The organism is Marinomonas sp. AWM4_232, from assembly GCF_056158325.1.
The window spans coordinates 2,071,863-2,155,000 of sequence record NZ_JBSWTA010000001.1; the positions used below are offsets into that span (position 1 = coordinate 2,071,863).

Annotated in this window: 84 protein-coding genes and 1 pseudogene (2 of these 85 cut by a window edge); 51 read left to right on the top strand and 34 right to left on the bottom strand. The window is 46.8% G+C overall.

Features of this window, described 5'->3' with window-relative positions; translation table 11 throughout:
• The 3 genes in view from ACXAC1_RS09810 to ACXAC1_RS09820 are tightly spaced (at most 60 nt apart) and all read left to right on the top strand, a layout consistent with a single transcriptional unit that may run on beyond the window.
• Window positions 1-412, top strand: the final stretch of a protein-coding gene (locus ACXAC1_RS09810) for a multidrug effflux MFS transporter (RefSeq protein WP_475061336.1). 854 nt of this gene lie to the left of the window's left edge; the window shows 412 of its 1,266 coding nt (coding positions 855-1,266); the start codon falls outside the window, past its left edge; the stop codon is at window positions 410-412.
• Complete coding sequence (locus ACXAC1_RS09815) at window positions 381-548, top strand: DUF2256 domain-containing protein (protein WP_133564504.1); 168 nt, start codon at window positions 381-383, stop codon at window positions 546-548. The genes ACXAC1_RS09810 and ACXAC1_RS09815 overlap by 32 nt, the downstream gene beginning before the upstream one ends.
• Before the next feature lie 60 nt (window positions 549-608).
• Window positions 609-1,931, top strand: coding sequence for an MATE family efflux transporter (locus ACXAC1_RS09820; RefSeq protein WP_475061337.1), 1,323 nt, complete (start codon window positions 609-611; stop codon window positions 1,929-1,931).
• A gap of 50 nt (window positions 1,932-1,981) precedes the next feature.
• On the opposite strand, the gene ACXAC1_RS09825 is transcribed toward ACXAC1_RS09820, so the two are convergent.
• From ACXAC1_RS09825 to ACXAC1_RS09835, 3 genes are read right to left on the bottom strand one after another with little or no spacing between them, the layout of a single operon-like run.
• Window positions 1,982-3,532: a cryptochrome/photolyase family protein gene (locus tag ACXAC1_RS09825; protein ID WP_475061338.1), complete on the bottom strand. Its 1,551-nt coding sequence runs from the start codon at window positions 3,530-3,532 to the stop codon at window positions 1,982-1,984.
• Window positions 3,529-5,013, bottom strand: coding sequence for a cryptochrome/deoxyribodipyrimidine photo-lyase family protein (locus ACXAC1_RS09830; protein WP_475061339.1), 1,485 nt, complete (start codon window positions 5,011-5,013; stop codon window positions 3,529-3,531). Before ACXAC1_RS09830 ends, ACXAC1_RS09825 begins: the two co-directional genes overlap by 4 nt.
• Before the next feature lie 2 nt (window positions 5,014-5,015).
• Complete coding sequence (locus ACXAC1_RS09835) at window positions 5,016-6,335, bottom strand: DASH family cryptochrome (RefSeq protein WP_475061340.1); 1,320 nt, start codon at window positions 6,333-6,335, stop codon at window positions 5,016-5,018.
• Between the two features lie 142 nt (window positions 6,336-6,477).
• Between ACXAC1_RS09835 and ACXAC1_RS09840 the strand changes: the two genes are divergently transcribed.
• Genes ACXAC1_RS09840 through ACXAC1_RS09855 form a run of 4 tightly spaced genes read left to right on the top strand, consistent with a single transcriptional unit; the run spans window position 6,478 to window position 8,921 of the window.
• A complete protein-coding gene (locus tag ACXAC1_RS09840; RefSeq protein ID WP_475061341.1) occupies window positions 6,478-7,152 on the top strand; it encodes a MotA/TolQ/ExbB proton channel family protein in 675 nt (224 codons plus the stop codon).
• Window positions 7,142-7,564, top strand: a complete 423-nt coding sequence (locus ACXAC1_RS09845; protein WP_228190605.1) for an ExbD/TolR family protein — start codon at window positions 7,142-7,144, stop codon at window positions 7,562-7,564. The genes ACXAC1_RS09840 and ACXAC1_RS09845 overlap by 11 nt, the downstream gene beginning before the upstream one ends.
• On the top strand, window positions 7,561-7,998 hold the full coding sequence (locus ACXAC1_RS09850) for an ExbD/TolR family protein (protein WP_228190606.1): 438 nt from the start codon (window positions 7,561-7,563) through the stop codon (window positions 7,996-7,998). The genes ACXAC1_RS09845 and ACXAC1_RS09850 overlap by 4 nt, the downstream gene beginning before the upstream one ends.
• Window positions 7,998-8,921, top strand: coding sequence for an energy transducer TonB (locus ACXAC1_RS09855; RefSeq protein WP_475061342.1), 924 nt, complete (start codon window positions 7,998-8,000; stop codon window positions 8,919-8,921). The genes ACXAC1_RS09850 and ACXAC1_RS09855 overlap by 1 nt, the downstream gene beginning before the upstream one ends.
• A 7-nt stretch (window positions 8,922-8,928) precedes the next feature.
• Here ACXAC1_RS09855 and mltA read toward each other — a convergent pair whose 3' ends face one another.
• Complete coding sequence (gene mltA / locus ACXAC1_RS09860) at window positions 8,929-10,041, bottom strand: murein transglycosylase A (RefSeq protein WP_475061343.1); 1,113 nt, start codon at window positions 10,039-10,041, stop codon at window positions 8,929-8,931.
• A 72-nt stretch (window positions 10,042-10,113) separates the two neighbouring features.
• Window positions 10,114-10,707: a DNA-J related domain-containing protein gene (locus ACXAC1_RS09865; RefSeq protein ID WP_228190609.1), complete on the bottom strand. Its 594-nt coding sequence runs from the start codon at window positions 10,705-10,707 to the stop codon at window positions 10,114-10,116.
• Between the two features lie 156 nt (window positions 10,708-10,863).
• Between ACXAC1_RS09865 and ACXAC1_RS09870 the strand changes: the two are divergent.
• Window positions 10,864-11,471 (top strand): annotated as a pseudogene (locus ACXAC1_RS09870) (zinc metallopeptidase).
• Between the two features lie 76 nt (window positions 11,472-11,547).
• Here ACXAC1_RS09870 and sdhD read toward each other — a convergent pair.
• Window positions 11,548-11,898, bottom strand: a complete 351-nt coding sequence (gene sdhD / locus ACXAC1_RS09875) for a succinate dehydrogenase, hydrophobic membrane anchor protein (RefSeq protein ID WP_133564476.1) — start codon at window positions 11,896-11,898, stop codon at window positions 11,548-11,550.
• Window positions 11,889-12,269 carry a succinate dehydrogenase, cytochrome b556 subunit gene (gene sdhC / locus ACXAC1_RS09880; protein ID WP_475061344.1) on the bottom strand — a complete coding sequence of 127 codons (381 nt, stop codon included), beginning with the start codon at window positions 12,267-12,269 and terminating at the stop codon, window positions 11,889-11,891. Before sdhC ends, sdhD begins: the two co-directional genes overlap by 10 nt.
• A gap of 100 nt (window positions 12,270-12,369) precedes the next feature.
• Here sdhC and ACXAC1_RS09885 point away from each other — a divergent pair, with 100 nt between their 5' ends.
• The 5 genes from ACXAC1_RS09885 (at window position 12,370) to dhiA (ending at window position 14,764) form a co-directional block, all read left to right on the top strand.
• Complete coding sequence (locus ACXAC1_RS09885) at window positions 12,370-12,939, top strand: N-acetyltransferase family protein (RefSeq protein WP_475061345.1); 570 nt, start codon at window positions 12,370-12,372, stop codon at window positions 12,937-12,939.
• Window positions 12,940-13,269: 330 nt separating this feature from the next.
• On the top strand, window positions 13,270-13,521 hold the full coding sequence (locus ACXAC1_RS09890) for a type II toxin-antitoxin system Phd/YefM family antitoxin (RefSeq protein ID WP_228190614.1): 252 nt from the start codon (window positions 13,270-13,272) through the stop codon (window positions 13,519-13,521).
• On the top strand, window positions 13,518-13,775 hold the full coding sequence (locus ACXAC1_RS09895) for a Txe/YoeB family addiction module toxin (RefSeq protein ID WP_133564467.1): 258 nt from the start codon (window positions 13,518-13,520) through the stop codon (window positions 13,773-13,775). The genes ACXAC1_RS09890 and ACXAC1_RS09895 overlap by 4 nt, the downstream gene beginning before the upstream one ends.
• A 228-nt stretch (window positions 13,776-14,003) precedes the next feature.
• On the top strand, window positions 14,004-14,273 hold the full coding sequence (dhiT, locus tag ACXAC1_RS09900; protein ID WP_475061346.1) for a type II toxin-antitoxin system toxin DhiT: 270 nt from the start codon (window positions 14,004-14,006) through the stop codon (window positions 14,271-14,273).
• A complete protein-coding gene (dhiA, locus tag ACXAC1_RS09905; RefSeq protein ID WP_475061347.1) occupies window positions 14,267-14,764 on the top strand; it encodes a type II toxin-antitoxin system antitoxin DhiA in 498 nt (165 codons plus the stop codon). Before dhiT ends, dhiA begins: the two co-directional genes overlap by 7 nt.
• A 782-nt stretch (window positions 14,765-15,546) precedes the next feature.
• Here dhiA and betA read toward each other — a convergent pair.
• The 3 genes from betA to ACXAC1_RS09920 all read right to left on the bottom strand — a co-directional run bounded on the left by betA (window position 15,547) and on the right by ACXAC1_RS09920 (window position 19,257).
• Window positions 15,547-17,211: a choline dehydrogenase gene (gene betA, locus ACXAC1_RS09910; RefSeq protein WP_475061348.1), complete on the bottom strand. Its 1,665-nt coding sequence runs from the start codon at window positions 17,209-17,211 to the stop codon at window positions 15,547-15,549.
• A 15-nt stretch (window positions 17,212-17,226) separates the two neighbouring features.
• Window positions 17,227-18,684 carry a betaine-aldehyde dehydrogenase gene (gene betB, locus ACXAC1_RS09915; RefSeq protein ID WP_475061349.1) on the bottom strand — a complete coding sequence of 486 codons (1,458 nt, stop codon included), beginning with the start codon at window positions 18,682-18,684 and terminating at the stop codon, window positions 17,227-17,229.
• A gap of 267 nt (window positions 18,685-18,951) precedes the next feature.
• Window positions 18,952-19,257 carry an isoamylase early set domain-containing protein gene (locus ACXAC1_RS09920; RefSeq protein ID WP_475061350.1) on the bottom strand — a complete coding sequence of 102 codons (306 nt, stop codon included), beginning with the start codon at window positions 19,255-19,257 and terminating at the stop codon, window positions 18,952-18,954.
• Window positions 19,258-19,505: 248 nt separating this feature from the next.
• On the opposite strand from ACXAC1_RS09920, the gene ACXAC1_RS09925 reads away from it, so the two are divergent.
• Complete coding sequence (locus ACXAC1_RS09925) at window positions 19,506-19,628, top strand: hypothetical protein (protein ID WP_266099417.1); 123 nt, start codon at window positions 19,506-19,508, stop codon at window positions 19,626-19,628.
• On the opposite strand, the gene olsF is transcribed toward ACXAC1_RS09925, so the two are convergent.
• The 4 genes from olsF to ACXAC1_RS09945 form a co-directional block, all read right to left on the bottom strand.
• The gene (gene olsF / locus ACXAC1_RS09930) at window positions 19,613-21,349 is read right to left on the bottom strand and encodes a bifunctional ornithine lipid synthase OlsF (RefSeq protein WP_475061351.1); all 1,737 of its coding nucleotides are present in this window, start codon (window positions 21,347-21,349) and stop codon (window positions 19,613-19,615) included. The genes ACXAC1_RS09925 and olsF overlap by 16 nt on opposite strands.
• 134 nt (window positions 21,350-21,483) lie before the next feature.
• Complete coding sequence (locus ACXAC1_RS09935) at window positions 21,484-21,666, bottom strand: hypothetical protein (RefSeq protein WP_133564451.1); 183 nt, start codon at window positions 21,664-21,666, stop codon at window positions 21,484-21,486.
• Window positions 21,667-21,769: 103 nt separating this feature from the next.
• The gene (locus ACXAC1_RS09940) at window positions 21,770-22,471 is read right to left on the bottom strand and encodes a ChrR family anti-sigma-E factor (protein WP_475061352.1); all 702 of its coding nucleotides are present in this window, start codon (window positions 22,469-22,471) and stop codon (window positions 21,770-21,772) included.
• 5 nt (window positions 22,472-22,476) lie between these two features.
• Window positions 22,477-23,052 carry a sigma-70 family RNA polymerase sigma factor gene (locus ACXAC1_RS09945; protein ID WP_475061353.1) on the bottom strand — a complete coding sequence of 192 codons (576 nt, stop codon included), beginning with the start codon at window positions 23,050-23,052 and terminating at the stop codon, window positions 22,477-22,479.
• Window positions 23,053-23,214: 162 nt separating this feature from the next.
• Here ACXAC1_RS09945 and ACXAC1_RS09950 point away from each other — a divergent pair, with 162 nt between their 5' ends.
• The 9 genes from ACXAC1_RS09950 (at window position 23,215) to ACXAC1_RS09990 (ending at window position 29,988) form a co-directional block, all read left to right on the top strand.
• A complete protein-coding gene (locus ACXAC1_RS09950; protein WP_475061354.1) occupies window positions 23,215-23,664 on the top strand; it encodes a nuclear transport factor 2 family protein in 450 nt (149 codons plus the stop codon).
• Between the two features lies 1 nt (window position 23,665).
• Window positions 23,666-24,430 (top strand): SDR family NAD(P)-dependent oxidoreductase, encoded by a 765-nt coding sequence (locus tag ACXAC1_RS09955; protein WP_475061355.1) that lies wholly within the window; start codon window positions 23,666-23,668, stop codon window positions 24,428-24,430.
• Window positions 24,431-24,435: 5 nt separating this feature from the next.
• Window positions 24,436-25,689 carry an NAD(P)/FAD-dependent oxidoreductase gene (locus ACXAC1_RS09960; RefSeq protein ID WP_475061356.1) on the top strand — a complete coding sequence of 418 codons (1,254 nt, stop codon included), beginning with the start codon at window positions 24,436-24,438 and terminating at the stop codon, window positions 25,687-25,689.
• The gene (locus tag ACXAC1_RS09965; protein WP_475061357.1) at window positions 25,689-26,465 is read left to right on the top strand and encodes a DUF1365 domain-containing protein; all 777 of its coding nucleotides are present in this window, start codon (window positions 25,689-25,691) and stop codon (window positions 26,463-26,465) included. The genes ACXAC1_RS09960 and ACXAC1_RS09965 overlap by 1 nt, the downstream gene beginning before the upstream one ends.
• A gap of 10 nt (window positions 26,466-26,475) precedes the next feature.
• Complete coding sequence (locus ACXAC1_RS09970) at window positions 26,476-27,735, top strand: class I SAM-dependent methyltransferase (RefSeq protein WP_475061358.1); 1,260 nt, start codon at window positions 26,476-26,478, stop codon at window positions 27,733-27,735.
• A gap of 25 nt (window positions 27,736-27,760) precedes the next feature.
• Window positions 27,761-28,285, top strand: coding sequence for a DUF2878 domain-containing protein (locus ACXAC1_RS09975; RefSeq protein ID WP_475061359.1), 525 nt, complete (start codon window positions 27,761-27,763; stop codon window positions 28,283-28,285).
• Entirely contained in the window at window positions 28,278-28,976 is a 699-nt protein-coding gene (locus tag ACXAC1_RS09980) for a hypothetical protein (RefSeq protein ID WP_475061360.1), read from the top strand. The genes ACXAC1_RS09975 and ACXAC1_RS09980 overlap by 8 nt, the downstream gene beginning before the upstream one ends.
• A 36-nt stretch (window positions 28,977-29,012) precedes the next feature.
• Window positions 29,013-29,552 (top strand): DUF3833 domain-containing protein, encoded by a 540-nt coding sequence (locus tag ACXAC1_RS09985; RefSeq protein ID WP_228190622.1) that lies wholly within the window; start codon window positions 29,013-29,015, stop codon window positions 29,550-29,552.
• Between the two features lie 73 nt (window positions 29,553-29,625).
• Window positions 29,626-29,988: a DUF6164 family protein gene (locus tag ACXAC1_RS09990; protein ID WP_475061361.1), complete on the top strand. Its 363-nt coding sequence runs from the start codon at window positions 29,626-29,628 to the stop codon at window positions 29,986-29,988.
• 32 nt (window positions 29,989-30,020) lie between these two features.
• Here ACXAC1_RS09990 and ACXAC1_RS09995 read toward each other — a convergent pair whose 3' ends face one another.
• Window positions 30,021-30,437 (bottom strand): CBS domain-containing protein, encoded by a 417-nt coding sequence (locus ACXAC1_RS09995; RefSeq protein WP_133564427.1) that lies wholly within the window; start codon window positions 30,435-30,437, stop codon window positions 30,021-30,023.
• A 62-nt stretch (window positions 30,438-30,499) separates the two neighbouring features.
• Window positions 30,500-31,477, bottom strand: coding sequence for a DMT family transporter (locus tag ACXAC1_RS10000; RefSeq protein ID WP_475061362.1), 978 nt, complete (start codon window positions 31,475-31,477; stop codon window positions 30,500-30,502).
• Window positions 31,478-31,589: 112 nt separating this feature from the next.
• Between ACXAC1_RS10000 and ACXAC1_RS10005 the strand changes: the two genes are divergently transcribed.
• The 3 genes from ACXAC1_RS10005 to ACXAC1_RS10015 all read left to right on the top strand — a co-directional run bounded on the left by ACXAC1_RS10005 (window position 31,590) and on the right by ACXAC1_RS10015 (window position 34,355).
• Entirely contained in the window at window positions 31,590-32,525 is a 936-nt protein-coding gene (locus tag ACXAC1_RS10005) for a LysR family transcriptional regulator (RefSeq protein WP_475061363.1), read from the top strand.
• Window positions 32,526-32,603: 78 nt separating this feature from the next.
• A complete protein-coding gene (gene rlmF / locus ACXAC1_RS10010; RefSeq protein ID WP_244937035.1) occupies window positions 32,604-33,554 on the top strand; it encodes a 23S rRNA (adenine(1618)-N(6))-methyltransferase RlmF in 951 nt (316 codons plus the stop codon).
• A 75-nt stretch (window positions 33,555-33,629) separates the two neighbouring features.
• Window positions 33,630-34,355, top strand: a complete 726-nt coding sequence (locus tag ACXAC1_RS10015; RefSeq protein ID WP_475061364.1) for a 1-acylglycerol-3-phosphate O-acyltransferase — start codon at window positions 33,630-33,632, stop codon at window positions 34,353-34,355.
• 6 nt (window positions 34,356-34,361) lie between these two features.
• On the opposite strand, the gene ACXAC1_RS10020 is transcribed toward ACXAC1_RS10015, so the two are convergent.
• Complete coding sequence (locus ACXAC1_RS10020; RefSeq protein WP_475061365.1) at window positions 34,362-35,714, bottom strand: GTPase/DUF3482 domain-containing protein; 1,353 nt, start codon at window positions 35,712-35,714, stop codon at window positions 34,362-34,364.
• Window positions 35,714-36,928 (bottom strand): DUF2868 domain-containing protein, encoded by a 1,215-nt coding sequence (locus tag ACXAC1_RS10025; protein ID WP_475061366.1) that lies wholly within the window; start codon window positions 36,926-36,928, stop codon window positions 35,714-35,716. The genes ACXAC1_RS10020 and ACXAC1_RS10025 overlap by 1 nt, the downstream gene beginning before the upstream one ends.
• A 206-nt stretch (window positions 36,929-37,134) precedes the next feature.
• On the opposite strand from ACXAC1_RS10025, the gene ACXAC1_RS10030 reads away from it, so the two are divergent.
• The 3 genes from ACXAC1_RS10030 (at window position 37,135) to ACXAC1_RS10040 (ending at window position 40,016) form a co-directional block, all read left to right on the top strand.
• The gene (locus ACXAC1_RS10030) at window positions 37,135-38,748 is read left to right on the top strand and encodes a methyl-accepting chemotaxis protein (protein ID WP_475061367.1); all 1,614 of its coding nucleotides are present in this window, start codon (window positions 37,135-37,137) and stop codon (window positions 38,746-38,748) included.
• A gap of 140 nt (window positions 38,749-38,888) precedes the next feature.
• Entirely contained in the window at window positions 38,889-39,293 is a 405-nt protein-coding gene (locus ACXAC1_RS10035) for a type II toxin-antitoxin system HicB family antitoxin (RefSeq protein ID WP_475061368.1), read from the top strand.
• 42 nt (window positions 39,294-39,335) lie between these two features.
• A complete protein-coding gene (locus ACXAC1_RS10040) occupies window positions 39,336-40,016 on the top strand; it encodes a hypothetical protein (protein WP_475061369.1) in 681 nt (226 codons plus the stop codon).
• 61 nt (window positions 40,017-40,077) lie between these two features.
• Here ACXAC1_RS10040 and ettA read toward each other — a convergent pair whose 3' ends face one another.
• Both ettA and ACXAC1_RS10050 read right to left on the bottom strand, forming a co-directional pair.
• Window positions 40,078-41,739 carry an energy-dependent translational throttle protein EttA gene (gene ettA / locus ACXAC1_RS10045; protein WP_133564401.1) on the bottom strand — a complete coding sequence of 554 codons (1,662 nt, stop codon included), beginning with the start codon at window positions 41,737-41,739 and terminating at the stop codon, window positions 40,078-40,080.
• A gap of 115 nt (window positions 41,740-41,854) precedes the next feature.
• Window positions 41,855-42,760 carry a DMT family transporter gene (locus tag ACXAC1_RS10050; RefSeq protein ID WP_475061370.1) on the bottom strand — a complete coding sequence of 302 codons (906 nt, stop codon included), beginning with the start codon at window positions 42,758-42,760 and terminating at the stop codon, window positions 41,855-41,857.
• Between the two features lie 165 nt (window positions 42,761-42,925).
• Here ACXAC1_RS10050 and nrdR point away from each other — a divergent pair, with 165 nt between their 5' ends.
• The 7 genes from nrdR to thiL all read left to right on the top strand — a co-directional run bounded on the left by nrdR (window position 42,926) and on the right by thiL (window position 48,372).
• Window positions 42,926-43,402: a transcriptional regulator NrdR gene (nrdR, locus tag ACXAC1_RS10055; RefSeq protein ID WP_273104996.1), complete on the top strand. Its 477-nt coding sequence runs from the start codon at window positions 42,926-42,928 to the stop codon at window positions 43,400-43,402.
• 3 nt (window positions 43,403-43,405) lie between these two features.
• Complete coding sequence (gene ribD / locus ACXAC1_RS10060) at window positions 43,406-44,542, top strand: bifunctional diaminohydroxyphosphoribosylaminopyrimidine deaminase/5-amino-6-(5-phosphoribosylamino)uracil reductase RibD (protein ID WP_475061371.1); 1,137 nt, start codon at window positions 43,406-43,408, stop codon at window positions 44,540-44,542.
• Complete coding sequence (locus ACXAC1_RS10065) at window positions 44,542-45,210, top strand: riboflavin synthase (RefSeq protein WP_475061372.1); 669 nt, start codon at window positions 44,542-44,544, stop codon at window positions 45,208-45,210. The genes ribD and ACXAC1_RS10065 overlap by 1 nt, the downstream gene beginning before the upstream one ends.
• Before the next feature lie 32 nt (window positions 45,211-45,242).
• Complete coding sequence (gene ribBA / locus ACXAC1_RS10070) at window positions 45,243-46,382, top strand: bifunctional 3,4-dihydroxy-2-butanone-4-phosphate synthase/GTP cyclohydrolase II (RefSeq protein WP_475061373.1); 1,140 nt, start codon at window positions 45,243-45,245, stop codon at window positions 46,380-46,382.
• A 15-nt stretch (window positions 46,383-46,397) separates the two neighbouring features.
• Complete coding sequence (ribH, locus tag ACXAC1_RS10075; protein ID WP_133564389.1) at window positions 46,398-46,877, top strand: 6,7-dimethyl-8-ribityllumazine synthase; 480 nt, start codon at window positions 46,398-46,400, stop codon at window positions 46,875-46,877.
• Entirely contained in the window at window positions 46,877-47,356 is a 480-nt protein-coding gene (gene nusB / locus ACXAC1_RS10080) for a transcription antitermination factor NusB (RefSeq protein ID WP_475061374.1), read from the top strand. Before ribH ends, nusB begins: the two co-directional genes overlap by 1 nt.
• Before the next feature lie 65 nt (window positions 47,357-47,421).
• Entirely contained in the window at window positions 47,422-48,372 is a 951-nt protein-coding gene (gene thiL, locus ACXAC1_RS10085) for a thiamine-phosphate kinase (protein WP_475061375.1), read from the top strand.
• 48 nt (window positions 48,373-48,420) lie between these two features.
• Here the strand turns inward: thiL and ACXAC1_RS10090 are convergent, their stop codons facing one another.
• Window positions 48,421-49,230, bottom strand: coding sequence for an amino acid ABC transporter permease (locus ACXAC1_RS10090; RefSeq protein WP_475061376.1), 810 nt, complete (start codon window positions 49,228-49,230; stop codon window positions 48,421-48,423).
• An 8-nt stretch (window positions 49,231-49,238) separates the two neighbouring features.
• The gene (locus ACXAC1_RS10095) at window positions 49,239-50,027 is read right to left on the bottom strand and encodes a transporter substrate-binding domain-containing protein (protein ID WP_475061377.1); all 789 of its coding nucleotides are present in this window, start codon (window positions 50,025-50,027) and stop codon (window positions 49,239-49,241) included.
• A gap of 180 nt (window positions 50,028-50,207) precedes the next feature.
• On the opposite strand from ACXAC1_RS10095, the gene ACXAC1_RS10100 reads away from it, so the two are divergent.
• The 7 genes from ACXAC1_RS10100 (at window position 50,208) to ACXAC1_RS10130 (ending at window position 58,063) form a co-directional block, all read left to right on the top strand.
• Window positions 50,208-51,041 (top strand): hypothetical protein, encoded by an 834-nt coding sequence (locus ACXAC1_RS10100; RefSeq protein WP_475061378.1) that lies wholly within the window; start codon window positions 50,208-50,210, stop codon window positions 51,039-51,041.
• Complete coding sequence (rimI, locus tag ACXAC1_RS10105) at window positions 51,038-51,508, top strand: ribosomal protein S18-alanine N-acetyltransferase (RefSeq protein WP_475061379.1); 471 nt, start codon at window positions 51,038-51,040, stop codon at window positions 51,506-51,508. The genes ACXAC1_RS10100 and rimI overlap by 4 nt, the downstream gene beginning before the upstream one ends.
• A 12-nt stretch (window positions 51,509-51,520) precedes the next feature.
• Window positions 51,521-52,072, top strand: a complete 552-nt coding sequence (locus tag ACXAC1_RS10110) for a DJ-1 family glyoxalase III (RefSeq protein ID WP_475061380.1) — start codon at window positions 51,521-51,523, stop codon at window positions 52,070-52,072.
• A 250-nt stretch (window positions 52,073-52,322) separates the two neighbouring features.
• A complete protein-coding gene (gene carA, locus ACXAC1_RS10115) occupies window positions 52,323-53,453 on the top strand; it encodes a glutamine-hydrolyzing carbamoyl-phosphate synthase small subunit (protein WP_475061381.1) in 1,131 nt (376 codons plus the stop codon).
• 17 nt (window positions 53,454-53,470) lie between these two features.
• Entirely contained in the window at window positions 53,471-56,689 is a 3,219-nt protein-coding gene (gene carB / locus ACXAC1_RS10120; RefSeq protein ID WP_475061382.1) for a carbamoyl-phosphate synthase large subunit, read from the top strand.
• Complete coding sequence (gene greA, locus ACXAC1_RS10125) at window positions 56,689-57,165, top strand: transcription elongation factor GreA (RefSeq protein WP_133564367.1); 477 nt, start codon at window positions 56,689-56,691, stop codon at window positions 57,163-57,165. The genes carB and greA overlap by 1 nt, the downstream gene beginning before the upstream one ends.
• A gap of 169 nt (window positions 57,166-57,334) precedes the next feature.
• Window positions 57,335-58,063: an SDR family oxidoreductase gene (locus ACXAC1_RS10130; protein WP_475061383.1), complete on the top strand. Its 729-nt coding sequence runs from the start codon at window positions 57,335-57,337 to the stop codon at window positions 58,061-58,063.
• Between the two features lie 7 nt (window positions 58,064-58,070).
• On the opposite strand, the gene ACXAC1_RS10135 is transcribed toward ACXAC1_RS10130, so the two are convergent.
• The 9 genes from ACXAC1_RS10135 to dksA form a co-directional block, all read right to left on the bottom strand.
• Window positions 58,071-60,371: a bifunctional diguanylate cyclase/phosphodiesterase gene (locus ACXAC1_RS10135; protein WP_475061384.1), complete on the bottom strand. Its 2,301-nt coding sequence runs from the start codon at window positions 60,369-60,371 to the stop codon at window positions 58,071-58,073.
• 345 nt (window positions 60,372-60,716) lie between these two features.
• Window positions 60,717-62,363 carry a glucose-6-phosphate isomerase gene (gene pgi / locus ACXAC1_RS10140; RefSeq protein ID WP_475061385.1) on the bottom strand — a complete coding sequence of 549 codons (1,647 nt, stop codon included), beginning with the start codon at window positions 62,361-62,363 and terminating at the stop codon, window positions 60,717-60,719.
• A gap of 31 nt (window positions 62,364-62,394) precedes the next feature.
• On the bottom strand, window positions 62,395-63,246 hold the full coding sequence (gene panC, locus ACXAC1_RS10145; RefSeq protein WP_133564359.1) for a pantoate--beta-alanine ligase: 852 nt from the start codon (window positions 63,244-63,246) through the stop codon (window positions 62,395-62,397).
• Window positions 63,243-64,070: a 3-methyl-2-oxobutanoate hydroxymethyltransferase gene (panB, locus tag ACXAC1_RS10150; RefSeq protein ID WP_475061386.1), complete on the bottom strand. Its 828-nt coding sequence runs from the start codon at window positions 64,068-64,070 to the stop codon at window positions 63,243-63,245. The genes panC and panB overlap by 4 nt, the downstream gene beginning before the upstream one ends.
• A gap of 3 nt (window positions 64,071-64,073) precedes the next feature.
• A complete protein-coding gene (folK, locus tag ACXAC1_RS10155; protein ID WP_475061387.1) occupies window positions 64,074-64,562 on the bottom strand; it encodes a 2-amino-4-hydroxy-6-hydroxymethyldihydropteridine diphosphokinase in 489 nt (162 codons plus the stop codon).
• Window positions 64,563-64,565: 3 nt separating this feature from the next.
• On the bottom strand, window positions 64,566-65,996 hold the full coding sequence (gene pcnB / locus ACXAC1_RS10160) for a polynucleotide adenylyltransferase PcnB (protein ID WP_475061388.1): 1,431 nt from the start codon (window positions 65,994-65,996) through the stop codon (window positions 64,566-64,568).
• 534 nt (window positions 65,997-66,530) lie between these two features.
• Window positions 66,531-67,952, bottom strand: coding sequence for a sigma 54-interacting transcriptional regulator (locus tag ACXAC1_RS10165; protein ID WP_475061389.1), 1,422 nt, complete (start codon window positions 67,950-67,952; stop codon window positions 66,531-66,533).
• 64 nt (window positions 67,953-68,016) lie between these two features.
• On the bottom strand, window positions 68,017-68,898 hold the full coding sequence (gene gluQRS / locus ACXAC1_RS10170) for a tRNA glutamyl-Q(34) synthetase GluQRS (RefSeq protein WP_475061390.1): 882 nt from the start codon (window positions 68,896-68,898) through the stop codon (window positions 68,017-68,019).
• Between the two features lie 3 nt (window positions 68,899-68,901).
• Window positions 68,902-69,336, bottom strand: coding sequence for an RNA polymerase-binding protein DksA (gene dksA, locus ACXAC1_RS10175; protein ID WP_475061391.1), 435 nt, complete (start codon window positions 69,334-69,336; stop codon window positions 68,902-68,904).
• A gap of 162 nt (window positions 69,337-69,498) precedes the next feature.
• Here dksA and ACXAC1_RS10180 point away from each other — a divergent pair, with 162 nt between their 5' ends.
• Both ACXAC1_RS10180 and ACXAC1_RS10185 read left to right on the top strand, forming a co-directional pair.
• Entirely contained in the window at window positions 69,499-70,665 is a 1,167-nt protein-coding gene (locus ACXAC1_RS10180) for an aminotransferase class I/II-fold pyridoxal phosphate-dependent enzyme (protein ID WP_475061392.1), read from the top strand.
• Between the two features lie 120 nt (window positions 70,666-70,785).
• The gene (locus ACXAC1_RS10185) at window positions 70,786-71,208 is read left to right on the top strand and encodes an RDD family protein (RefSeq protein WP_475061393.1); all 423 of its coding nucleotides are present in this window, start codon (window positions 70,786-70,788) and stop codon (window positions 71,206-71,208) included.
• Between the two features lie 29 nt (window positions 71,209-71,237).
• Here ACXAC1_RS10185 and lptG read toward each other — a convergent pair whose 3' ends face one another.
• A complete protein-coding gene (gene lptG, locus ACXAC1_RS10190; protein ID WP_475061394.1) occupies window positions 71,238-72,299 on the bottom strand; it encodes an LPS export ABC transporter permease LptG in 1,062 nt (353 codons plus the stop codon).
• Window positions 72,292-73,407, bottom strand: a complete 1,116-nt coding sequence (gene lptF / locus ACXAC1_RS10195) for an LPS export ABC transporter permease LptF (RefSeq protein WP_475061395.1) — start codon at window positions 73,405-73,407, stop codon at window positions 72,292-72,294. Before lptF ends, lptG begins: the two co-directional genes overlap by 8 nt.
• A gap of 128 nt (window positions 73,408-73,535) precedes the next feature.
• On the opposite strand from lptF, the gene ACXAC1_RS10200 reads away from it, so the two are divergent.
• From ACXAC1_RS10200 to ACXAC1_RS10215, 4 genes are all read left to right on the top strand, one after another.
• A complete protein-coding gene (locus ACXAC1_RS10200; protein WP_475061396.1) occupies window positions 73,536-74,993 on the top strand; it encodes a leucyl aminopeptidase in 1,458 nt (485 codons plus the stop codon).
• 277 nt (window positions 74,994-75,270) lie between these two features.
• Window positions 75,271-75,744, top strand: a complete 474-nt coding sequence (locus ACXAC1_RS10205; RefSeq protein ID WP_475061397.1) for a hypothetical protein — start codon at window positions 75,271-75,273, stop codon at window positions 75,742-75,744.
• Window positions 75,745-75,830: 86 nt separating this feature from the next.
• Complete coding sequence (locus ACXAC1_RS10210; protein WP_475061398.1) at window positions 75,831-78,614, top strand: valine--tRNA ligase; 2,784 nt, start codon at window positions 75,831-75,833, stop codon at window positions 78,612-78,614.
• Window positions 78,615-78,682: 68 nt separating this feature from the next.
• A complete protein-coding gene (locus ACXAC1_RS10215; RefSeq protein ID WP_133564331.1) occupies window positions 78,683-78,913 on the top strand; it encodes a cold-shock protein in 231 nt (76 codons plus the stop codon).
• Window positions 78,914-78,970: 57 nt separating this feature from the next.
• Here ACXAC1_RS10215 and ACXAC1_RS10220 read toward each other — a convergent pair whose 3' ends face one another.
• Complete coding sequence (locus ACXAC1_RS10220) at window positions 78,971-79,381, bottom strand: CBS domain-containing protein (RefSeq protein ID WP_475061399.1); 411 nt, start codon at window positions 79,379-79,381, stop codon at window positions 78,971-78,973.
• Window positions 79,382-79,429: 48 nt separating this feature from the next.
• On the opposite strand from ACXAC1_RS10220, the gene tadA reads away from it, so the two are divergent.
• Window positions 79,430-79,966, top strand: a complete 537-nt coding sequence (gene tadA, locus ACXAC1_RS10225) for a tRNA adenosine(34) deaminase TadA (protein WP_475061400.1) — start codon at window positions 79,430-79,432, stop codon at window positions 79,964-79,966.
• Between the two features lie 104 nt (window positions 79,967-80,070).
• A protein-coding gene (purL, locus tag ACXAC1_RS10230) for a phosphoribosylformylglycinamidine synthase (RefSeq protein WP_475061401.1) crosses the window boundary here: on the top strand, window positions 80,071-83,138 show its 5' portion. It continues 829 nt past the right edge of the window; the window shows 3,068 of its 3,897 coding nt (coding positions 1-3,068); it begins with the start codon at window positions 80,071-80,073; its stop codon lies off the right edge, out of view.

The window sequence follows — 83,138 nt, forward strand, 5'->3', positions numbered from 1 at the left end:
TTTTGGCATGCAGCGTTTGATCTGGTTTGCATTAACTTTGAAATGTAGCGCAGCGTTAGCCATGATGGGTGTTTCGCTGGTATGGCAAGGGCAGCCGCCATTGTGGTTATTCTTATCTTTGGGGATTCCGATCTTTTTTAGCATGGGGTTATTGTTTGGCAATATTAACGCTATGGCGATGGAACCCTTAGGGCGTATGGCAGGACTTGGGGCTTCGCTTATTTCGTCGTTGTCCAGTTTGCTGGCCGTTGTCTTGTCTGTATCGGTAGGGCGTTTCTATGATTTCTCTGTAACACCCTTGGCTGCGGGGTATGTGATCTTTACTAGCTTAGCGGTCGTATTGATGTGGCGAGTACGTCGATTGCAGCAAGAGAAACATCATGGCACACAAGAAACCACATCTTCCGAGTAAACAATGTCCAGTTTGTCAGCGACCCTTTACTTGGCGGAAAAAGTGGGCCAAATGTTGGGACGAGGTGAAATACTGCTCGGAACGGTGTCGTGGACAACGTATTAACCTAGCAAAAAACACGGAAAATTCGCCTTAGTGTCATGACTCTACCGTATACTGTGTGGCGGTTAGATAACGCTCATTCTTAAGGTAGCCCATGCAGTCAATATCCTCTCTTGGTAAACAACTTTTCTCGATGACTTGGCCGATGCTGTTTGGCATTTTATCGATTATGAGTTTCCAGTTAGTAGACAGTGCCTTCATTGGCCAATTGGGTGTTTTACCTTTGGCGGCGCAAGGCTTCACTGCACCGGTTGCGTTAATTTTTATCGGCATACAGGTGGGGCTAGGCATTGCCACAACGTCTTTGATTTCCCGAGCACTGGGTGCATCAGAATCCCTGTACGCTAAGCAATTAGCCGGTTTGGTTGTGCTGTTGGGAGCCGTCGGTATCGGTCTGGTTGCCGTATTGGTTTGGTTTTGCCGAGGTGCTGTTTTGGCATTGCTCAGTGCACCAGAGAGCGTGACACCGATTATTGATGACTACTGGGGATGGTGGCTCGTCAGTACTTGGATGGGCGCTATGATCTATTTTTTCTACAGTATTTGTCGCTCTAATGGTAACACCATGCTGCCGGGCACCATTATGGTAGTGACCAGCTTGCTGAACATCGCATTGGACCCATTGTTTATCTTTGTGCTTGATTTGGGCATTGTGGGGGCCGCTTTAGCGACTTGCTTAGCTTTCTCGTTGGGGATGTTAATCATTGTGCCAAAATGCTTTGCCAGCCATTGGCTGACGTTTGATTTTGGCAACCTGTCTATTATCAAAACACTGGGCAACATTGGTCATATTATGGGGCCAGCGATGGTTAGCCAATTATTGCCACCGCTATCGTCTGTGTTGGCGACTAAGCTATTAGCAGGGTTTGGCACGGCGGCGGTTGCGGCCTGGGCGGTAAGCTCTCGGTTCGAGTTTTTAGCGATTGTGACTGTGTTAGCGTTGACCATGACATTGCCACCTATGGTTGGTCGCTTTTTTGGGGCTGGCCAATTCGAAGCGATTAAGCAGCTGCTACGAATCGCTGTAGGTTATGTCTTGATCTTCCAGACCCTTGTGGCGATCTTGGTTTGGTGGTGGGCTCCGAGCTTAGCTCAGTTGATGTCGAGCGACGCTGAGGTGACAGATATTGTGACTTGGCATTTGATGTGGGTACCGATCAGCTTAGGGCCCTTAGGCGTGTGTATGATGATGGTGTCTGCGGCAAATGCATTGGGTAAACCCTACCGCGCGTTGTGGATGTCAGCGCTGCGCCTGTTTGCTTTTTTCCTACCTTGCCTATGGATCGGTGGCCAGATCGGTGGTTTATGGGGGCTGTTTATCGGTGCAAGCTTGGCGAATGTCTGCGCGGGTGTGGCCGCTTGGTGGATCTATCAATCCATCTATCGGACATCTTGTCATATTGAGCATGACGCTTAGGTCATGCTCAATATGTTTTAGAGATGGTAATAACAGAGCGAGACCGTCCGCTACAATTCGTTGATGTTATCTAGGCACCATTGTGCCCGCTCTAGTACGGCATCTTGTTGGGCTTTATCTTGTTTGTCCCAGTTACCGTAAATCATACCAATGCGCGGGTTCTTTAATAGACGGTCACGGTGTTGCACCATAAAGCGCCAATATAAACTGTTCATTGGACAGGCTTTTTCGCCCACTTTTTCTTTCACTTGATAGTGGCAATCGCTGCAATAATCGCTCATTTTTTGAATGTAATTACCACTGGCTGCGTAAGGTTTTGAGGCAATCCAACCTCCATCAGCGAACTGGCTCATACCGCGGGTATTGGGCAGTTCCACCCACTCCAAGGCATCTACGTAAATCCCCAAATACCACTCATCCACTTGTTTTGGATGGATGCCAGCCAATAGGCAGAAATTACCCGTCACCATCAGTCGTTGAATATGATGAGCATAGGCGTATTCGAGGGATTGACCGATGGCGTGTGCCATACAGTTCATCTTTGTTTGGCCATCCCAGAAATAATTGGGCAAGTCTCGTTGGGCATCTAGTTCATTCTGCTCATAGTAATCAGGCATGTTGATCCAATACATGCCCCGCACGTACTCGCGCCAGCCAAGGATCTGTCGTACAAAACCTTCTACTTGAGCAATGTCGATGTCTTTTCGCTGACGATAGGTCATCACAGCCGCTTTGATAACATGATTTGGATGAATCATTTTGGCATTCAGCGCGAACGATAGGCGTGAATGGTACAGGCTCCAAGCATGCGGTGAGCGGCCAGTCATCGCGTCTTGGAAACGGCCAAAATTAGCCAGTAAGTGATCGCAAAAATACTGCAGTAAGTTCAAGCCGTCTTGGCGAGTCACAGGCCATGGTAAGGTAGCATCGGCTTCGCCAAGAAACGGAATCTTATGGCGCTCGATACGTTCGAGTAGGTGACTTACATCATGCTGAAATAACAAGGGCTCAGGGATGTCTTTTAACTCACTGGCCTTTAATTTCTGTCGATTCGCGGAGTCGTAATTCCAGTGACCGCCTTCCGGTGTGTGGTCTTCGGTCATGAGGATGTTAAAGCGTTGACGCATTTTGCGATAGAAATGTTCCATTCGCACACTGGTTTTAGCTTTGAAGAAACGGGGGATCTCGTCGAAGGGCAGCATGAAGTGTTCAGTGTCGGCTAAATGCACGGGCACCTTGGCTTGGCTCGCCAGGGCTTGATACTGCATCAGCACACGATGCTCGTCAGGTCGCTGCAGCTCAATACGGCGCACGCCAAGAGAGTCCGCCATGCCCATAATCAAGGATTCCAAGCTGTGCCCTTCGGTATCGTCGAGGGTCAAGTATTGCACATTGTGTCCGGCATCTTTCAGGGCTTGAGCGAAGCGTTCCATGGCCAGGAAAAAAGCGCACAACTTTTGCTTATGATGGCGCACATAGGTGGCTTCAGGATGCAGCTCAGCGATGAGATAGGCGACTTTGTCATTGGGCTTTCTGAGCCAAGAGTGGGATGCATTTAATTGATCTCCCAAAATGACACGCAAGGTTTCAAATTGGCTCATGATGTCATGCCCTTACGACGACTGGATGGCCGTACGTGAGTGGTTAAAATACGTTGTTTTTCCTGCTGTACAAGGGCTTCTTTACGAAATCCCCAGAGCCTGTCTCGTGCTGCTTTCGCTGCACTCGGTACATCGATAATGGGCGTTGGATAATCTTTACCAACAGTACATTGATACAAAGCTTCCTCCATTTGAGTCATGGTCCAAGGGGCATGAATGAGTGGACTTGGAACGTCAGCAAGTTCAGGTACCCAGCGTCGAATAAAGTCCCCATCAGGGTCTTGATCTTGGGACTGCTTGATAGGGTTGTAGATACGAATGGTGTTTGCGCCTGTGATACCTGCTTGCATTTGAAATTGTGGGTAATGAATCCCCGGTTCGAAATCTAAAAATAGCCTAGCCAAATGATGTACGCCTAAGCGCCAATCAATATTTAAGTGGTGGCATAAAAAGCTGACCAGCATAGCGCGCATGCGAAAGTTAATGTAGCCAGTAAAGTGTAAAGCCCGCATACAAGCGTCGATCATAGGTACGCCAGTTTGACCGCTTTGCCAAGCTCTGAGATCGTCGTTAACGCGCTCGTCTTGCCGGTAAGGAAAGCAGTCATAGCCACGGTTGATAGGGCGCCACTCCATTTCACACTCGCTTTCAAACTTTTGCATAAAATGACAGTGCCAATGCAAACGTGAGCTCAACGCTACCAAGGTGCGACGCCAACCTCTGGTCTGCCAGCGCGATAGCAAGTCTTGGTAAACTTCCCGCAGGCTGATATTGCCCCAAGCCAAGTAAGGCGATAGGCGGGTACAGGCGTTACGACTGGTAAGAGGGCTTGATAATTGACGGTAGTAATCTTGTCCACGACCTTCGTAGAAACTCGTTAACGTTTGCCAAGCAAGTGAGCTTCCACCAGTTTGCATGCCTCGTTGGTGTGTTTGCCATGAGTCAGGAGGTATGAAAGTTGTCTCGGGGATAGCAAACCATTCGGCTTGCTCAAGGTTTGGTGTGTCTAAAGGCGCACGCATGGTGCTTAGCCACGCTTTATCCCACGTGGTGCGTGAGGTCAGTGCTCGAATGACCGCGCCGGTTGGGAACTCTGTCCATTGTATTTGGTATTGCTGACACCAGTTTTTGACGGCTTTGTCTCGCTTAAACGTTACCCCAACACCAATCTCTTCGTAACTCAGTATCTGAGTAAAGCCCGTGTTGCGATGCAACTCAGCAAATGCTTCGAGTATAGATTGTTGGCGAATATGTATCTGTCCTTGGTATGGCGCGAGCTGCTGCTGTAAGTCCTGCAGTGATTGCCAAACAAAGCGCCAATGACGTTCATCGTAATGAGGGTCATCTAGTTGTTCAGGCTCAAACACATACAGCAATAAAACAGGCTGCCCACTTGCACAGGCTTGTTTTAAAGGGGCGTGATCGCTCAAACGCAAATCACGCTTAAACCAGACAATAACAGGGGGATGGTTTAATGCCATGACTAAGACTTGGGTGAGATGGGCCAGTCTGCAGCGTCGACAGAATCGAGATTCTGGTCAAAGTCATTACCACCCCAAGTTTGAATAAAGCGTTGCTCTGGGTCGTAGGTGCGTGCCTGTTTGTCTAGATTAAAGTGACGTCCACCACGGGGATCGGCCCCCACTCCAGCAATGTATTGCCAATTTCCCCAATTGGAAGCGACATCATAATCTAGTAATTGTGACTCAAAATATGCAGCACCATAACGCCAATCGATTCCCAAATCATAAATTAAACAACTGGCCACCAGCTGGCGACCTCGGTTACTCATGTAGCCAGTTTGATTGAGTTGTCGCATGCAGGCGTTAACGATGGGGTAGGGCGTATTACCTAGGCACCATTTCTTAAAGCGTTCTGGGTAGAAACTGCCTTGTGCGCCTTGGCCTCGAATACCTTGTCGAGTAAACAACTGTCGCCCGTAATGCAGTCCATAACCATGGAAATAATCTCGCCATAACAGTTCAAAGAAAATCCAGTAGGTGGAGTCATTGGCACCGTTATCACGCTCATAGACATCAAGGCAGGCCTTAATTTGCTTTGGCGAGATACTGCCTTGTGCCAGCCAAGCGGAAAACTTCGTTGAGTTTTCCCAACCATCAAAGGCGTTGCGTGTCTCTTTATAAGTGCTTGGTAATGGTGTAGCGAAGTAATCGCTGAGCTGTGTTAGGGCGGCTAATTCGCCACCATTAAAGAGCGGAGCTTCTTGTTCTTGGGTGACTTTCCAAGGACTTATATTAGGCAATACAAACGGTGCAATAGCGGGCAGTCGATTGATCTCTGGTACGGGCGGAGAAACCTCCAAACGCTCCATATGTTTACGGAATTTGGAGAGCGTATCGGGAAACTGATTACCGATAAAAGTAGTGTGGGATGGTGAAAAGAGTTGCAGCCCTGAGAAAAGGCGGAACTGCACATCTGAAAAAGCCTCTTTCAGATCGTCTAAAGCTTTTTGCTCGTACCAGCCAGGGTGCAAGTTACGATACACGTGTGTGATGGGCAACTCATTTAGCAATATGGTAATGACATGATGCGCAGGCAGTGATGAGACAAACAAGGTTTGTCCTAATTCGGAAAGGCTCTTAGATAGGTCATTCAGCCCTTGGCGAAGAAACGCTTTTCGTGACGCCGAAGGCGTGGCATAAGCGCTCAGTGGTGAAGTGTCAGCCAAAGAGGAGTTGCAAAAAACACATATCAGCTGATCTACTTCCTGACTGGCGTGCCACATCATGGTTTGGTCTGCTGTGCGTAAGTCGTTACCGAACCAAATTAGCCCAATACTCATATCTAATTCTCCACCCGTTAATAGCCTAAGTACGTCAAAAAATATGTTTTGGATTGCAACAAATTATGGGTAAATTCTTGTAAATCTAGGTGAGAATGAATATCATTGATTAAATTATCATTTTTCTTTACTGGAGCGTGCGATGAACAGCACAATGGAACAAATCAAAGACTTCTTAATGGTTGGTGGCCCGGTTGTATGGATACTGTTGGGGTTCTCCGTTATTGCCGTCACTATTTTCTTAGTGAAACTGTGGCAATTGGCCATGTTGCGCGCGGAAAGCCGTAAGAATGTCAATCTTGCGCTGGATGCGTGGCGTGCTCGTGATATTGATGGAGCGCTGGCAAAACTTTCAGAAAAACGTCCGATTGAAAGCGTGGTTGCATACAGTATGGAAGCCTTGCGTCATGCGAATCGAGAAGTGGCAACGGTACGTGAAGAAGCCGAACGTCGTGCATTGAACACGCTGCATGATCTGCGTTCATTCCTACGACCACTGGAAATCATCGGCTCATTGAGCCCATTACTGGGTCTACTCGGTACAGTGCTAGGCATGATCACCGCGTTCCAACAGATGGAAGGTGCAGGCGCACAAGTTGACCCTTCTGTATTGTCTGGTGGTATTTGGCAGGCATTGCTTACGACCGCAGTAGGTATTGCGGTAGCGATTCCAGTCATTGCGATGCACGCTTGGTTAGAGCGTAAAGTAGAGCGTGTGGCACACAACATGAACGACTCGGTGACGCAGGTTTTTACATCAAAAGAAGGTGAACGCCTAGCCGCAGTGGCTGCGCGCGAGGTGCTGCATGCCGCTTAAGCTTGACCAGCCACGCAAAAAGCAGCTTGTTAGCTTAACGCCACTGATCGATGTCGTTTTCATTCTTCTATTGTTTTTCATGCTGACGTCATCGTTTGTGGCATGGAGAACATTAGACACACCTTTGGCTGCGCCTTCTCAGGAAGTATTGCCTGAGCAAGATAAGCAAGATCCGTTATTGTTTGAGCTGAAAGCCAACGACGGCAGGGTGTGGTTCGATAATCAGTTTATTTCCGTGCAAAACAGTGATCGCATTCGCGACATTGTGCAGCAAAATAAAGATCGCTTGTTTGTTCTTCAGGCTGAAGATAGCGTATCGCTACAATCATTAATGACGCTTGCCGACCAACTCAAGTTACAAGGTGCTGAAAAGCTATCGATTGCTAACGCGTTTAATGATCCTCAACCATGAATATTAATCAAAAATTTATTGCACAGCGTGATAGCCAAGCTGGGGATGACGGTGTCATCCCATTAATCAACGTCGTGTTCTTGATGTTGATCTTCTTTATGGTTGCAGGTCAGATACAAAAATCTGACCCAATCAAAATTACACCACCTAACTCCATTAATGAGCAACGTGCAGCCACTGAGCCCAATGTACTGATCGTGCTAGGGACCAATGGCGAGCTGTATTTGAACGATGACTTAACTAAAGTCGAAGATGTTCAAAGTCGCTTAAGTGTTCTGTTTGATCAAGCCACTGATAAAGACGCGTTCTGGGTACAGGTAAAAGCAGACGGCGATGTCAGTATTGAAGCCTTACGCCCATTATTCTCTGAAATTAAAGCTTCGGGTCTAACCAAAGTAAGTGTGGCAACACAACTAGGAAAAGGGACGGAGTAATGAAGAGAACACATTGGATTGTGGCGGGTGGCCTTGCCGTATCTTTGCATGCTGGTGCTTTTTATGGGGTGTTTATGCACCCTAAAAATGAATCAGGCAGTTTGGCTGCAGGCGAACAAGGCATTGAGTTTGATTTAGGTATGCTAGGTGACATGGGGGTCAAAGAAGAAACCATCGTTGCCCAAGCCGAAGTAACGCCACCGGAGCCAATGGTAGAGCCTGAACCAGAACCGCTTCCAGAGCCTGAACCGGAGCCAATTCCTGAACCAGAGCCTGAGCCGGAACCTATTCCTGAACCGGAGCCTGAGCCAGAACCTATTCCTGAGCCCGAACCGATCCCTGAACCTAAGCCGATTCCAAAACCGGAACCTAAGGTTGAGGTGAAGCAGAAGAGTGAGATTGTTCAGCCTGAGCCGAAACCAGAGCCAAAGCCGAAACCTAAGCCGAAGCCAAAACCAGAGCCCAAGCCGGAACCTAAACCGAAGCCAAAACCGAAGCCAAAACCAGAGCCTAAGCCTCGTCCAAAACCTGCCCCTGTCGTGGCGCAGAAGGTGAATGCAGCGCAAACGGTAGTGCAGCAAAAAGCGACAACGGGTAAAGCGAGTGCCGCACACAATGGTGGACAAGCTGGAGCGAAAGCGGATTATTACGCTAAGCTAAAAGCGAAGTTAGCGCACAACAAACGTTACCCTAGAGCATCTCGCCGCCGTGGTGAAGAAGGCGTCGTGACGGTATCGTTCACCGCCCATGCGAATGGCGATGCCCGTCCGATTCGAGTGGTAAAGAGCTCAGGCTCTAAGCGCTTAGACCAAGCGGCCATCGATATGGTGAAGCGCTCACAGCCTCTGCCAGCGTTTAACTTGGAAATGGGAAGTGATGCGATAGAGATCACACTTCCTGTTGCTTTCCAGCTAAAGGATTAGCATTCGACTACTTGGCCGAGCGTGGTAATAATAGCCACACTCGGCCAAAGTGCTTCAACTGTCCTGCATGAAAATGCGCCGCCTCCCCAATGCCCTGATACCAATCGATATGCCCTGGGCCTTTAATCGCTCCACCTTTGTCTTGGGCGAGTAGCAAACGAAACTCATGACCCACTAGATTCCCTTGCTGGTCAAGCTTAGGTACTTCGCCTAGCAAAATACTGCCCAGAGGAATGACGCTTGGGTCGACCGCCACTGAGTAAAGTGGCGTCAAAGGCACGTTAGCGGCGCCAACGGGTTGGGTTAGCCCCTCACTAAAGAACAGATAACTTGGATTCGTCGACATGATCTCTCGCTGGCGCTCAGGGTTAGCGGCAAGCCACTCACGTATGGCTTGAGCTGACATATCAGCCCGATCAATTTCGCCTTTTTCGATCAATACTTTACCAAGACTGCGATAAGCGTGGCCGTTCACGCCTCCCCAAGAAAGTAAACGACGTTCGCCGTCTTCAAACTCGACAACCCCTGAGCCTTGCACATGCAAAAAGAAGTTATCGACCAAGCTGTTGCTGTAAGCAATCTCTAGCCCTTGACCATCTAAAGCGCCTTCAAAATCAATCGCCTCACGATCAGGGAGAGGCGTTCCTTTGGCCACATTAGGCTTACGGTAAAGAGGGTAGCGATATTCATCATCTGCCTGATGGCGTACGCTCATCACGGGAACATAGTAACCGGTAATCTGCACATTACCCCGTTGGTCCTGACCTGCGATTTGATAAGCACTCAACTGAGGCCAGTAGGTCGAGTGATTGACCCATGTTTGAATTTCCTCCGCGGTGGCGCGCAAGTCATCACGGGTAACGAGTAGATTATCCAGCTGGTATGACGTCGCAGAAATACGGTCTAGATAACGTATTTGTTGTTCAATACCCGTTATAAAAGTGGCATCAGGATAAGGCAAGCCTGGTGGTAAGCGCTCACTTAAGTAGAGGGATTCACGCTTTTGTGCTTGCTCATCACGGCCATTATTTGGGAAGTCATTCGAAGGATCGATTTCTCGTGTGGAACAAGCGGACAGCACGAGAAGAGGTAGTAACAGGAACAGAGGTTTTACAGACATAGAAGCTCATTCGTTAAAGGTCTTAACGGTTAAAAACGGTTTCAGTTAAGACTCTAAGATAAGGGGTAAAGTTCACACAAAGCTGTGCATTAAGCATTCGTAAGCCTGTCTTAAGCTGATAAAACGCTCTGGATCGCCTCCATGATCAGGGTGAGCGTCTCTTGCTAATTTACGGTACTGACGCTTAATCGCATCTTTATCATTCATGAAGTCAGAATGTAATGCTAGGACCTTTAATGCATCTTTACGTTCATCAACGCTGGCGATACCTTGATAAAAACTTTGCAGCAGCTGTTCAACATCCTCCTTGTCTGTTTTTACGTATTCATCCCAGTCGCTGTAATAGGCTGCTAGCTTGGCATCCGCACTGTCAGAAACGTTCGTATTAGAAGACGATGACGGGTGTTGTTTACCGTAGACTAAACTAATGCGAGTTCCAGAGATCTCAAGGGCAAGTTGCTCTTCCTGCCACAGACTTGTTTGCAGCTGATACAGCGCATTCATGATCAGAAAGTGTTGGCGAAACAGCAATAGGTTTGAGTCTTCTGCAAGTTGGCTTAACATGGCATGACGTGCTTTGAGCGCCTTCAGCAAATCAAACTCAGAAATGCCTTGAGAATGCTCTTTGAGAATGGCCAAAATGTCAGGAATGAGTGGGTTTCGCATACGTGAGCTCCTTGCATTGTTAATAGTGTAGGTGACCCAGTTTCCATTCGTCAAAGTGCATCCTGTAACAAGAGAATGAAAAGCCCATGATTATTTATCGCCTTGTTGATTATCTTACTGGCTCTCTTTTTTGGCCCACAGATTTGGGTGAAACGTGTGTTGAACCAATACCGATCCCCTCGTGGTGACTTACCAGGTACAGGGGGGGAATTAGCACGGCATCTGTTGCAGCGCTACGACATACAAGACGTTAACGTAGACGTGGCAGAAGAGGGTAAAGACCATTACGACATTCAAGCTAAAACCGTCCGTTTAAGTCCCTATGTGCTAAACGAGCGCTCGCTTACCGCTGTAGCGGTAGCGGCTCATGAGGTCGGTCACGCGATCGCGCATCACCGCCAAGAAACCGTCGCTCGATTGCGTACTCGTTACTTGCCAGTGGCGATGATTATTCAGCGTTTTGCGGTCTTGATGCTATTCGCATGGCCCATTCTCAGCGCCGTATTACGATTGCCTTATACACCGCTAATACATGGTTTAGTGATTGTAACGTTAGGCTTGATGACCGTTTTCATACAACTGGCGATCTTGCCTGAAGAATGGGATGCGAGCTTTAACAAAGCTTTGCCCATGTTAAAAAAGGACGCTACTTACCCAGCCAAGATCTCCCTAAGATAAAACGCATATTAACCGCTTGTGCTTTAACTTACGTGGCCTCAGCATTGATGAATATCCTGCTGTTCTGGCGTTTTCCGCGGCGCTAGCATATTCACATATGCCTTATTAAGGGGGGAGTAAAAAAGCGTTAGTCAGATAGAGTAACGCTTTTTGATAAGCGGATTAACTCAATCCCCATAAAATATATAGACCGATCACCACATAAGCGATACTGATGAGCTTCACTAGCCACATGTAAGGGCGGTTTATGGCTGGGACTTTGATATAGTCCGTGCCGATCTGCCATCCGGCCAGCATGCTGTTTAAGCCTGCAAACAATAGTACTAGGGTACTAAATAGCTTGAACCACATAGGGACGAACAATGCTCGCCAAGACTCCATGTCTGTGGGGGCTTGGAGCAATACTGTTGTGATAAAGGTGATTGCCCAAAGGCAAATTAGAAAGTTAGCAACGCGCTGAAACACCCATTCGCGAGTACCACTGCGTAGTTTGTCTTTTGCACTTACCCCCATATCCATACTCCTGTCATTAGGCTCAGCAATATCCCCACAGCAATGGCGACCTTAGCAATCATTTGACCGCTTTCTAGTTCTTCAAAGTGGCCAAAATCTTGAACGATGTGTTTAAGGGTAGCCACAATGTAGTAGCCCAGAGCGGTAGTGAAGCCCCAGCGTACGAATTGAATAATGAAATATTCATCCAACAGTGACTGAATCGTATCGAAGCCTTCACTAGAAGATAATGCGACAAGATTAGCGACCAAAAAAGCGCCAAGACCTACCCAGATAATGACTGCAGAAATCCGGTGGAGGATGGAAGCAATGGCCGTGATCGGTAAGCGTATTGTTTTAAGGTCCAAATTGACTGGATGTTCCTGACTCATGAAAAACTCCCTAGGTTTATGAGGTGACTTATTGTATTGAAAATGATATTTATTATCATTAGTTAATCCGCAGACTTTGTTATATTTTTGGGCGCAAACCATGCAAACGCTTAGTTTCGATATACAGCATCAACTCAATACGCTGCAATCACAGCAAGCGTTAGAGCTTTATGCTCAGGCGATTTGTCTTGAGTTACATGGCATGGACTTGGAACCTGAAAAAGTGCAGCGCTTGCTGCAAACAGTGGTCGATTGGCGCTATGGTGTATATGCACTCAGCGCAGGTGAAGTTGTCGGCATTGCTGGCTTTCAGCAACCTAACGGAAGCTTTACCGGTGCAGGGAACTGGCGCTCTATACTGAAAGCCCTAGGTTACAAAGCTTTTTGGCGTTTAATGCGCTCCCCTTTAAATCACGGCCCTCAGCATTTTGCCGACAGCGAAATGTGGCACAACGGTCTATATGTCGCACCCGCACATCGCCGCCAAGGTATTGCTAAAGCCTTACTGCAGCGCATTGCTGATGTTGCAAAATGCCAAGGCTATCAACAACTTACCTTGCGTGTTGCCCACGATAACAACACCGCCAAAACACTTTATCAAACACTTGGTTATCAACCTCAACAAGCGACCTCTGCTTATCAATGCCTGACTAAAACAGTACTGAATTGAAGTGAGTGCATTTCTAAATAGTAGGTGGTGAACGTTGTCATAGTTGTTACCAGTCCATGTGTACCTTGACGAGATTGATATACAAAGTACTGGCAAACGGCGAAGAGAGCAGTTGTTGGATTTTTATACCCGAATCTTTCGTCTGAAGGACATGATCTTAGCTGCGATTCGAGAATGATCTCTGATTCATTAGAGTTTCCTCTGACGAGTGTCAGCGTTGATTCGAATGCATTCATGTACCTTCCAATCATCAAATATAGCTTGTACGAGAATTGATCAAAGAATTACAATGTACTTAATTCTGTACATGTACAATTTGAGGTTTATTTTATGGATGCTATTAGCTACACCACTGCAAGAGCAAATTTAGCGAGCACGATGGAGAAAGTCTGTAATGACCACTCGCCAGTGATCATTACTCGCAAGAGTGAAGCGCCAGTTGTGATGATTTCACTTGAAGACTATGAGGCGATGCAGGAGACGACTTATCTACTTCGATCTCCAGCGAATGCCAAGCGACTATTGGAATCCATGGCCGAGCTTCAAACAGGGAAAGGTGAAGAAAGGGAATTAATTGAATGAAGCTGATGTTTTCAAGTCATGCTTGGGATGACTATTTATATTGGCAGAGCACGGACAAGAAAGTCTTAAAACGTATTAATACCTTGATCAAAGAGATTCAGCGACAGCCGTACGAAGGCATTGGTAAACCTGAACCATTGAAACATGGCTTGTCAGGCTATTGGTCAAGACGCATTAACGATGAGCATCGGATTATTTATCGATGTGATAATGATACTTTGATGATCGCACAGCTTAGATATCATTATGGGTAGTGTTGAGTCGTGATTAAGTCCGCTGCTTGCGTGTTGCCCACGATAACAACACCGCCAAAACACTTGGCTATCAACCCCAACAAGCGACCTCTGCTTAAAACAGTGCTAAATTGAAGTGAGTGTTTTCCCGAATAGCTCAGTCAGTGTGCAGCAGGTTTTTCAATAAAGCTTGTCTCCTTTAAGAGACTTGCCTATTCTATAGATAATGAATCAGATAGCGAGGCAAGGATGCCTGAAATCGACACATGGATGGGGTTGTCGTTTCATTTGTATTTCTTCGACAACCAGCAACACAAATTGCCACATGTGCATGTCAAATATGGTGGCTTTGAACTGATTGTCTCAATTGTTACGGCTGAATGCTTAGAAGGGTACTTACCTAACAAGCAGCGTAAGCGTGCTGAGCACTATATCGCATCACATAGAAAACAATTAATGAAGATGTGGAATCTTGCAGTGATTGGCATCAACCCTGGGAAAATAGGCGACGTATGTTAAAAGTAATAGATGTAGATCTTATCTCCGATTACAACTTGGCTTTGATTTTCAGTGATGGCTTTAAAGGCACTGTAGATCTAGAAGATATTTTTTCTACAGTAGAAACGTCTTCTCGTTTTGATAAATTTGCTTTAGATACAGATGGTTCTCTTCGCTGGGAGAACATTACTCTAACTGCGAATAAGCTACGCGACCTGTCCGTTGGCCAGTTGTCTGAAGCTAGCAATTTATCCAGCTTAGAAGAGATTGAGGCAGTCATTAAATCTGCGGCTTGGGAATCGATGCAAGAAGGCCGACCAGATATTTTACAAGCCGCAATCCGAGGCTACGTGGAAAAATTCGGTCATCAAAGAGTCATTGCCAAAGCGGGCATCAAAAGCAGAACGAGTGCCTATCGCTCGTTAAAACCGGATACCACACCCAACTTCGGCACGCTGGTTCAGCTTGGGCATGCCGTGATTGAATTGGCGGAGGAGCTTAGCGAGAAATAGCCCCAACTATTTGTCTAGGTGCTTGCCTAGGCCAATCCCCGAACGGAGTCGGGTCGTACGATGTTAATTCAGTGGTGTTTTGAGGCAGTGACCAAAACAATTTTGCAGTGACTTCTCGCGCTTGCGCGTGGAGCTAGAAATTGGTTTTGGTGGCGGTAATCTGAAGTCCTAATATTCCTGAGGGCTAATTACCAAAGGCTACTGGAAGCCTCTCCCCGAACGGAGTCGGGTCGTACGATGTTAATTCAGCGGTGCTTTGAGGCGGTCACCAGAACAATTTTGCAGCGACTTCTCGCGCTTGCGCGTGGAGCTAGAAATTGATTTTGGTGATGGCGATCTGAATCCCTAATACTCCTGAGGGCTAATTGCCTAAGGCTACTGGAAGCCAATCCCCGAACGGAGTCGGGTCGTACGATGCTAATTCTGCGGTGCTTTGAGGCAGTTACCAAAACAATTTTGCAGTGACTTCTCGCGCTTGCGCGTGGAGCTAGAAATTGGTTTTGGTGGCGGTAATCTGAAGTCCTAATATTCCTGAGGGCTAATTGCCAAAGGCTACTGGAAGCCTATCCCCGAAAGGAGTCGGGTGCTACGATGTTAATTCAGCGGTGCTTTAAGGCAGTTACCAAAACAATTTTGCAGCGACTTCTCGCGCTTGCGCGTGGAGCTAGAAATTGATTTTGGTGAGGGCGATCTGAATCCCTAATACTCCTGAAGGCTACTTGTCAGAACACAAAAAAGGCCTCCGAGGAGGCCTAAAAGTGGAGTAACGCTGTGACCCAACCTTAACGCTGTTGAGTCTGGTACTCAGGATGAATCCATACTGGTGCGTTGGCCGCTGGCAGCAGAGATTTACCTAAGATCATATCGGCCGCTCGCTCTGCCACCATGATGGTTGGGGCGTTCAAATTGCCGTTGGTGATGGTTGGGAAGATAGAGGAATCTACCACGCGTAAGTTTTCTACTCCGCGTACACGACATTCGGCATCCAAAACCGCCATCGCGTCGTCGTCAGCGCCCATCTTACAAGTACAAGACGGATGGTAGGCACTTTCTACATTGTCTTTTACCCAGCGATCGATTTCTTCATCGCTTTGGATGTTCATACCTGGCTGAATCTCTTCGCCGCGGTATTCGTCAAGGGCAGACTGTTGCAAGATTTCACGGGTTAGGCGAATGGTGTCGCGCCAGTCCTGTTTGTCTTGTTCTGTGCCAATGTAGTTAAAGTGAATACGTGGCTTCGCTTCCGGGTCGTTTGACTCGATCCAAACTTTACCGCGACTCTCTGGCTTATTCGGGCCTACGTGTACTTGGAAACCATGGCCGTCAACCGCTGCCTGACCGTCGTAGCGCATGGCTGCTGGTAGGAAGTGGTACTGAATATTTGGCCATTTAAGGCCCGCGCGTGAGCGGATAAAACCACAAGATTCAAAGTGGTTGGTGGCACCCAGACCGTCTTTGAACAAAATCCAACGCGTGCCGATTAAACCTTTACTGATCAAGCCTAATTTGCTATTCAGCGTCACCGGCTGTTTACACCAGTATTGGAAGTACACTTCCAAGTGGTCTTGCAGGTTTTCACCCACACCAGGTAGGTCGTGAACCACTGGCACATTAGCGTTTTCAAGTACCGATTTTGGACCAACACCTGAGCGTTGCAAGATGGTTGGTGAGCCAATTGAACCAGCACTTAGAATAACTTCTTTTGACGCTGTTGCTTGCTGTTTCTGTCCGTTTACACGGAACTCAAGACCGGTTGCGCGTTGGCCATCGAACAAGACTTTTTCAGTTAAAACGCCTGTCTTTAAGGTAAGGTTCGGGCGTTTCATGGCACGGCGCAGGTAAGCGTTTGACGTCGATGCACGAACGCCGTCTTTAACGGTCATGTGCATTGGGCCAAAGCCTTCTTGGCGATAACCGTTGTAGTCGTCTGTTTTACCGTAGCCTGCTTCTTCCCCAGCATCAATAAAGGCTTGGTACAGCGGATTCATGGTCATATCGTTACCATTGTTGGTCGATAATGGGCCATCACCACCACGATAGGTGTCAGCACCGCCAGACCAAGTTTCAGCACGTTTGAAGTAAGGCAGCACGGTCTGGTAATTCCACCCCTCGGCACCATTTTCTTCCCACTCATCAAAGTCGCAGGCATGACCACGAACATACACCATGCCGTTGATAGAAGAAGAGCCGCCTAACACTTTGCCTCGTGGGCAGTGCATTTCACGGCCATCAAGGCCGTCTTCTTTATCAGTGTGGAATTGCCATGCGTACTTATCCGTGTTCATTGGGTACGATAATGCGGTTGGCATTTGAATAAAGATGCTCTTGTCAGAGCCTCCCATTTCCACGAGTAGAACCTTGTGCTCGCCACTTTCCGTTAGGCGATCTGCTAGCACACAGCCCGCAGAGCCGGCGCCAACAATGATGTAATCATATACTTCGCTCATGATGTCTCCGCTACCTTAGTAAGGGCTAGGAATGTCTGTCATAGAAACCAATACGCTTTTCACTTGTGTGTAAGCGCGTAGGGTTTCGACACCGTTTTCACGGCCAATACCAGATTCTTTGTATCCGCCCACAGGCATTTCTGCAGGTGACGCGCCCCAAGTGTTTATCCAACAAATACCGGCTTCAAGTTGCTTGATCACACGGTGAGCTCGGCTCACGTCTTTCGTGAAGACACCTGCGGCTAGACCGTATTTAGTATCGTTGGCACGACGGATCGCTTCGTCTTCATCTGTGAAACTCAGGACAGACATAACAGGGCCGAAAATTTCGTCACGAACTTGTGGCATATCATCGGTACAATCGGTGAATACCGTTGGTTTGACGAAGGCACCGTTTTCACAGCCATTTTCTGTGTAGCGTTCGCCGCCGCATAGCAGTGTTGCGCCAGCTTCTTTTGCTGCATCGATGTAGCCTAGTACTTTTTCCATGTGGCCTTGGTTGATCAAAGAGCCAACTTGCGTATCCATGTCCATTGGGTCACCGATGATCATGGCTTCAGTGCGCGCTTTCAGCTCTGCTTTGAAGGCTTCTAGCATGTCTTCGTGAACGAACACACGCGTACCGTTGGTGCAGACTTCACCTTGAGTGTAGAAGTTAGCAAGCATTGCGCCGGAAACCGCTTGGTCTACAGGCATATCAGGGAAGATGATCAGTGGTGATTTACCACCTAGCTCCATGGTGACATCTTTAAGTGAAGACGCTGAAGCAGACATGACTTTTTTACCCGTGCCGACTTCACCAGTGAAGGATACTTTGTCGATCTCAGGGTGGTTTGTGATCAATTGACCCGTACGAGCATCCCCTTGAACGATGTTGAATACGCCGTCAGGAAGGCCTGCTTCAGTGAAGATTTCAGCCAGTTTGTAAGCCGTAAGCGGTGTTTCTTCAGATGGTTTGAAAATCATTGCGTTACCCGCAGCCAAGGCTGGGCCAGATTTCCAACAAGCAATTTGAATTGGGTAGTTCCAAGCACCGATGCCAGCACACACGCCTAGTGGTTCGCGGCGTGAGTAGAAGAAGCTGTCCGCATCAAGGTCTTGGAAGTCGCCTTGGATTTTGTCTGCTAGGCCTGCGTAATATTCGATCACGTCAGCGCCTGTTTGAATATCGACAACGATCGCTTCTTGTAGCGGTTTACCAGTATCCAGTACTTCCAGCTTAGCGATTTCTTCATTGTGCTCGCGCAGCAGGTCCGCAGCACGTTTAAGAATACGACCACGTTCAACGCCACTCATTGCTGCCCAAACTTTTTGACCTTGTTTGGCTGAGTCCACAGCTGCTTGCAGCTCTTTCTCGCCTGCAAGTTCTAGGGTTGCTAGCAGTTCACCTGTTGCTGGATTACGTGTCTCGAAGGTTTCACCCGTCGTGGACGCAACGTAGCGGCCATGAATGTATTGCTGCTTATGTGCCATGTTTCACCTCTCAAAGTCGAAAAGTTAGATCCTGAATTAGGATGTATTTGGGTCAGCTCATTTAGCCTAAATTTAGCGTTAAGTTTTTTATTAAATGAGCGTTTAATAAAAAACATTGTACATAAAATGAGTGATTTTGAAATCCATAGAGCAAAAAAAATTCTAGCAGAGCTAAAAAATAAGATGTGAGGGCGATCGAAAAACATGAAAAGGGCACCTGTCTGGTAACAGGAGCCTTTCAGAAGAGAAGCGTAAACAGCGTGATAATTACAGTTGTAATATGCAGTTTTGATCGTGGCTGATTGGGCTCTGAACATAAGCGTCAGCGCTTTCATCATTAAGCCATGTTGTACCATCCACCAGATAACGAAACTGATATTGTTTGTCTTTCTCCAAGTTGATGGTAGAAGAAAATACGCCTGATTTTTGCTTGCGCATCGGCGTGGCAGATTCGTCCCAATTATTAAAATCTCCAACAAGGAAGACTTTTTTTGCACCTTCGATTTGCCCTATCGGCAGAGCAAACTTTACTTTGCACTCGGGTTTGGTTTTTAGATAGTTCTTTTCGATCATCTTCAGCTCCTTGAGTCAGCGGCAGGATTCGTGTGACTTATGCACATCTAGCTTGTTTGCAAGCAAGTCTTACGCCAATGGGGAAAACTTGGAGTGTTATCCCCAACCTGCCCCAAATCAGCAGTCCTATAACCGATAGTACATAACTTGAACGCTAAAAATGAGGGCATATTGTTCAAACAATGCACAATTATTTTGCTTGAGCAGCTAAAATGACAGTGAGTCATTCAACAATCGAGGAGGTTTCCATGGAATTCGCTCACATTGTTTTGATCGTACTTGCCATCGCTTTAGCCGTTAAGCTTGGATATCTATGGTATTTAAAGCATCACTCAGGTGCTTCTCAGCGCTCCCATCATAAAGATTCATGAGCGACATCGTTACCTGTGAGATAGCGTTTACGTTTGCTGTCTTTCACCTTGTCTAAATCGACAAGGACCAGACCATCAACACAGTATCCGAAACTCGCATCTACACCGAAGTCTAAGAAACGTACGCCGTTGTCTTCACATAATTCGCTGTACTGCTTAAACAGTGTGGGGACAGCGGCACCGATGTTGCCGAGTTGCTCTTTTAAGCTGCGAAAGTCTTCTTCGTAACTTTCTCCACTGAAATAGCTTTTCAGTAAATCTTTGTGCTCAGGTTGAATCGTGTAGCGTGTGAATGAGGTGGCCAAGTGTTCAGGATCGGTAAAATAGGTACGATAAAAGTGCACGATCATGTCTTTCGCCAGTGGTGGGAAATGTCCACTGAGGCTGACAGGGCCAAACATGTAACGTACTTCTGGGTGTTTGATCAAATAGGCACCGATGCCATACCACAAGTAATCGAGGCTGCGTTTGCCCCAATACTTTGGTTGAACAAAACTTCGCCCCAGCTCGATCCCTTGCTCAAAGTAGGGCTCCATGTCGCAGCTATAGCTGAATAAAGTGCTGCTGTAGATACCTTTATCTTGCCCTGCTTTTAAGTAACGGTACACTTCACCAATACGGTATGCACCGACAATCTCGAGTTCTTCTTCATCCCATAGGACAAGGTGACGATAATATTGATCGTATTTGTCTAAGTCCTTTTGCTCGCCGGTGCCTTCTCCAACCTTACGAAATGCGATTTCACGCAAACGTCCGATCTCTTGCATCAGGCTCGACTCGTGCTCGTAATCGACTAGATAGATTTGTTTGTTGTCTTTGGTCGATCCTAAGTGTTCCGCACGCTTAAGCTCGAGTTTCAATTGTTGACGGTTTTGAGGGTGAGAAATGGTTTTTTCAGTTTTAAGCAGAGGCTTGCGACCTTTGGCAATACGGTACAAGTGTCGCTTAACCAGTTTGTTCTTTTCCTTGTTGCTTAATGGCAACTTAGCCAGCTCTTGAATCGGGATCGGTTCGCCCACTTGAATAGGGATGCGACGATTACGCTGGCGGAACATTTCATTGGCCAGCTGCACTGTCGAGAGGGGGCGATAGACCCAAGAACTGGTGTAGAACATCATGGAGTTGCGTCCACCAATGTGCACTGGAAGTATTGGGCTATTGGTTTTTTGTGCAATTTTTAGATAACTGGAGTTCCACTTTAGATCTTTGACTCCGCTCGGAGAAAGGCGTGATACCTCACCAGCAGGAAAGATAATCACACACTCTTCTCGATGTAGGCAGTCCATAATAGCTTTGAGTTGCTGACGACCTGTTTTGCCCCCGATGTTATCGACCGGAAGTACAAGTCCTTTGAGGGCATCAAAGCCTAACAAGAGGTCGTTGGCCACGATTTTGACATCAGGTCGAATCTCGCCAATGAGACGCAAAATAGCTAGACCATCTAATGCGCCAAGAGGGTGGTTTGCCACGATCAGAGTACGGCCAACTGCGGGTATGTTACGGCGATCCACTTGGCTGGCACGATAGCCAAAATTGAAGTGATCTAAAACGCGATCAATGAACTCAAATCCAATGCAGTGCCCATTTTGTTCAAGAAACTGATTCACTTCATTTTCGTGAAATAGGCGTTTAAGCAAGCTCAAGGTGGGCTTGGTTATGATTGGGCTTTTGTCTAAAAAGCCTGGGGCTTTACTGGAAATGATTTGTTCGACTTGTAACACGATCTACTCCACTCACCTTCAAGGTTCTCTTGAACAGGCTAGGGAGAGACGATGACAGCTCGGTGAAGTTTTTGTGTCGACTTTATGACAGGTTAGATAGCAAAAAGCCGATCATTGATCGGCTTTTCGTGCATTTAAGCTTTAGGCTTACTGTTTCCCAAGGTAATGTGACGCGAACCTTTGAGGTTGGACTGACCACTAACACCTTGATCAATCTGTTCGATTTGCCCACCACGAGCCAAGAACTCTTCCATCTGTTTCGCAATGCTTGCAGACGTTTCCATTGGAGTGTCGGCTGATTTCTTTTTAGAAGCCATGGTGTATTCCTTTTATAATAGATTGAACTCTAATCATATCAAATTTCCATGTTCATGGCTTTAGTTTATTTTTTCACCGCAATCAGAAACATAAAAGCGTGCCCTACGATGGGAGGGCGTTGCCTTTATTGGGATGAAAATAACGCATAATTGGATTTAGGAATCGCGTTAGCCATCCGGTAAACTCAATCGGTGAATCTAGGATAATCAAACAGATGCATTCAGCGTCTTTAGTGACCCTAGGCTGGTGCTTGTGATTATGATCTCGACAAATAAAGTCGCCTTCACGATACAAACCCTCGTCATCAGAGAAAGCCCCTTTCAACACCACAGTGATTTCATTTCCTGTGTGGGTATGGTTTGGCAATCGAGCGCCTGGTTTCACTCGTGATAAAGCAATTTGTGGTCCGCCAGCTTCATCACTCAACGTAGCAAGTTTAAAAGAAGGCGTCAGAGGCATCCAGTTTAACTCGTTGAAACCTTTGGGTATCAAACGTCGCAAGGAACGCGGAATGTGTTGAAACACAGTCTCTTGTTCAGGCTCATGTTGAGAAGGTGCAGCTGTTTGATCGCTGTTTACGATGGCTGCTAATACGTTGCTTTTTAAAGACGCCATATGCTCTGGGCGTGAATCAATCATTTGCTCTGCAAACAATTCCGCCCCAACATTATTTAAACGACGCATCTGCTCACGACAATGTGGGCATTGATCTAAATGCACAGATACACCCAAAGCATGCGCCAATGGCAAAGTACCAGAAGAATAATCTGTCAAAATGTCGAGTGAAGGATGGCAGCTAAGCATAGCGACTACCTCTTAATAATTACGGATAACTTGTTTAGCGCGAGTCTGACACGAGATTTGACCGTACCTAATGGTAAGCCAAGTTCTTCTGAGGCTTCAGAGTGGCTTTTACCCTCTAAATACACCTTCGACAGGACTTGCTGTTGCTCAGTAGGCAAATGCGTTAGTCCTTCTCGTATGCGAACTTGGTCGCGTTGTTGTTGTGCCTCCCGAAAGGGATCGGCATTCTCATCAGCCATTTCGCTCCAAAACTCTTCTGGATCGATATCGCTTTGGTATCGCCCATTTTTACGCATGTAATCAATACGTGCGTTACGGGCAATCGTAAAAATCCATGTATTCAACGACGCAGTAGCGGGGTTGTATAAATGAGCTTTGTTCCAGATTCGGATCATCACCTCTTGGGCGATGTCATCTGCCATAAGATTAGCGCCGGGTTGCGATGCTAAACAAAAGGCGCGAATACGTGGGGCATAGTGATCAAATAAGCGTTCCAAAGCACCCGTATCACGCGATTGGGCTACTTGAGTCATGTCTGCCAACAAAGTGTTGTCTACTGTCGTTTCAGAAACTGTGTTCATCCTAGGGCTCCAAACGTGCACGTGGGTCAGTCTGGGTGTGGTGAAGCTATATTCACAGTTTCATTATACGGGGGCTTTAGATGAATGGATCAGTGATCTGATGATTTTTTTTCAGCGTATGTACTATAAAGTTATCCGACAACATTAATAGGTAGTTCCGCGATGCAGGCATGCAATGCAAATTCAACAAACGAATTGATCGAGCGATTCAAAGCCTTTTACAAAGATGTGAAGAATCCTCGCTTGGACGCTATTGGTGACGTTTACGCCAGTCATGTGAAATTCCGTGACCCAGTGCATCAAGTACAAGGCTTGGCGGAGCTTCATGCTTACCTTTCTGAGGCTTCTGAGAATGTTGTCAGTGGCCGATTTGAATTCTTGGATCAGCTGGTTGGCAAAGATAGTGCTTATATAAAGTGGAATATGTATTTTTCTCACCCTAAGCTTGGTAAAGAAACACATATCGTGCGCGGCATGACCCAGATCCAATTTACGGATCGCATTTACTATCATGAAGACGTTTATGACATGGGGCAGATGATCTATGAACATGTGCCAGTTATTGGTTGGGCGGTAAAACGTCTGCGTAAACGAATGGCCACGGAGGGGTAATATGCCAAATGAGCAGGGCAATAAAACCATTTGGATAACAGGAGCAAGCTCTGGTTTAGGGTTGGCCCTAACTAAGCACTATTTGCTAATGGGAAATCGAGTCATTGCCTCCGCCCGAAGTGAAGGAGAACTATCGCAACTCGCTAAGCTCTATCCTGATGAATTATCTTTTTTAGCCTTTGATGTGACGGACACGTTACAAATTGATGCGACACGCTCGGCACTAGAGTCGATGACTGACCCTTTGCACATGGCTATTTTAAACGCGGGCACCTGCGAATATTTTGATGTAGACACTCCTGACTGGACGTTGTTCGAACGTGTGAACCAAGTTAACTACCTAGGCATGGTTAACTCTCTACAAGTTTGCCTACCCAAGCTGAAGCAAACTGCCAACGCACATTTAGTGGGAGTGTCTTCGCAAGCAGTACAAGCTCCTTTTATTCGCTCCGAAGCGTATGGCGCCAGTAAGGCCGCGGTGCGCTACTTACTTCATTCACTACGGTTAGATCTTGCCCCAGATGATGTGGCGGTATCTTGTATCTTGCCAGGCTTTGTCGATACACCTTTGACGCAACGAAATGATTTCGACATGCCTTTTCTGATGGCCCCAGAGCAAGCCGCGCACCGAATAGCAAACGCTATTGAAAAGCGTGTGTTTGAATACGCATTCCCGAAACGGTTATCAGCTCTTCTGGCGTTGGCACGTTTAGCGCCATCAGGATGGTTTAAATTTAATGCGCGCAAGCGTCCCAGCGAAGGATAAAAGTTATGAAAATTGCCATCATCGGCAGCGGTATTTCAGGACTTACGGCAGCGTATCTACTGAACAAGCAACATGACATAACCCTATTTGAGCGTGATGCTCGAATTGGCGGGCATACCGCGACCAAAAAAGTAGATGATCAAGGTGTTACTCGACACATCGACACGGGTTTTATTGTTTACAACGACTGGACTTACCCCAATTTCATTCGTTTGATGAAAGAACTCAATGTCGCGACGAAGCCGACTGAGATGAGCTTTTCAGTCAGTTGTGAGCGCACAGGATTAGAGTACGGCGGTAACAACCTTAATACGCTCTTTGCACAACGAAAAAACTTAGTGAACTGGTCGTTTTTATCTATGTTGAAAGACATTCTGCGCTTTAACAAAGAGTCGATCGCAGACCTTGAGTCAGGGCGTTTAGAGCCGGATATTACGCTTGGGGAATACCTAGCCAAACAAGGCTATGGTGATATGTTTGCCAGTCACTATTTGATCCCTATGGGCAGTGCAATCTGGTCAGCAACCTTACAGGAAATGATGCAGTTCCCATTGCTATTCTTTGTACGTTTCTTCAAAAATCATGGCCTGTTGAGTGTTAATAATCGCCCTCAATGGCATGTTATTGAAGGTGGATCTGCTGCTTACCTTGAGCCCATTACACAAACGTTTAAAGAGCGTATTCGCCTTGAAAGCCATATAGAAAAGGTGGTTCGTACAGATACAGGTGTGCAGGTGCACTTAGAAGAAGGCAGCGTTGAGACATTTGATCAGGTGGTATTTTCTTGCCACAGCGATCAGGCTTTGGCCTTGTTAGGTGATGATGCTACAGACCTAGAGCGAGAGGTGTTGTCTGCTATCCCGTATCGCGACAATGAAGTGGTCTTGCATACAGATACTTCCTTACTGCCCAAGGCAACTTTAGCGTGGTCTAGCTGGAACTATCATTTGGGTACGGAAAAGCTAAAGCCTGCAACGCTCAGTTACAACATGAATATTCTGCAAGGCATTCAGGATTCTAAGCAGACATTTGTCGTGACATTGAACCATACGCATTGGATTGACCCAGATAAAATCATTGGTCGTTACACTTATGCCCACCCAACGTTTACCCTCGCAGGGATTGAAGCACAAGAGCGCTGGCAAGAGATCAATACGGACAAGACTTGGTTCTGTGGTGCCTATTGGCGCAATGGTTTTCATGAAGATGGCTGTTGGAGTGCAGTACGAGTGGCGAGGGCGTTGGGAGTTGACTGGTAATGTCTGACTGGTCCAGTGCTCTGTATACGGGGCAGGTACGGCATCGTCGCTTTGCTCCACGTTATCATGGCTTCACTTATGAAGTGTGTATGGTGCTGTTTGATCTAGATGAGGTGGGTGACATTCTAGGACTGTCTCCTTGGTGGTCTGCCAAATCTTGGCGGCCAGCTCGTTTTGTACGCCAAGACTACTTTGGTGACTCGCATATCTCCTTAAAAGAAGCGGTGCAGAATGAGGTGAATAAGCGCTTGGGGCTTACATTAAATGGCCCCGTGAAATTGCTAACCAATGCACGTTATTTTGGATACCTCATTAATCCCATTTCCGTGTATTACTGCTACGACGAGGCACAGAACCTTAGGGCGATGTTACTTGAAGTCACCAATACTCCATGGGGAGAAAAGGTGGCTTATGTCTTTTCCTGTGATCCAGAGCGCACCATTCAACGTACCCACATTGATAAAACGATGCATGTGTCACCATTTCATCCAATGGATCACTTTTATGATTGGCGTAGTAATCAGCCTGGTCAAAAGCTTGCGATTCACATGCAAAACAAAGAACAACACGGTAATCAGCAATGCATTTTTGACGCAACACTTTCATTGCGCCGTGAGCCGATAACCAAAGCTAGCTTGAGTAAGGTGTTATGGCGTTATCCCTGGATGACCGCCAAAGTAGCTTGGGGCATTTATTGGCAAGCGATGAAGCTGTTTATAAAACGTGTGCCAGTACACGATCACCCAAAACACAACTTGGGGCATTCTTCAGATTAAGGGGTACTTGATGATCAACTCAGTCAGTGTCGGTTTAGGTAAGAAAACGTTCCGTCGAAGTATTGTTGATAAGGCGGCTAAAAAAGCCGTATTGGCTATTTTAGATCGTCTTGAAGTGGGTCATTTAGTGCTGGAAGACGGTGACAATACCTACACCTTTGGTCAAAGCTTAGCGGACAGTCAGTACCACGCGCACATCACGGTTCATGATTCTCATGTATACAAAGATGTTTTTGCCAGCACCAGTATTGGCGCCGCGGAAGCCTACATGAAAGGATATTGGAGTACTCCAGACCTGACGGCAGTGATTCGACTGATGTGTGCAAACTTAAGTCTTATCAACGAGGCTGACTCGAGTGGTTCCCTATGGACTCGTTTAGCCACCAAAGCGTTCCATGCGTTCAACGCCAATACTAAAGATGGCTCCAAGAAAAATATCTCAGCACATTACGATTTAGGTAATGATTTCTTTGAGCTGTTTTTAGACCCAACTATGATGTATTCCGCAGCCATTTACCCCAGTGCGGATGCCACATTGCATGAAGCGTCTGTGTATAAATTGGATCGAATCTGTCAAAAACTCGAGCTTGGCCCAGAAGATCACTTGCTTGAAATTGGTACCGGTTGGGGCGGGATGGCGATTCACGCCGCGCAACATTACGGCTGCCATGTAACCACGACGACCATTTCACAAGAGCAGTATGACTTTGCCAAAGCTCGAGTGTATGAATTGGGCCTACAGGATCGTATTACTTTACTGCTGGAAGATTATCGCGATCTTCAAGGTCAATACGACAAGTTGGTGTCGATCGAGATGATTGAAGCGGTTGGCCACGAGTTTTACGACAGCTACTTCAGTCAGTGTAGCCAACTGCTCGAACCAGATGGCTTAATGGTTATTCAAGCGATAACCATTGCCGACCAGCGTTATGATTACGCACGTAAATCCGTGGACTTTATCCAGCGATATATCTTCCCAGGTGGTTGTTTGCCTTCAAATGCTGTGATTGCTGAAAAAATAGCTCGCAAGACGGATATGCAGATTGTTGCGGTGGAAGACATTACGGAGCATTACGCTGATACCTTAGCTGACTGGCGCGAGCGTTTCCATAAGGAAATCGAGGCAGTGAAGCATCAAGGTTTTGATGATGTATTTTGCCGTATGTGGGATTACTACTTAGCTTACTGTGAGGGTGGCTTCCGCGAGCGCGCAATCAGTACCGGTCAGTTCGTTTTTGCCAAACCTCGTTATCGCTTTCCTCGTCGTTAGGCGAGGAGTCTGACGGAGGCCTGTCATGTTGAAGTCTCTGCTCAATGCCATCAGTTTTCAGTTGTTTTGGTTTGCCTGTGTGCTTGGTGGTGATAACTGGGCTGTCGCGTCCATCGTAGTCTATTTTGTTCTTCATCACGTTTACTTTGTTCGCACGCACCGAGAGTGGTGGTTGATACTACTGTTTGTCGGCCTAGGTGTTGTCATTGATGGGGCATTGATCTTTGATGGCTGGTTACAATTGCCTTCGTCTATCTGGACGTTTCCTATCCCTCCACCTTGGTTACTCGGACTGTGGGCAGGTGTGGGGTCTTTGTTCTTCCATTGTCTAAGTTGGGGGTTGGATCGTCCTTGGTTACTAAGTGCCTTAGCCGCATTTTTTGCTCCCATGAGCTATTTCGTTGGCGCAGATTTCGCAGAAGTGTCATTCGGACGCTCTACTATCGCAACTTGGGCTTTGATGGCGTTTATCTGGTTTTGGGTCATGCAGGTAGGCGTCTTTGCGGCAAAACTTACTCAAAAACGTAATGGACGCAAACACCATGTTTAAATACTCACTCGCGCTGATGGCGCTAGCCAGTACCGTTCCAGCTTTGGCGCAGCAATCTCAAGTCGTGATTGGTGAAGCATTTGATGTAGACAGTCAGAAGTTAATTTATGTTGAGAAACATCGCTATATTGAGGGCAATCAACACGAGGTCAAATACTACGACCCAAATGGCGAGTTATTCGCTGAAAAGCGCTTGAGCTATGGGCAATATGAGCAAGCCCCTGCCTTCGAACAAGAGAACAGCTTGCGTGGAGAATGGATAAAAGTCACCTCTGAAGGGGATCGGATAAAGGTTCAATATCGAGAAGAATCTGGTGCCGTCGTGTTTGATAAGCGAATCAAGGTGAATGAACATTTGTTGGTCGACGCAGGCTTTGACCGCTATGTGAAAATGCACTGGGACAAGCTACTGAGCAATGCTTCGATGAAAATTGATTACCTAGTGCCTAGCCGTTTGACGACGGTTGGGTTCGAAGTCGGACGTGTCAATTGCCTAGCCAATACTCGGGCTGATGCGGTGTGTTTTGCAATAACACCTACTTCTTGGTTTGTGTCTCTCGCTGTTGACCCGATTACGGTGGCGTACGACCCAGACACTCGTCATTTATTACGCTTCAATGGACGCGGCAACATTGCTAGCAGTGATGGCAAATACCAAACCGTCGATATTCGCTACCAGTACCCTGAATAATTTTGAACTGACCAATTTGCGCCAATGGAGGCTCGTATGATTCGAATAATGGCCCTGTTTTTTTCCATTCTATGGCTAACTGCATGCTCGTCGACTTCGATAGAAGAGTACGCCAGTAACCAACCCGAATTGAATGTGGAGTCCTTCTTTCAAGGTGATTTAGTCGCCCACGGTGTGCTGAAAGATCGTGGTGGCAAAGTAACACGTTATTTTTATGCCGATTTAAAAGGCAGTTGGGAAAATGGCGTGGGAACACTGGAAGAGTGGTTTGTGTTCGATGATGGGGAACAGCAAGAGCGGATTTGGACATTAACTCCGAATGGTGATGGCACCTATACCGCAACAGCAGGGGATGTGATCGGAGCAGGGCGTTTAGAAACGTCGGGTAATGCGCTGTTCATGAAGTACGTATTACGGGTGCCTTATGATGGCGATACCATTGATTTGAATGTGGATGACCGTATGTACCTGGTCACACCGGATCATTTGATCAATGAATCGGTACTCACCAAGTTTGGTTTTGAAGTGGCATCTTTGACCTTAAGTATTCGCCAGAAAGCGCATCAGAGTGAATAAGCGCTTGATTGATGATTGGGGTCTGCTATTCTGCGCGCCATACAGATAACTCGCAGAGCCTGGAGAAACAAACGTGGCACAATTGGTATTTCGTTTAAAGAATGTTCCTGAAGAAGAAGCGGATGATATCCGTGCATTACTGAACGAACATGACATTGAATTTTACGAAACCAGTGCTGGTCGTTGGCAAATCTCTATGGCGGGTATTTGGGTGCGCGATAAAGAACAAGCCCAGCAAGCAAAAGCGCTGATTGCAGAAGATCAATCAGCGCGTGCAGCCAGCGCTCAAAATATTAGCGCACGTGATTGGTTAGTTGGTTTTTTAACTCATGCACGCCAAAACCCAGTGGAATTTTTATTTACCCTCGTAGCGATCGCCATGGTGTTATCTCTGACGTTGGTTCCATTTTGGATTGGTCAGAACCTCGCTTCCTGATTCTCTGCCTTATTTTCTCTCTGATTAATTGCCTATACGGGAACGCATTGTTTTTGCGCCTGCAGCAGTGCCTGAGTCACCAAACGTCGAGTGATAACGCCCACTAATCGTCCTTCCTCCACCACGGGAAAGATCTTTGGTTTATCTTCCATCATCAATTTTGCAATTTGCATGACTTGCATGGTTGGTGTCACGGTCAGCACGTTTGAGCGCATTACGCTTTCCACATTTTTAGGTTGATGACAATAATAAACGGCTTGGCTTAACGGCTCTAATAAGTCTTGTTCAGAGACAAAGCCGATAACGTGATCGTATTGATCGGTGACCGGCGCACCACTGAGTTTGTGTCGAGCCAATTGCTCGGCGCAGTCATCAATGCGTGTCGTCGGATAAACATGGAACGTGTCGTGGGACATGATGTCTTGGACACAAAGACTTTCTAATTTCATAAACGCCCCCACTCAACGAAAGGTACTTCTTTAGTGTAGTGGGGGAATTCAGATTTTGCTTATTAAGCCGTCGTTGTTTGTAATGAATCCAGTCTGGCTTGTCGTTTATTCAATGCCGCAGTAATAAACTGTACGGAAATTGCAGCGCCTACAACTAAAGCCATGCCGAATAAACTCAGGCTGTCCGCATGGCTAGAGACAATAACTCCTTGCCACAATCCTAACGCCACACACGCTTCTGTCGCGATAAAGGCGATGACTGGCGTCAGTGCGATGGATGCGCTGACTTGCACGGTCTGCCAGTAGTTAAGTGCTTGCGCGAACGCCCCATAAGCAATCAAGGTATTAAAACAACAGAAAGCTGCGACTAATACTTGGTCACTATTCATCTCAAGCAAATCGCTCGGGCTGGTAAACGGCAGCATTACAACTAAGGCATACATGTAAATGCCCAATAAGATATTGGTAGAAGACAGCACTTTGAATAATGACTTCTGCAATAGAGCATAAAAGCACCACGCACAAGCTGATGTTTGTACGATCAAAAAGCCCAGAGCAAGGATGCTTGGATCACCGCTGATTTGACCACTTATAACCGGATGAAAAAAGATCACCATACCTAAACCCAGTACGGCAAAGCATAGCCACTGTGGCCAGCGGATTTTTTCTTTGAAAAATACCATACCCCCAAGGGCCAAGAACAAAGGTGCGACTTGGAAACTAAGTTGCGCCACACCTGGATGTAAAAAATCCAAGCTCCACGCGAAAAAACTGTAGTTGATGATTAACAAACTGCCTGCAGCGGCCAATGTTAACCATTGCTTCTTGGTTAGTTTGGCAAACTCATAGAGCTTTCCTCGCCATCCCTGCCAAGCCAGTAAAATGATCCCGGCTACGGAGAAACGCAGCCAAGTTAGCGTTGCGGGGTCCGAAAAGTCGCCAGACAGTTTCAGAGCAATCGGTAACGCACTCCAAAACAGCACACACACGGTGCAGAAGAACAAACCATATAAGAAGGCTTGGCGACTTGAAATTGGCATAACTTTTCCCCCATTTAACAGGCCCATATCGTAAGCCTAAATGGTGTGCTAGTTTTGTTATGTTATCCAATGCATAATGCTTCTAAATATTATTCAATAAATGGATATTACTATGTTGAATAGCAGTATGATGCATTTGGACATCAAAACTCTGATGGCACTCTTGTATTTGTTAGAAGAGCGAAATGTAGGGCGTGTTGCGAACAAGCTGTATCTGAGTCAGCCTGCGATGAGTCGCACTTTGAGCCGCTTACGTGAAGCTTTTGATGATCCTTTGTTTATTCGAACCCATAAGGAAATGTTGCCGACTGCAAAAGCTCTGGCATTAGAGATGCCATTGCGTCAGATACTTGAGCAGATGAACGGCTTAAGCAATGATCAGGAGTTTGTGCCCCATAAGTCGGAGCGGGTATTTCGTCTGCAAACGTCCCATTATCAAGCGCAAGCTTATATGCCGACCATTGCTGAGCGGTTTTATCAGTTGGCCCCCAATGCGTCCCTAGAAACCAGTTTGGTGACCGAGAACAGCTTGCTTCGATCTGAAAACCAAACGGTGGATGCGGTGCTTTGCAGCGAGTATGTGCAATTGCCCTCACGCTTTGAAAGTAAGATTCTAGGGCGCGAACGGTTTGACTGTATCATGGCTAAAGATCACCCATTGGCGAAGCAGCCAACCATCAGTTTGGATGAATTTCTGTCCTACAACCATGTTCTGGTGACACTGGGCGGTAGCAGTCAAATCTACAGCGATTCAGGATTGGGAGATCGAGCTAAAGAGCGTCGCTATTCATTGCGTACGCCGTATTTTATGTCAGCATTGGAAGCAGTAGGTAAAACAGAATTGCTATTCAGTACTAGCCAATTGCTAGCATATCGATTTCAGGATCAGTTTGGTTTGGTGATTAAACCGTTGCCCTACGACTTTCCCCCGATCGATTATTTCCTATCATGGCCTTCAGAGCAGAGCCAAGATCCGGGAGGTGTGTGGCTCAGAAACCTTTGTGCTAACGTTGTGCAAAGTATGATTCCTTATCCGGTTGTGTCTTAGGGTTTGTTAGTTCGGTGCAAAACTCAGTAAAATAAGTTCTCATGCCCTGTTAGAAAGATGGAGTGGTTTAACCTTTATATGGCCAAGAAAGAGCACAAGCTAACATTACATCCTAGAAACCCTCACCGAGCACGCTACAATTTTTCGTTGTTGGCAGACTCGTGCCCAGAGCTTGCGCCTTACATTCAGCTCAACCAATATGGCACTCAAACCATTGATTTCTCCGATCCGAATGCGGTTAAGGTATTGAATCGCGCGCTGTTAAATCATTTCTATGGGGTATTGTTTTGGGACATCCCAGAAGGGTATTTATGTCCGCCTATCCCAGGGCGCGCGGATTACATTCATTATCTTGCCGACCTGTTAGCTGATAGCAACGCTGGCCAGATCCCTCGTGGACGTGGGGTCAAGGCGTTGGATGTAGGAACCGGAGCAAACTGTGTTTACCCGATTATCGGTTCCCAAGAGTATGGCTGGCAGTTTATCGGCAGTGATGCAAATAATATTGCTGTACAATCAGCGCAAGCAGTCGTTGATGCCAATCCAAGTTTGAAAAAGCGTATTCAACTTCGTCATCAAAGCAATATGCAGCATGTCTTTGCAGGCATTTGGCAACAGGATGAAGTGTTTGATGTGACCTTATGCAATCCACCATTTCACCCAAGCCAAGCAGCCATGACGTCTGAGAACAAACGTAAATGGCGTGGTGTGAAGGGGGATGCCAACAAGACTACGTTAAACTTCGGCGGCCAAGCGCCTGAATTGTGGTGTGAAGGGGGCGAAACAGGCTTTATTTCACGCATGATCAAAGAAAGTGTGGATGTGAAGGATCGATGCTTCTGGTTCACGTCTCTGGTCGCACGTAAGGAAAATTTAGCGGCGATATACCGTGTATTGAAATCCGTTGGAGCGGTTCAAGTAAAAACCATAGAAATGGCGCAAGGACAGAAAATAAGTCGTTTTGTCGCGTGGAGCTTTTTAGAGCCGGCGCAAATTGATTTCTGGCGTGACACACGTTGGCGTAAATAGTCGTCATAGCACTGAGTGTTGTGTGCTGGGCAATGAACTAAACTAATGAAACCTGCGTGTTTAAGAAGGTGTGACATGATTGCGTTATTTCGACTAGTGGCTTTGTTTTTTCTAATTGTGCTAGTGACCGCTGGCGGCTTGGTAATGAGCCTATTCTTAGCACTTTCCAAAGATCGCGTGTACTACATCGCGAAAGCGTTTGCGCCAGTGGCCAAGCTATTCGGTTTGCGTGTCTACAAGCATGTGTCTTACAAGGCCTATGATGTGCCTCAAGCGGTCTACATCGCCAATCATCAGAACAACTATGACTTATTTACTTTCTCCCATGTGGTACCACACAGCACCGTAACAGTCGGGAAAAGTACCTTAAAATGGATTCCATTCTTTGGCTGGCTGTATTGGGCAACAGGAAATTTCTTAATCCACCGCAATGATCGAAACAAAGCTATTGCCACCATTGCGCAAATTGTCGAGAAGATGCGTGACACAGGGTTGTCTATATGGATGTTTCCGGAGGGGACCCGTAGCCGAGGGCGAGGCTTCTTACCTTTCAAACGCGGTGCTTTTCATGCTGCGATTCAAGCAGGCGTACCGATAGTTCCCATTGTCTGTAGTTCTACCCATGGGCAAGTGAAACTCAATCGACGGGATAACGGTGCGGTAAAAGTGGAAGTATTAGACCCTATTTACACTAAGGGGCTCACTGAAGCCGATATTCCCGAGCTAGTGAGCCAGTGTGAAACGCTAATGAAACAGGAGCAGCAGGAGCTGGATGAACAGCTTGCGATTCTCGATCGATAAAAGACGTTAGTCCTTTAGGCTCTGGTCGAGGGTATCCCTAAGTTGATTGACCAGCTCATGGGGTGGCAATGTTTCTATTTCATGCCATTCGATACGTTGACTCAATTTTTGGAATAGCCGCTCTAAATGAGCCAACTTGTCAGGCTCTGTTTGCATAGCCATGTTGCCTTGATAAGCCACTTGAGCTGCGTGTCCTCGATGATGCAAATGACGCACTAATTCAATGCCTCGCCACATTAATACTATACAGCTGGCTGGTTGCAGCGCTAGTACAGATTGCCCTTTTAATTTGTTCAGCAATGCTGACTTAAAGGTGTAGCCCGTTTGCAGGCCGGCACCGATCATTGCCCCCAACGTCGTGGCTGTACCTAAGGTTAAGCCAGCGCTCAGGACATCAATCCCAGCACCAATTGCAGCACCGGTAACGGCCTTGGTACTGGTTTGAATTCCCCAATGCTTTAACGTGTCTGCATCAAACACATCCTGCTGCCAAGCGCCTTCTTCCAGAGGTAAATCTTGGAGAATGACATCCGATGCTTGGAAAGCGTAGAGGTGCAGACAAAACTCGATAAACTGCTGTTCTCGTCGGCGAATACTTTGCTCAAAGGTGGTTTTTTCGAGCGCACTGGGTGTTTTGCCACGGCATATTTTTTGAGTGGTGGCACACTCGATGAGCAATTTAGTTAATTGCTCCGTTGCTTTTGTCAGGCGATGTGAGGCATCTCGTTCACGCTGAGTCATGAAATCTTGAAGTGCTTCATAGTGATCTGGCATAAGGCTTTGCAGCGTCTGATAGAGCTTACGTTCATCCGCAAGATAAAAGGCAACGGTGTCGTACTGTACATGAGCGTGTAGATGTCGCTCTGCCAAGCACTGCTTCCAACTAGCTCGATGAGCCGCTTCTTCATGGCAATAATTCAATATCGGCACGATGGGTTTGTTTGCGCAGGCCAATATGCTTAGCTCGTCTAAGTATTTACCTAATGGTTTCTGGCGAAGATCGATAACGTACAAGATAACGTCGCATTGATTTAGTTGACGTAGAATCTTGAGCTCTTGTTCATACTCCACCTGGTAGTTGGGATCTTCGCAAATGGCGTTTAACCATTGTTCGTTGGATAGCTGAACAAATGGCTCAGAGGTTCGTGTTTGCCACAGCCCCATGGAGTCTTCGAATCCAGGGGTATCCACCAAGTGCAGTAATGGCTGATCTGCCAAACTTAGGGTGATACGTTCTACATGGCGAGTTGTGCCGGATTGGTTTTGTACCTTGCCAAAGGTATGATCTCGAACCATGGTGCGGATTAATGACGTCTTACCGGTATTAGCGTGCCCCACAATCAATAAAGAAATGGCCATTACTTCATCTCCCATAGCGCTATGTTTTGTTGCCCAACCCCTAATGACCGGAGAGTATTTACCCATTCCTGATTGAATACATTTCCATATAAATAATACTCCATGTCGGAGTTATAGCTGTGCTTCAAAAAGCGGGCGCTGCCGCGATCGGGGCTGCTGTTTGAATCAATCATTAAAATCGCATTATTAGGGTGTTCAGCGATAAAACGACGTTGGCTTTCGGCGTCATTGAGCAGGTTTACTGGTCTATTTTGAGCAAGCTCTGATGGTATCTCATGGCTCCATTCAAATAAGTAATAGGTCGCATCTTTAAGTTCTGCGGTGCTCAGAGAAAACGGCTGCTCCGTGACTTTAGTATTACTGTCAGACGCGGTGTTATCCGCATCAATGATGGTGCTACGGGTTGCAGAAACCTTGGTTGACTTAACAGTGAGCCAAAGACGCTTACGTTGGTATTGGTAAATAGCTTGACTGACTGCTAAGCAAATTCCTCGCACTGCAATACCATAAATAACAAGGCTGCTAAGTAACCAAATTGCCCAGATTCTGCGTGTGTCGTCTGGCTGCACAAGCGTGCTTATTTGACTTAGTTGGATATCTTGCAGTGATGGCACTGCCATCCCAAGCCAACTAGGTATAACACTCAGCACCTGTGTCAGTGATGTGAAATCTTCAATCGTTAAGAGTGTGGTTTGCCAAATAAACTGAACATGGTGTGTCATCAAAAACAACGTCGCGCTCAAAAAGCCACCGATTAAATAAGCCAGCCAGCAGCCATGAATCAGGCGGACTCCCCACCAATGCTTAAGCTTCCCAGATAAGTGTAATGATTGAAAACAGTCCATGGCCACAGGTGAAATCTTCAACCATTGGCTAAAGCGCATCATGATCGGTGTGAGCGAACTGATATCTCTAGGTGATCTGTAAGGTTTTGTAATAAGGCTTACACACCAAAAAAGTAAACTTAAAAAGTGGGTACCAAGCAAAATCACCAGTAACCAGAAGATATTTATCTGCTGAGTGGCATTGGTTTGAAACGCGACAGGAGCCGCAAGAATACCGAATAAGAAAGCAAGTAAAAATGCACCGATCTGTGTGAAACGCACGATTGACTTGGCTTTTAGGTAATGTGCCTCGATGTCACTGCTAAAGGTCGAAGAAGATGACATTTCCTGAATGTGAGAAATGAACGCCTGTTTTTCGTTTTCTGTCATGGTGGTTTAAAGCTTCCTGAGGGAGGTGTTTATCATCGCATCAAGGGGTGTAACACTAACAATCAGTCTACCTGTGTTGGTGGCATTATGGCGAATTGTTAAGCATAAAGAGTAAAGTGTGTGCAATTGTTACCAGCAATTGCCTAATGCTGAGTCGCTACATTACTATGAATTTAATTCCTGAATCTTTTAAGGTAGTTATTATCATGCGTTTTAATTCTATTCGAGCTAAGGTTACAGCGCCCATTGCGTTGTTAGGTGTCATCTTAATCGGTGTCTTTTTATCATCTAACTACCTGATCGTGGTTGAAAAGCAACACATGCAGAAGCAGTCAGATGGCTACTTTTCTGCCAGTAACCTAGTGCTGAATGCCGACCGAGATATTTATCAGGCGCTGGTCGGTCGTAATGCTATCCTACACAACCAAGGTAATTACGCGGACAATCTTGCTGATTTTGAAGACAATGCTCAGCAGGTACTTGACCGCTTTCAGGCATACCGTAAAGCCTTGGCAGACGAGCCTAATCTGTTAAAGCAATTTTCTAACTTCGATACCCTATTCAATAAGTGGAAAGCGGACGAGCAGCGTCTCTTATCTCAAGCACAAGCAGGTCAAGATTGGCAAGCAGCGGAGACAACGGCTAATGCTAGCTTCTCAGCAATACGCGATGTGTTAGATGTAGCGGGCGAGAGTGTCGCGAATCGAGCGAAGAGCGCTCAGGAAGATATGATTGCTAAAATTGAGTCCTTCCAAACGGTGGTAATGATCATCATCGTCATCGCCTTGATCATCGCTGCTGTGGCGGGGTACATAGTGCCACAACGCCTGAATCGTCGTGTCACACGACTAGCTAGCCGTATCAAAGAAATTGCCGAAGGTGATGGTGACTTAACGCTACGTATTGATTCAACTGCTAAAGATGAACTGGGTGATCTGGCTAACGAGTTCGATGCCTTTGTTGAGCGCTTGCGCGGCATTATAGGCAGCATTCGCAACCAGTCGGAAACATTGGGTGGGATGACGACAGATTTGAATCATGCTTCTGAGCGCACTTCTGGTGTCACCATGACTCTAGTAAATGCTTCTAACTCGATCGTTAGCGCAGCGCATCAGATGAGTATGTCAAACCAAGAGATGGCGGGTGTTGCTAACGACACTGCGAATGAGGCACAGACCTCTAGCGAACTGACAAACCAAGGTATTCGTGCAGTAAATACTTCCCAAGGTGCAATTGATGGCTTGGTGCGAGATATCAATGATGCACTAAATCGTGCTGGTGAGCTGGAGAAAAGCTCTGAAGCCATCGCTTCAGTATTGGAAGTGATTCGTAATATTGCTGAGCAAACCAACCTACTTGCATTGAACGCAGCCATCGAGGCGGCTCGTGCTGGTGAGCAAGGTCGAGGTTTCGCCGTGGTAGCCGACGAAGTGCGTACTCTGGCAACCCGTACACAAGACAGCACCAATGAAATTGAAACCATGATTGAGCAATTGAAGGTTAACGTTCAAGAGTCATCTCGTGCGATTCAGAACAGCCGTAATAATGCTGATACAACTGTAGCGAACTTTGATGAAGTCATCCGAATCTTTGGTTCCCTAGAAGAATCCTTCGGCAAAGTGCAGCAAATGGCCGCTCAAACCGCCCAAGCGACTCAAGAGCAATCCACTGTCTCTAACGAAATCAATGAAAACTTGTCATCCATGAAAGCACAGACAGACGAGGTACAAGCGGTTTCAGACATGGTTCAATCACAGTCTAAACAGATCAGTGATTTGTTCGAAGAACTGGATCGCCAAGTGGGTAGCTTCAAGGTGTAATACTTTTTCTTGTAACGCTTTGATCAAGGGAAGTCGTGTCTGAAAAGATGCGGCTTTTTTTTGTTTGTTAATCGTTGAATTGGATATTTGGGGTTGCTGGGGTTATATTTTTTGGGTTTAGCTTGATGGGTAGGTAGAACATGAAATATCCAATCGTATTACATACTGATAATGGCGTAAGTTACGGCGTTACGGTTCCTGATATTCCGGGCTGTTTTTCTGCTGGCGATACCTTTGATGAAGCCTTGGAAATGGCAGAAGAAGCGATTTTCAGTCATTTGGAATTGATGCTGGAAGACGGTGAGGATATTCCCGTTGCCAGTCCAATTGCCGAATTAAAAGATCATCCAGACTATCATGATTGTGTTTGGGCAATCGTAAATGTCGATATCACGCCACTGCTGGGCAAAAGCGAGAAAATCAATGTCACCTTGCCACATTTATTGATTACCAAAATTGATAAGGTCGTGGCTGCCAACCCCAAGTATAAATCACGCTTAGGATTCTTGGCGGAGGCGTCGAAGAAAATTCTGCAGTTAAACTAAGGTATTTGCTTTAAGACACAAGGCCTCTATAGGGAAGTTTGCATGAAAGTCACAATGTTTTATGTACTATTATTTTTGAACCTTTCTACAAAGGTTCTTGCTCAAGATATAGATATCAATCCAATGCATTTTTCACAGTTGCAGGAGGCAAATATTAGGTTGGAAGAGCAAAACAGAATTTTATCGGAATCAGTTTCTGAATTTAGAGCTTACTTGTTCAGTTCTTTAGGCTTCGCTGCGACTTTCTTGATTTTATTTCTTGGTGTGAATATCTATTTCTTTAGGAATAGATATAACGAAGATAAAACTATGCTGTTAAAAACAATTGAGGACAAAATTGAGCAATCTAAAGATGGATTGGTAAATGAGTTTGGAAAGCTGAGTAAGGCACAACAAAAAGAAATTTCTTCTATAGTCGACTCAAAAGCTAAAAGCCTAGAAAGAGAAAATATTTACTGCCGTATTAGCATACAAGAATTGAAAATAAGACTAGAAGAAACTCCTAGCAATAAATTAAGTAAATACATTCAGCTTTTAGAAGATTATAACTACTTAGGATGGGATATGCAGGCGGCAGATTCTTTGAAAGAAATTTTGAACTTGCTTAAAGATGGTGCGACATATGATAGTTCAGAATATCCTGAAGTATCTAAAGCTTTGAATAAATTGCCTCCTGAATTCGATGGTCTAGTTACTGAAATAAAAAAACTAGTTCACCAATAGCTTAATGCTAAGTAAAAAGCCCTGTTTCTAACAAACAGGGCTTTACTATTTTCAACTTATTTTACGCGTCGATACGTTTGTATTTAATACGTGTTGGTGTCGCGTCTTTACCAGTACGAGACTTGTAATCCGCTTCGTATTCTTGGTAGTTACCTTCGAAGAATACGGCTTTCGAGTCGCCTTCGTAAGCAAGGATGTGAGTCGCGACACGGTCAAGGAACCAACGGTCGTGGGAAATAACAATGGCAGAGCCAGGGAACGCTAGTAGCGCTTCCTCTAGGGCACGCAATGTTTCAACGTCAAGGTCGTTGGTCGGTTCGTCCAATAGCAATACGTTGCCGCCTTCTTTTAGAAGCTTAGCAAGGTGCAGACGGTTACGCTCACCACCAGATAGGTGCTTCACAAGTTTCTGCTGGTCAGAACCTTTGAAGTTGAAGCGGCCGATGTAAGCACGTGCTGGGACTTTCCAGTTGTGAACTGTGATGATGTCTTGACCGTCAGAGATTTCTTCAAAGACCGTTTTCTCACCATCTAGCTCACGCATTTGATCAACGTAAGCAAGTTGTACGGTTTCACCCAGTGTCACAGAACCTGTGTCAGGCTGTTCGATGCCAGCGATCATTTTGAATAATGTCGATTTACCTGCACCGTTACCACCAACAACACCTACGATCGCGCCTGGTGGCACAACCATGTTGAAGTCTTCGATCAATACACGGCCATCGAAACCTTTGGATACGCCTTCGATTTCAATCACTTTGTTACCAAGACGTGGGCCAGGTGGAATGTACAACTCGTTGGTTTCGTTACGTTCTTGGAATTCTTTCGAGTTCATTTCTTCGAAACGTGCTAGACGAGCTTTTGATTTAGACTGACGGCCTTTAGCGTTCTGACGAACCCACTCAAGCTCAGACTTGATCGCTTTGTTGTGCGATGCTTGTTGCTTGGCTTCCATTTCAAGACGCGCATTCTTCTGGTCTAGCCAAGAAGAGTAGTTGCCTTCGTATGGAATACCGTGACCACGGTCAAGCTCAAGAATCCAGCCCGCAGCGTTGTCTAGGAAGTAACGGTCGTGGGTGATCGCCACAACAGTGCCTGGGTAATCTTTTAGGAAGCGTTCTAGCCACGCTACAGACTCAGCGTCCAAGTGGTTGGTCGGCTCGTCTAGAAGGATCATGTCAGGCTTGTCTAGCAGTAGACGACATAGAGCAACACGGCGACGCTCACCACCTGATAGGTGTTCAACGTTCGCATCCCAAGGTGGAAGGCGAAGAGCATCTGCGGCAACTTCTAGGGCACGATCAAGGTTGTGACCGTCTTTCGCTGTGATCAGGTTTTCAAGCTCTGCTTGCTCTGCCGCTAGCGCATCGAAGTCTGCATCAGGGTCTGCGTACGCTGCGTACACTTCGTCAAGACGAACTAGGGCGTCTTTTACATCGGCAACAGACTCTTCGACAATGCCACGTACATCTTTAGTTGGGTCTAGCTCAGGCTCTTGAGGAAGGTAACCCACTTTTAGGCCTGGCATTGGACGTGCTTCACCGTTGTACTCAGTGTCGACACCCGCCATGATGCGAAGTAGTGTAGATTTACCAGAACCGTTTAGGCCCAAAACACCGATTTTAGCGCCTGGGAAAAACGACAGAGAGATGTCTTTAAGAATCTCGCGTTTTGGCGGTACGACTTTGCCAACGCGGTTCATGCTGTATACAAACTGTGCCATAAGGTTATGTCTGTCCTAAGTTGAAGAAACTGTTGATCGTCAGCAATCTAATCAAGGTGCTCACAATCAATGAAAATACACGTAAATTTTGGCGCTAAGCATAGCACATATCCGCTTAATTCAGAACAATCCCCACTGCGCCTGCGACAACGAAAAAGGCACCAATCCATGCTCCGAGGGCAGGGATTTTCTTCGTGGTGATCCATAAGCCAGGCAGAATCAAGACCGGTACCGTAGCGGATAGGGTGGTGACAATCCCGACGTTTGCGTTGGCAACCCCCCAGACTAAAACACTCATGCCGATCACCATGCCGACCGTTGCCAAAAGCAAAAGTCGTAACCACGTCGTGATGGGGAATAAGCGAGCGTCAGAGAGTGTTGCTTGATGCTTAGGGCGATAAAACAATACGTAGACGGCGCTGAGTGCCACCGCCCCCGTGGTAACGCGCACCGCGGAGGCAACAATTGGATCGACGCCAGCGACCAATGCAGGCTTGGCGATCAGCGCGCCGACTGCTTGGCATAATGCCGCTCCCAAGCCCATCAAGACGCCCACCCAGAGCAAACCTTGGGTGGTTTCCCATTCGTGGGTTTGACCGCGACGGCCAAATAAAATAGCAATGATGACGCCGACTAATACCACAGCACAGCTGAAAAGCTCTTGCCATGAGAGTTGCTCATTTAAAAACAGCCACGCCAGCAAGATCGAAAATGGCGCGTTCATGGCGAACAGTACCCCAGCACGTCTTGGGCCTAGGCGGTGTACCGCACTGAACAAAAACGTATCACCAATCAAAATGCCAAGTAGGCCTGAGAGTACCAGTGGTCCTAGATACAGCGCCAAACGGTCTAGCTCTTCCACTCGCCAGAGACTGATCAACAGCAGCATCGAAGCGGCCATGACAATCCGAAAGGTATTAAAGCGGAAGGTGCCAAATTGTTTGATTAAAGAGGGAGCGAGTAAGCTGGAAAGCGTCCAGCACAGCGCCGCTAGCAATCCTGAAAGCTCGGCAAATGGCATAATCTTTGGGCCTCCTTTTTGTGCCCAGATAGTATTGACGGCAATGCGCAAACCGAGGCCATTTTATAGCCATAGCGTGATGGGGTTGGTATCATTTAGCTCATGCATAAGCCAATCTTGTTTTGGCTTGAATCGTACGAAATTTTGCCAATTATTGGAACCAAGATGCGCTGTCCTTTTTGTGGTACACAAGATACCAAAGTGCTGGATTCTCGACTGGTGTCTGAAGGGGCGCAAGTCCGTCGTCGTCGGACCTGTGGCCATTGCCAAGAACGTTTTACAACCTTCGAAGTCGCTGAATTACAGATGCCAAAGCTCATCAAAAATGATGGTAGCCGAGAACCGTTTGATGAAGACAAATTGCGCTCAGGCATTATCAAAGCGATTGAAAAGCGCCCAGTGAGTATTGAGGCGCTTGAAACCGCCATTGCTCGAATCAAAGAAAAGCTTCAGGCAACTGGTGAGCGAGAGCTACCGTCTCGAGTGTTAGGTGAAGCCGTGATGGAAGAGCTAAAACGCCTCGACCAAGTAGCCTATGTGCGTTTTGCATCGGTCTACCGAAGCTTTAAAGATATCAGTGAGTTTCGCCAAGAAATTGATCGCTTAGAACTGGGCGCACATCAAACACCTGAGGAGAAGTAGTTGATGGCTATTAATCATCACGAATTTATGTCACGTGCCGTGCAGTTGGCTCGTAAAGGTATATACACCACTCATCCTAATCCGCGTGTTGGCTGCGTTATTGTCAAAGATGGTCAAATCATCGGTGAAGGCTTCCATAAAAAAGCGGGTGAAGGTCATGCGGAAGTGCAAGCCCTAGCTAGCTTAACAGCGGATGCCAACGGTGCGACTGCTTATGTCACACTAGAACCATGCAGCCATTATGGCCGTACGCCACCTTGCGCGGAAGCTTTGATCAAAGCAGGTGTCACGACCGTGGTATATGGCATGCAAGATCCCAATCCACAGGTTGCGGGTAATGGTTTGAAAATGCTCTCTGATGCAGGCATCGAAGTGCTGGGGCCCGTGTTAGAAAACGAATGCCGCGCACTCAATCCAGGTTTTATTAAGCGCATGGAAGAAGGCTTGCCTTACGTGCGTGTGAAAATGGCTATGAGTGTCGATGGTCGCACGGCAATGGAATCAGGCGAAAGTCAGTGGATTACTGGCCCTGAAGCACGCCAAGATGTGCAACGTCTGCGTGCGCAAAGTTCTGCAGTGGTGACGGGCATTGGCTCGGTGATCATGGATAACCCAAGCATGACTGTACGCATTGATGAGAACGATCAAGAGGCGGACACGAAAGCGGTTCGTCAGCCTTTGCGCGTGATCATGGATACGGCGTTGTCGATTCCTCCAGAAGCGAAAATTCTTTACCCAACCAATGAAGTCTTGGTGTTCTGTGATGAAGAAGAGATCGAAGCAGATCATCTAAAAACGTTACAGAAGAAAAAAGTCGACGTGCGCTTTTTACCGCTGGCGGACGATGGACGCTTGGACCTTGTCGAGGCCATGGGGCAACTTGCTGACGATGGCATCAACGAGGTGTTAGTGGAAACTGGCGCAGTCTTGGCGGGGGCTTTCCTTGACTCTGGTTTAGTGGATGAGTTGGTGATTTATATGGCGCCAAAACTTCTGGGGTCTGAGGCGCGTCCATTATTGAGTTTACCGCTGGAACACATGTCGGATGCGGTTGAGCTAAACTTGTTGGACGTGGCGAAAGTCGGCAACGACATTAAGTTGGTGTACCAGCCGATTTACCGTGAGGAAGAAGACGCATAATGTTTACCGGCATCATTGAAGGGTTTGGCCGCGTCGCACAATTGCAGCGCAAAGGCGGCGACCTAACGCTAAAAATTCACGCGCAAACATTGGATATGTCCGATGTGAAGCTGGGAGATAGCATCGCCACCAATGGCGTATGTCTAACAGTGACTCGTCTAGAAGGCACGAGTTATTGGACGGATGTCTCAGCAGAAACCTTAGCCCATACGACCTTAGGTCAGTGGCAAGTGGGTCAAACCGTGAATCTAGAAAAGGCGTTGCAGCCTATTTCCCGTCTGGGTGGTCATCTTGTCAGTGGTCATGTGGACGCAATTGGGGAAATCAGTGCAATTTGGCCGGATGCGCGCAGTATTCGCTATCGCGTCAAGGTAATGCCTGAGCTAATGCGTTATATTGCGCTTAAAGGCTCCATTTGTGTGGACGGCATAAGCTTAACGGTGACGGGGCTAGAGAATGACGAGTTTGAACTCAGCATCGTGCCTCACACAGCGGATGAGACGATTATGTCAGGCTACACGGTGGGCACGAAAGTGAATGTCGAGGTGGACCAAATCGCTCGCTATTTAGAGCGATTGATTGCTCCGCAAGCAACGTCAGCGCCAAGCAAAGAGTCTACGTTGACGGCTGCATTCTTAGCTGAACATGGGTTTACAGGGCGTCGTTAAGACGTTCAATATCGAATAAAAGGTGAAGTACCATGGCAATTAATACCATTGAAGAAATCTTGGCAGATATGCGTCAAGGTAAAATGGTCATCCTGATGGACGACGAAGATCGTGAAAATGAGGGGGATATCATTATCCCTGCGGACTGTATTACACCAGAAATTATTAACTTCATGGCTGTTCATGCCCGTGGTTTGATTTGCCTAACACTGACACCGGAGCGTTGCCAGCAATTGGACCTACCTTTGATGGTGACGCAAAATGGCGCGCAGTTTAGTACCAACTTCACGCTGTCTATCGAAGCGGCAGAAGGCGTGACAACGGGGATTTCTGCAGCCGATCGTGCGTTGACGGTCAAGCGTGCGGTGGCGGCCAATGCTCAGCCATCGGATATTGTTCAGCCAGGACATATTTTTCCTGTGATGGCGAAACCTGGTGGTGTGTTATCACGCGCTGGCCACACCGAAGCGGGCTGTGATCTGGCGCGTATGGCAGGTTATGAAGCCGCCTCTGTGATCGTCGAAGTCATTAATGACGATGGTACTATGGCGCGCCGACCAGATTTAGAAAAGTTTGCCGAGAAACATGGCATAAAAATTGGTACAATTGCCGATCTGATTCATTATCGCACATTGAACGAAGCCACTGTGAAGCGTGAAGCGGAGCAAACGGTCCAAACTGAAGTGGGCGAATTTAATCTGATCACTTATCGTGACACGGTTCACGGCCTAAGCCACATGGCTTTTGTGAAAGGTGACATTTCTCCTGAAACTCCGACATTAGTTCGTGTTCATGTTCGAGATCCTGCCCGTGATGTGGCGGGGATCATTAGTGCGGACAGTGAGCCGAAATGGTCGATGTCAGGGGCATTAGAATACATTGCCAAAGAAGGCTCCGGTGTGGTGGTGTTGGTGGATACGCTAGATCGCCCAACAGACCTTGCTGAGATTTTTGCGGCGACGATTAACCCACCTGCGGGTAAGGGTTCGGATAAAAGCGGTTCAGGTACTTACTTGACCGTTGGTACGGGGTCTCAAATCTTGCGTGACCTAGGTGTTAGTAAAATGCGCCTATTAAGCTCACCAAGAAAATTCTCCGTCACAGGATTTGACTTAGAAGCCGTGGAATTTATTCCATACAAGGGCACGCCAATTCGTGCCGATCAAGTTTAAAGTTTAGAGGCAAATATGAGCGATATTAAGACTTATGAAGGTCATTTCGCAGCACCTGGCGCAAAATTCGCGCTTGTCGTTGGCCGTTTTAACAGCTACATCGTAGAAAGTTTAAAAGAAGGTGCCATCGATACCCTAGTTCGCCACGGTATCAAAAAAGAAGACATTACTGTGATCTATGCACCGGGTGCATTTGAGATCCCAGTTGTGGTTAAGAAAGTAGCTGAGCAGAACCAATACGATGCTATCGTTGCCCTAGGCGCGGTGATTCGTGGTGGTACGCCTCACTTTGAATACGTTGCTGGCGAATGTGTTAAAGGTCTAGGCCAACTAGCGCTGCAATTTGGTGTACCGGTTTCATTCGGTGTGTTGACGGTGGATACCATCGAACAAGCGATTGAGCGTGCGGGTACCAAAGCAGGCAACAAAGGTGGCGAAGCTGCCTTGTCTGCACTAGAAACTGTTGCGGTATTGCGTGAGTTGGAAGGCAAATAATGAGCGATCAAGACAAGGCGAAAAAGCCAAAGAAACCTTCACGCTCACAACTACGTAGCGCATCGCGCTCGTTTGCATTGCAAGCACTTTACCAGTGGCAAATGAACCACTCATCGGTAAACGAAATTGAAGCTCAGTTCGCGGTTGACCACGACCTGAGCAGCTGTGACAAGACTTACTTCCGTGAATTGGTTTATGGTGTTGCGTCTAAGTCAAAAGCACTAGATGAGCAATTCGAAGTATTCCTAGACCGTCCTCTAGCGGAATTGGATGCGATCGAATTAGCAACACTGCGTATCGGTACTTTCGAATTGGTAGAACGTCTAGACGTACCATACAAAGTAGCGATCAACGAAGGTGTTGAGCTGGCAAAATCGTTCGGTGCGAGCGAAAGTCACAAGTATGTGAACGGTATCTTAGACAAACTAGCGCAGCGTGCGCGTCGCGAAGAAATCGCCGCTCGCCGCAACGCTAAGTAATCGACATACCGATTTAGAAAAGCCATCAAACGATGGCTTTTCTTTTATCTAGCCTAGGAAAAGCGATGCAAGAGTTTGAGTTAATCCGTTCTATATTCCAATCGTCGATCATGGCCAAGACCGAAGGTCGTTCAGATATCCTGCTGGGTATTGGTGATGACTGTGCCCAAGTGATGGTGCCGGAAGGTCAGAGTCTCGTGTTCTCTATGGATACCTTGGTAGAAGGGCGACACTTCCCGTTTGATGCAGACCCTGCTGATATTGGTTATCGAGCGGTGGCGACCTGTGTCAGTGACTTGGCGGCTATGGGCGCAAAACCTGCATTCTTTACTCTCGGTTTGACCTTGCCTGAGTCCGATCCCCAATGGCTGGCAGGATTTGCCGAAGGCATGGCGGAACTGGCAGAACCTATCGGCCTTTTGCTGCTTGGCGGTGACACGACTAAAGGCCCGTTAACCATTACCTTGCAAGTGCATGGCTACATCGAGCAGGAACTGACTCCTAAAAGAAGCCAAGCTCAAATAGGTGATGATATTTATGTCACTGGAACGTTAGGCGATGCGGCAGCCGCTGTGCCGATCGTGACCGGTGAGCTGCATGTTAATACTGAGCGCTTTGATTACTTTTATGAACGCTTTTGGCGTCCTAATCCGCGCCTGATTGCGGGTATGGCTTTGAAACGTATCGTCCACAGCATGATGGATATCTCGGATGGTATTGGTCAGGACTTACAGCACATTACACGTGCTTCAGGAGTAGGGGCGAGAATAGACTTTAATGCCTTGCCTGTCTCTGAAGCGCTCATGAATTGGCAGCCGGACAGTGCTCGCATACTGGCACTAACGGGTGGTGATGATTACGAGCTGTGCTTCACGGCTCCGAAATCGGCTCGAGAAGACATTCAGTTGATCCTACAAACTTTGCATCTGCCTTGTACACGCATCGGTGAAATCACAGAATCTGGTTATGAGATTGAAGGCTATGATGGAGATGTGTCTGGCTGGCTACACTTTTAACTGTATTGGCAAGCATCCTCTCACCTAAGAGTAAGAGGGTGTTGCTCATTACCTTTTGTGTTCGTGTCTTCTTAAATATTGTTCTAAACCGCGAATCATCAAGGATAGGCTGAGGGTTAAAATCAAATACATAAACGCGACGACGTTGTAGGTTTCAAAGAACTGAAACGTGGAGGAGCTGTACACTTTGCCTAGCTGGGTGATGTCTTGCACTCCGAGTACGGAAACCAGAGAGGAATCTTTGATAAGCGCAACAAAGTCGTTGCCCAGTGGCGGTAGGATTTTACGTAATGCTTGCGGCCAAATGATCAATCGAAAGCGTTGCCAACCGTTTAATCCCAGTGCTTGAGCTGCTTCAATCTGTCCTTTACTCACTTCTTGGATGCCCGCACGGAACACTTCTGCGATAAAAGCACTGTAGCTAATAGACAGGGCAAAAATAGCACGCCAAAGTAGCGTAAAATCTCGAGTTCGTGCCTTGTCCAGCCAACCTTGTTCAATAGGCCATTGCAGCATCCAGTTATAAAGTTTGACCAGCTCTGGAGCACCTACGAAGGCGATGTAAAACAAAAGCACTAAAACGGGAACGCCGCGAAGAATCTCGATATAAAATCGCGAGAACTCTCTTACAGCACGCCATTTAGAAAAGCCTGCCAAAGCGATGAGAAGGCCAATGATCGAGGCCAGCACAAACGCCATAAGGGTCACGCCGATCGTGGTTAGTAGGCCTTGCCCTAAGGTATTGGCTATCTTTTGATAGCTTTCATCCGCAATGATATTCCAAGCTAACAGCGCAGCGAGCACCACGGTGGCAACAAGCCACCATGGTAATTTTTGCATAGAGGATTTAAATGCCATGTGGAAGGTTACTGGTTGTAGTCAAAAAACCATTTTTGATTGAGCGCGTCCATAGTGCCATCTGCTTTCATAGCCTTCAACGCGGCATTTACAGGCTCAACCAAGTCTGAGCCTGGCGTGAAGATAAAGCCAAACGCTTCCGAACCTAGGGCATCACCGACCACTTTAAAGGCACCAGGGTTTGCACCCATGTAGCCGCGAGCGGAGGTGCTGTCCATCAATACTGAGTCAACGTCACCCGTCTTGAGAGCTTGAACCGATGCGCCAAAGGTTTCAAACAGGCTAATACGCGGATTAGCTTCGTTGCCATCTAGAACATCGTAAACCGCAACATAGAAGTTGGTTGTGCCAGGCTGTGCGCCAAAGTATAGCTCATCATCCGCTGCAAACTCTTTGGCATTGGTAAAACGATCTTCATCGGCGCGGACGAGCATAAATTGCTCAGACACCATATAAGGTTCTGAGAAATCAATTTGAGCGGCGCGTTCTTCATTGATCGTGATGCCATCCATCCCCACGTCGTATTGGCCTTCTTTGACCGCTTGGATCATGGTGTCCCAGCTGCTAAGTTGCCAATCAACTCTAGCGTTTAGGCGTTTCGCCACTTCATTGAAGGCATCGTATTCCCAGCCGATGCCTTCTCCTGTGTCTGGGTCCACAAAGTTTAATGGTGTGTAGGCGTTTTCTGTAACGGCTACGATAGTGCGGCCTTTCAGGTCGGGTAGAGTGTCTGCCTGAGATGGCATAGCAAGGCTAAGCAGCATGGCGCAGGCTGCGCTTAGGATTGGCTTTTTCATAGTGGACCTATAGATTGATTGGGGTGATAAATTGGATGCAAGAATTATACGCATCTGTTGCATGACGCTCCACGCTATCTTGACACTTTGGTCAAAAAACTTGTTTAGGGGATTGTTTGGCGCTTATGTAGCTGAGTGCGTATAATCGGGGGCATTCACTTTCTCCTTAAGGGGCCGCTCGTGTCACGCGAACTTTCTCAACATCATGCATTTCAAACACGCTGTTTAGCGGATTTAGGTGTGGTGAGTTGGTTTCAACAGGATGAACCTGTTAATGGTGCTGTCTGGCTGGCCCCGAATCCATGGCAAATGCCTGAAAATGTGGCGGTCAGTTCCCCTTCGATGCCAATCCCTGAATTGGACATGGAGGACGAAACATTCACTCCCCACCAACCTTCTGCCCCTGTTGTCCCAGTAGATGAGAAACAAAAAGATGCATCTGTTGCGAATTTACGTCGACAACTTGATGCAGGGCCGGAAGTCATTGTTGAAGATCTACAACCGATTGAGGAAGAGATCGCTCCTATCCAAGCACCTGTCGCAGAGGTGGATATCGCAGGTGCACGCTTACCAATGCCAGTGCATTTGTGTGCCTATTGGTTGGCTGAGCAGCTTTTGATCATTACTGACTTACCCCGTTCATTTGCTGACCAAGAGGCATTAGATAAACTGTCCCTGAGTCTTGCCAAAGCACTGCTTAAACAAGATATCTCAGCTTGGCAATCGGCTCACTTTCAATGGCCAGGAAAGCTGACAAATCGCCATTTGATGGCTCGAGTGGACTGGGCTGCGGGTGGTTTTGAGCAGTTTATTACAAACCAGCTGGATGCGGCGTTGCCTGCTAAGTTGATTGTCGCAGGGGAGCAAAGTAGCGCTTACCTTAACGAGCTTAATGAACAGCACCCGTTGCGCCATATCCCGACCGCAAATGTCCATAGTTTACCGCAGATGTTACGTATACCTGAGCTTCGTAAGGAAGCGTGGGGCGTGATGCAGTCGAGTTTTTCATCATGATTCAAGATCAACAGTCAGTGCCTGTTTTACGTGCGGCTACCCAAGCGGACAGTTCAGCTATCTACGAGTTAGTAAACTCTTCTGATCCCCACCCGTGGCGACTCTCTTTGATCGAAGAGGTGTTACACAGTCGCCATAATTGGCTTCTAGAATGTAGAGAATCTAGACAGATAGTGGGGTGGCTCACGGCATCGATGATGTTTGAACAAACAGAGCTTGAACTGGTGGTAACGGATGTTCATCGACGTCGACAAGGGTTAGGGCGAGCCTTATTAGAGCAATGGTTGGATTGGTCGAAGCAGCAGGACTGTGAAGAAGCTCTGTTGGAAGTGCGAGAGTCCAATCTTGGTGCGATAAAGCTTTACTTGCTACTTGGATTTGAGCAAGTAGGTATCCGCAAAAATTATTATCCTTTAGATGAGGGCGGCAGTGAACACGCTGTCCTCATGACATGCAAATTGAAATAAGTGAGAGAATCCATGACGACTGTATTAGTTCCAATTGCCAATGGCAGTGAAGATATCGAAGCAATCACCATCATTGATGTGCTACGTCGTGGTGGTGCGGAAGTCACCGTGGCGAGTGTCCATGAAGAAAAGCAAACCCAAGCAGCGAATGGTACGAATATCGTAGCGGATGTGTTGTTAACCGATGTGGCTGAGCACATGTATGACGCGATAGTACTACCAGGTGGTATGCCTGGAGCAGAGCATTTGCGAGACTGCAAACTGCTGATTGATATGCTGGAAAAACATGATATTCAAGATGCATTGCTCGCTGCTATCTGTGCTTCGCCAGCAGTAGTATTTGGTACTCACGGTTTTGTTATGGACAAACAAGCAACCTGTTACCCAGGCTTCGAAGAGGGTCTGAAGGGAGCTGAGTACATTGCGGATCAACCTGTTGTGATGGACGACAACATCATCACAGGACAGGGGCCAGCGATGGCGATGGCATTCTCGCTGGCTGTTTTGGCGAACCTTCAGGGAATTGAGAAAACCCAGGAAGTCGCACAAGGCCTGCTTTGCTAATTGCTTTAATCTTGTCTAAATGGTCAGCTAAAAACGGCTAAAAATCGCCAAAGTTTACAGTTTAATAGGGTCTTTTATATGGACGCTATCGTCATATAAGAGTAAAATTGGCCAGATTTATTTAGCCGTAGCGGCTCATCAAATAGCAGTAGTTTTGCTACGACATCAGCATGATTTTAATAAAGCGAGGTGGACCACGAGTTTACCTCGCTTTTTTGCAACCTAAAATAGGCTCTAACGGGAGGTTCCTTTGGCAACATCAGCGATTCTTGCTCTGGAAGACGGCACAATATTCAGAGGAGTGTCGATCGGGGCAGATGGCTCCTCAACCGCAGAGGTTGTATTTAACACCTCTATGACCGGTTATCAAGAAATTCTTACCGACCCTTCCTACGCTCGACAAATGGTCACTTTGACCTACCCTCACATTGGTAACACTGGCGTTAACGCCGAAGATGAAGAATCTAACCAAGTATGGTGCTCGGGCCTGATCATCCGCGACTTACCTTTGCTAGCAAGTAGCTGGCGTAAGCAAGAATCTCTTGATGCTTATCTTAAGCGCAAGGGTGTTGTAGGTATCGCCGATATCGATACGCGTAAACTGACTCGTATCCTGCGTGAAAAAGGCGCACAAGCTGGCTGTATTATGGCTGGCGATAACATCAACGAAGAAGAAGCCGTTGCACAAGCAAAAGCTTTCCCTGGTTTGAAAGGCATGGATCTAGCCAAAGAAGTGACGACTGAGAAATCTTACGAGTGGTCGGAGTCTACTTGGGATCTTGTAAACGGTCACACTACGCCAACCGAATTCCCATTCCACGTAGTGGCGTACGACTTCGGCGTGAAAACGAACATCTTGCGTATGCTTGTTGAGCGAGGTTGCCGCTTGACAGTTGTACCTGCGAAAACACCAGCAAGCGATGTGCTAGCTCTTAACCCAGATGGTGTTTTCCTATCGAATGGTCCTGGTGACCCAGAGCCATGTGATTACGCGATCACTGCGATCAAAGAAATCCTAGAAACTGAAATTCCCGTTTTCGGTATCTGTCTAGGACACCAGTTGCTTGCTCTAGCGAGCGGTGCGCAAACGGTGAAGATGAAGTTTGGTCACCACGGTGCAAACCACCCTGTGCAAGACATCCAATCTGGCCGTGTCATGATTACCAGCCAGAACCACGGTTTCGCCGTAGATGAAGCAACGTTGCCTGCAAATCTTGAAGCGACTCACAAATCATTGTTTGACGGTTCTCTACAAGGTATAGCGCGTACTGATAAGAAAGCGTTTAGCTTCCAGGGTCACCCTGAAGCAAGCCCAGGTCCACACGATGTGGCGCCGCTATTCGATCAGTTCATTGAAAACATCAAAGCAACGAAAGCCTAAGCGAGAACGAGAAGACTATGCCAAAACGTACTGACATAAAAAGCGTCTTAATCTTAGGTGCTGGCCCGATTGTCATCGGTCAGGCCTGTGAATTTGACTACTCAGGTGCGCAAGCCTGTAAAGCCCTTCGTGAAGAAGGCTTCCGAGTAATCCTTGTGAACTCGAACCCTGCAACCATCATGACAGACCCTGTTATGGCGGATGCAACCTACATCGAGCCGATCGAGTGGCAAACGGTTGAAAAGATCATCGAGAAAGAGCGTCCAGATGCCGTTCTTCCTACTATGGGTGGTCAAACAGCGTTGAACTGTGCCCTAGATCTTGAGCGTCACGGTGTACTAGAAAAGTACAATGTTGAAATGATCGGTGCGACAGCAGATGCAATCGACAAAGCGGAAGACCGTCACCGTTTCGACGAAGCGATGAAAGCAATCGGCCTAGAATGTCCGCGTGCGGGTATCGCGCACAATATGGATGAAGCTCACCAAGTTCTAGATGAAGTTGGCTTCCCATGTATCATTCGCCCATCTTTCACAATGGGTGGTACCGGTGGTGGTATCGCTTACAACATGGAAGAGTTCGAAGAGATCTGTACTCGTGGTCTTGATCTTTCTCCAACTAACGAGCTTCTAATCGACGAATCTCTAATCGGTTGGAAAGAGTACGAGATGGAAGTGGTTCGTGACAAAAACGATAATTGTATCATCGTTTGTGCGATCGAAAACTTCGATGCCATGGGTGTTCACACAGGTGACTCGATCACTGTTGCACCGGCTCAGACTCTGACTGACAAAGAATACCAAATCATGCGTAACGCTTCTTTGGCGGTATTGCGTGAAATCGGTGTCGAAACAGGTGGTTCGAACGTTCAGTTCGGTATGGATCCTAAAACGGGTCGTCTAGTCGTGATCGAGATGAACCCTCGTGTATCTCGTTCTTCTGCGCTAGCGTCTAAAGCAACAGGCTTCCCAATCGCTAAAATTGCTGCGAAATTGGCGATCGGTTACACCCTTGATGAGCTACAAAATGACATCACTGGTGGCCTAACACCAGCGAGCTTCGAGCCTTCAATCGACTACGTTGTAACGAAGATTCCTCGTTTCACATTCGAAAAATTCCCAACAGCAAACGACCGTCTGACGACTCAGATGAAGTCGGTTGGTGAGGTGATGGCAATCGGCCGTACGTTCCAAGAATCTATGCAAAAAGCATTGCGTGGTCTGGAAACAGGTTCTGATGGCTTTAACCCACAACTTGATCTTGCTGACGAAAGCAGCAAAGAGAAGTTGCAGCGCGAATTGAAAGCACCTGGTGCAGACCGTATTTGGTACATCGGTGATGCGTTCCGTTCAGGCATGAGCGTTGACGAAGTGTACGAAGTAACCGGTGTTGATCCATGGTTCCTTGTGCAAATCGAAGACCTAATCAAAGAAGAGCAAGCGCTTGAAAACGCAGGTCTTGCGGATCTTGATTATGACTACATGCGTCGCCTGAAACGCAAAGGTTTCTCTGATGCACGTCTTGCATCTCTACTAAGTGTTACTGAGAAGTCTCTTCGTGAGCGCCGTTACCTAGTCAACGTACACCCAGTGTACAAGCGTGTAGATACTTGTGCGGCTGAGTTCGCATCAAACACTGCGTACATGTACTCAACGTACGAAGACGAGTGTGAAGCTGCACCAAGTGACAAAGAAAAAGTCATCATCCTAGGTGGTGGTCCGAACCGTATTGGTCAAGGTATCGAATTCGACTACTGCTGTGTACACGCGGCCCTAGGTTTACGTGAAGACGGTTTCGAAACCATCATGGTTAACTGTAACCCTGAAACCGTTTCGACTGACTACGATACCTCTGATCGTCTGTACTTCGAGCCAGTTACACTTGAAGACGTACTAGAGATCGTTCGTACTGAGAAGCCAACAGGTGTTATCGTACAGTTCGGTGGTCAAACACCGCTTAAGATTGCTCGTGCTCTTCAAAACGAAGGCGTGCCAATCATCGGTACAACACCAGAAGCGATCGACCGTGCGGAAGACCGTGAGCGTTTCCAAAGCATGATTCAGCGCCTAGGCTACAAGCAGCCTAAGAACGCGACTGTTCGCTCAACGGAACAAGCGATCGTTAAAGCGGCTGAAATCGGCTACCCACTGGTTGTACGTCCATCGTACGTACTAGGTGGTCGCGCGATGGAGATTGTTTACAACGAGAAAGAATTGACTCGCTACATGACGTCTGCCGTAAAAGTGTCAAACGACAGCCCAGTACTACTTGACCACTTCCTAAATTCAGCGATCGAGATCGATATCGACTGTATCTCTGATGGTGAGCAGGTAGTAATCGGTGGTATCATGCAGCATATCGAGCAAGCGGGTGTTCACTCTGGTGACTCTGCATGTTCTTTGCCTCCATACTCATTGCCAGCGGATATCCAAGACGAAATCCGTGAAATGATCAAATGTATGGCACTTGAGCTTGGTGTAATCGGTCTGATGAACACTCAGTTAGCAGTTCAAGACGGTGAAATTTACGTCATCGAGGTTAACCCTCGTGCATCGCGTACGGTACCGTTCGTGTCTAAGTGTATTGGTCGTTCTTTAGCGCAGCTTGCTGCGCTAGTGATGGCTGGTAAGACCTTGGCTGAACTTGGCTTTACTGAGGAAGTGATTCCTGATTACTACAGTGTGAAAGAAGCAGTCTTCCCATTCAACAAATTCCAAGGTGTTGACCCAATTCTTGGCCCTGAGATGAAATCGACGGGTGAAGTGATGGGTGTTGGCGATAGTTTTGCCGAAGCCTTTGGTAAGGCTGTGCTAGGTGGTGGTACTGTATTGCCAACATCAGGCCGTGCTTTTATCTCTGTACGTGACCAAGACAAACCAGGAGCGGTTGAAGTAGCGAAGCGCTTGGCTGGACTAGGTTTTGATCTAGTGGCTACAGGTGGTACAGCGAAGTTCCTTGCTGACAGTGGCGTTGAAGTGAAGAAAGTAAACAAAGTAAACGAAGGTCGCCCACATATCGTTGATATGCTGAAAAATGGTGAAATCGCTTACATCATCAACACGACATCGGGCACGCAAGCGATTGCAGACTCTTCTGTGATTCGTCGTACAGCGCTTCAAGGCAAAGTTTGTTACACCACGACCCTAGCGGGCGCGGAAGCAACTAGCCTAGCAATCAGCCGTAAGAATGAAGAAATCACAGTCAGAAGACTACAAGATTTGCATTCGGGGAAATAATGAAAAAAGTACCGATGACAGTGGAAGGTGAAACACGTTTACGTGAAGAGCTTAACCACTTGAAAACAGTTGTTCGTCCACGTGTGATCGCAGACATTGCGGAAGCACGTGAGCACGGTGACCTGAAAGAGAACGCGGAATACCACGCGGCTCGTGAAGAGCAGGGCTTTTGTGAAGGTCGTATCTCTGAGATCGAAGGTAAGCTTTCTGACTCACAGGTTATCGACGTAAAGACGATCCCACACACAGGTAAAGTGATCTTTGGCACCACAGTGACGTTGTTCAATGTGGATACCGAAGAGACGGTTACCTACAAAATCGTGGGTGATGATGAGTCTGATGTGAAAGCGAAGAAGATCTCTTACGCTTCACCGATTGCGAAAGCAATCATTGGCAAGATGGAAGGCGACGAAGTCGCGATTAAGATTCCTGCCGGTGAAGTGGTCTATGAAATCGAAACGGTTGAACACATCTAGTCATTTATACGGCTAGTATAAAAACGCCAAGAGGGAAACTTCTTGGCGTTTTTTTATGTGTGCTCAAAAAAGCATTACTTCTTGCGGTTTTAGTAGCATAACCTTAGGGGCCAAGAGGCTGATAATAGATGCTCACATAATATTGCTAAGAATAAAAAAGGGCTTAGGTATGGGCTATTCACTTGAAGGAAAAAATGCGGCAGTAACTGGTGCTGCATCAGGTATTGGTTGGGCTAGTTCAAAAGCTTTGCTTGAGGCAGGGGCCACGGTGGTGCTTGTGGACCGTGATGCCAAAGCCCTAGAGCGAGTTTGTACAAGTTACGATAAAGCGATTCCATTAGTGATCGACCTACTTGATACGCAAGCGTGTAAAACCCTCATGTCAGGCATTCTTGAGCGATTAAATGGGACGCTGGATATTTTCCATGCCAATGCGGGTCTTTATGTTGGTGGTGACTTAGTGGATGCTGATCCTGATGACATAGATCGTATGCTAAACCTGAATATCAATGTGGTGATGAAAAACGTTAGAGATGTGATTAAGCATATGTCACCGAATAAAACGGGCGATATCATTGTCACCAGCTCGCTTGCAGCACATTTCCCAACCCCTTGGGAGCCAGTCTATGCGTCATCCAAATGGGCTATCGATTGCTTTGTGCAAACCACTCGCCGCCAGGTCTTTAAAGATGGGCTTCGAATCGGCTCCGTCTCGCCAGGACCTGTGATTACCGCTTTACTGGATGACTGGCCACAAGAAAAACTGGATGAAGCCAAAGCGTCAGGTAGTCTAGTCGAAGCCAAAGAGATTGCTGAGATCATCTTGTTTATGCTGACAAGGCCACGTGGTATGACGATCCGAGATGTGGTGGTGATGCCAACTAACTTCGATCTGTAAGCGTACTTTATAGGGGGCCGCCCTTATCGCCGCTTAGCAAATTTTTATTTTCCAGTATAAACGCTTTCAGGTCATCGACTTTAAGTGGCTTTGAGAAGTGATAGCCTTGGAAAATGTCACACTGTAAATCGGTTAAGACTTGTCTTTGCTCGTCGGTTTCTACCCCTTCGACAACCGTGGTGATGTTCAGTCTTCTAGCAATAGCAATAATGCCTTCTACCATAGCCAGTGTGTTGCTATTAGTTGTTATGTCGTCGACAAAACTCTTATCTATTTTGAGTTCATCAATCGGTAGTTGATTCAGCAAACTCAAGGATGAGTAGCCAGTACCGAAGTCGTCTAGAGAGATGCGGATGCCCTTTCTACGTATTTTTTCCATCAGTTGTTGAATACCGATTACATCATCGATAAAGAGGTTTTCTGTGACCTCCAGAACAAGTTCGACGTGAATAAAAGTATGTTTCTCTATTAATTCAATTAATCTGTCAAAGAACTCGTTATGCTGGAATTGACGTACAGAGATATTGATTGAAACAGTGACTGGTAGACCTGTCTCTTTTTTAATCTCTTTCATATCAGTAAACGTCTGCTCAATAATAAATTCGCCGATAGGTAATATTAGGCCACAAGCTTCAGCCACAGTAATAAACTTATCTGGCGCTACAAATCCTAGTATCTTATTTTCCCAACGAACTAAAGCTTCCACTCCAAATGAACAGCCATCACGACGAATTTGTGGCTGATACATCATATACATCTCATTCTGCAACAGGGCTTGTTTTAGCTCTTGCTCAATTTGTGCGCGGTATTTATAAGCTTGCTTAAAGTCTTCTCTAAAGAAAGTGATGGTGTTGCGAGTTTTCTTCGCTTCATACATAGCAAGGTCGGCATAACGCTTAAGTTCGTCAAGATTTTTCCCATCTTCAGGGAAAGCGGCGATACCAATGCTGGCACTCAGTACAAAGCGATAGTCACCGATCGGCGCTGGCACAGCTAAATTGCTCTGAACCTCTTTGCAGAATGAGCGAACGCTATTTTCACTTTTATCAAATGTCACAATAATAAATTCATCACCACTGTAACGTACCAGGATGTCTTGCGGGCTGACTAAAGACTGTAATCTTGCAGCCACCAAGCACAGCACCTGATCACCTATTTCATGCCCATAACCATCGTTGATGGCTTTAAAATTGTCCAAATCTATAAAAATGAGATAGTAAAGGTCGTGTGTTTTCATTGCAGCGATCTGCTGATCCAAATAGAAGCGATTGTGCAACACAGTTAAATAATCATGGTTAGCTTGGTGTTCCAGCGCGTCTTTAATGCGTTTTTCATTGGTGGCTATGCCTCTGAATAGCATATAGATGAGTAGTAATGAACCGGCAAAAATGCCAATGAGAGCTTGCAGTTCTTTTAAGAACAAGCTCATAACATATCTGTTATCTAATTTAAGTTCCGCCCACAAGTCGTATCTGGGGATATAACGACCTACGGCTTTGCTCGCTGGGCCTGGTTGTACACTGGTAGTAATGAATTCCAGTTCCTTCGCTTTAATTTCTGCAATGCTCAGGCCTATCTGTTCTTCCAATAAGTTGAATGCGTTATCAAGATTTGCTTGAGGGATTTGATAGTTATAAATCTCAGGGTCAAGCTGATGATGAGACAGAACGATCTGAGTATAGTTGTCATTGCCACGATAGAAGTAGAGATTGCTGTTGTTTTGATTGCTTTTGCCTTCGAAGAAGAATTTAAATCCTTTTGGAATATCTATTACAGTGGACAGTACGAATAACACATTGCCATCATCATCAATAACAGATTTGCGCAGTGGGAAGGCGATAGTTTGCAATACCTTGCTTTGATAAGTACGACCCAGCACCATTTTGTTTGATTCGAGTGTTTGCTGGAAGCTTTCACGGTTTTCTGGCTGTGAGAGTAAATTGAAGTTCGGCGGTAGCTTTACGCCAGATGAAGCAACATACACGTCGCCATGAGGTGAAAATAGTCCTACTCCAACCATGGAGTTATCTACTTCCACGACAGAATCCATCACTTTTTGAATGGTATCCTTATCGGCTAACTCGCCATAGGCAATCACTTGTTTGGCAACCAAGTTGAGTAGGACTTCGTACCTGCTTAAAATGGACTGCATGGAGTTAGCGGTCAGTGCCATCAGTTTTTTTTGCTCGGAGGTGTATTCCTCATAGACAGTCTGATAGCTTACGAAAGTTGCAGCACCGAAAAACACTAACCAAATGCTGGCGGTCAGGTAAAATGCTGCCCAGATATTTTTTTTAATTAAAGCCATTCAAGCCCCACTCTGAATCAGCAATTGAATACATATAAGTGACTGAATGGAAATTTAGTGATGATATAACAAACAAAATTCATCTAGTGCTTAAGCGTCCTTACTAACCTTTCACTAGATTAACAGCGCTAAAGCCTAACTGCGCAGCTAACAATACTGTCACTTCTGAGAAGAAAGTCTTAATAGTTACGAAAAATATAGACGCTTGGATTTGAAAGAACCATTTTGTTTGGTGTGCTTGTTGTGTGATTGTGTAAAGCTTTGTTGCGTGCCGCTTAAGGAAGGTAGAATGAAAAAAACACCAGCAGTAGCTGGTGTTTTTTTAGGGTGGGGTAGTGCCTAAGATTAGGACTGAGCTTTTTTGAACGCGTCAATCAGTGCTTGAGTAGAAGCGTCTAACTTAGAATTATCGCTATCGCTTACCAGTCGATTGTAGATGTCGGTGCCCAACACTTTACCTAGCTCTACACCCCATTGGTCGAAGGAGTTGATGCCCCAAATAGTGCCTTGAACAAAGGTGCGGTGTTCGTATAAAGCAATCAAAGAGCCTGTAGTGAACGGCGTTAGTTGCTCTGTTAGCAAGGTGTTGCTTGGACGGTTGCCAGGAATCACTTTATGCGGTGCGATGGCAGCCACTTGTTCTTCCGTTGCACCCGCATCACGCAGCTCTTTCTCAGCTTGTTCTAAGCTTTTGCCCACCATCAGTGCTTGTGACTGACTTAGGCAGTTGGCAAACAGCTGTGCATGATGGTCTGCAACAGGGTTGTGGGTTTTCAATGGTGCAATGAAATCCACTGGTACAAGACGTGTGCCTTGGTGTAAAAGCTGGTGATAGGCATGCTGACCGTTGGTGCCGGCACCGCCCCAAATAATTGGGCCTGTGTCAGTTGCTACGCCTGAGCCGTCAAGTAAATTGGCTTTGCCGTTACTTTCCATATCCAATTGTTGAATGTGTGCAGGCATTGCGCGAAGGTAGTGGTCGTATGGAATCAGAGCGTGGGTTTGTGCGTTATGGAAGTTGCTGTACCACACACCGAGTGCACCCATGATCACCGGAAGGTTTTCTTCAAGTGGGGCTGTTTTGAAGTGTTGGTCCATGGCATGAGCGCCATCTAGCAGCTCATAGAACTTGTCCATACCAACTGCTACTGCAATTGGAAGACCGATAGCAGACCATAGAGAGTAGCGTCCGCCAACCCAATCCCACATAGGGAAAATGTTCTCTTCTGCCATGCCGAATTTAACGGCTTTTTCGACGTTGGAGCTGACCGCTGCAAAGTGCTTCTTGATGTCTGCATCTGGCACGCCTTGATCAATACACCAAGCGCGGGCGGCGTTGGCGTTGTAAAGGGTTTCTAAGGTGCCGAATGATTTCGAAGAGACAATAAATACCGTGGTCTCAGCATTAAGAAGCTTCAACTTCTCTGTAATGTCAGAACCGTCAATGTTCGCAACAAAGTGAACATTGATGTCATCTTTTTTGTAAGGTGTGAGGGCTTCAGCCACTACTTTTGGGCCAAGGTAAGAGCCACCAATACCGATGGAAACAACGTCGGTAATCTTCTTGTCGGTGTAGCCTTTCCATTCACCGCTGTGTAACTGTGCGACAAACTTTTCCATCTGGTTTAGGGTGCTGCGTACTTCTTCTAGAACATTGACACCATCGACCATTAGAGAATCTTGAGCTTGGCTTGCGCGTAGGGCCACATGTAACACGGAACGATCTTCCGTATTGTTAATGTGGTCACCATGGAACATGCCTTGGATAGCAGGTTTCATACCCGCTTGTTCAACCAGTTCAAGCAGCAGTTTCATGGTGTTGGCGTTGGCACGGTTCTTAGAGTAATCCAGTGTCCATCCGGCCGCGGATGCTTTGAAAGACTCGGCACGTGTCGAGTCATCAGCGAACAGCTCAGTCATTTTTACTGAAGCCATTTCCTGCTGATGTTGCGCCAGCGCTTGCCACGCGGAGTGTTGCGTTGGTGAGCTCATGACAATCTCCCTAATTTGAGTGTAAGAGTTATTACGGCAGTTCAACGGTTAAGTTGTCGATCAGCCGCGCTTTGCCTAAATAGGCTGCCACTAGAATAACCAGTCGCTTCTCTTTCTCTGATGGTGTTAATAAGTCGTGTTGTGCACGTATTTCAAAGTAGTCGCGCTTAAAACCCACTGCTTCAAGCTTCTGTTGAGCTTGTTCACAAATGTCTGCGTAACTTACGTGACCTTCTAGGATTTGTTGCTTTGCCCATAGAAGGGTTTGATAAATCGTTGTTGCGGTGTTGCGCTCAGCTTCAGTCAGGTAACCGTTACGAGAGCTAAGGGCCAGGCCTGATTCAGCACGGGCAATGTCCACACCTATAATCTCAACATTGGAGCTTAAATCACGCACCATGTCTTCGATGACTTTTAATTGCTGGTAATCTTTATTACCAAATATCGCACAGTCTGGCATGACAATGTTAAAGAGTTTTGTCACAACCGTGGCCACACCAACAAAATGCCCAGGTCGAGTGGCTCCACAAAGGATATCAGACAAGCCTGTGACTTCAATTTGAGTCTGGCTGCGTTTGCCATCTGGGTACATTTCTAACGCAGACGGAGCAAATAGAAAGTCACAACCATTGCTTTCAAGCAAGGCTTGGTCTTCTTTTAATGTACGTGGGTAGCGCTCTAGATCTTCATTGGCAGAGAACTGCATAGGGTTGACGAAGATCGAGGAGACCACGACGTCACCTTCTTTGCGGGCGCGACGAATAAGGTCCATGTGGCCTTCGTGCAAGTTTCCCATGGTCGGCACAAAAGCAATGCGTTTGTCTTGTAGGCGTTCGCTTTTTAAGGCTGTGCGAAGTTCAGCAACGGTATGGAATGTTTTCATGCGTCAAATGTATGCTCTGGTGCAGGGAAAGTGCCGCTTTTCACTTCTTCAACGTAAGCAGCAAAGGCTTGTTCAATCGTGCGTCCTTCGGTCAAAAAGTTTTTCACGAATTTTGCTGGTCGTCCCATGTTGACGCCTAGCATGTCGTGCATCACCAATACTTGCCCATCTGTTTCAGAGCCAGCGCCAATGCCGATAACAGGCACCGAAACTGCTTCGGTTAAACTTTTACCTAAGGCGCTTGGGATGCACTCATATAATAAGATGTCTGCACCAGCCGCCACCAATTCTAACGACTCTGCTAGGATCAAGTCTGCTGCTGCTTTGTCCTTTCCTTGTACTTTATAGCCACCAAGCTTGTGTACCGCTTGCGGTGTTAAGCCTAAGTGGGCACACACAGGAATGCCACGCTCAGATAACAAGCGAACGGTATCGGCCAGCCAGCTACCGCCTTCCAGTTTCACCATGTTGGCACCCGCTTGCATAAGCTTGGCTGCGTTTTCCAGTGCTTGGTTTGGAGTGCTGTAACTCATAAAAGGCATATCAGCCAAAATAAAAGCGTGACTATTGCCGCGCTTGACTGCTGCGGTGTGGTAGCACATGTCTTCAATGGACACTGGAAGCGTACTGTCTTGACCTTGCACAACCATGCCTAGAGAGTCACCGACTAAAATGGTTTCGACTCCTGCTTGGTTCATGGCGTGAGTAAAGGTGGCATCGTAACAAGTTAGACAGCTGAACTTTTCACCTTCTTGCTTCATTTTCTGTAGCTTCGATAAGGTAATCGGACGCGTCGGCTTTTTCGCAGTAGTATCTGAGTACATGGCTTATTCTTCTTTGATTAATACCAAGTCGCTGGTATCAAGTTGACTAACGTGCTCTGCCACGGTTTTGCCATTGTGCAGAAGCATTTCAGGCGCTAGATCAAGCAGGGGACGGATCACGAACCCGCGCTCTAGCATAAATGGATGTGGAACGGTCAGCCTTGGCAAGGCGAGGTTGTCATTGTTAAACAGTAAGATATCTAGATCAAGAGTACGTGGCCCCCAGTGGCGCTCACGAATACGTCGGTGATCTTGCTCGATGCTCTGCAAAAGGTCGAGCGTCGCGATGCCATCGAGTGTGGTTTCAAATCGAGCCACAGCATTGGTGTAATCCGGTTGATCTTGTGGGCCAACCGGTTTGCTGCCATAAAGGCTTGAAACTTGAAAGTTTGCAATGCTTGGGTGATTTGATAGCTGTTCAATGGCGCTTTTTAACTGCGCTAAAGGGTTATCTAGGTTACTGCCTAGGCCAATATAAACCACATTATTCATTGTTTATGACTCTTGAGAATCGGATGGACGTTTGGCGTTGCTCTTACGGCGGCGCGGACGGCGTCGTTTGGGTTTGCTGGCCTCATTTTTGCGACCATCGGCTTGATTAATAAGGTCTCTTTGTTGATTCTCAGGAGACTCTTGGAATTCGGTCCACCAAGTGCCGAGCCCGCCTAAATCTGTGCCGCTTTGCTCACGGATCAATAGAAAGTCAAAAGCAGCTCTGAAACGCGGATGGTGCAGCAACGTAAAGGCGCGTTTGCCGTAGCGCTTGGGTAGACGGAACTGTAGATCCCAGATTTCACGCATAGGTGTTGAGAAGCGGCGCGGAATCGCAGTAGAGGCAACCTGGTTGTCTAATACCATGGTGGCAGCTTGGTGTAGCGCTGGAAGCTCTGGCAACCCTTGTTTAGAAAACTCTTCGTGACGTAACGCCACGCTTGGCCACATTAGGATGGCATATAAGAAATAGGGCGCGGTACTCTTTCCACCTTGGATACGTGTATCTGTATTGGACAGTCCCTGTAGGATGAAAGCATCTGGAGTGATGTCTTTACGCTGCCAACCGCTGTTTAGCAGAGCATCTGTGTCAGGGAATAAGTATTTAAACAGCCCGTACTCACGAAGTAACTGGAAGGTTTTTACGCCATAACCACTGCCGAGTAGTTTTAACACTTCTTCAAATAAGCGAGCAGGTGGAATGTGATCCAGTAAGTGTGCCATCTCTTTGATCGGTGCTGCCGTATTGGCTTCAATATCAAAGTTAAGTTTTGCGGCAAAGCGCACGGCACGTAGCATCCTGACAGGGTCTTCTTGATAACGTTGTCGTGGATCTCCGATGATGCGGATTTGACGCTTGTCGATGTCCTCTAAACCGCCGCAGTAGTCGTTGATAGAGAAGTCGGCAATGTTGTAGTAGAGCGCATTGAAGGTGAAGTCACGACGCTCTGCATCTTCTTCAATCGAGCCGTACACGTTATCGCGCAAAATAATGCCATGTGATGAACGAGCGGTATCTTTGCCTTTCAATGATTGGCGCTTGTCAGTGTCTTCAACTTGTGCAGCGCTGTTGGCGCGAAACGTAGACACTTCAATAATCTCACGACCGTAGGTCACATGAACCAGCTTGAAACGGCGGCCAATCAAGCGAGAATTAGAAAACAGTGCGTGGGCTTCCTCTGGCGTGGCATTGGTTACCACATCAAAGTCTTTGGGTTCGATACCGATTAAGTGGTCGCGAATACAGCCGCCAACCAGGTAGGCATCAAAACCTGCTTCGTGGAGGCGGTAAAGAACTTTTAGCGCATTGGGGCTAATGTTCTTTCGAGAAAAAGAATGATCGTCTCTCGGGATTTCAAGAGGGAGTTGTTGAGACTCGTCTGAGCCAAATAAGGATGTCGCTTTACGAACCAAAGACCTAAAACCTGCAAGCATTATTTAAAATTCAATAATTGATGGGTTTGGTTATTCTACACGGCAAAGGGTAGAAGATACACGGTTTAAAAATTCAGACTGAAACAAGAAATAGAGATAGTAGAAAAGAATAGCTAGAGAGGCGAAAATAAAATAATCGCTTTGGATACATGAAGATACTAGTTCCGAAAACAAAGTTCGTGCTGCTTCTGCAGTTCTACTCAAGTTTTATTTTTATTATTGCATTGTTTTCATTGCCTTGCGGCTGGCATATCTAAAAAAATCAATTATCCAAAGCGATTTTCCATCCACAGCCTCAAATTTTTATTTTTATTTGAAGAGGCTGCGGTGTTCCTTTGTTTTATTTTTGTTTTAGGAACGTTACACAATGATCAACTTATTTTTATTATCGTCAATCTTGTTATCGTTGTGTCTATTATAAGGCATTAGTTGTGCCAATTTTTTCAATGTGCTGAAAAGTAAGGATTTTTTGAAAATGTTGTGCACTTTTTTTACGATTTTGCGATAATTTTTTGGGTGCTTTAGTAACATTTGTTACTTTTGTTCTGTTACTTTTCTGGGCACGCCAAGTTTTTGGCGCCTTTCCCAAAGGCTTTTTCTAGAAATGCCCAGCGACTGTGCAAGCTGGGTTTCAGTCATGTTATGTTGGTGCGTCAATACAAAATGCTTGAAGTAGTCGTCTAGCGTGGTGCCCTCAATTGCAAAAGGGGAGGAAGTGGCTTGAGCGGTCGTATTATGTGTGCTTTTTGTTGCGGCCTGATGACGCTCATTGCGTTTTAATTTTAAGTTATGCGCTTCGAGCTTGCCTTCAGGGCTTAAAATAACGGCTCGTTCTAAAGCGTTCTCTAGCTCTCGTACATTGCCTGGCCATGAGTGTTCGCGGATGGCTGCATCGAAGGCCTTATTGTAATGAGGTATGGGCTTGTCATGCTTTTTACAAGCCTTCTCCAAAAGAGTTTTAGCAATCAAGGGAATGTCATCACCACGCTCTCGCAACGGAGGCACGCTGAGTTCCATTACATACAATCGGTAATAAAGGTCTTCACGAAACATCCCATTCTGAACCATTTGCAATAGATTTCTGTGAGTGGCAGTGACCAGTCGGATGTTGACTTTAGTTGAGGTGACCGCGCCAACTCTGCGAATTTCACCCTCCTGTAATACCCTAAGTAAGCGCGCTTGGGCTTCAAGTGGTAATTCTCCAATTTCATCAAGGAAAAGAGTACCGTGATCGGCGGCTACGATGAGGCCATCACGAGCGGAGACGGCACCGGTAAAAGCACCTTTCTCGTGACCAAACAGCTCTGACTCTATTAGATTTTCAGGGATAGCGGCACAGTTAACACTGATGAGCGCATGATCTTTGCGTTTTGATAAATTGTGAATGGATTTGGCGACCAACTCTTTACCTGTACCGGATTCTCCGTGAATGAGAACGGTGGCATCGGTCTTGGCCACTTTTAAAAGCTCATCGAATAGGGTGTGCATGGCTGGGCTGTTGCCAATAATGCCGCTTTCAGGAGTGCCTAATGGTGGTGTTTTGGGCTCAGTCACTTGGTTGCCAAATAGACTGATTTCTGGCTCTACTGTTTTGCTAACCGTCGCATTGTTTGATTTGGGCTTTTCAAGGGCCTCGATAACTTGTGCAAGAACCGTATCTGGGTCGGTTGGTAGCGGAATAAAGTAGTGAGCCCCTTTTGCCATGTACTCTACTGCTGCATTTAAACTGGGGCGTTGGTCAAATACGATGAATGTATAAGGTTGAATGATCTCCAGTGCGTCATCAGTCAAAGCATCGGCGTCGACTAGAAGAAGCTCAAAGTCCTCTAATTCGTAGTACTTGCTGGCCTGCTCAATTGATTGGCTAATGTTGACGTGAAAGCCGTTTCTGCTTAACCAGCGATCGACCTCTTTTAGCGGTGAATATTCGCTACAAATCACCATTACATGATACATCGTGTCACCCCTTGTAACTTGATGTAACGATTATACCCATAATGGGTGGTAGCGCGAGTGTCGATTAGCGTATTAGGGCTTGATCGTTTTCTGACAAAGAGAGGTTGGCTTGCGTTAATTGTTGACGCGACCAGCGCTCGGTCGCCCAAACCAGTAATTGAGCGATAGAGTAGTCGCTTGGAATATCTTTGAAACCTAAATAATGCAGCACACTGCTCAGCACTTTAGGCTCAGCATTGGGTATCGCTTTGGCGTGATTTTGTTTGCTGATCTTATCGCCGTTCTCATTAATGATTAATGGTAGATGGCAAAGCCTAGGTGATTGCCAGTCAAATTGTTGATACAGCCAAAGCTGCTGTCCGGTGGTTTCTAATAAGTCCGCACCACGAACAATATCACTGATGTTTTGTACGTGATCATCCACTACCACAGCCAGTTGGTAGGAGAAATAATCATCCTTACGCTTTAATACAGGGTGGTTTAGTGGTTGGCTGACATCGAAGTGTTGCGGCCCTTGAATGGGGTCTGTGAACTCAAATATCCCAATATCACATTGAGCACGCCAAGAATGAGGTTGCAGAGCATCGCTGTCGCAGCGTTTGGGGTGCAGTCCTTGAGTGCTTTTAAGTGAGGCTCGTGTACATTGGCATGGATACACTAAATTCTTCGTTATTAGTGCTTCTAAGTAATGCTGATATAAGTCGTAACGATCAGACTGAATGAGAATGGTTTCGTCTGAGAAAAGCTCGTAGCTGTGTAGGGTTTCAATAATGGCGTGTTGGTTGTCAGTTGAGCAGCGCGAGCCGTCAACATCTTCGATGCGGATTAACCATGTACCTTGCTGTTGGCGAGCATCGAGATAACTCGCAACGGCGCTCAGTAACGAGCCGAAATGAAGCGGACCGGTTGGCGAAGGGGCAAACCGGCCTCGATAAGCATTAGGCATGTCTTAATTGCCGACTTGCTTCTCTTTAATCTCTGCTAGTGTTTTGCAGTCGATACACATGGTCGCCGTTGGGCGCGCCTCAAGGCGGCGAATGCCGATCTCGATACCGCATTCATCACAAAAGCCGTAGTCGTCTTCGTTGATGCGTTCGATGGTTTGGTTGATTTTTTTAACCAATTTACGTTCACGGTCACGAGCACGAAGCTCTAGGCTGAACTCTTCTTCTTGACTGGCACGATCGTTCGGGTCGGCATAATTCACAGCTTCTTCTTGTAAGTTGTGTACCGTACGATCAACCTCTTCCATTAGGTTTTGCTTCCAGTTGAGAAGGATGCTTTTAAAATGCGCCAATTGATTTTCGTTCATGTACTCTTCCCCTTCCGCCGCAACGTAAGGAGTAAAGTCTTTCATCAATGATTCAGGGTTTTTACTTGGCATAGTCTTGCCTCACTTCCCAGGTGTTCCTTGTGGTAACCTGTTTACATTAAATTAAGGTGGTTTAATTTTTCGGGCGGAAACTTATCAGATAATTTGCGGCAGAACCACATTTTTTGCGCAAAAAGTCGATTCTTTTCCAAGCATGTTTAACGAAATTAGTGAATGAGTATGCAGAGATTAGCAAAACGCGTCGAGCAAATCGCGCCATTTCAGGTGATGGCGGTAATGGCTCGGGCGAAACAATTACAGGCCGCTGGTGAAGATGTGATTCATTTAGAAGTAGGGGAACCTGACTTCTCAGCGCCAGAGGCTGTTAATGAGGCGGGCAAAGCTGCCATTAGTGCTGGTAAAACGGGTTATACCGCTGCGACAGGGCTGCCAGAGTTGCGTCATGCGATCAGTGAGTTTTATCAACAGCGCTATCAGGTCAATGTCGCGCCTGAGCGCATTATTGTGACGCCTGGTGCCTCAGGGGCTCTGTTATTACTCAGTTCATTGATGGCAGAGGTTGGTTCTGAGGTATTGATGCCAGATCCATGTTATCCATGCAATCGCCACTTCTTATTACAAGTGGGTGCGAAAGCGCGCATGCTTGAATGTACTAGCGTAAATAACTTTGAAATTGATTTAGACTCGCTTGCTGCACAATGGCGCGAGCAGACCACTGGGTTATGGCTAGCATCGCCTGCCAACCCAACTGGTTCTGTGTTATCACCCGGTTATGTTGCTAAAGCGTGGGACATCGTGCAGCAGCAAGGTGGCCATTTATTAGTGGATGAGATTTATCAGGGCTTGGTATTTGACGGTGAAGATTTTACGGCGTTAAGTATTAGCGACGACATTTTTGTGGTGAACAGCTTTTCAAAATACTTCGCCATGACTGGCTGGCGCTTAGGATGGATTGTGGTGCCTGAGTGGGCGATTGAGGGGGCGACTAAATTAGCGCAGAACTTATTTATCTCCGCTTCATCGGTAGCACAGTATGCTGCTTTACGCGCTTTTCAGCCGGATGTGTTAGAGGAGTGTGAAGCGCGACGTCAAACTCTAGCTAAGCGACGAGTAACCTTGATGAAGGGGTTACAGTCATTAGGTCTGCCTATTGCTTCGGCACCGCAAGGGGCTTTTTATGTCTACGTAGATGTGTCGAGTATCACGTCCGATGCCATGCAGTGGTGTTTGGACTTGTTGCAAAAGGAGTTTGTAGCATTAACGCCAGGTGCAGATTTTGGCATGAAAGATGCCCACAAATACGTCCGATTTGCTTATACCTGCGACTGTGAGCGTATTGAGCAAGCATTGGAACGAATAAAACGTTTTATTCAAGCGTAAGCCAATTTATTGACCTTAATCGTGTTCTTCTGAGGTTTTTTAAAAGCCGCTTCAAATGCGCATTATTACTCTGCATTATAGTTTGCTATATCGTTTAGCATGTAAGAGTGAAGAGACATAATGCGCAAAGTTCACTTATGGCGTCGCTTGGCGGCAGCCTTTTACGACTCTCTTTTATTGATTGCCCTGTATTTTGTGGTTGGCTGGGTCGCTGTAATGGCGAATGACGGTGAAGCAGTGGAAGGCTTCTGGTTGTTCTGGCTGTTGCTGTTAATCGCTTGGGGCTTCTTTGTGAAATTCTGGCGTTACCCTGGTCAAACGTTGGGGATGCAAGTTTGGAAGTTCCGTGTGGTACAAGAAAATGGCACGCCGATTACAATGCGTCAAGCAACGGCTCGCTACGTGTTTGCGATGGTGTCTTGGTCGTGTTTCGGGTTAGGTTTTTTGTGGGCCTTTATCGATAAGAATCATCAGACTTGGCACGACAAGCTTTCTCAAACGCACTTAGAGTTTATTGACCACAAACAACGAGATCTGCCATAGATCTCGCTGTTTTCTTTGATCTGTCTGTTTTAGTGGCGGCGCTTGAGTAAATACAGTCCCACTACAAAGCACACTAGGATGGGTAGAGAGATGCCTATTAGTGGCGGCAATGAGCTGACTAGGCTGAGTCGCCCCATGATGTAAAGTGTATTCTGGAAAGCAAGACCAATTAGAACGCCTGAGAAAATTCTACCGCCCATGGTTGATGAGCGTAGTGGTCCAAAAATAGTGGAGATCGCTACAATCACTAACGCTAAAGACGACAGTGGGCGGAACACTTTACTCCAGAATGCCAGCTCATATTCTCCTGCATTTAATCCCTGTTCCTTCAAAAAGCTGGAGTATTGATAAAGCTGTGATAAAGATAGGCTATCGGGTTTTTGAGTGGATAAGTACAAGAAATCCGCCTTAAGCGATGACTGCCACTCAAGTGTCTTATCATGGCTGATGAGGACCTGACTTTCCGTAAACGTTGAGCTGGAAATATTATGTAACGTCCAAAGGTTGTCCGTTTCTTGGGTAGCACGTTTTGCTGTTCTAATGGCTTGTAGCTGGTCGTTCTCTCGGTCATAAATCGTGATGTTGTAAAGGTTGCCATCTCGATCTGCAGCATCAATGTAGACGTAATCGCCATTTGCTTTTAACCAGCTGCCACCTGTAATCGCGAAATCGTTATTAACCCCGACCTGCAGTTTGTCCACTAGGTTGGCTTTTTGTTCAGCAATAGGGGAAACGTATTCAGCAACCAGCAATCCGACAATGGCAAGGGCTAGTACAGGCTTACAAGCTGAATAACCAATGCGCCAAAGCGGGATGCCTGCTGCTCGCATGATTGTGATTTCAGAGGTCGAAGCCAATGCGCCCAAGCCAATAAGTGTTCCAATAAGCGATGATACGGGGAGATACTCGGCGAGCTTGCCTGGTATTTGGAGTCCTAATACTTGTATGAGTGTTGTGGCCGTGTATTGCTCGTTGACCTTTTTGACTTCTTCGATGAACGTGATGGCAAAGTCTAATCCAAGTAATACAAACGCTACCAAGCAAACGGCTAGGAAAACACTCTGGCCAACATAGCGATCTAACTTACGCATGGGACCCTCCGTTTGTAGCAGGCAACTTGGCGGCTTTGCGAGAAAATATTTGGTTAAACATCATAAAGGTATAAAGCGCGATCAAACCAAATAAACCGTGTACCCACCACATGCCATATTGTAGGGGGATGATTTGTTTCTCCAGTGCTGTGCGTCCCCAAATAAGTAGGCCTAAATAGGTGATCAGCAAGATGATGGCGGGAAGCATTTTAAAGAATCGCCCCTGTCGCGGGTTAACTTGGCTCAGCGATAAGCCAATGATTGCCAGGATTGGGACGATCACAACGAGGCCAATGCGCCAGTGAAGTTCGGCGATCAGTTTGGGGTCATTAGAGTTTAGTAGCGCCAAAGTGGGTTGTGCTTTCTCATCGGTAATTTCTCCTGCGGGAGAGTCTTCGATACGAATGGCATAGGTATCAAAGGTTGTAACACGATAATTGCCAGTGCCAGGTTTACCTTCATAGCGTACGCCTTGTTTTAGCACTAGGTATTGCAGGCCGTCGTGTTCAGGAAAGCGGACTAACTCACCATAACGGGCAAGCGTTTGCGTTGGTATTTGTTGATTGGCGTTGGTTGAAATATCGGAGATAAAAAGATTCTCCATCCAACCTTCGTCTGCGGTGAACTGCTCTACATAAGTGGCTTTTTGTCCACGCCCTTCAAACTTGCCTGCTTGCAGAAAATCGAATGCTGTGAGCTTGTCTTGTTCTTGAGTGATTTCTTGAGCCTTATACTCAAACGCAGGTGAGATCCAAAAGTTGATCGCGGCGGATAGCATTGTAATAAAAAATGCGATTCCTAGAGTGTATCCTGCTAATTTGATTTTGCTGATGCCGCTGGCAAACAAAATGGACATTTCATTCTCAATGTATAAACGTCCATATGCTAATAATAGCGACAGGAAAAAGGCTAAGGGTAAAATGACTTGTATAAAGCTAGGGACATGTAGCCCTAGCAAGATGAAAAGGAAGTCGAAGCTCATTCGGCCTTCGGCGACGCGACCTAAATAGTTAAATATGCGTCCACTTAAAATGACAAGAAGTAAGATGAGGGTCACTGCTGCGGTTGACACCAACACTTCTTTAGCCAAGTATCTGAATAGTTTCAAAGGAACCTCTACTGGAGTTCTAGCGTGACTTCAGGTGATCGCTACTAAAAATTAAACGGCCAGTATTATCTCGATAGTTGCCGTAGGTAGCCAGTATTTTAGAAAGATTATTGAATTGGATGGGAAATATGAAAACAGAATTGTTCAACAATGTTGCTGATGTGCAAGCTGACCTGCTCGTGGTTTTTGTTCCAAGCGAAGGTGCATTGCCTGCAGCAACGGCTCAAGCGGATGAAAAAGTTAATGGTCAAATTACCGCGCTACGCGAACAAAGCGTTTTCAAAGGTTCAGTTGCTCAAACGCTTCTATTGCCAAGTGTTGTAGAAGGTCAACCATCGTTATTATTGGTTGGAACGGGTAAAGATGCACTGTCTGACATGAATGTTAAAAAAGTGGCAGCAGCGGTTGGTAGTCAAATTAAGTCGCTACCGTATGCGACCGTTGCGGTTGCAGCAAGTGCTCTGACTGTAAAAGAACGCAGTGCTGACAATGTAGTAACGCTCCTTGCTCAATGGCTGAACGAAGCATTCTATGAGTTCTTAGGCTTCAAGAAATCTGATGCCGAGAAAGTTAATAAAGTTGAAACGTTGCTAATCGAAGGCGCCAATGAAGATGCACTTAAAGTAGGTGTAGCGACGGCTGCGGGTTCTGCATTTACTCGCCAGTTAGGTAATTTGCCAGGCAACGTTTGTACGCCAGCTTACCTTGCTTCAAAAGCTCAGCAGTTAGGTGAAGACTACGACATCGAGATCGAATTGCTAGACGAAACCAAAATGGACGAGCTGGGCATGCACTGTCTACTGTCTGTCGGTCGAGGTAGCGATCAGCCAAGTTACCTAATCGTCATGCATTACCGTGGCGGTAAAGAAGACGAAGCGCCGCATGTATTGCTGGGCAAAGGTATTACCTTTGATACAGGTGGTATTTCATTGAAGCCAGGCGCGAAAATGGATGAAATGAAGTACGACATGTGCGGTGCGGCAAGTGTGTTTGGTACGATGAAGGCTATCTGTGAGCTTAAGCCTGCATTGAACTTCACGGCTGTGATTGCTGCGGCTGAGAACATGCCAAGTGGTCGTGCAACGAAACCAGGCGACATTGTGAAAACTATGTCAGGTAAGACGGTTGAAGTATTAAACACAGATGCTGAAGGCCGTTTGGTGTTATGTGATGCGCTAACGTACATTGAGCGCTTTAAGCCTCAATCTGTTGTGGATATCGCAACCCTAACCGGTGCATGTATTGTGGCGCTTGGTAGTGTGAATACGGGTATGTATGCCAACAAACAAGAAGTAGCGGATGCCTTAAAAGCAGCTGGTAAAGATGCTGCCGATAAACTATGGCAAATGCCGTTAGATGAAGAGTACCAGCAGCAGTTAGACAGTAACTTTGCGGATATGGGCAACATTGGCGGTCCTGAGGCCGGCTCGGTAACGGCAGCATGTTTCTTGTCTCGCTTTACGGAAAGTTACCCTTGGGCGCATTTAGACATTGCGGGTACGGCATGGACTGGTGGTGCTGCAAAAGGTGCGAGTGGTCGTCCGGTGGGTCTACTGACACAATACTTGTTAAATAAAGCGCACTAAACGGCTTTATTCCAAGCGAATACACTGGCCCCAGTTGTGGAAACAGCTGGGGCTTTTTAATTTTTGCGGTAAAGAGTTCGGCGGCGCCAGCAAAAATAAGCAGGCCTGTACCTATTGCGAATAGTATGGTGGGTATAGGTGTGTGAGATCATGCTTAAGTAGGGTGGACTTTTTGGGTTGGCAGTGCGAAAGTTGTACAACTTTAATGCTGAACTTTTAAGTACAACCTAGCTGGGGTATCTCGCGTACTCTTTGCATACGTTATTTGTGGTTTTCTATGTCTGATGTGCTTTCTGATGCTCAAATGTACTTGTCGGAACCTGATGAAACGGTTCTGACGGCTGCGCTTCGTAATAAAGATGATATTCCTATCCTGATGGATATTGTTGGAGAAGATGACGATGAAGTGTCGGTTGTATCAGTAAGCCAAGAAGCTCACTTGAAAAACTCCCTTGCTTACGAGGAGCAGGATGTTGCTTTACCGGATAGTGTTGAGACACCCGTTGAAGCCATTACGGACGTTGTTGAGCCATTGGAAGCGACCCTTAAGGAATTCCTTGCTGAGGAGTCATCTAACGGAACATTGAGCAAGGCATCCGATGAACACAGTGTCGTACAGATATCAGAAAAAGAGACTTCATATACAGATCAATCACTGGTCGCCCTAGCGATACAGCGTGTACTAGAGAAACGTTTACCAGACCTAGTGACTGAGGTCTTGCAGGAAATTGAGCGAGACAAACATTCTTAATGTATTGGCGGCTTTCTCGCTCGCCATGTAAGCGTTATAATTCCCACAACTTTATTTTTGCCATCCAAGAGCTTTAAGACACCATAATGGAAAAGACTTACCAACCTCAAAGTATCGAACAGCCAATTTACCAGCGCTGGGAAGATCAAAACTATTTCGCCCCAAGCGGTACTGGCACGCCATTTTCTATCATGATTCCACCGCCAAACGTCACGGGTAGCCTACACATGGGTCACGCGTTCCAGCATAGTTTGATGGATGCCATGATTCGTCGTGCACGTATGCAAGGTAAGCGCACATTATGGCAGCCAGGTAGCGACCACGCGGGTATCGCGACGCAGATGGTAGTTGAGCGTCAATTGGCAGCACAAAATCTAACGCGTACTGAACTGGGCCGTGAAAAATTCCTAGAGAAAGTCTGGGAGTGGAAGGGGCAATCAGGCGGTACTATCTCTGATCAAATGCGTGTCTTGGGTGATTCGGTTGATTGGAATAAAGAGCGCTTTACTATGGACCCAGGCATGTCTGCCGCGGTTCAAGAAGTATTCGTTCGTTTATACGATGAAGGCATCATTTACCGCGGTCAGCGTCTTGTAAACTGGGATCCTAAACTGCACACCGCGATCTCTGACCTAGAAGTATTGTCTGAAGAAGAAAATGGCTTCATGTGGCATTTCCGTTACCCGCTAGCGGATGGCGTGAAAACAGCGGAAGGTAAAGACTATATTGTTGTCGCAACGACGCGTCCTGAAACCATGCTAGGGGATTCTGCTGTAGCGGTTGCGCCAGATGATGAGCGCTACGCTGATTTGGTAGGTAAAGAAATCCTATTGCCGTTGGTTGATCGTCGTATTCCGATCATTGCCGATGAATACGTAGACAAAGAGTTCGGTACTGGCTGTGTGAAAATCACTCCTGCGCACGACTTCAATGACTACGAAGTAGGTAAGCGTCATAACCTACCAATGCTAAACATCTTTACTGATGATGCTGCGATCAACAACGATGCCCCAGAAAAGTACCGTGGCCTTGATCGTTTTGATGCCCGTAAAGTCATCGTGAAAGACTTCGAAGAGCTAGGCCTGCTTGAGAAGATTGATGATCACAAACTAAAAGTGCCTCGTGCAGAGCGTGGTAACACAGTGGTTGAACCCTACCTAACCAATCAATGGTATGTAGCGGTTGAATCATTGGCTAAACCAGCGATCGAAGCAGTTGAAAACGGTGATATCCAGTTCGTACCTAAGCAATGGGAAAACACTTACTTTGCGTGGATGCGTGATCTTCAAGACTGGTGTATTTCTCGTCAGCTTTGGTGGGGGCATCAGATCCCAGCTTGGTACGACGCAGAAGGTAACTTCTATGTAGGTCAAGACGAAGCGACGGTTCGTGCTAAGTACAACCTAGCAGCAGACCTTGAGCTGACTCAAGACGAAGACGTACTAGACACTTGGTTCTCTTCCGCGTTATGGACTTTCGCAACACAAGGTTGGCCGGAGCAAACGGAAGATCTAGACCTGTTTGGTGAGTCGGATGTTTTGGTAACAGGCTTCGACATTATTTTCTTCTGGGTTGCTCGTATGATCATGATGACCCTGAAGTTCACTAACAAAGTACCGTTTAAAACCGTTTACATCACCGGACTGATCCGTGATGAACGTGGCGACAAAATGTCTAAGTCGAAAGGTAACGTGATCGATCCATTGGATTTGATCAATGGTATCGATTTAGATGCGCTGGTTGCAAAACGTACTTACGGCATGATGCAGCCGCGCTTGGCGGAAAAAGTTGAGAAAAACACTCGTGAGGCTTACCCAGAAGGTATGCCTGCGTACGGTACTGATGCATTGCGCTTTACTTTGTGCTCGCTCGCATCAGGTGGTCGTGACATCAAGTTCGACTTAAACCGTTTAGAAGGTTACCGCAACTTCTGTAACAAGATTTGGAACGCCGCTCGTTACGTATTGATGAACACAGAAGGCAACGACTGTGCGCAAAACGGTGGCGAAGTGGAGTTGTCTCTAGCGGATAAATGGATCATATCTCGCTTGCAGCATGCGGAAGATGCGGTGAATAAAGCTTACGACACGCACCGTTTTGACTTGGCGGCGCAAGCTATCTATGAATTCATGTGGCATGAGTACTGTGACTGGTATCTAGAACTGTCGAAACCAGTGCTTTGGGATGAAAATGCCTCACCAGCACAGCTTGCAGGCACTCGTCGTACATTGGTTCGTGTATTGGAGGCATTCCTTCGTCTTGCACACCCAATGATGCCGTTCATTACAGAAGAGATCTGGCAACGTGTTGCTCCGCTAGCGGGTCAAACGGGCGAAACTGTCATGACGCAAACGTTCCCTGAAACAGAAGCTGCTAAGATTGATGTAGAAGCAGAAGCTGATGTGGAATGGCTAAAAGGCGTTATTGAAGGCGTTCGTAATATCCGTGGTGAGATGAATATTGCACCATCTAAGCCATTGGAGATTTTCTTCCGTAATGGCTCTGCGCAAGATAAGGCGCGCATGGAAGCTAACTTGGCATTCTTACAGAAGCTGGCGAAGATTGAGTCGATCACTTGGCTGGAAGCTGGTGAGGAAGCGCCAATGTCTGCTACGGCGTTGGTAGGCGAGATGGAAGTGTTGGTGCCTATGGCAGGCCTAATCGACAAAGAAGCAGAGCTTGCACGTCTACAAAAAGAAATCGATAAAGCGAGTAAAGATCTTCAGCGCATTGAAGGCAAGCTTGGAAACGAGTCTTTTGTAGCAAAAGCGCCGGCGGCGGTTGTTGAGAAAGAAAAAGCGAAGTGTGAAGACTTGAAGTCGGTTGTTGCGAAGTTTGAAGAACAAAAAGCAAGCATCGAGTCGCTGTAATCTAATGAACTCAGGTGGCGCTGGCGTCACCTGAGTGGTTGGCTCAGAAAAATAACAAGAGGTGGTCAATGGCAGAACGATTTTTCGGTAAGGTACGCTGGTTTAATGACACGAAAGGGGTTGGATTTATCAAGCGCGATGATTTCCCTGATGTGTTTGTGCATTACAAGTCGATTTTGTCAGATGGGCATAAAACGTTAAAAAAGGGTCAATACGTAAGTTTTGCGATTACAGAAACGGATTTTGGTACCCAAGCTGCAGATGTCACCTTGGAGAAGAAACCAACCGCTGATATTTAACGAATTAGAAAGAAAAACCAGCCATCGGCTGGTTTTTTTATGTGTCCAAGAAAGTGTTTAAAGCATGCTGTGGGCAAGCTTCACAAAGTCCACGGGGCTTAGAATGCCCACTAGTTTACCGTCTTCAACCACTGGTAAGCTGCCATATTTATTTTCAATAAAAAATTCAGCGGCGGTTTTTAATGACAAGCTTGGCTCTATGCTCAGAATGTCTTTATTCATGGCATTGCGTACAGGTGTTTGTTCCTCTTTCTTAGTCAGTTGTTGTGTACCAAATTGGCTCACTAAGTAAAAGGCGTGTTTAAGGTACTCTCTTTGAGTTAGCATGCCTACGCAGGAGCCCTCATCATTAACGACTGGCAGGTTTCTAATGTTCTTTTCTGCCATCATAGCTTTGGCTTTGGCCATTGAGTCGCCTTCTTTAAGAGTGACTAAATTGGTGATCATTAAATCAGCTACAGTTTGCACGCTTCAAACTCCTTGTATAATGGTTTCCTTGAGTGTAGGAGATTTGAAATGCCCAGTGCAATAGACCCGAGTCATTCTCAGTCAGAGATTGATGCATTTTGGATGACGAAAGCCCTAGAACTAGCAGCGAAAGCTGAGGCGGAAAGCGAAATCCCCGTTGGTGCCATTGTTGTGCTGGATGGTGAGATCATCGGCCAAGGTTTTAATTCACCGATTCTTACTTGTGACCCGACCGCCCATGCGGAAATTCAAGCAATTCGCGATGCTTGTAAAAACGTCAATAACTATCGTTTGCCAGCAGCTACCTTATACGTCACGTTAGAGCCTTGCTCTATGTGCGCTGGTGCTATTGTGCATAGCCGTATTGCTCGAGTCGTGTATGGTGCGACTGAACCAAAGAGTGGTGTGGTTGAAAGTCAGCAGCAGTTTTTCTCGCACTCGTTTCTGAATCATCAGGTCGAGTCATCTGGAGGTGTGCTAGCGGAGCAAGCCAGTTCTCAGCTTTCAAACTTTTTTCAGTATCGTCGTGAGCAAAAAAAGCGCTTAAAACAACAAGCTAAAGCACAAGTTGGCGATACTGAGTAAGGAAAGTCGTCATATTGAGCAGACTATGCTGGCTTCAAAACGCCCCAATGATTTAAAATACGCGCAAATTTTTCCCCAAACTACCACATGAGGCAAAACTCGACATGCTGACTCTGCATGGTTCCGCAGCGCTTTCTGCGTTTCGCAAAGCTAAGCTTTTAGCAGGTCTACAAGATCTGTATCCATCCATCACAGATATCGATGCTCAGTTTCTACATTTTGTTGAACTAAAGTCAGGTCAGGCGCTGACTGCAGAACAACAAGCGGTGTTGGAGCAGGCGCTGACTTACGGTGCTAAGTCTGCGCCGATTCAAGTATCTGATCACTACGTTTTGGTAGTACCACGTCTAGGCACTATTTCTCCATGGTCTTCTAAAGCAACGGATATCCTGCATAACTGTGGTCTTGAGCTAGTTGAGCGTGTTGAGCGTGGAGTTCAGTACTTTATACATGCAAATGAAGCCTTATCTGATGCTCAACGTGGCGAAGTTGCAGCACTGCTTCATGATCGTATGACTGAGAGCGTACTGTTAGATGTAGCGGCGGCACAAACGATGTTCAGCCACGCAACACCTGTACCAATGACCAGCGTGGATGTGCTAGGCGGCGGCCGCGAAGCATTGGTAGAAGCTAACCAAAAACTTGGTCTGGCTTTGGCGGAAGACGAAATTGACTACTTGGTAGAGTCATTCAAAGAATTGGGTCGTAACCCAAATGACGTAGAACTAATGATGTTTGCCCAAGCAAACTCTGAGCACTGTCGTCACAAGATCTTTAACGCTTCTTGGACAATCGATGGCGAAGAACAAGAGCGTTCTTTGTTCAAGATGATCAAGAACACCCACGAACATAACCCAGATGGCACTTTGTCTGCGTACAAAGATAATGCTGCGGTGATGGAAGGTCACAAGGCAGGTCGTTTCTTCCCGAACTCTGAAACTCGTGAATACGATTTCTCGCAAGAGAACATTGATATTCTGATGAAGGTTGAAACCCATAACCACCCGACAGCGATTGCTCCATTTGCCGGTGCAGCCACAGGTTCTGGTGGTGAGATCCGTGACGAAGGCGCGACAGGTATCGGTGCTAAGCCAAAAGCGGGTCTTACAGGTTACACGGTTTCTGACCTTAAACTTCCTGGTTTTGAACAACCATGGGAAAGCCAATACGGCAAACCAAGCCGTATCGTGACACCACTGGATATCATGATCGAAGGTCCTATTGGTGGTGCTGCTTTTAACAACGAATTCGGCCGACCAAACCTACTCGGTTACTTCCGTACTTTCGAACAGAAAGTAAAAGGCCCAACGGGTGACGAAGTTCGCGGTTACCACAAGCCAATCATGCTTGCCGGCGGTATCGGTAACATCCGTCGTGAGCACGTTGAAAAAGATGAGATCCAAGTAGGTTCTAAACTAGTCGTACTAGGTGGTCCTGCTATGTTGATCGGTCTAGGTGGCGGCGCAGCTTCTTCTATGGCCTCTTCTGACGGTAACGAAGATCTAGATTTCGCCTCTGTACAACGTGGTAACCCAGAAATGGAGCGTCGTTGTCAGGAAGTTATCGACCGTTGTTGGCAGCTTGGTGACAAGAACCCAATCAGCTTTATCCACGACGTGGGTGCTGGTGGTCTATCTAATGCTCTACCAGAGCTTGTAAAAGACGGCGAGCGTGGCGGTAAGTTCGATCTACGTAAGGTATTGAACGACGAACCAGGCATGTCACCACTAGAGATCTGGTGTAACGAATCGCAAGAACGCTACGTCATGGCAATTCCTGCTGACCGCATTGATGAGTTCGCTGCGATCTGTGAGCGTGAGCGTTGTCCGTTTGCTGTGGTTGGTGAAGCGAAAGAAGAACTACACCTGGAAGTGGAAGATCCACACTTTGACAACAGCCCAGTTGACCTACCAATGTCAGTACTATTTGGTAAGCCACCTAAGATGCACCGTGAAGCGACTAAAGCCGATGTTAAAGGCGATGACTTTGACGGTTCTGAAGTTGAACTTGCTGAAGCAGCAAAACGAGTTCTTAGTCTGCCAACGGTTGCGTCTAAGAGCTTCTTGATCACTATCGGTGACCGTACAATCACAGGTATGGTGGCGCGTGACCAGATGGTTGGTCCATGGCAGGTACCTGTAGCGGATGTTGCCGTGACGACTTCGTCACTAGACAGCTACACTGGTGAAGCAATGACCATGGGTGAGCGTACACCTGCTGCTCTGTTGAATGCGCCAGCGTCTGGTCGCATGGCAGTGGGTGAGGCGCTAACGAACCTTGCGGCAGCGAAAATCACCAAACGTAACCACATTAAGCTATCGGCAAACTGGATGGCGGCCGCGGGTCACGCAGGTGAAGACGAGAAGCTATACCAAACTGTAAAAGCAGTCGGTATGGAGTTATGTCCTGCATTGGATATCGCGATCCCTGTTGGTAAAGACTCTATGTCTATGAAGACGGTATGGAAAGAAGACGGCGAAGAAAAAGCCGTTACTTCACCATTGTCTCTAGTGATTTCAGCGTTTGCGCCAGTGGAAGATGTTCGTAAGACTCTAACGCCTGAGCTTAAGAAAGCTGACAGCCAATTGATCCTGTTGGATCTTGGTGCGGGTCAAAATCGTCTAGGTGGTTCGGTGCTTGCTCAAGTATTCAACAAAGTAAGTAACGCAACACCTGACGTTGACAATGCAGCAGTACTGGCTGGCTTCTTCGATACGACTCAAGCCTTGAATGCGGAAGGTAAGTTGCTTTCTTACCACGACCGTTCTGACGGTGGTCTATTCGCAACGCTGACAGAAATGTCGTTTGCTAGCCACATCGGTCTAGACGTTGATCTAACAAATGTAGCGAAAGATAAAGCATCTCTAGCAGCAGCGTTGTTCAACGAAGAGCTGGGTGCGGTCATCCAAGTCGCGAACAGCGAAGTGGATGCAGTCCTAGCGGCTTACCAAGCAGCGGGTGTTTCTGCGACAGCGGTTGCTACACTAAACGATAGCGATACCTTGAACTTCGCTTTCCAAGGTGAGCAAGTGCTTTCTCAAGATCGTGTGACTTGGCAGCGTACTTGGTCTGAAACAAGCTACCGTATCCAGGCACTGCGTGATAACCCTGAATCAGCACAGCAAGAATTCGATAACTTGCTAGATGCGAAAGACCCTGGTTTATCTGCGAA

Coding starts and splice junctions, on each gene's coding strand:
- ACXAC1_RS10030 (WP_475061367.1), top strand. CDS start 37,135: ATGCGTTTTAATTCTATTCGAGCTAAGGTTACAGCGCCCATTGCGTTG.
- ACXAC1_RS09965 (WP_475061357.1), top strand. CDS start 25,689: ATGTCTGACTGGTCCAGTGCTCTGTATACGGGGCAGGTACGGCATCGT.
- betB (WP_475061349.1), bottom strand. CDS start 18,684: ATGGCACATAAGCAGCAATACATTCATGGCCGCTACGTTGCGTCCACG.
- panC (WP_133564359.1), bottom strand. CDS start 63,246: ATGAAAACATTCCATACCGTTGCTGAACTTCGCACAGCCTTAAAAAGC.
- ACXAC1_RS09935 (WP_133564451.1), bottom strand. CDS start 21,666: ATGGCTTCTAAAAAGAAATCAGCCGACACTCCAATGGAAACGTCTGCA.
- ACXAC1_RS10000 (WP_475061362.1), bottom strand. CDS start 31,477: ATGCCAATTTCAAGTCGCCAAGCCTTCTTATATGGTTTGTTCTTCTGC.
- ACXAC1_RS10185 (WP_475061393.1), top strand. CDS start 70,786: ATGCGCAAAGTTCACTTATGGCGTCGCTTGGCGGCAGCCTTTTACGAC.
- tadA (WP_475061400.1), top strand. CDS start 79,430: ATGCCCAGTGCAATAGACCCGAGTCATTCTCAGTCAGAGATTGATGCA.
- dhiT (WP_475061346.1), top strand. CDS start 14,004: ATGCCTGAAATCGACACATGGATGGGGTTGTCGTTTCATTTGTATTTC.
- folK (WP_475061387.1), bottom strand. CDS start 64,562: ATGAATAATGTGGTTTATATTGGCCTAGGCAGTAACCTAGATAACCCT.
- ACXAC1_RS10135 (WP_475061384.1), bottom strand. CDS start 60,371: ATGGCTTTAATTAAAAAAAATATCTGGGCAGCATTTTACCTGACCGCC.
- ACXAC1_RS09960 (WP_475061356.1), top strand. CDS start 24,436: ATGAAAATTGCCATCATCGGCAGCGGTATTTCAGGACTTACGGCAGCG.
- carB (WP_475061382.1), top strand. CDS start 53,471: ATGCCAAAACGTACTGACATAAAAAGCGTCTTAATCTTAGGTGCTGGC.
- rimI (WP_475061379.1), top strand. CDS start 51,038: ATGATTCAAGATCAACAGTCAGTGCCTGTTTTACGTGCGGCTACCCAA.
- ACXAC1_RS09955 (WP_475061355.1), top strand. CDS start 23,666: ATGCCAAATGAGCAGGGCAATAAAACCATTTGGATAACAGGAGCAAGC.
- ACXAC1_RS09980 (WP_475061360.1), top strand. CDS start 28,278: ATGTTTAAATACTCACTCGCGCTGATGGCGCTAGCCAGTACCGTTCCA.
- ettA (WP_133564401.1), bottom strand. CDS start 41,739: ATGGCACAGTTTGTATACAGCATGAACCGCGTTGGCAAAGTCGTACCG.
- ACXAC1_RS09840 (WP_475061341.1), top strand. CDS start 6,478: ATGAACAGCACAATGGAACAAATCAAAGACTTCTTAATGGTTGGTGGC.
- ACXAC1_RS09845 (WP_228190605.1), top strand. CDS start 7,142: ATGCCGCTTAAGCTTGACCAGCCACGCAAAAAGCAGCTTGTTAGCTTA.
- thiL (WP_475061375.1), top strand. CDS start 47,422: ATGCAAGAGTTTGAGTTAATCCGTTCTATATTCCAATCGTCGATCATG.
- ACXAC1_RS09820 (WP_475061337.1), top strand. CDS start 609: ATGCAGTCAATATCCTCTCTTGGTAAACAACTTTTCTCGATGACTTGG.
- ACXAC1_RS09895 (WP_133564467.1), top strand. CDS start 13,518: ATGAAGCTGATGTTTTCAAGTCATGCTTGGGATGACTATTTATATTGG.
- nrdR (WP_273104996.1), top strand. CDS start 42,926: ATGCGCTGTCCTTTTTGTGGTACACAAGATACCAAAGTGCTGGATTCT.
- betA (WP_475061348.1), bottom strand. CDS start 17,211: ATGAGCGAAGTATATGATTACATCATTGTTGGCGCCGGCTCTGCGGGC.
- ACXAC1_RS10050 (WP_475061370.1), bottom strand. CDS start 42,760: ATGCCATTTGCCGAGCTTTCAGGATTGCTAGCGGCGCTGTGCTGGACG.
- pgi (WP_475061385.1), bottom strand. CDS start 62,363: ATGAGCTCACCAACGCAACACTCCGCGTGGCAAGCGCTGGCGCAACAT.
- ACXAC1_RS09825 (WP_475061338.1), bottom strand. CDS start 3,532: ATGAGCCAATTTGAAACCTTGCGTGTCATTTTGGGAGATCAATTAAAT.
- greA (WP_133564367.1), top strand. CDS start 56,689: ATGAAAAAAGTACCGATGACAGTGGAAGGTGAAACACGTTTACGTGAA.
- sdhD (WP_133564476.1), bottom strand. CDS start 11,898: ATGGGGGTAAGTGCAAAAGACAAACTACGCAGTGGTACTCGCGAATGG.
- ACXAC1_RS09925 (WP_266099417.1), top strand. CDS start 19,506: ATGGAATTCGCTCACATTGTTTTGATCGTACTTGCCATCGCTTTAGCC.
- ACXAC1_RS10025 (WP_475061366.1), bottom strand. CDS start 36,928: ATGACAGAAAACGAAAAACAGGCGTTCATTTCTCACATTCAGGAAATG.
- ACXAC1_RS09815 (WP_133564504.1), top strand. CDS start 381: ATGGCACACAAGAAACCACATCTTCCGAGTAAACAATGTCCAGTTTGT.
- nusB (WP_475061374.1), top strand. CDS start 46,877: ATGAGCGATCAAGACAAGGCGAAAAAGCCAAAGAAACCTTCACGCTCA.
- ACXAC1_RS10130 (WP_475061383.1), top strand. CDS start 57,335: ATGGGCTATTCACTTGAAGGAAAAAATGCGGCAGTAACTGGTGCTGCA.
- pcnB (WP_475061388.1), bottom strand. CDS start 65,996: ATGCTTGCAGGTTTTAGGTCTTTGGTTCGTAAAGCGACATCCTTATTT.
- ribD (WP_475061371.1), top strand. CDS start 43,406: ATGGCTATTAATCATCACGAATTTATGTCACGTGCCGTGCAGTTGGCT.
- ACXAC1_RS09940 (WP_475061352.1), bottom strand. CDS start 22,471: ATGCTTAGCTGCCATCCTTCACTCGACATTTTGACAGATTATTCTTCT.
- ACXAC1_RS10215 (WP_133564331.1), top strand. CDS start 78,683: ATGGCAGAACGATTTTTCGGTAAGGTACGCTGGTTTAATGACACGAAA.
- ACXAC1_RS09995 (WP_133564427.1), bottom strand. CDS start 30,437: ATGAAATTAGAAAGTCTTTGTGTCCAAGACATCATGTCCCACGACACG.
- ACXAC1_RS09985 (WP_228190622.1), top strand. CDS start 29,013: ATGATTCGAATAATGGCCCTGTTTTTTTCCATTCTATGGCTAACTGCA.
- ACXAC1_RS10040 (WP_475061369.1), top strand. CDS start 39,336: ATGAAAGTCACAATGTTTTATGTACTATTATTTTTGAACCTTTCTACA.
- ACXAC1_RS09835 (WP_475061340.1), bottom strand. CDS start 6,335: ATGAGTATTGGGCTAATTTGGTTCGGTAACGACTTACGCACAGCAGAC.
- ACXAC1_RS09830 (WP_475061339.1), bottom strand. CDS start 5,013: ATGGCATTAAACCATCCCCCTGTTATTGTCTGGTTTAAGCGTGATTTG.
- ACXAC1_RS10090 (WP_475061376.1), bottom strand. CDS start 49,230: ATGGCATTTAAATCCTCTATGCAAAAATTACCATGGTGGCTTGTTGCC.
- ACXAC1_RS10015 (WP_475061364.1), top strand. CDS start 33,630: ATGATTGCGTTATTTCGACTAGTGGCTTTGTTTTTTCTAATTGTGCTA.
- ACXAC1_RS09970 (WP_475061358.1), top strand. CDS start 26,476: ATGATCAACTCAGTCAGTGTCGGTTTAGGTAAGAAAACGTTCCGTCGA.
- ACXAC1_RS09855 (WP_475061342.1), top strand. CDS start 7,998: ATGAAGAGAACACATTGGATTGTGGCGGGTGGCCTTGCCGTATCTTTG.
- ACXAC1_RS09890 (WP_228190614.1), top strand. CDS start 13,270: ATGGATGCTATTAGCTACACCACTGCAAGAGCAAATTTAGCGAGCACG.
- ACXAC1_RS10165 (WP_475061389.1), bottom strand. CDS start 67,952: ATGTATCATGTAATGGTGATTTGTAGCGAATATTCACCGCTAAAAGAG.
- ACXAC1_RS09885 (WP_475061345.1), top strand. CDS start 12,370: ATGCAAACGCTTAGTTTCGATATACAGCATCAACTCAATACGCTGCAA.
- panB (WP_475061386.1), bottom strand. CDS start 64,070: ATGTACTCAGATACTACTGCGAAAAAGCCGACGCGTCCGATTACCTTA.
- ACXAC1_RS09920 (WP_475061350.1), bottom strand. CDS start 19,257: ATGATCGAAAAGAACTATCTAAAAACCAAACCCGAGTGCAAAGTAAAG.
- ACXAC1_RS09975 (WP_475061359.1), top strand. CDS start 27,761: ATGTTGAAGTCTCTGCTCAATGCCATCAGTTTTCAGTTGTTTTGGTTT.
- ACXAC1_RS10020 (WP_475061365.1), bottom strand. CDS start 35,714: ATGGCCATTTCTTTATTGATTGTGGGGCACGCTAATACCGGTAAGACG.
- ACXAC1_RS10035 (WP_475061368.1), top strand. CDS start 38,889: ATGAAATATCCAATCGTATTACATACTGATAATGGCGTAAGTTACGGC.
- dksA (WP_475061391.1), bottom strand. CDS start 69,336: ATGCCAAGTAAAAACCCTGAATCATTGATGAAAGACTTTACTCCTTAC.
- ACXAC1_RS10095 (WP_475061377.1), bottom strand. CDS start 50,027: ATGAAAAAGCCAATCCTAAGCGCAGCCTGCGCCATGCTGCTTAGCCTT.
- ACXAC1_RS10205 (WP_475061397.1), top strand. CDS start 75,271: ATGTCTGATGTGCTTTCTGATGCTCAAATGTACTTGTCGGAACCTGAT.
- ACXAC1_RS10110 (WP_475061380.1), top strand. CDS start 51,521: ATGACGACTGTATTAGTTCCAATTGCCAATGGCAGTGAAGATATCGAA.
- sdhC (WP_475061344.1), bottom strand. CDS start 12,269: ATGAGTCAGGAACATCCAGTCAATTTGGACCTTAAAACAATACGCTTA.
- ACXAC1_RS10180 (WP_475061392.1), top strand. CDS start 69,499: ATGAGTATGCAGAGATTAGCAAAACGCGTCGAGCAAATCGCGCCATTT.
- rlmF (WP_244937035.1), top strand. CDS start 32,604: ATGGCCAAGAAAGAGCACAAGCTAACATTACATCCTAGAAACCCTCAC.
- ACXAC1_RS10005 (WP_475061363.1), top strand. CDS start 31,590: ATGTTGAATAGCAGTATGATGCATTTGGACATCAAAACTCTGATGGCA.
- dhiA (WP_475061347.1), top strand. CDS start 14,267: ATGTTAAAAGTAATAGATGTAGATCTTATCTCCGATTACAACTTGGCT.
- ACXAC1_RS09865 (WP_228190609.1), bottom strand. CDS start 10,707: ATGCGAAACCCACTCATTCCTGACATTTTGGCCATTCTCAAAGAGCAT.
- ACXAC1_RS09945 (WP_475061353.1), bottom strand. CDS start 23,052: ATGAACACAGTTTCTGAAACGACAGTAGACAACACTTTGTTGGCAGAC.
- ribH (WP_133564389.1), top strand. CDS start 46,398: ATGAGCGATATTAAGACTTATGAAGGTCATTTCGCAGCACCTGGCGCA.
- mltA (WP_475061343.1), bottom strand. CDS start 10,041: ATGTCTGTAAAACCTCTGTTCCTGTTACTACCTCTTCTCGTGCTGTCC.
- ACXAC1_RS10065 (WP_475061372.1), top strand. CDS start 44,542: ATGTTTACCGGCATCATTGAAGGGTTTGGCCGCGTCGCACAATTGCAG.
- lptG (WP_475061394.1), bottom strand. CDS start 72,299: ATGCGTAAGTTAGATCGCTATGTTGGCCAGAGTGTTTTCCTAGCCGTT.
- ACXAC1_RS10200 (WP_475061396.1), top strand. CDS start 73,536: ATGAAAACAGAATTGTTCAACAATGTTGCTGATGTGCAAGCTGACCTG.
- ACXAC1_RS09950 (WP_475061354.1), top strand. CDS start 23,215: ATGCAGGCATGCAATGCAAATTCAACAAACGAATTGATCGAGCGATTC.
- ribBA (WP_475061373.1), top strand. CDS start 45,243: ATGGCAATTAATACCATTGAAGAAATCTTGGCAGATATGCGTCAAGGT.
- ACXAC1_RS10210 (WP_475061398.1), top strand. CDS start 75,831: ATGGAAAAGACTTACCAACCTCAAAGTATCGAACAGCCAATTTACCAG.
- ACXAC1_RS09850 (WP_228190606.1), top strand. CDS start 7,561: ATGAATATTAATCAAAAATTTATTGCACAGCGTGATAGCCAAGCTGGG.
- gluQRS (WP_475061390.1), bottom strand. CDS start 68,898: ATGCCTAATGCTTATCGAGGCCGGTTTGCCCCTTCGCCAACCGGTCCG.